This is a genomic window from Janthinobacterium sp. 1L-D-8-B-C4 (assembly GCF_057291295.1).
The window spans coordinates 115,343-221,433 of sequence record NZ_JBXAVX010000013.1; the positions used below are offsets into that span (position 1 = coordinate 115,343).

Below are 106,091 nucleotides of genomic sequence, written 5' to 3' on the forward strand. Positions count from 1 at the left end.
GATGTCTGGATCGGCGACTACGTGGGCGACATCCGCAGTTTTACGGCCGATGGCGTGAAAAAGGTCGAGTTGAAGGAACATCTGGCGGCCAGCCACTGGGCAGCCGACGGCACTTTATGGCTGGGCAATGAGCTGGGCCTGCATCACCGCGCCGTCAATGGCGGTTTTACCCGCGTCGCCCTGCCGCCTGGTGTCGCGGGCCTCGATCCGCAGGCGCTGCAGCAGGACCGCGCGGGCGACTTGTGGGCCTCGTTTTCGGGTGGCGGACTGTTTCGCCGCACGAAAGGAATATGGGTCAGGGATGGCGGCTTGTCCGGCCTGCCCATGGCGCAGGCCACGACCATGGCGATGGATGGACAAGGTACCGTGTGGCTCGGCCACGCCGACAACAGCATCAGCCTGATTGGCGACGGCCAGCACGACGGCGCCGTCAAACGGCTGGGGGCGCGCGACGGCCTGCAAGTGGGCGCCGTGCTGCAGCTGTACCGCGATGGCGATGCCATGTGGGCCGGCGGCGAGCACGGCGTGGCGCTATACCACGGTGGCCGTTTCCATATGCTGCGCGGCGCGCAGGGCGAGCAGTTTCGCGGTGTGTCGGGCATGCTGCGCCTGCCCGATGGCGACCTGTGGCTGCATGGCGCGGACGGTATCGACCATATCAGCGCCGCCAGCGTGGCCGCGTGGATCAAGGATGGCGGCAATGTGGCGTCGGAACGCTTCAATGCGCTCGACGGCCTGCAGGGCCATGCCGCCCAGCTACGCCCGCTGCCCACGCTGGTACGCTCGCTTGACGGCAAGCTGTGGTTTTCCACCGCCGCCACCATCGCCACCATCGACCCGGCGCAGATCCGCCGCAACCCCCTGCCCCCTCCGGTACAGATCCACACCTTGCTGGCCGACGGCACGCCCTACCGGCCAGACGCTGGCAAGCTGCTGCACCTGCCTCAAGGCAGCAAGAACCTGCAGATCGGCTTCACGGCGCTGAGCCTGTCCATGCCCGAGCGCGTACGCCTGCGCTACCGCCTCACCGGCGTGGACGCCGGCTGGCAGGAGCCAGTGGGCCGGCGCGAAGCGTATTACACCAATCTGGCGCCCGGCAAGTACCGCTTCGAGGTGACTGGGGCCAATGAAGACGGCGTCTGGAACACGCGAGCGGCAAAACTCGATATCGTGATCGCGCCCACCTTCGTGCAAACGCCGTGGTTCAAGCTGCTGCTGGCGCTGGGCGGCGCGCTGCTGCTGTATGGCGGCTATGTGCTGCGCATCCGCCGCCTGAAACGCGGCATGCACGCGCGGCTGCAGGAGCGCTTGCAGGAACGCCTGGCCGAACGCTCGCGCATCGCCCGCTCGCTGCACGACACCTTGCTGCAAAGCGTGCAAGGGCTGATCCTGTCGTTCCACGCGCACGCGCACATGCTGCCACAGGGCACGCGCGAACGGGCGCGCCTCGATGGCACGCTGAACTTGGCCGACCAGTTGCTGATCGAAGGGCGCGACCAGATCATGGACTTGCGCGCCGTGGCCCCGCCCGACGAACTGCCGCTGGCGCTGCAGCAATTCGGCAAGGGCCTTGCCGAGCATCGCGCCCACGCATTTACCGTACAAGTGAGCGGTGTTTGCCGGCGCTTGCTGCCGTGCGTGCACGATGAAATCTATGCGATCGCGCGCGAAGCGCTGTTCAACGCCTCGCGCTACGCCGAAGCGGCGCATATCGTGCTGGAGCTGGACTATGCCGAACAGGCCTTCATCCTGCGCGTGCGCGACGATGGCTGCGGTCTCGATGACGCCGTGGCGCAGGCGGGGCGGCCCGGCCACTGGGGCCTGCTCGGCATGCGCGAGCGCGCCGCCAGCATCGGCGCGACGCTGAACATCAGCAGCCGGCCCGGCGCCGGCACCGAGATCGAAGTGAACGTGCCGGGCCAGCTGGCGTATTGAGACGCGCAAGCGTACGCGGCGTCAATGGGGATTGTTATAGGATACGCAAGAGCCTACGTTTCCGCTCGCTATCGTCCCTTCCCTTTCAGAAAGACCGCCATGAAAAAATTCGTCCTTGCCCTGATGCTGTGTGCTGCCGGTTCCGCCATGGCGAACTCCGCCTGCGATACGCCGCGCAACGATTTCGACGGCCTGTATTGCCTGAACAAGGTGTACCAGGAAGCGGACAAGGAACTGAACGACAACTACAAGAAGCTGGCCGCCAAGCTCGATGCCAACGGCAAGCAGACCCTGAAGTCGGGCCAGCTGTCGTGGATCAGCGAGCGCAACCAGAGCTGCTCGAAAAAGGACAGCTCGGGCTTCTATGTGAACCTCGATTGCGCCACCAGCACCACCATCAAGCGCGCGCAATTCCTGCAGGACCGCTTCCGCGAATGTTCAAGCTCGGGCTGCCAGAACAGCAAGCTGCAATAAGCTGCTCTAGCGTGGCAGGCGCGCCGCCTTGAAGCGCTGCCAGGCCCGCTGCAAGCCACGCGCGTCGCCCAGCCGCGCGTGGGCGCGCGCCGCCAGGTAGCCACGCACGAACGACGCTGGCGCCTGCAGCGGCGGCCGCTCCTGGGCCAGTTCATGCAGCAAGCCGTCAGCCACCTGCAAGTCGTTCAGCACGCCCAGCACATCCTGCAAGCCCGACAATGGTTTGACATACGCACGCACCTTGCCGGCGCTGAACAGCGAGGCAAAGAATTCGGCCGCATAGCGCGCCTTCTTGGCCGCAATCCTGATCTGGTGACGCTGTTCCGGCGTGCCGCCGGACAGCAGCTTGCCGCGCTTGCGCAGGCGGCGCTGGCGCTGTCGCAAGGCCTGCCTGGCAAAGCGCGGCAAGGGCTGTTCGAGTTCACGGCGCTGGCGCGGCGTGCTGCCATCGCGCCAGCCGCCAGCGAGCAGCCAGCGCTGCAAAGCCAGCATCAGCTGCGTATAGCGGCTATCGGCCAGCGCGACGGCCGCCTGCGCATGGGCAGCGCTGGCCTGCTCGCGCGCCGCTTCGGTAAGCGGCGCCGACATGTCGGCATCGACCTCACCCTCGCAAGATACCAGCGTATCGCCGGCCAGCACATCCCAGTCGCGCGCGGCGCCCAGCTTGCCCACCAGCCAGTCCAGATCGGCCTGCAGGTCTTCGGGCAAGGCCAGCAGCGGCTTGAACAAGGACAAGGCCGAGCGCAGCCGGCGCAAGCCCACGCGCATCTGGTGCAGGCTTTCCACATCCTCGCCGCCGGCGACGCCATCCTGGTTGGCGCTGATCTGTTCCAGGCAGTTGGCGGCGATCGCCTGGAAACCCTGCTGCACCGACAGCTTGCCGTCAAGCTGCAAAGGCTGCGCCTTGACGGCTTTGACAGGCATGCCGGCAGCGAGACGATAGCCGCGTTCGGCCTTGCTCATCTGGCCGATCCGCAGCGGCACCTCCTGCAGCAGCGCCAGCGCGATCTCGAACAAGGCCGCTGGCCGCCCCGATTTGAGTTCCAGTTCGATCTCGCTGACCGGCACGCTGCGCATGCTGTCTGCGCTGCCACGCTCGATCACGCCCTGGTCCAGCACGCATTCGACCAGGTCGCCCTCTGGCGTGGCCAATTGCCAGGCCATGCGTTCGATGCGCGTGCTGAACACGGTGTGCAAACCCTGGCGTATCGCCTTGCGGCGCAGCAGCGCGCGTACCGGCTGCTTGCCTTTGATCAGCGCGTCGAGCGCATCGAGCTGTACCTGCGGTCCATCGACCTCGCTCTCCCATTCGTGGCGGCTGTGCAGGCCGCCGCGCACGCTGCCGCCCGCCTTCAGGGTCTGCACCCAGCTGCCTTCGATCTGGCGCACGCGCAGGCCGGCCTGGTGGCGGCACAGCTGCAGATCAAGCGTATCGACATACAGGTCGTGCATGGACAGCAGCGCGGGTGCTGCGGTCGCATATTGCGCCAGCAAGGGATGCGCGCGCAGCTGCGCCGCATGCTGCGGTTCAAGCAGGAGTTTCAGTTCGACTTCCATGGCCAGCCCTGTAGAGAGTAGAGCAGGCATTGTAAAGCCGGTGACAGCCGCGCACGCTTGCCGGATTTGCGCGAGAATAAGCGCTTCACCACAAGAGGAGACACCATGACCTATCACGCCGCCGAGAACCGCTATGAACAGATGCAATATCGCACCTGCGGGCGCAGCGGACTGAAATTGCCGCTACTGTCGCTGGGCCTGTGGCACAACTTCGGCGACAGCACCAGCCTCGACGTCCAGCGCGACATGCTGCGCACGGCGTTCGACCTGGGCATCACCCACTTCGACCTGGCCAACAACTACGGCCCTCCCTACGGCAGCGCGGAAAGCAATTTCGGCAAGCTGCTGCGCGACGACTTTTTACCGTACCGCGATGAGCTGATCATTTCCACCAAGGCCGGCTGGGACATGTGGCCTGGCCCCTACGGCCAGGGCGGCGGCTCGCGCAAATACGTGCTGGCCAGCCTGGACCAGAGCCTGCGCCGCATGGGCCTGGACTATGTCGACATCTTTTATTCGCACCGTTTCGATCCCGACACGCCGCTCGAAGAAACCATGGGCGCGCTGGCCACTGCGGTGCAGCAAGGCAAGGCGCTGTATGTGGGCCTGTCCTCGTATTCGCCGCAAAAGACGGCCGAAGCGGCAGCCCTGCTGCGCGACTGGAAAGTGCCGTGCCTGATCCACCAGCCGTCTTACAACATGCTCAACCGCTGGATCGAGGACGACGGCCTGCTCCACACGCTGGAGCAAGAAGGCATGGGCTGCATCACCTTCACGGCGCTGGCGCAAGGCTTGCTGAGCGACAAATACCTGGACGGCGTGCCGCAGGATGCGCGCATCAACCGCCCCGGCGGCGGCTCGATGACCAAGGAACACCTGAGTGCGGAAAACCTGGCCAGGGTGCGCGGGCTGAACCAGATCGCCGCTGCGCGCGGCCAGAGCCTGGCGCAGATGGCGCTGGCCTGGGTGCTGCGCGACCCGCGCGTCACCACCACCCTGATCGGCGCGAGCAGCAGCGCGCAGATCCGCGAAAACGTGGCGGCGCTGCAGCAACTGGGTTTTACCGAAGAAGAACTGCGCGCCATCGACGTGCAGGCACGCGAAGGCCATATCAATCTGTGGGAAGGGCCGTCGAAAGCCAAGTAAAAGCAGGAAGCAAAAAAATGGGCGCCGAATCGGCGCCCATTTTTTTACGTTCCCAGATGCACCAGCGCGTGCCCCACGTGCTGCCACCAGTGCTCTCGCGACTTGATTTGCTTCAGGCAGGCCGTGTCGATTTCAGTCGGGAACACATGGTCCTGGCAGGCCTTCGTCTGCAAGGCATAGCGCTGGTTTTCCGCTGCCGCCAGCGCCAGCACCAGCCAGATCGCCAGTGCCGACAACAGAATGAGCAAGCTCCAGGCCAGGTGATTGGTGGTGCTTTTCTGGCCGACAAACTCGCGCGGCCGCGTCTCGCGGTACATCGACATCAAGGTTTTCTGTTTCTCTTGCTTGTCTTGCGTCATCGCTGCGGCTTTCTGGTAAACGGATGCCGGCTGACACCTGCCGCCATTTTACGCTCAGTCAGGACGGTCGGGGTCTTCTTCGCCTTCGACGTCGTCTACTGCGCGATCGGGCACCATGCGCTCCACATGGTCGACATCGATATCACCGCCGTCGGCCCCGGCATTTTCAGGTTCGACGCCAGTGCGTTCGCCCGTGCCGGCCGCATCGCTGTCGCTGTCCAGGCTGTCCTGGTCCTGGCCGGGAATGCCCTGCACATCGCTGCCGCTGTCGGAATTGTCGCTGGGGCCCAGGGCGCCCTTGCCATGGCCCGTGCCAAGTACGCGGTCCGGCAGGCCGGGCAGGTTGTCTGGATCGAGGCTGCTTGCGCTCATGATGTTCTCCTGTTAATAAAATATTACTCTACTCCGCCAGCGGCAAGCTTGTCGCACGGCTGGCCACGACGCACTGCACAAATATTTTAAAAAAATACTTCACAAATGTACTATTCATTGCTATAGTTCATTCAAGTAAGCACGCTTCTGATCCAGAAACATGTTTTATCGGCAGGACGGCGCCATCCGCGCAGCCCTGCCGAGCCGACCGGTACGTGGCGATCCGGCCCATCCACCCAGCCATGCACATATTGGAGTTCATCATGCAAGCCAAATCACTCGCAGCAGCATTATTGGTCCTCGCCGCCTCATCGGCTTTTGCCCAGAGCGCAGCGCCAGCCGCCAGCACGCAGTTGACGCGCGCCGACGTCACGGCCGAATATATCCGCGCCCGCAACGCCGGCGAAATCGCCACCAGCGAAGCCGATTATCCGAAAACCCCTGCCACCGCCGCCAGCACCGTGACGCGCGAACAGGTCATGAACGAGTTCTACGCCGCCCGCAAGGCTGGCCAGATCCCGCAAACGGAAGCCGATTTTGATATCGCCCAAACCCGTCACCACGTCGTCAAATAAAAACCTGTCAGCCGGTTTTTAGCATTACCCCGTTGCGGCGCAGCATACCCAGGCCACTCCTGGCAAGCTCACCGCGGCGAGTTTTACCTTACCTTATTTACCGATTATTTTCCGTGGAGTTCTGCGCATGTCCCTGTCCCGCCGCTTGCTGGCCGCCAGCCTGGCCCTTGCCCTTGGCGCTTGCGCCGACATGGGCCATATCGCGCCGCAAGCGGCGCTGGCAGACGCGCACGCGCTCGATGGCGGCCAGAACAACGAGGCCGCCAGCGCCGCCATCGAATGGCCGCGCGCGCAATGGTGGCAAGCGCTGCAGGACCCGCAACTGGACCGCCTGATGGCACAGGCGCTGGCCGACAGCCCCACCCTGCGCGGCGCCCAGGCGCGCGTGCGCCAGGCCGAGGCGCTGGCCGGCGCAGCCGAAGACAAGACCCGTCCGCAAGGCGACGCCAGCGTGTCGATCAACCGCGAACTGTATTCGCAACACGGTTCGACCCCGGCCCCGCTGGCCGGCAACTATGCCTGGCGCAACCAGGCCACGGTCACCGCCTCGTACGACCTGGATCTGTGGGGCCGCAACCGCGCCGCGCTGGCCGCCGCGCTTGGTGACGTGCAGATGGCGTCGGCCGAATCGCAGATGGCACGCCTGGCGCTTGAAACGGCGCTGGTGCGCACCTACATCCAGCTGTCGTATGAATACACCTTGCAGGACGTGATACAAAACAGCCTGGCGCAGCGTGCACGCATACTCGACATCACCCAGCGCCGCCGCCAGGCCGGCATCGGCACCGACATCGACGTGGCGCAGATCGAAACCACCCTGCCGGCTGGCCGGCGCCAGCTGGAACAGGCGAACGAATCGCTGGCCCTGCTGCGCAACCAGCTCGCTGCGCTGTCGGGCAAGGGGCCGTCGGCCGGCGCCGCCTTGACGCGGCCGGTGCTGCGCCTGGACCATCCACTGGCGATACCCGCAGCGCTGCCGGCCGATCTGATCGGCCGCCGTCCCGATATCGCCGCCCAGCGCTGGAGGGTCGAAGCGGCGGCCAAGCGCATCGACGCGGCCAAGGCCGAGTTTTATCCGAACGTCAACCTGGTGGCGTTTGCCGGCTTCCAGGCCTTCGGCTTCAGCCATTTCCTCGACGCCAATTCACAGGTGCGCGGCGCCTCGCCGGCACTGAGCCTGCCGATCTTCGCCGGCGCCCGCCTGCGCGCCCAGCTGGGCAGCCAGACGGCCGTGTATGACGGCGCCGTCGAGCAGTACAACGCCACCGTCATCAACGCCATGGCGGACGTCGCCAACGCCGTTACCAAGGCGCAGTCGCTGCAAAAGCAGCATGCGCTGACGCAGCAGGCGCTGGCCACGGCGCAGCGTGCGCGCGACCTGGCCGAGCAGGCCTACAAGGCCGGCATGAGCGACGCCATCAACATGCTCAACACGCAAGTGGCGCTGCTGGCGGAACAGCAACAGCAGGCGCAGAATGGCGCCAGCGAGCTCGATCTCTATGTTTCCCTGATGAATGCACTGGGAGGCGGCATCTAGGCAGGCCTAAAGATTGGCGTAGCCATAACTCTACAAGCTACAATCAGCGCTTTATTCACACGCAAAGGAACACGACATGACAGCATTTGATGCCACTTCGAAGCGGCTGCAGCATATCCGCACGCGCATGCCGGCGTTCCCGCTGGAGCTGATGCGCTTGCTGCGCATGACGTATCACATCCAGAAAGGCATGAAGGACCTGACCAATGCGGCGTTGAGAAAGCACGACCTGGTCGACGCCAGCTATATGGTGCTGGCTGTTTTGTATGGCACCGAAGACGAAACCTCGAGCGCCGCCGTGCTGGGCATGGCCTGCCATGAAAAGCCGGCCAACCTGACGCGCGTGTGCAACGACCTTGAAACGCGCGGGCTGATCCACCGTGGCACGCGCCCCGGCGACCGCCGCTCGGTGATGATTTCGCTGACCGACCAGGGCCGCTCCCTGATCGAGACGGCGCTGCCGGACGTGTATGCCGAAACCTCGTCGCTGTATGAAGGCTTTACCGAAGAAGAGCTGCAAGTGCTCGACAAACTGTATGCGCGCCAGCTGCGCAACCTGAACAATCACAACAACCCGGACTAACAACTCTATCGATGACGCCAGCCACAGCAACCTCACACACAGGCCCCCTGCCCAGGGCCGCACGTTGGCTGGCGCAAGCGCTGCACGACTGGCGCGTGAGCGAAGGCGAACGCTGGATCTACGTCGCCAAGACCCTGACGGCCGCGTTCTGCGCGCTGTGGCTGGCCTACCGCCTGGGCCTCGATTCGCCCAGCACGGCCATGACCACCACCATCATCCTGGCCCTGCCCAGCAGCGGCATGGTGCTGGAAAAAAGTTTTTACCGCCTGTGCGGCACCCTGCTCGGCTGCACCGCCGCGCTGTGCCTGATCGGCTTTTTCCCGCAGCAGCCGGTGCTGCTGTTCGCCGGCCTGGCGCTGTGGGTGGGCCTGTGCACCAGCGGCGCCGCGTTGCACCGCAACGCCCAGTCGTATGTGTATGTGCTGTCCGGCTATACCGCCTGCATGATCGTGCTGCCGGCCATCGAGCAGCCGATGCAGGTGTTCGCGCTGGCCGTCACGCGCGTGGCGGAGGTGAGCCTGGGCATCATCTGTTCGGCGGTGGTCTCCAGCGTGCTGCTGCCGCGCCACCAGGGCACGCAGGTGATGCGCTCGGTCGAAGCGCGCTACGGCAAATTCCTCGGCTTTTGCCAGGACGTGCTGCAGCAAAAGCTGTCGGCCTCCGAGGTCGAAGTGACGCACCTGCGCTTTGCCGCCGACGTCGCCGCGCTGGAACTGGGCCGCTCGGCCGCCCTGTTCGAAGTGAGCGATGCGGTCAGCCATGTGCGCGCGCAAAACCGCAAGCTGCACGCTTTTAACAGTACCTTCATGACGGCGCTGACCACCTTCTATACGTTTCACCGCCTGGTCGAGCGCCTGCAGCGCGACGGCCAGACCCGGGTCGTCGACGCCTGCGCGCCGCTGTTCGACATCATCGCCGAAGCGCTGCGCTCGCGCCCTTCGCAAGACTCGCTCGACACCATGCAGCTGCACCTGCAGGCGGCGCTGGCGCAGGCGCGCGCGCAGATCGACGGCGCCCGCGTCGAGCATGCGCAGCGCATCGATTTCGACACCGTCTGCGAACTGCTGGAGCGCTTCGCGCGCGACATGAGCCGCTTCCATGAAGTCTATTTCAGCCTGGTGCACGACACGCCTCTGGCCGTGAGCACGCCGCAAGCCTATGCGCCGAAAACCCCGCCGGCGCTGGTGCTCGCCAGCGGCGCGCGCGCGGCCATCAGCCTGGGCCTGCTGGCGCTGGGCGCGTATTTCCTGGCCTGGCCGTATGCCAGCACGGCGATGCTGATGGCGGCCGTGTTCTGCGCGCTGGCGTCGTCGGTGCCCAAGCCGATTTTGATGATACGCCAGGTGCTGACAGGCTTTCTGATCGCAATGCCGCTGGCCCTGGTCTGCGTGTATTTCGTGCTGGTGCACGGCGACGGCTTTCCGATGCTGGTGCTGAGCTTTGCGCCGTTCCTGGCTGTCGGCCTGTACCTGATGAGCAATCCGGCCAAGCTGGGCATCGGCCTGGGGGTGGGCACCTTCATGACGCAGATGGCGCCGACCAACCTGATGCATGTCGACGGCGCCGGCTTCCTCAACACGGGCATGGCGCTGATCGTTGGCCTGATGCTGGCCGGCGTGGTATTTGCCGTGATCCTGCCCGAACACACCATGGGCCACCGCGACCATGTGGGGCCGGCGCTGTGGCGCGAAACGCTGCGCGCCTGCACCGCGCGCCTGTTGCGTGGCGAACACAACAAGCACCGCTACGACAACCGCATGCGCGACCTGCTGAGCCAGCTCAATGCGGCGGCCGGCCCGGCGCCGGGCGCGGAAGCGCGCGCCGTCGTGCGCCAGGCATTGACCCTGCTGGAAATCGGCCACTCGGTGATCGAAGTGCGCGAACTGGTCGCCACCTCCAAGGCGCCCGGCACCGCCACCCGTGCGCTGGAGCGCTGCGTCGACAGCATCGCCGCCTGGCTGCGCACGCGTCAGCCCAGTGCGCTGCAGGCGGCCATCGACGCCACCCTGCAGGCCGGCGCCTGCGTGCGTGCGGCGCAAGATGGCGCCGGTGCCGAACGTTCGGTGCGCCTGCAGACGGCGCTGGCCGACCTGCATTCCCTGTACACCTCATTGCTAGATCATATGGCGCCTGCCGCCGGAGACCATCATGCCGCGTGAATTCGCCCTGTTCGGGGTATTGCTGCCCACCCTGCTGCCCCTGTTCATCCTCAGCATCGCGCTGCAGACGGTGCTTGACCGCGTCTTCGGCTGGCTCGGCGTGTACCGCATGGTGTGGCACCCCTCGCTGGCGCGCCTGTGCATCTTCATCGCCATCTTCGGCGCGCTGGCTTTATCGCTCTACAAATAAAAAAACCGTTCAACCTGATCAAGGAAGGGGTGCCTCGATGGTAACCAAACTGACCCGCTACGCAATCACGCTGCTGCTGCTCGCCGCCGCACTCTGGATCGGCAAGACCGTCTGGGACCGCTACATGGAGTCGCCATGGACGCGCGACGGGCGCATCAAGGCCGACGTGATCAATATCAGCGCCGACGTGGCCGGCACCGTGACGCAAGTGCTGGTGCGCGACAACCAGCTGGTGCACAAGGGCGACGTGCTGTTCGTCGTCGACAAGGAACGCTATGCCAGCGCGCTGGCGCAGGCCGAGGCAGTACTGGCCGCGCAAAGGACGGAACAGGGCCGCCGCGGCAAGGAAGCCCAGCGCCGCGCCAGCCTCGACGCCAGCATCATCTCGACCGAAAGCCGCGAAAGCGCCGCCTACGCCGCCAGCTCGGCCACCTCGCAGGTGCAGGGCGCGCTGGCCGCGCGCACCCTGGCGCAGCTGAACCTGGAGCGCACCACCGTGCGCGCACCGGTCGACGGCTTCGTCACCAACCTGAACGTGCACACCGGCGACTTTGCCGCCGTCGGCGCGCCGAAGCTGGCGGTGATCGACAGCGCCTCGTACTTCGTGGTGGGCTACTTTGAAGAGACCAAGCTGGCCATGCTGGCGCAGGACGACAAGGCGGAAATGAATCTGATGAGCGGCGGCACCCTGCACGGCCATATCGAGAGCATCGCGCACGGCATTACCGACCGCGACGCCGCCACCGGCCGCGAATTGCTGGCCGACGTCAACCCCACCTTCAACTGGGTGCGCCTGGCCCAGCGCGTGCCGGTGCGCATCCATATCGACCAGCTGCCAGCGAATCAGGCACTGGTGGCCGGCACTACCTGCACGGTGGTGATCACGCCGCACTCAAAGGCAAGCAAGGTTTAACGCCCGCCCGACACGTCCAGCAAGACGCCCGTCACATAGCTGGCGGCAGGACTGAGCAGATATAAAATGGCGTCCGCCACTTCCCCGGGCTGGCCGCCACGCTGCACCGGCACGCCGGCAGCCAGCCGGTCCACCCGGCCCGCTTCGCCGCCCGAGGCGTGGATCTCGGTGTAGATCAGGCCGGGCCGCACGCCGTTGACGCGGATGCCGTCCAGCGCCACCTCTTTCGCCAGGCCGACCGTCAACGTGTCGATCGCGCCCTTCGACGCCGCATAGTCGACATATTCGGCGCTGCCACCGAGGCGCGCGGCTACCGACGACACATTGACGATGCGCCCGCCCTGCCCGCCCGTGGCGGTCGACATGCGCCGCACAGCCTGCTGGCTGCACAGGAAGTAACTGATCACATTGGTACGCAGCACGCGCTCCATGCGCTGCACAGACATGTCGACCAGCTTGCATTTTTGTTCGAGCACGCCGACATTGTTGACCAGCGCCGTGATCGTGCCCAGGCGCGCATCGACTTCCCGGAACAGCCGTTCCACATCGCCTTCCTCGCCCACGTCGGCCTGCACCGCGATCGCTTCAAAGCCTTCAGAACGTATCTGCGTGCACAGCGTTTCTGCCGCTTGCGCATCACGCACATAATTGATGCATACCGCATAGCCCTGGCGCGCAGCCAGCAAGGCGGTGGCGGCGCCGATGCCGCGGCTGCTGCCGGTGATCAGGATGACTTCTTTCATCGTTGCTCCCATTCGTTAAAAAGCCCGCTCGAAGCGGGCTATTGACTGATTATGACCGCACATGCGTCATCGCATACGCCAGGTGCTGCCACCAGTGCGCGCGCGTCTGTGCGGCCGCCAGGCACTGCGTGTCGGCTTCGGCGCAGGCCTTGCCGGCCAGCGCGTTGCGCTGGTTTTCCACGTTGACGACCGCCAGCGCCAGCCAGGCGACCAGCACCAGGGCGGCTGCGCACAAGGTCCAGGGCAGCTTTTTCATGGCTTATTTCTTCGCCGGCGCAGGCACGCTGCCGCGCTCTTTCAGCACGCGTGCTACCAGCTCATCCATCACGCGCAGGGTCGCTTGCTGGGTCTGCGGCTCGGACTGGCCAGGACGCGACAACTGCGCCGGCGAAGTCACGAAGCGGCCGTCGATGACGATGGTTGGCGCGCTGTCGATCTTGCTGGCGGCGATCAGTTGCTCATTGCGTTTGAGCTTGGTCTGGACGCCGAAAGAATTGAACATTTCCAGGTATTTCGCCTTGTCGATGCCGTTCTTGACCAGCAGGTCGAGGATGGCGCCGTCGGTCATCAGGCGGTTGCGCTCGACGTGGATGGCGCGGAAGATCTTGTCATGGTACTGCTCCAGCACGCCCATGCTTTCCAGCGTGGCGTAGGCATGCGCCTGCGGATCTTTCGGGCCCGAGAAGGCCAGGTGGACGCGGCGGAAAGCGATCTTGTCGCCCTGTTTCTTGACCCAGTCGTGCATCAGCGGATCGAGCGCGTTGCAGTGCGGGCACGAATACATGAAATATTCGATCACTTCCACTTTCTTGCCGGTGTCGCTGCGCTGCGGCGTGGCCAGCGTGGTAAAGCCGATATCGGCGGCCATCGCGCCGCCGGTGGCGGCGAGCAGGAAAGTGGCGGCCAGCACAGGGCGCAGCAGGGAACGCAGGAAGCGCGGGAAACGCATAGTCATATCCTTCATCATAGTGGTCGAAAACAGTGCGAGGTTACCATTTTTTGCGCTGCCGCATGGTCTGGCATGTTCAAAAAAAGCCGCCATGGCCAGGCGCGCGATGCCGATTAAGCCATGCTTAAGCAGCGCCGCGTGCCGCGCTCAGAACTGGTAGCGCGCCGACAGGCGCAGCTGGCGCGTGTCGTTCTGGTAAATGCTCGAGCGGCAGGCCCGCGCAGCGCCATAATGGCGGCGGTTGGCCAGGTTGCTGGCCGCCAACTCCAGCTGCCAGGCGCCCGCCTTGTAGCCGTAGTGGCCGTCAAGCGTGGCAAACGCCGGCACCCGCGCCAGGCAGCTGTTGTCGAAGTCATTGCCATAGCGCAGGGCGCGCAGCCACTGCACGCCAAGGTCTGCGCTGCTGCGCCCGGGCGGCGTCCAGTACAGGCGCGCCGTGGCCAGGGTCTTGGGTACCAGCGCGATATCGGCGCCGTCATACGGATAGTCGTCATAGCGGGCATGCGCCTGCTGCAGCTGGCCGTCGAGGCGCCAGGCCGGCGACAGCAGCATGCTCGCCTCGATGGCCACGCCGTCGCGCCGGGCCGGCTCAAGGTTGCCCGCAAAGCCCTGCTGGTTCAGTTCCACCAGGCTCTGGTCGAACACGATCTTGGTCACCAGGCGTTCGCTGAACAGGCGCAGCGACGCGCTGCGGCCCTTGCCGCTCCAGTTCAGGCCCACTTCGCGCTGGTAGCGCAGTTGGCCCGCCAGCGGCCGGTAGCCGGCACTGGTATAGCCATCGTCATCGATACGGTAGCTGCGCGCGGTCTTGGCGTACACGCTGGTGTCGGGGCGCAGCAAAAAGCTGCCCTGCAGGTTCCAGGCGCGCTGGTTTTCCCAGTCGCTGCCGCCGGCCGGCAAGTCCGACGGGTCGAGGTGAAACTGTTCCTGGCGCAGGCCGAGCAGCAGGCGCGGCGCGTGCACGCCGCCAAACGCCAGTTCCTCGCGCAGCAGCAGCGCGCGCGCATGCTGGCGGCGCGTCAGGTCGGTGGCGCTGTCTTCGGTCGAGCGCGCGGTGCGGCGCTCCCATTGCATCAGGTCGACACCGACTTCGGTATCGGTGCCAACCGTGCCCAGCTTGCCATAGTGGCGCAGGCGCGGCGCCAGCTGCAACTGACGGCTGCGGTACGACGACACATCGCTGCCGGTGCTGCCGGCATAGGTGGCTTCGGCGCGCTTTTCGCGCAGGGTCGCTTCCACGCCGAGCTCCAGGTTGCCGATATAGCGCTGCACGAAAGCGCTGGCGCGTCCCACATCGTAGCGGTAGCGGTCGTCGGGCCAGGCCGCCAGCACGAAGGCAAAGGTGCCGAGCGGCGCCGGGTAGCGGGTATTCTGTTCGACCTGGTCTGCGCTGAAACCGAAGCGGCCCTCGCGCGATTTCCATTCGGCGCCGAGGCTGGCGCCACGCTCAAGAAACACGCTGCCGTCGCGGTAATTGCCATTGCGCACGACATCGAGTGCGGCATCGAGCGACAGGCCATCATGCTCGCGCGCCACGCTGGCATGTCCGCTGCGCTGGCCATGTTCGCCCACCTCGGCCGACAATTCACCCGAGTTGGCGGCGGCGGCAGGGGCGCCACCTTGCTGCGCCTGCTGCGCCAGCGCCGGCATGGCCAGGGCGCACAACAGCACGGTGCGGATGGCAATCATCAGGGTGGACAGGGCAGGCATCATGGCGGCGGGCTGGATAGTATGCGGCGCCGAACGATACGGCAAAGGCGCCTTATTATACCCAGAGCTTGCAACATGGCAACCAAGACAACAATGGCTATATTCCCAGCCGCCCTTCTTCGGCCAGGAAATCGATAAAGGTGCGCACTTTCGACGACAGGTAGCGGCGGCTGGTGTACACGGCATGCACCTTGCCGCCAACCAGGGCGTAGTCATCGAACAGGCGCACCAGGCGCCCTGCTGCCAGGTCGGCATCGGCCTGCCACGACGGCAGCAGCGCGATGCCCATGGCGTCGAGCGCGGCCGCATGCAGCAGGCTTTCATTATTTGATTGCAAGACTGGCCGGAATTTGACGGTGACGCTGCCTTGCGGCCCGGCGAACGGCAGTTCATTACCTGAGGCCATCAACGAATAGCTGATCATGGCGTGCGCGGCCAGGTCCTGCGGCAGGCGCGGCGTCCCGAAACGGGCCAGGTAGGCCGGCGCGGCCACCAGGTAGAACTGCACCTTGCCGACCGGGCGCGCGATCAGCGCCGGCGACGGCGCCTGACTCACGCGCAGGGCCAGGTCGAAACCTTCTTCCACCAGGTTCACCACCCGGCCGCTCAGGTCGATATCAAACGTGACTTCCGGAAAGCGCTCGCGGTAGGCCGCCAGGGTGCGCGTAAAGATCGGGTTGGCGAACCAGACGGGCGCGCTCAGGCGCACCATGCCGCGCGGCACCACTGTCGTGCGGCCGACGGTCGCTTCCACTTCATCGAGGTTGTCGAGCATGTCGCGGCACTGCTCGAAATACACCTTGCCGATTTCCGTCAGGCTCAGGTGGCGGCTGCTGCGGTTGAGCAGGCGCGCGTCCAGGTGGCGCTCCAGGTGCATCACGTGCTTGCTGACCATGGCCGGCGACAGCCCCAGGCGCTCACTGGCGCGCACAAAGCTGTCCAGTTCCACCACGGCGCGAAACACGCGCATGCTGCGCAAGGTATCCATGTCGGCCCATCATCAACAAAACGACAATGATATATCAATATTTGCTGTCTTGATCAACTTCTGGCGCATGACTATAGTAGGAGCATTCCCAGCCATCCCCTATCGGAGCCGCCATGTCCAGCCACACATTTCCCACCTATTTCCTGTCGCACGGCGGCGGCCCGTGGCCGTTCATGAAAGACCAGTTTGGCGGCCGCTACGATGTGCTCGAAGCGTCGCTGCAGGATATTCCGCGCCAGATCGGACCACGCCCCAAAGCCGTGCTGGTGATGACGGCACACTGGGAAGGGCCGCAGTTCCTGGTCTCGGCCAGCTCGCGCCCCGGCATGATCTATGATTACTCGGGCTTTCCGGCGCACACCTATCAGATCCAGTATCCGGCCCCCGGCGCGCCCGAACTGGCGGCACAAGTAAAAGCCCTGCTTGACGCGGCTGGCCACCCGGCCCGCCTCGACCATGAACGGGGGTTTGACCACGGCACCTTCAGCGCCCTGTTCCCGATCTACCCGCAGGCTGACATGCCGTTGGTGCAACTGTCGCTGAAACATGGCTACGATGCGCTCACGCATATCGAGGTGGGCCGCGCGCTGGCTAGATTACGCCAGCAGGGCGTGCTGATACTGGGCAGTGGCCTGTCGTACCATAACCTGCGCCAGTTCGGCCAGCTGGGCGCTGTTGCCTCGCACCAGTTCGACGCCTGGCTGCGCCACGCCATGGCCTTGCCGCCAGCCGAACGGCTGGCGCAATTGCTGGCCTGGGACCAGGCGCCGGGCGCGCGCCAGGCCCATCCGCGCGAAGACCATCTGCTGCCGCTGATGGTGGCGCTGGGCGCGGCCGAGGAAGAGGCGGCGCAGGTGGTGTACCACGAGGATGATTTTTTCGGTGCGCTGGCGGTCAGCAGTTTCAGGTTCGGCCAGGCGGCGGCCTGAAAAAAAGGCGCCGCGACAGGGCTGTCGCGGCGCCTTTTTCAACTGATACAGTACATTACGTGCCGCGCTTGCCGCGCGAAGCGTTCTTTGCCTTCTCTGCCGCGATCTCAGCGGCTTTTGCCGCTTTTTCAGCCATCTCGGCCGCATGCTGCGCCATCAGGGCCGCGCGCGTGTCCGGCGTTTCCAGCGAGATGCGACCCAGGATGCCGCTGCGATAGTCTAGCAGCAGGGTGTGCGAGGCTTTCTCGAAATCGTAGTCGCCGCCCTTGATGCGGAAACCGCGTTTGGCAGCGATGCCTTCGACCACGCCGATGGCGTCGACCTCACCGGTCTTGGTGCCGTAGCGGGCGGCCAGCAGGTCCGGATAGCGTTTCAGCAATTCCTCGGCCAGGAACACGGCCACTTCTTCCTCGATCAGCGCGTTCGAGCCGATCGCGTGGCTGGCTGCCAGCATCAGGCCGTCGCTGGGAATGGCGATCTTCGGCCACAGCATGCCGGGCGTATCGACCAGGATGGTGTTCTTGTCGAGGTACAGCTTTTGCTGCATTTTCGTCACGGCAGGCTCGTCGCCCACTTTCGCCACGCGCTTTTTCAGCAGCGCATTCATCAAGGTCGACTTGCCGACGTTGGGGATGCCCATGATCATGATGCGCAGTGGCTTGGTCGGCACGCCGCGGTGCGGCGCCAGCGACCGGGCCAGTTCAGGGATGCGCGCCACGTCGCCGGGCTTCTTGGTCGTCATCGCATACGCGGTCACGCCTTCCTGGGCATTGAAATACGCCACCCAGGCGCTCGTTGCCGCCGGATCGGCCAGGTCGGTCTTGTTGAGTATCTTCAGGCACGGGCGCTGGCGGAACAGGCGCAGCTCGTCGACCATGGGATTGCAGCTGGCTGCCGGCAGGCGCGCGTCGACCACTTCAATCACCAGATCGGTATTTTCCATGGTCTCGGCCGCTTTCTTGCGGGCCGCGTTCATATGTCCCGGGTACCATTGTATCGCCATGCTCTTGCCTTAAAATCGTTCAGTCAATCCGCTATTTTACGTGGTTGCTGGCGCAGCGTCCGGTTTACCGGCGCATGCGCAAGCTGTTCGGCGTCAAACGATACAATTGGTGATAATCCAATGCTAACCATGGTGCTACTATCCGCGCTCCGTCCCCGACCTTGACCCTACCGATCACGACCATGCCATTTGCCCGCCTGCCCCTGCTTGCCCTGTTCGTCTCCTGCATCTCGTGCGCCCAGGCGCAGGACGCCAGCGCGCCGCAGGACAGCGCCGGCGAACAGATCGTCGACGTGCACGGCACCCGCGACCCCGACCTGCAGCCGTATCGCACCATGCTCAAGGGACTCGACGCGTTTGCCGACCATCAGCGCCTGGCGCCCGCCGCGCCGCTGCGTTTCAAGCTGCTGGCCGCCACGCCGGCCATCTCGATGACGGACGCGACCTTGCGCCTGGAAGCGGACAATCTGTCAATCGCGATTCCGCTGGCCAACGACGGCACGTTTTCCCTGGTGCGCGACAAGACGGCGTTTGACGCGAACGCCGACCTGGTCAGCAACAAAAAGCGCAGCACGGTGCGCTGGCGCCCCAGCATCATCACGCCGGGCCTGCCGGTCAATGTGCGCCGCCTGGGCGACTTGCGCCTGGAATGCGAGGTGCGCTGGGCAGTGGAACAGGACGCCCTGCCGTTCATGCGCCGCAACCTGTTCAAGCTCGCTGGCGGCCCCTGCCATTCGGCGATGATCAGCGTGCCGTATCCGGCCGCCCGTACCCTGACGGGCGTGCTGCTGCACTCGGGCGAACGCAGCGTGCGCCTGCCACTGAGCGATGACCGCAACCGCTACACGCCGCCGCTGCACGATGCCAGCTGGAACGACGACACCTTGCTGACCTTCAGCTACGCCGAGGAAGAACACGTCGCCACAGCGCCACATAAAACCATGTAAACATTGCCAAAAGGATTTTAATATTTACGCTGAGCAATAAAAATGTGTTTTAATATCGCCTCTTGAATTAAAAGTAATTGTTTTAATTTGGCAACCGATTTGGCAACTGCCGTGTCGACATGCAGCAAACGAAGGGTATCAGCATCATGATGGGGGAAGACACGGGCCGGCAGTCGCAACTGCATGTTGCCGCGCTGGAAGAGCGCCTGAAACGCCAGAGCGCCGATACGGCCGGCTTGCAGGCGCTGTACGACCAGCTGGTCAATGAAATCAAGCACCACCGCGACATGCTGCACCTAGACAGCTTCGACGCCGACAAGTCGGCGGCCGTCTACTCGCAGGCCTGGCGCAACTTCATGGCCGGCGACGCCTGCGACTTCCAGACCCACCGCCATCTCAATTCGGGCACCCGCCTGGAAATTTTTTAAAGCTCGGCCAGGGCTTTCACGTGCGCCGCCACGCTGCGGCCCAGCGACGACAGATTGTAGCCACCTTCAAGGCAGCTGACGATGCGCCCTTCGCCATACTGGCTGGCCACCGCCATCATCTGCTGCGTCAGCCAGCTGTAGTCCGATTCGACCAGGCCCATGCCGCCCACGTCGTCTTCGCGGTGGGCGTCGAACCCGGCGGAAATGAACACCATCTGCGGGCGATGGCGGTGCAGGGCCGGCAGCCAGTGGTCCAGCACCAGCTGGCGCACCACGTCGCCCTTCGAGCGCGCCGGCACCGGCACGTTGACGCGGGTGTCGGTATATGACTCGACATCGCTGTACGGATAAAATGGGTGCTGGAAAAAACTCACCATCAAAATGCGCGGATCGTGCGCCACCGATTCGGCCGTGCCATTGCCATGGTGCACGTCGAAGTCGACGATGGCGACGCGCTCCAGGCCACGCGCGTCGAGCGCATGCTTGGCGGCGATGGCGATATTGTTGAACAGGCAAAAACCCATCGGTTCGCTGGGCCGCGCATGGTGGCCGGGCGGACGGATGGCGCAAAAGGCATTCGATATCTCGCCATCGATCACGGCGTCGGTGGCGGAAATGGCCGCACCGGCCGCCGCCAGCGCCGCCTGGTAGCTGTGCGCGTTGAGCAGGGTATCGCCATCGAGCGGATAGTAGTCGCCCGGTGGCGGCACGTTATCACGCACCAGGCCGATGGCCGTGGCGCTGTGGTTGCGCTCGATATCGGACAACTGCGCGCAGGCGCCGATGCGGTGTTCGACCAGGTCGCTGATATGGGCCAGGATCAACTGGTCGCTGATGGCCTGCAGACGGGCCGGTGATTCGGGATGCCAGTCGCCCATTTCATGGCGCTGGCAATCGGGATGGGTATAAATAGCTGTGCTCATTCTTTGTACTTGTTCGCTTTGTCTCTGTCCACGCAGGTAAAATCACAGGCTGGCCCGCGCCGCCATGGTCTCGATCGCATAATCTACCACGGACACGCCGCTCGCGGGCGCGGTGGCAGGCGCAGGATTTGACCGGCGCTAGCGATTGCACATTAAATAATTGCCGTACCACCACAAGGCTCCCATGTTTTCAACCATACATCAGGCTGCGCGCCAGATTGGCGAGGTCATCGTCGGCAAGGAGTTGCAGATCCGACAGGCGCTGGCCTGCCTGCTGGCCGGCGGCCATCTGCTGATCGAAGACGTGCCCGGCGTCGGCAAGACCACCCTGGCGCACGCGCTGGCCATGTCGCTGGGGCTGCAATGGAAGCGCCAGCAATTTACCAGCGACCTGCTGCCGGCCGACGTGGCCGGCATGTCGGTGTATGACCGCGCCAGCGCCAGCTTCGTGTTCCATCCCGGCCCGCTGTTTACCCAGGTGCTGCTGGCCGACGAGATCAACCGCGCCACGCCAAAAACCCAGTCCGGCCTGCTCGAAGCGATGGAAGAGCGGCAAGTCAGCCTCGATGGCGTCACGCACGCGCTGCCGCAGCCGTTCTTCGTGATCGCCACGCAAAACAGCCAGCACCAGGCCGGCACCTTTCCCTTGCCCGAATCGCAGATGGACCGTTTCCTGATGTGCATTACCCTAGGCTACCCCGATGCAGCAGCCGAACGGGCCCTGCTGTTGGGCCAGGACCGGCGCGCCATGCTGCAGACAATCGCGCCGGTAATGCAGGCCGGGCAGTTGCTGGCAATGCAGGCGGCGCTGCGCCAGGTGCACGTGGCCGGCGTGCTGGCCGACTATGTGCTGGCGCTGGTGCACGCCACGCGCAGCGGCGAGCTGTTTGCCGAAGGCCTGAGCCCGCGCGCCGCGCTGGCCCTGCTGCAGGCGTCGCGCGCCTGGGCCGCGCTGGCCGGGCGCGACCACGTCACGCCCGACGACGTGCAGGCGGTGCTGCTGCCCGTCTGCGCGCACCGCCTGCGGCCGCGCCAAGGCGGGCAAACCAGCGGCGTGCTGCTGCGCCAATTGCTGCTGGCCACGCCCGCCTGAGACGATGCGGCGCGCCTCCCTGCTGCCCACGCGCCCCTGGCTGGGCGCGCACCGCGTGCATGTGCGGCCCTCGCGTGCCGGCATGGCGTTTGCCTTGCTGCTGCTGGCGCTGTGGATCGCCGCCGTCAATTACCAGCTGGCCCTGGGCCATGCACTGACCTGGTTCGCGGTCGCCTGCGCGATCACCGACATGCTGTTTGCCAGCCGCAACCTGGCCGGATTGGCGCTGGCGGCCACGCCGGGGCCACTGGTGGCGGCCGGCGGCACCGCCCATTTCGAACTGCGCCTGATCAACCGCAGCACCCGGCCGCGCCATGCGATCGTCCTGTTGCCGGGCATGCCGCAGGCGGCGCCTGAGCTGGTCGACGTCGACGCCGGCGCAGCCGCTACCGTTACCGTGTTGGTAGCCGCTGGCGCACGCGGCTGGTTGCCAGCGCCGGCCGTGCGACTGTCGAGCAACTTCCCGCTGGGCCTGTTCCACGCCTGGTGCCACTGGCAGCCCGAAGCGCGGGTGCTGGTCTACCCCTGCCCGGAACAGCCGGCGCCCACGCTGCCCGTGAACATCACGGCACAGCACCTGCCACAACCTGAACTGGCGGGCGTGGCCGCCTACCAGAGCGGTGATCCGCTGCGGCGCCTGGCCTGGCGCCATATCGCCCGCCACGACGATGAACATTTATACAGCAAGCAATTCGAGCAGGCCGGCAGCGAAGGCCCCGATGATATGCTGCTCGACTACGCCGCCCTGCCGGTGCAACTGGACATGGAAGCGCGGCTGTCGCGTTTGTGCGCCTGGGTGCTGGCCGCCGAGCATGCCAACTTGCCGTATGGCTTGCGCCTGGAGCAGGTGCTGATCGCGCCTGGCCAGGGTCGGTTGCATCTGGACGCCTGCCTGCGCGCGCTGGCGCTGCATGGCTTGCCGCAGGCATCATCATGAGGCGCTGGCTGCGTGATTTGCCGCGCGAGCGGGCCGATGAGCGGGCCAATACGTTGCTGCTGCTCCTGGCAGTAGCGATGGTGCTGGCGCCGCACGCCGCGCATTTCCCGTTATGGCTGTCGCTGGCCGCCGCCGTGCCGCTGCTGTGGCGCGCCGCGCTGGCGGTGCTCGGTGGCAAACAACCACCGCTGGGCTGGCTGATGCTGCTGGCGATGCTGGGCATTTCCGGCGTGCACATCAGCTACGGCACCTTGCTGGGGCGCGATCCCGGCGTGGCCATGCTGGCCCTGCTGCTGTCGCTGAAGTCCTTGGAAATGCATGGCCGGCGCGATGTGTTCGTGCTGGCGTTTATCTGCTTTTTTTTGCTGCTGGCCAATTTCTTCCACGCCCAGGGCCTGCTCAGCGCGGCCTGGCTGCTGGCCAGCATGATGGTGCTGCTGGCGGCCCTGCTGTCGTTTCACTATGGTCCCGCGCAGCCGCGCTGGCCGGCGCGTCTGCGTTTGCTGGGCCGCATGCTGGCGCTGGCCCTGCCGCTGTCGGCGCTGCTGTTTTTCATGATGCCGCGCCTGGCAAGTCCGCTATGGGGCGCGACCGGCTCGGGCGCGCGCGGCACGACGGGCTTGTCCGACAGCATGCAGCCGGGCGCGATCGCGCAGCTGGCGCTGTCCGACGATCCCGTGTTCACGGCACGCTTCGCCACCGGGCTGCCGCCGCAAAGCGCGCTGTACTGGCGCGGCGTGGTGCTGGGCAACTACGACGGCGCCAGCTGGACCCGCAGCGCCGCAGCGGATGCGCAAGGCAAGATCGATATCGCGCTGGCCGGCGAACGGCTCGACTACCAGGTCGATCTGCTGCCCAGCGGCCAGCGCCGCATCTTTGCGCTGGACTTGCCGCGCAGCATAGAGCGCCTGCCCGGCAATCCGTATGTGGTGTCGCCGGCGCTGGAAGTGCTGACGGTCCAGCCGATTATTACCGCCGTACGCTACCGCGCCAGTTCGCAGATTCGCTACCGGCTGCAGGCGCAACTGACGCCGCAGCAAAAACAGCCATGGCTGGCGCTGCCGCCCGGCGCCAATCCGCGCAGCCTGGCCTGGGCGCGGCAGTTACGGGCCGGCCAGCCCACGCAGCAGGCGGCGATCGCCGCCGTGCTCGCTTATTTTCGCCAGGCAACATTTCGCTATACCTTGCAGCCACCGCTGCTGGGCAAGGATGGCGTGGACGAATTCCTGTTCCGCACCCGGGCCGGCTTTTGCGAACACTATGCGGGCAGCTTTGTGGTGCTGATGCGCGCGATGGGCATTCCGGCGCGCGTGGTGACCGGCTACCAGGGCGGCTTGCGCGACGACGCCGCAGGATCGATCACGGTGCGCCAGTCCGACGCCCATGCCTGGAGCGAAGTGTGGCTGGCCGATCAAGGCTGGGTACGCATCGACCCGACCAGCCAGGTGGCGCCGATGCGCACCGAGCGCAACCTGGAGGCAGCACTGCCACCGGTGTTGGCGCAGCGCGGCGGCTGGCAGCCGCTGGCAAACTGGCGCAGCGCCTGGCAGCGCGCTGAACAGAGCTGGCAACACTGGGTACTCGACTACACGCCCGAGCGCCAGCGTGCCATCTTCGATACCGTACTGGCGCTGCCGGCCAGGCAGGTCGCCATTGCTTGCGCACTGCTGGCCGCGCTGGCCGCAACGGCCGGCGCCCTGCTGTGGTGGCGCCAGCGTCCTGGCCGGCATCCGGGCGCAGCACTCGACCATTTGTATGCGCGTTTTTGCCGCCTGCAGGCGCGTCGCGGACACAGCCGTGCGCCGCACGAGGGGCCACACGGTTATGCTGCACGGCTGGCGGCGGGACCGGCATCGCCGCGCACGCACGAGGCGATGGCGCGCTTTCTGGCTATCTACGCCGCGATGAAGTATGGTAACGCCAGCCCAGACGAACACACCCGTGCGCGGCGCGAACTGCGCCGCCTGTTAACACTATGCCGATGAGACGCTTCTTGCCTACCACTACCCCGACTACCTCCGCCCTGCTCCTGTCACTGCTGCTGGCCGGCACTTCGATCACGCATGCCGCCGAAAACAGCCAGATTTCCGCCGCCGACCGGGCGCGGGCGATCAAGGCCTCGAAACAGGCCGCGAACAAGCCGGCAGCAAAAAAGGCCCCCGCCAAATTCGACTTCGAAGGCGAATTCGTCAACTACGCCAGCTGGACCGAGGTGCGCGCCTTTCTCGACGAGATGGCCGCCAAGCACGGTTTTGACCGCGCCGAACTCGACGTGCTGATCGGCAAGGTACGCTATGTGGAAACCACGGTGCAATTGATGAAACCTGCGCCACCGGGCAAACCGAAGAACTGGCAAGCCTACAGCGCGCGCTTCATCGAACCGGTGCGTATCAACGCGGGCGTGAAATTCTGGAACGACAACGCCGAAGCGCTGGCGCGCGCCGAACGCGACTATGGCGTGCCGGCCAATATCATCGTCGGCATTATCGGCGTGGAAACTGTGTATGGCCGTAACACGGGGCGCTTCCGCGTGCTCGATGCGCTGACCACCCTGGCCTTTTCCTATCCGGAAAGCCCTACCCGCGCCGCGCGCATGGCTTTTTTCAAGGGTGAACTGGAAAACGCGCTGCTGTTCGCGCGCAAGGACGGCATCGATCCGCTGACATTGCTGGGCTCCTATGCGGGCGCCATCGGCCTGCCGCAGTTCATGCCCAGCAGCATCATGAAATATGCGGTGGACTTCGATGGTGATAGTCACATCGACCTGCGCAACTCGACTGCCGACGCGATCGGCAGCGTGGCCCATTTCCTGGTCGAGCACGGCTGGAAGCGCGACGATCCGGCCACCAGCGTGTACCCGGTGACGGTATCGCCAAACCGCGCATGGGAAAGCTTCCTCGGCCAGGGCTTGGCTGCAAAGTTCACTTTGGCCGAGCTGCAGCAGGCTGGCGTCACCAGCGTGGCGGCACCGCCACAGAATATGTTGTACGGTTTGATCGACCTGCAAAATGGTTCAGAAGCAACAGAGTACAGCTTGGCAAGCAATAACTTCTTTGCTATAACTCAGTACAACAGAAGTTACTTCTATGCCATGTCAGTCATCGATCTGGGCAAGGCTGTCAGCGAAGCGCGCGCTCGCTAACCAAAAGACAGTGTAAAGTTATAATGTTACTTGTAAGAAAGCGTAAGCGCGATTGTAGCGACTCGGTAACACGTTTATGGTGCACTGATCAGCATCGCGCTCGCTGAGCTCGCCAGCGATCCGATACCACCCAAAATTGAAAATGGTTTTTCACTTAACTTTTGTCAAAGTACAATTTTTGGTCTATCATGTAAATGGTAAAGAATACATGCCTGTTGCAGCAAGACAACGAAAATCAGGGGTGTCACACGATAGTCACACTTTCTAACCTGAAACTAAATCCTGCTGTACAATTGTGTATATATTATGAAAAACTGTATCCCGGATCGTAACATGTGTAAATTCGTTCCTTTTAGTAAAGAATGAACATGAACGCAGCAAGAGCGAGCTCCGAGTGTTTTTACTTTGCAGTGCAACTACAGAAGGAACAAACAACATCATGACAAATCAAGTCGGCATTGATATGAACAGCGATTCGGACTCCGACGATCTGTTGCAATACAACCCCAACAGATTACTCGACACCCTGATCGAAAACCTGCGCCTGAAAAACGACGCAGCGCTGTCGCGCGCTCTCGAAGTGGCGCCGCCAGTCATCAGCAAAATCCGTCATCACCGCCTGCCGGTTGGCGCTTCGCTGCTGATCCGCATGCACGAAGTGAGCGATCTGAGCATTCGTGACCTGCGCTACTTGATGGGTGACCGTCGCAACAAGTTCCGCATCAGCGACAAGCAATTCAAGCCTAAAGAAGGCGAAACGCCACAAGGCTGATCCTGCCAGTTCGCAGGTTTTCCCTCCCCGCCCGGGGAGGGGGTATTTCTTCTGACTTTCCAGGCCGTTCTGGCCGACCTGAATCACCCCTTAAGCTGGAAACACACCCGTGGAGAGGTACCTGTCGCCACGGTCGCAGACCACGAACACGATGGTCGCATTCTCCACGGTTTGCGAAATGCGCAGCGCGATCTCGCAGGCGCCGGCAGCTGAAATACCGCAGAACAAGCCTTCTTCGGCCGCCAGGCTGCGCGCCATGCGTTCGGCCACGCCCTGGCTCACGTATTCGATCTGGTCGACGCGCGTCTTGTCGTAGATTTTCGGCAAATACGCTTCCGGCCATTTGCGGATGCCGGGAATCTGCGAACCTTCTTCCGGCTGCGCGCCGATGACCTGGATCGCCGGGTTCTGTTCCTTCAGATAACGCGACACGCCCATGATGGTGCCGGTGGTGCCCATGGCGCTGACAAAATGCGTGACCCGCCCTTCCGTGTCGCGCCAGATTTCCGGCCCGGTGCTTTCATAGTGGGCGCGTGAATTGTCTTCATTGCCGAACTGGTCGAGAATGATCCCGCGGCCGTCCTTTTGCATCTGCTCGGCCAGGTCGCGCGCATATTCCATGCCGCCCGTCCTGGGCGTGAGCAAGATATCGGCGCCATAGGCGGCCATGCTCTGGCGGCGCTCGACACTCAGGTTGTCCGGCATCAGCAGCAGCATCTTGTAGCCGCGCAGGGCGGCGGCCATGGCCAGCGCAATGCCGGTATTGCCGCTGGTCGCTTCGATCAGGGTGTCGCCCGGCTTGATCTGGCCGCGCTCTTCGGCACGCTTGAGCATGGACATGGCGGCGCGGTCCTTGACCGAGCCAGCTGGGTTGTTGCCTTCGAGCTTGCCAAGGATGACGTTGTTGCGCGCAAGTGCGTCGGCGCCCGGCAAACGCGTCAGCCGTACCAGCGGAGTATTGCCTATCGTATCTTCAAGTGTCTTGTAAGCCATCTTATCGCTTCGCGTAAATTCAACAAAGACCCATTCTAATATGAGATGCTGGCCTGCGTGTCGCTGATCAAAGGCCAGCAAGGCGCCTTGGCCCGAGCCGCCCAATTGCGCCACAAACCGCATGGATGCTCGCTTGCGCGGCTTTCTTTGCGGCAGCGCGGCAAGCTTTGGGCACGCGGTGCAAGCTTGCGCTAGACTGCCGCTATCAGTTATTTTTCTTATTTGCTTATTCACTTCCTTCACTATCGCCACCACGGACCCGCCATGACCAGCAGCGCACCTGAATTCATCCCTGAAACCACGCCGGATGATGCAATCCAGGCCAACTCCTTCGACCTGCCTGGCCGCAGCCACCAGATTTCACCGGTCTTCAATGACGCCGAGCTCGAACGCCTGCAGCGCTATGGCAAGCTCAGGCATTTTGCCGATGGCGCCACCCTGTTCAAGGCGGGCAACAGCAGCTTCGGCATGCTGGTCATCCTGTCCGGCCGGGTCGCCGTCACGCGCCATGAAGTGATGGGGCAAGATACCTTGCTGCGCGAAGTGGGCCGGGGTCATTTCATTGCCGAGGTGGCGCAATTGTCGGGCCGCCCCACCCTCGTCAACGGCTGCGCCGTCGGCGCCGTGGAGTTGCTCGACATCAGCTCGGAATCGCTGCGCGCCCTGATCGTGGCCGAAGCGGAAATGGGCGAGCGCATCGTGCGCGCCTTGATACTGCGCCGCGTCGGCCTGATCGAATCGAACTCGGGCGGGCCGGTGCTGGTGGGGCCGAGCGGCAATGCCAATATGTTCCAGTTGCAAAGCTTCCTGAGCAGCAACGGCCATCCGCATACGGTGCTCGATCCGGCCAGCGATACGGCCGCCGCCGCGCTGGTGGCGCGCTACCAGCCGGCGCCGCAGGAGTGGCCGCTGGTGGTCTGCCCGGACGGCAAGGTCATGAAGAATCCGGGCAACGCCGATATCGGCCGCTGCCTGGGCATGCTGCCCGACCTGTCCGGCGACAAGATTTTCGACGTGCTGGTAGTAGGCGCCGGCCCGGCCGGCCTCGCCACGGCCGTGTATGCGGCATCGGAAGGCTTGACGGTGCTGGCGCTGGAACAGCGCGCCTATGGCGGCCAGGCCGGCGCCAGCGCGCGGATTGAAAACTACCTGGGCTTTCCAACCGGCATTTCAGGCCGCGCGCTGGCGGGGCGCGCCTATGTGCAGGCGCAAAAATTCGGCGTCGAAGTGGCCACCCCGGCCAATGCCGCAAAGCTGGAATGCGACGGCTGGCCGCTGCGCCTGACCCTGGCCGACGGCGTGACCGTGCGCGCGCGCACCGTGGTGCTATCGTGCGGCGCACGCTACCGCCGGCCCTCGCTGGCCAACCTGAAAACCTATGAGGGACGCGGCGTCTACTACTGGGCCTCGCCGATCGAAGCCAAGTTGTGCCGCCAGGAAGAAATTATTTTGGTCGGTGGCGGCAATTCCGCCGGCCAGGCAGCCGTTTTCCTGTCCGGTCACGCCGCCAGGGTGCACATGGTGATCCGCGGCGCCGGGCTGGCCGCCAGCATGTCGAGCTACCTGATCGAGCGCATCGCCGCCACGCCGAATATCACCTTGCACACACACACTGAAATCATCGCGCTCGAAGGCGATGACGATGGCCTGAGCGAGGTGCGCTGGCGCAACAATCAGACCGGAGAGGAAGCCGACCGCGCCGTGCGCCGCGTGTTCCTGTTCGTCGGCGCCGATCCGAATACCGACTGGCTGCACGACTGCGCCGTGGCGGTCGACGCGCAAGGCTTTATCCGCACCGGCTTCGACGTCACGCGCGCCGAATGCAGCAAGCTGGGCGACAAGCCCATCTCGCCGGCCGAGCTGCCGGACCGCGCCGCACTGGAAACGAGCGTGCCGGGCGTGTTCGCCATCGGCGACGTGCGCGCTGGCTCGACCAAGCGGGTGGCGGCCGCCGTCGGCGAAGGCGCGGCCGTGGTGTCGCAGATCCACAGCTTCCTGGCCAGGCTGCCGGCCGACGCCGCCAGCTGATTAGCGCAGTGGCGTCGGATAGGTTGCCACGCTGACGTTGCCGTCGCGGTCGATCGCCTGGACGCCGAAGAAATAATTGTCCTTCGATAGCGCCAGCCTGGCTTCGGTCACATTGCCGACGTCCTGCGCGCCCTGCCATTGATCAGCGGTGGTGGCGCGCCAGACCACGCGGTAGCCGGCCAGGTCCGGTTCGGTGTTCGGCTGCCATACCAGCGTGGTGGCGTTTTCCAGCTTGGCCGTGCGCACCTGCACCTGGGCCGGTGCGGCCGGCGCCAGCGCCAGCGAGGCCAGCGCGGCGGCGTTGACGCGCGTGACCTTGGCCACGTAATCGTAGTCGACAAATTGCGGCAGGTCGCCATACTGCACCCCGTCTTCCACCCGCACATCCTGGTGCTGGTGCGAAAAATCCTCGTTCGGTTCGGTAAAGCGCAGCGCCGCATAGCCTTGCGCCAGGAACGGCATATGGTCGCCGCCGCGCAGGTAGCGGTCGGCGCGCTGGATCACGTTGACCTTGAAACCGGGCACGTAACGCTCGCCCACCTGTTTCACATGGCGCGCCAGCTGGCGCGAGATGGAATCATTTTCGCCGCCGGTGGCCACCAGGCCGCGCACGCCGTCGCTCATCTCTTTCACGGCCGGGATGCCCTCGGCAAACAGGCGCACCTGGCCGCCATCGACCGTGCCGTCGTCGGCGCGCGAACTGCCGATGATGTCGTTGTTGAGCATGCCGGCGATATTGAGATGCTTCAGTTTTGCCTGCTGCGCCCAGTGACCGGAGCCAAGCAGGCCCTGCTCTTCGGCCGCCACCGCCATGAATACCAGGGTCGCGTCGAACTGCTGGCGCGCCATCACGCACGCCATTTCAATCACGGCCGCCGTGCCGGACGCATCGTCGTTGGCGCCCGGCGCGTTGCCGCTGGCGTCCATCACATCGGTAGCGCGCGAGTCATAGTGGCCGCTGACCACATAGATGCGCTGCGCCGACTGCGGCTGGTTGCCAGGCAGGGTCGCCACCACGTTGACGATTTCGGTCGGGCGCGAGATGCGTTTCGACACCGGCGTCACATGGCTGTCGAAGGCCACCTGCAATCGTCCGCCCGCCTGCGCGCCGCAGCGCTCGAGTTCGGCCTTGATCCAGCGCCGCGCCGCGCCGATGCCCTGCGTGTCGGACACGGTATCGGACATGGTATGGCGCGTCTGGAAACTGACCAGCTTGCGCACGTGTGCTTCGATGCGCTGCGGCGAAATGCCGGCCACCAGTTGTTCGATGGCCGGCTGCAGCTTGTCCTCGACCGGCTGCTGTGCTGCCAATACGCCGCTCGACAGCAGCGCCGCCGTTACTCCCGTCAACATCCTGATCATCTTGCCCGTCTCCCGAAAATAGTCGTGGCAGGCATTCTCGCATTCTTCGCGGCGGGTGTGGCTGGCGTAAATAAAACTTAAAATGGTCACTCTTACCATTAAAATAAATTTGTTGTTTTCGAGACATGCCAGGCGCGTTGTTGGCCGAGACTGCTATAATCTGGCCAACGAGACATAATAGTTGTCTTACATATACAGAATTCTGAGCGCTGGCCGCAAGGCAGCGACACCAGTGTTGGCCAAAAAGCTTGCCGACAGTCTGCACTCCCCCTGTCTCTACTGGAGCTTTTTGATGCGTAATATCACAATCAAGCTGGCGCTGGCCGCTGCAACCCTGATCGGCACCACGGCCGCACAGGCACAAACCAACCTCGTCAAGAATGGCGATTTCGAGCTGACCAGCAACGGTACCTCGAAGCAGATCAACGAAGGCACGACTGTCCGCAGCGACCGCACCTACCTGACCGACTGGAGCAGTACGGGCTATAACTTCGTCCTGAACGGCAGCAATATCGACAGCACCACCGCGCAGACGGCGTTGGCCCTGTGGGGTCCGAATTCCTACGGTGGCCGCGACGCAACATCGCAGAACGGCCTGGGCGTGAGCCCCACCGGCGGCAATGTGCTGGCAGCGGACTGGGATTACTTTGCCGGCCCCGTCTCGCAGCAGATCAGCGGCCTGGTGGCCGGCCAGGCCTACACCCTGAGCTTTGCCTACGGTGCGGCGCAGCAAGTCGGCTACAGCGGCGCGAACGCGATCAATTACTGGGACGTGTCGCTGGGCGGCACCACGCAGCAGACCACTTCGCTGGCCAACGCCAGTCACGGCTTCACCGGCTGGCAGCAGGCCAGCATGACGTTTACCGCCACCAGCAGCAGCGAATTGCTGTCGTTTATGGCCAAGGGTGGCCCGTCCGGCGCGCCGCCATTCATGCTGCTCGACGGCGTAGCGCTGGTGTCGGCCGTGCCGGAACCAACGACCTGGGGCATGCTGCTGGGCGGCCTGGGCCTGCTGGCGTTCATGGCACGCCGCCGCAAGGCCGCCGCCTTCTAAGAGGCGCTGGCCCAGACTGATCCGGACCGGCCTTGCCCGTCCGGATTTTTTGCTTTTATTCTACTTTCCACATCTCGCCATGAGCTTGCTGCAAGCCATCCTCTCCCATTTGCCCGGCCTGGCCGTCGATGTGCTGCGCCTTGGCATCTGGCTGGCTGCCCTGAGCTTGCTGTTCGTGCCGCTCGAACGTTTCTTCGGCCAGCGCCACGCCGGCCGCAGCAAGGTGGAACTGGCCGGCGACCTGGGCTTTTATTTTCTCAGCAGCCTGCTGCCGGCCGTGCTGCTGGCGGCCCCGCTGGCGCTGGTCGCAGTGGCCGGGCAGCGCTTGCTGCCCGATGCCGTGCCCGCCACCCTGAGCGCGCTGCCGCTATCGGCCAAGGTGGCGCTGGGCTTGCTGATCGGCGAAGTCGGCACTTACTGGGGCCACCGGCTCAGCCATGAAATACCATGGCTGTGGCGCTTTCACGCCGTACACCACAGCACCAGTCATCTGTATTTCCTGGCCAATACCCGCAGCCATCCGGTCGACATGGTCGTCACGCGCCTGTTCGGCATGACGCCCTTGTATCTGCTGGGCCTGGCCGGCCCCGGCGCCGCCGGCAGCGCCGCGCCGGTGGCGCTGCTGCTGGTAGGTACCGTGTGGGGCTTTTTTATCCACGCCAACCTGCGCTGGCGTTTCGGCCCGCTGGAATGGCTGGTCGCCACGCCGGCGTTTCATCACTGGCATCACAGCAAGTTCAACCATATCAACCGCAACTACGCCTCGACCCTGCCCGTGCTGGACCGCCTGTTCGGCACCTATCATTTGCCGCGCGAGTGGCCAGACGCCGTCGGCATCGAAGCGCCGATGCCGGTCAGCTTGGGCGGGCAGTTGATGGCACCGCTGCGTAGGTCGGATTAGGCGCAAGGCGCCGTAATCCGACGACATTGTTGGCGTCAACGGTGTTGTCGGGTTACGCGCTTGCGCGCTAACCCGACCTACGCCGACCCACGCCGACCTACTTTTTCTCCGCCACCTTGACGGCCGGCTTGACCGCCCCGCCCTTGCCCTGCCCATTGACCTGCAAGCCCGCCTCGGACAGCTTCACGGCGCTTTTCGGACCGATCCCCTTGACCCGGCTTTCAAAGTCGCCCCAGTCCTTGTAGGGCCCCTTGGCGCGCTCATCGATAATGGCTTTCGAGGTGGCCGGGCCGATGCCCTTGACGCTGTCGAGCGCTGCCTGGTCGGCCTTGTTGACGTCCACCTGGGCCATGGCCAGGCCCATCGTCGCGGCAAGGCATGCCACGGCCAATACAAGTTGTTTAAACATGGGAAAGTCTCCGTAGTGTGGTTGGATAACACTGAAACGGCTGACAGACAGCGCCTGGCCGTCATCACAGTGTAGCGAACGCCACATGGGCCGGAAGACGGCCAGGGAGGGAAGAGCTGCGCCAGATCAAGCGAACTGGCGCAGAGAGTGCGGAAGATTTATTGCGGGAACAGTTCGGCGCGCGTGACGGTGGCCGTGCCCAGCTTGCCGACCACGATGCCGCCGGCGCGGTTGGCAGTGCGCACGGCGTCGCCCAGGTTCATGCCGGCGCCCAGCATGGCGGCCATGGTGGCGATCACCGTGTCGCCGGCGCCCGACACATCGAACACTTCGCGCGCATCGGTCGGCATGTGCAGCACATCATCGGCCGTGTACAAGCTCATGCCCTCTTCCGAACGGGTCAGCAGCAAGGCGTCCAGGCCCAGCTGGGAACGCATCTGCTGGGCACGCTCGGTCAGTTGCTCTTCCGTGCTCCAGTTGCCGATGATGCGGCGCAGTTCGGACTTGTTGGGCGTGAGTACTGACGCCCCCGCATAGCGCGAAAAATCGTCGCCCTTCGGGTCCACCATCACGATCTTGCCAGCCGCCCTGGCCGTCCTGATCATCTCGGCCACGTTCACCAGGCTGCCCTTGGCGTAGTCGGACAAAATCACCACGTCGCAGTCCGGCAGCAGGGTATTGAACTGCTTGAGCTTGTCGCGCAGCACCGTGTCGCTGGGCGCATCCTCGAAATCGATGCGCAGCATCTGCTGCTGGCGGCCGATCACGCGCAGCTTGATGATGGTGGAAATGGCGGCGTCGCGCTGCAGATGGCTGGCGATGCCGTCCTCGGCCAGCAGGCGCTCGACTTCGCTGCCGGCCTCGTCGTCGCCGACCACGCCCAGCAAACTCGTGCGTGCGCCCAGCGCGGCCGCATTGCGCGCGACGTTGGCCGCGCCGCCCAGGCGCTCTTCGCGCTTTTCAATGCGCACGATGGGCACCGGCGCTTCCGGCGAAATACGGCTGACGTCGCCAAACCAGTAACGGTCCAGCATCACGTCGCCCACCACCAGCAGGCGCACTTGGGCCAGGCGATCGGGCGCCGCCAGGCTTGTCACCTCGGGCGCGTTCATGCCGGCACCTGCAGCGAGCGGCCAATGCCGTGGTATTCGATGCCGGTGGCCAGCATGGTGTCCGGTTCATACAGATTGCGGCCATCAAAAATCACCGGCTGCTTCAGGCGCTTCTTGATCAGCTCGAAGTCGGGGCTGCGGAAAGCCTTCCATTCGGTGACGATCACCAGCGCATCGGCACCCTCCAGCGCATCGGACGGGCTGTTGGCGTAGCGGATATTGGCCAGCTGCGCGGGCGCCAGGTCCAGCTGCAGCACGCGCTGCGCTTCCTTCATCGCCACCGGGTCGTACACGGCGACAGTGGCGCCGCGCGACAACAGGTCGGCCAGCAGCACGCGCGCCGACGCTTCGCGCATGTCGTCGGTATTGGGCTTGAAGGCCAGGCCCCAGATGGCAAAATGGCGCCCGGCCAGGTCGTTGCCGAAGCGTTTCACGACCTTGCCGCCCAGGATATGCTTTTGCCTGTCGTTCACAGCTTCGACGGCGCGCAGTATCAACAGCTCCTGGCCGTGGCCGCGCGCCGTGCGTTCCAGCGCCTGCACGTCTTTCGGGAAGCACGAGCCGCCATAGCCGCAGCCGGCGTACAAAAAGCTGTAGCCGATGCGCGGGTCGGAACCGACGCCGCGGCGCACCGCTTCGATATCGACGCCGACCTTGTCGGCCAGGTTGGCCAGTTCATTCATGAACGAGATGCGCGTGGCCAGCATGGCGTTGGCCGCGTACTTGGTAAATTCGGCCGAGCGCACATCCATCCAGTAGGTGCGTTCGCGGTTGCGGTTGAACGGTGCATACAGGCTGCGCAACAGGTCGCGCGCGCGCTCGCCTTCCGGCGTAGTATCGACGCCGATGACGATGCGGTCGGGCCGCATGAAGTCTTCGACGGCGGCGCCTTCTTTCAAAAATTCCGGGTTCGAGGCTACCGAGAAAGTGGCGTAAGTGGCGCGCAGGTCCAGTTCGGCCTGGATCGCGGCGCGCACTTTTTCGGCCGTGCCGACCGGCACCGTCGACTTGTCGACGATGACCTTGTATTCGTTCATGTACTTGCCGATGCCGCGCGCGGCGGCCAGCACGTACTGCAGGTCGGCCGAGCCGTCTTCGTCGGGCGGCGTGCCGACGGCGATGAACTGCAGCATGCCGTGGTGGGCGGCCGCTTCGACGTCGGTGGAAAAGGTCAGGCGGCCGGCGGCGCGGTTGCGCGACACGACTTCTTCCAGGCCCGGCTCATGGATGGGGATGCCGCCGCTGTTGAGCAGCTCGACTTTTTTCGCGTCGAGATCCAGGCAAAAGACGTCGTTGCCCAGTTCCGCCAGGCAGGCGCCGGTCACGAGGCCAACGTAGCCCGTGCCGATAATGGTGATTTTCATGGTTGTACCGTATGGATAAAAATGCAGGTGCTAATTGCAGGTGCTACATGGAAGTACACGCCACATTGCTCGGGGCAAGGTGACGTGTACGAATCAGTTCATGACGTTGAGTTCTTCGGTGCGGCGCGGCGGGTAGGTTTCCCACTTGTTGCAGCCCGGGCAATGCCAGTAGAACTGGCGGGCCTTGAAGCCGCAGTGGCCGCACTGGTAGCGGGCCAGCTTTTGCGTGTAGCCGTGGACGAGGTTTTTCACCATCGACAATTCCGACCAGATCGCCGCCGGCGCATCCATCATGCGTGCTTCCAATAGCTTGTCCAGGCCCAGCAAGGTTGGCGTACGGCGCAGTTCGGCGCTCACCAGTTGCTTGGCCGCGTCGACGCCGTCCAGGTCCAGCACCGCCTTGAACACCACTTCGATCAGGTCGATCGACGACGCTTCTTCCAGGTAGGAACGCAGCAGGTTGATGCCTTCCTGCGGGCGGCCCACCTTGGTATAGCCATCCATCAGCCGCTGCGCCACCAGCGCCACATGCGGCACGCTTTGCTGCTCGACGCGGCGCCAGGTCATGATCGCTTCTTCCACGTCGCCGCGCGCCAGCAGCACGTCGCCCGTCAAAATGGTGGCGCGCACGCTCTTGCGGTCGGTCTGCAGCGCTTTTTCCAGCAGCGGCATGGCTTCGTCGGGCTTCAGATGCACCAGCGCGTCATGCGCCAGCTCACAATAGAACTGCGCGATTTCCTTCTGCCGCGCACCGGCGCCAGATTCCTGCAGGCCCAGCGCCGCTTCGATGGCGCGCGGCCATTCCTTTTCGCGCTGGAAGATTTCCAGCAGCGCGCGGCGCGCCTGCACCGCGTACTGTGTCTCGACCAGGCCATTGAAGGTTTCTTCGGCGCGGTCCAGCAGGCCCGCCTTCAGGTAATCCATGCCCAGCTCATAGGCGGCATGCACCTGCTGTTCCTGCGGCAGGTCCGGGCGCGCCAGCAGGTTCTGGTGGACGCGGATGGCGCGCTCCGTCTCGCCGCGGCGGCGGAACAGATTACCGAGCGCAAAGTGCATGTCGGCCGATTCGGGATCGAGCTTGACGATTTCGATAAACGAATCGATCGCCTTGTCATGCTGCTCGGTCAGCAGGAAATTGAGGCCCTTGAAGTAATTGCGCGGCAGGCTGCGCGATTCCGACACCAGTTGATTGATGTCGACCCGCGCGGCAATCCAGCCCAGCGCGAAAAACAGGGGAATGCCCAGGAACCACCAGAATTCAAATTCCATGCGATTGTTTTTATTCGTATAAGAGGGAAAAACGGAAAGACGGCGGCGCTCAGGACTGAGCGCTGACACCGTCCGGTTGCGGCTGCACATTGGACGACGCGCCGACGGCGTGCAATGCGGCGATCGTGGTTTTCTGGCGGTTCGCTTCGCGGCGGTGGCGGAACACGGTCGGCGTCAGGGCCAGTACGCCCAGGCTGGCGCCGGCGACAAAAAAGCCCAGCAGCATCAGGACCAGGGGGCCACGGATTTCATAATTGAGGAACACATGCAGGTCGACCACCTGCGCATTCTTCAGCGCAAAGCCGAAGAACAGGACGAAAAGAACACAGCCAACGATGGTGGAGATGATTTTCATCGATAGGTCCAGACAGAGAAAAACGGTAATACAAACGGTGTTCATGCCACATGGCATGAACCTTCAGCATCATAGCAAAAAAAAAGCGGCATCCAAGGACGCCGCTCTTTATTTTCCGCCTTCCAGCAGACGATTAATCCTCGATGATCGGTTGCCCGACCATCGCGTCCACGCGCTCGCGCAACTGTTTGCCCGGCTTGAAGTGGGGTACCCGTTTTTCAGGCACCATCACCTTGTCGCCCGACTTCGGGTTGCGGCCGATGCGCGGTGGCCGGCTGTTCAGGGCAAAACTGCCAAAACCGCGGATCTCGATGCGCTGGCCGGTCGCAAGGGCGTTGGTCATCGCATCGAGAATGGTCTTGACGGCATACTCCGCATCTTTCGCCACCAGCTGAGAATAACGCTCAGCGAGGCGGTTGATCAGCTCGGATTTTGTCATCTGCCGTATCCGCAGTCTTAGTTCTTGTTATCGAACTTGGCTTTCAACAAGGCGCCCAGGCTGGTGGTGCCCGAAGCTGCGTTGTTGTCGGTCGCTGCCATCTTCTGCATTGCTTCCTGGGTTTCAACGTTGTCTTTCGCTTTGATCGACAGTTGGATACCACGGGCTTTGCGGTCGATGTTCAGCACCATTGCTTCAACGGTGTCGCCGACTTTCAGGTGCGTACCAGCATCTTCAACGCGGTCGCGCGAGATTTCGGAAGCGCGCAGGTAGCCTTCAACTTCTTCGGACAGTTGGATCACGGCGCCTTTAGGCTCAACCGATTTAACGGTACCGGTAACCAGCGAACCTTTGTCGTTCATGGCTGCGAAGTTGTTGAATGGGTCACCTTCCAGTTGCTTGACGCCCAGGGAAACGCGCTCGCGCTCAACGTCGATGGCCAGAACGATGGCTTCCAGTTCGTCACCTTTCTTGAAGCGACGCACGGCTTCTTCGCCGGTTTCGGTCCAGGACAGGTCGGACAGGTGCACCAGACCGTCGATGTTGCCGGCCAGGCCGATGAACACGCCGAAGTCGGTGATCGATTTGATCGCGCCACGGACTTTGTCACCTTTTTTATGGGTAACACCGAAGTCGTCCCATGGATTGGCTTTGCACTGTTTCATGCCCAGCGAAATACGACGACGCTCTTCGTCGATTTCCAGAACCATTACTTCTACTTCGTCGCCCAGTTGGACAACTTTGTTAGGAGCAACGTTTTTGTTCGTCCAGTCCATTTCGGAAACGTGTACCAGACCTTCGATACCTTGTTCCACTTCAACGAATGCGCCGTAGTCGGTCAGGTTCGTTACTTTACCGAACAGACGCGTGCTTTGTGGGTAACGACGGGACAGACCGGTCCAAGGATCGTCGCCTAGTTGTTTCACGCCCAGCGAAACACGGTTTTTCTCTTGATCGTATTTCAGGACTTTGGCGGTGATTTCCTGGCCAACCGTCAGTACTTCCGACGGGTGACGTACACGGCGCCATGCCAGGTCGGTGATGTGCAGCAGGCCATCGATACCGCCCAGATCCACGAACGCGCCGTAGTCGGTGATATTTTTGACGACGCCGGTCACGACCGTGCCTTCTTTCAGCGTTTCCATCAGTTTCTGACGCTCTTCGCCCATCGAAGCTTCGATGACGGCGCGACGCGACAACACCACGTTGTTACGCTTGCGGTCCAGTTTGATGACCTTGAATTCGAGGGTTTTGCCTTCGAATGGGGTGGTATCTTTTACTGGGCGGGTGTCAACCAGCGAACCCGGCAGGAATGCGCGGATGCCGTTGGTCAGGACGGTCAGGCCGCCTTTGACTTTGCCATTGACGGTACCGACGACGATCTCGCCCGATTCCATCGCTTTTTCCAGAGCCAGCCACGAAGCCAGACGCTTGGCTTTATCGCGCGACAGGATGGTATCGCCGAAACCGTTTTCCAGCGATTCGATCGCCACGGAAACGAAGTCACCAACTTTGACTTCCAGTTCGCCGTGGTCGTTCTTGAATTCTTCGACAGGGATGAATGCTTCGGATTTGAGGCCGGCGTTAACGATCACGAAATTGTGGTCGAGGCGCACGACTTCAGCGGAAATAACTTCGCCGGAGCGCATATCTTGACGCGACAACGATTCCTCGAAGAGCGCAGCAAAACTTTCCATACCGGTAGATTCGTTAGTTGTAACAGTAGACATAGGGTTCACACAGGTTATCCAGCAGAGATCGCACCATGCGACTTAAACTGGGTTAGGTTTTTGACACACCCGGACAGGCCAGGAGCCGTCAACGGGCACCACGTAGCGTAAAAATCACACTATTTTGCTGCAGCTGCATGCCATTTCAATACGGTTTCGACGGCTTCGTCAGCCGTCATGGCCGAAGTATCGAGGACATGCGCCCCTTCTGCGGGGACCAACGGCGCAATCGCACGGTGAGTATCACGTTCGTCCCGCGCCTGCAAATCCATCAGAAGGTCTTCCATATTAGCAGAAAAACCCTTGTCTATCAATTGCTTGTAGCGCCGTTGCGCGCGCGCAGGGGCGCTGGCCGTCAAAAACACCTTCAACTGGGCGTGCGGAAAGATCACCGTGCCCATGTCGCGCCCGTCGGCCACCAGGCCCGGCGTCTTGCGAAAACCCAGCTGCAAGCTGACCAGTGCATGGCGCACGGTTGGCAGCACGGCAATCTTCGAGGCCGTATTGCCGACCTCTTCGGCGCGGATGTACTCGGTGACATTTTCGTTTGCCAGCAGGATCTCGCCATTGGCAAAGTGGCAAGGCAGGTGCTCGGCCAGCTTGGCCAGCGCATGCTCGTCGCGCAGGTCGGTGCCACGACGCAGGGCGGTGAGCGCCGTCAGCCGGTACAGCGCGCCCGAATCGAGATAATGAAAGCCGAGCTTGTCGGCCACGCGATGCGCCACCGTGCCCTTGCCGGAAGCGGTGGGGCCGTCGATGGTGATGACTGGGATATGGGTAGTGGACATGGTTTTGTCAGTAAAAAACTGAACCCCAAACCGAAGCCGGGGTCAGATCCTCAGGGTCTGACCCCAGATTTCGTTTGGGGTTACTGGTTAAATCAAAGTGTCCTTGGCTATCCCCGCAAACGCGGCGAAATACTCGGGGAAGGTCTTGGCCACGCATTTCGGGTCATTGATGCGCATTTCATTGCCACGGCGGGCGGCGCCGTCCAGCGAAGCGAGCGAAAAGCACATCGCCATGCGGTGGTCGTCATAGGTGTCGATGGTGGCAGCCGAAATTTCCACCGGCGGCGTCACGCGCAGGTAGTCGGCGCCCTCTTCCACTTCCGCGCCCAACTTGCGCAGTTCGGTCGCCATCGCCGCCAGGCGGTCGGTCTCTTTCACCCGCCAGCTGGCGATATTGCGCAAAGTGCTGGTGCCGTCCGCATACAGCGCGGCCACCGCGATCGTCATGGCCGCGTCGGGAATATGGTTGAAATCCATGTCGACCGCTTTCAACACGCCGTTCGAGCGCGCCTCGATCCAGTTCTCGCCCATGGTAATGGTGGCGCCCATCTGCTGCAAGGCTTCGACGAAACGCACGTCGCCCTGGATGCTGTCGCGCCCCACGCCTTCGACACGCACCGGACCGCCGCCAATCGCGCCGGCGGCCAGGAAGTACGAGGCCGACGAGGCGTCGCCTTCGACATGGATGGTACCCGGGCTTTGATACTGCTGGCCCGGCTGCACAGTAAACGACTGCCAGCCGTCATGCTCGACCGTCACGCCGAAGCGCTGCATCAGGTTCAGGGTAATTTCGATATACGGTTTCGAGATCAGCTCGCCCGTCACATCGATGGTCACCGCATGGTCGCGCGCCATCAGCGGCGCCACCATCAGCAGGGCCGTCAGGAACTGGCTCGACACATTGCCGCGCACGGCGATGCGCTGCGCGTGGATATGGCCACGGCGGATGCGCAGCGGCGGAAAACCGTGCTCGCCCGTGTACTCGATCTGCGTGCCGACGGCGTTCAGGGCGTCGACCAGGTCGCCGATCGGACGCTCGTGCATGCGCGACACGCCATGCAGGGTATAGTCGCCGCCGATCACCGCCAGCGCCGCCGTCAGCGGGCGGATCGCGGTGCCGGCGTTGCCCATGAACAGATCCGCTTCATGGTTCGGCAAGACGCCGCCGCAGCCTTCCACATGGTGCACCTGGTGCAGGCTGGCAGCGTCCGCCTTCAGGTCGAGTTCATCCTGGGTCCATTTGACACCCAGCGAAGTCAATGCCGTCAGCATCACGAAGGTGTCGTCCGAGGCCAGCAGGTCGACGATTTTGGTCGTGCCCTTGGCCAGCGCGGCCAGCAGCAGCACGCGGTTGGAAATGCTTTTCGAACCGGGCAGGCGCACCGTGCCTTCGGCGTGGATTACCGGTTTCAAATCGATATGATGGGGGTAGTGCTTGGTCTGGGTCATGCTGGAATCCTTCGATATTTTATTGGGTTGGCGCCGGCGTTTCCGCCGTTTCAATCGCCTCGCTCCATTGCTGCCGGGCGTGCTGGGCGTTCGCGTAGACCTTCTCGATCGCCGCGCCATCGCTGGCGGCCAGATGCGCGCGCAGTGCCGTCAGCTGCGCCAGGTAGGCGTCGAGCTCGTGCAGCAGGGCCGGCTGGTTGGCCAGGCTGATGTCGCGCCACATCTCGGGCGACGAGCCGGCAATGCGCGTGAAGTCGCGAAAGCCGCTGGCCGCGTACTGGAACAGCAGGCCGGCGTGCGGCTTGTTGGCGATATCGTCGACCAGCGCAAAGGCCAGCAGGTGCGGCAGATGGCTGACGGCGGCAAATACCTTGTCGTGTTCTTGCGGGCTGAGTGTATGCAAAATGGCGCCGCAGGCGCGCCAGGCGGCGGCCACCTTGTCAACGTCGGCAACAGCGTTTTCCGCCAAAGGCGTCAGCACCACTTTCTTGCCCTGGTACAGATCGATAATGGCCGCATCAGGCCCGTTGGTCTCGCGCCCCGCAATCGGATGGCCGGGCACGAACTGCGACACCTTGCTGCCCAAAGCTGCACGCGCCGCCGCCACCACGTCGGACTTGGTACTGCCCGCGTCGGTAACGACGGTGCCAGGCTGCAGATGCGGCGCAATCGACGCCAGGATGGCGCCAGTCTGCGCCACGGGCGCCGCCAGCAGCACCAGGTCGGCACCGTTCATGGCCTCGGCCATGTCGCCGCCGATCTCGTCGATAATGCCCAGTTCGAGCGCGCGCGCCATCGATGCTGGCGAGCGGCCCATGCCGACCACCGTGTCAACCGCGCCCGCATGCTTCAGGGCCCGTGCAAACGAGCCGCCGATCAGACCCACGCCAAAGATGACGACCTTGTTCAGCATAGGCGTCAAGCCAGCGCTTTCGTCAGCGCGGCGATAAAGATGGCGTTTTCCTGCGGCAGGCCGATGGAAATGCGCAGCCATTGCGGCAAGCCGTAGCTGCCGACCGGGCGCACGATCACGCCCTGCTTCAGCAAGGCCAGGTTGACGCGCGCGCCCGCCTCATCGTCGTCGCCCACTTTCACCAGCACGAAATTGCCGTGCGATGGCACGTATTCCAGGCCCAGCGCCGCGAACGCTTCGGTGAACTGCTGGTAGCCGGCGGCGTTGTTGCGCGCGCTTTTCTCCAGGAATGCCTTGTCGTCCAGCGCGGCAATCGCCGCGGCCTGCGCCATCGAGTTGACATTGAACGGCTGGCGGATGCGGTTCATCAGGTCGGTCAATACTGGCTGGGCGATGGCAAAACCGATGCGCAGGCCGGCCAGGCCGTAAGCTTTCGACAGGGTGCGCGAGACCACCAGATTCGGATACTGGCGCACCCAGGCGGTCGACTCGTACTGGTCTTCGGCCGACAAAAATTCGTTATAGGCTTCGTCAAGCACCACCACCACGTGCTGCGGCACTTTCTGCAGGAACGCCTCGATCTGCGCAGCGGTGAGGAAGGTGCCGGTCGGGTTGTTCGGGTTGGCGATAAACAGCAGGCGCGTGTCGTCGGTAATGGCGGCCGCCATCGCATCGAGGTCATGGCCATAGGCCTGCGCCGGCACCACGCTATGGCGCGCGCCCAGGCCTTGCGTCGCCAGTGCATACACGGCAAACGAATACTGCGAATACACGACGGCCTGGCCGTGCTGCACGAAAGCGTGGGCGGCGATTTCCAGGATATCGTTGCTGCCGTTGCCCAGCGTGATCCAGTCGGCCGGCACGTCATAGCGCTGCGACAGCACGGCCTTCAATTCGAAACCGTTGGCGTCCGGATAGCGACCCAGGTCATCGATGGCGGCGATCATCGCCTGCTTGGCCGAGTCTGGCATGCCGTACGGGTTTTCATTCGAGGCCAGCTTGACGATGGATGCCTCGTCCAGGCCAAACTCGCGCGCCACTTCGGCGATCGGTTTGCCACTCTGGTAAGGAGCGATGGCGCGGACGTATTCAGGACCGATATTTTTAGACATGGTGTGCTTTAAAAGTTGGTAATAGATTAGGCTGGTGGCTGTTGTTGGGTTACGCTGCGCTAACCCAACCTACATAATATGCGCTTCGTAGGTCGGATCAGGCCGCAGGCCGTAATCCGACACCACCGTCGGCGTCACAAGCTGACCGGATACGACCCCAGCACCTTGAAGAACGCCGCATTGCTCTGCAGCTCGGCCAGCGCCTGCGCCACGGCCGGGTTGTGCACGTGGCCTTCCACATCGACATAGAAATAATACTCCCAGCTGCCCATGCGGGCCGGGCGCGATTCGAAGCGCGTCATCGACACGCCGTGTTTCGCCAGCGGCGCCAGCAGCTGGTACACGGCGCCGGCCTTGTTCGGCACGGCCAGCACCAATGAGGTCTGGTCCTTGCCCGACGGCGCAGTCTGCAAGGTGCCCACCACGGCAAAGCGGGTGCGGTTGTGCGGGTCGTCCTGGATATGGCCCTTGACCACGCCCAGCTTGTATTGGGCGCCGGCCAGCTCGCTGGCAATCGCCGCCACGCTGCCGTCTTCGCCGGCCAGGCGCGCCGCTTCCGCGTTCGAGGCCACGGCGCGCCGTTCGATATGCGGGTAATGCTGGTTCAGCCACACCTGGCACTGCGCCAGCGCCTGCGAGTGGGCGCAGATTACGGTCACGCCGTCCATATTGCCGCTCTTCGTCATCAGGCTGTGGTGCACGGCGATCGCCACTTCACCGCTGATGATGAGGCTGGTCTGCAGCATCATGTCCAAGGTGCGGTTGACGGCGCCTTCCGAGGAATTTTCGATCGGCACCACGCCAAAGTCGGCCGTACCCGCTTCGGCCGAACGGAATACCTCATCGATCGACGCGCACGGCAAGCCTTCGACGGCGCTGCCGAACTGCTGGTACACGGCCTGTTCGCTGAAAGTGCCGGCCGGGCCCAAATAGGCGACGGTGACGCGTTTTTCCAGCGAGCGGCAGGACGACATGATTTCGCGGAAGATGGTCTGCACTTCGCGGTCGCCCATCGGGCCGGGGTTGCGCTCGGCCACGCCGCGCAGCACCTGCGCTTCGCGCTCGGGACGGAACACGGGCGCCTGGGTTTCGGCTTTCACGTGGCCCACTTCCTGGGCGATCAGGGCGCGGCGGTTCAGCAGGTCGAGGATCTGCGCGTCGATCGCATCGATCTGTTCGCGCAAGGGTTTCAATTTATCGGTCATGGTGTTGTTTCGTCAGCTGTACTTCAATCATGGCCGCGCGACTTGCGCCGGCGGCGGGCCGGCGCTCGTCGATGCGACGTCAGCGTCCGGCAAACTCGTTCAGATAATCTACTAGTGCTTGCACGCCTTCGATCGGCATCGCGTTATAGATCGATGCGCGCATGCCGCCGACGGACTTGTGGCCCTTCAGCTGCAGCAGGCCGCGCTGTTTCGCGCCGGCCAGGAAGGCGTCGTTCAGGCTTTCGTCGCGCAAATAAAACGGGATCGTCATGCGCGAACGGTATGGTGGGGCGACACGGTTCTGGTAGAAGTCGTCCGCGTCCAGCGCCGCGTATAGCAGCGCCGCTTTCTCAATATTACGCTGTTCCATGGCCGCCACGCCACCCTGGCGTTTGAGCCACTGGAAAACCAGGCCGGCAATATAGATGCCGTAGGTGGGTGGCGTGTTGTACATCGATTCGTGCTCGGCCACGTTGGTCCAGTCGAAAGCCGAGGGGCAAATGCCCAGCGCATGGCCCAACAGATCTTCGCGCACGATCACCACCGTCAGGCCGGCCGGGCCGATATTCTTCTGCGCGCCGCCAAAGATCACGCCGTACTGCGACACGTCGACCACGCGCGACAAAATATGCGAGGACATGTCGGCCACGATGGTGGTGCCCGCTGGCACCTGCGGGGCTTCCTGGAACTCCACGCCGTCGATGGTTTCGTTGGTGCAGATGTGCAGGTAGGCCGCGCCTGGCGTCAGCTTCCATTCACTCACCGGCGGCACCCCGGCAAAACCGCTGGCCTGCGACGAGGCCGCCACATTGACATTGGCGTACTTGGCCGCTTCCTTGATCGATTTGCCGGACCATGACCCCGTCTGCACGAAGTCGATGGTGGCCGGCTGGCTTGCCGCCAGGCCGACCAGGTTCATCGGGATGATGGCGTTTTCGCCCAGGCCACCGCCCTGCAGGAACAAAATCTTGTAGTTGTCGGGCACGGCCAGCAGTTCGCGCAGGTCGGCCACCGCCTGTTTGTAGATGGAAATGAATTCGGGGCCGCGGTGGCTCATTTCCATTACCGACATGCCGCTGCCATGCCAGTCCAGCATTTCGGCAGCGGCTTGCGCCAGCACTTCCCTGGGCAAGACGGCGGGGCCGGCGGAGAAATTGAAGATTTGGTTCACGATGCATTCCTAAAGAGTTATTGCGGCGGCTGCGTGGCCGCCCGCAGGACTTGTTCCAGCACGGCGTTGACGCGGGGAATCAGCACGCGCTGGCTGATCGCCATCGATTCGGCCGACAGCTGCGGCATGGTGGCCAGCATCTTGCGGCCCAGCGGCGTCTGGTAGAACGCCGTCAGTTGCTCGATTTCCTGCACCGTGTAATAGCGTGCGTACAGGGGCACCATTTCGGCGCCCAGTTCGTCGATCAGGCTCTGGTCGGCCAGTACCTGGGTCAGGGTCGACACGGCCAGCGGAATCTCTTCTTCCACATTGGCCAGCGCGAGCGCCCTGCGCTCTTGCGTCAACTCGGCGTTGCCTGTGATGTTCTGCACGGCCGCCTGGCGCATCATGTCCGGCACCGATTGCAGCATCTGGTCGAAAATCTGCCGCGTCAGCGCGGGGAACTGCATTGCATCGAGCATGCGGCGCACGGCCACCTTCATGGCGGCACTGGGCGCGGCCTGGCGCGCGGGCGCCGCCTGGGCACTCTGCGCCTGCACCGGCAAGGTGGCCAGGAACGCCAGCGAAAAGGCGGCGAAGAAGGTGGCGACGATTTTTCTCATGGCATCCGGTATTTCAGTGGGTGTAAAAAAGCGCGCGCAATAGCAATTGGGGCTCCCGAAAGAGCCCCAATCATCTTACTCCGGCTGCGCCGGGTCCGTCTCGGTGGCCGGGTCGGCCGGGTCGGCCGGATCAACCGCCGCCAAAGGCGCCGCGGCAGCCTCCGTCGTCAGCTCGACTTCGTCGATATCGGTTTCCACCACGCGCTGCAGGCCCGACAGCTTGGTGCCGTCTTCCACCGCGATCAGGGTCACGCCTTGCGTGGCGCGGCCCATTTCGCGGATCTCCGACACGCGGGTGCGGATCAGCACGCCACCGGTGGTGATCAGCATGATTTCGTCGGTCGTGTTGACCAGGGTGGCGGCAACCACTTTACCGTTGCGCTCGCTGGTCTGGATCGCGATCATGCCTTTCGTGCCACGGCCATGGCGCGTGTACTCGAGGATCGGGGTACGCTTGCCGTAACCGTTTTCGGTAGCCGTCAGCACCGACTGCTGCTCGTTCTCGGCCACCAGCAGCGCGATCACGTGCTGGCCTTCTTCCAGGTTCATGCCGCGCACGCCGCGCGCCGTGCGGCCCATCGGACGCACATCGTTTTCGTCGAAGCGCACTGCCTTGCCCGAATCCGAGAACAGCATCACGTCGTGCTTGCCGTCGGTCAGCGCCGCGCCGATCAGGAAGTCGCCATCGTCCAGGTCGACCGCGATAATGCCGGCCTTGCGTGGATTGCTGAAGTCCTTCAGCGGCGTTTTCTTGACGGTGCCCAGGCTGGTCGACATGAACACATAATGGTCTTCCGGGAAGGTGCGGTTCTCGCCAGACAATGGCAGGATCACGGTGATCTTTTCGTTGTCCTGCAGCGGGAACATGTTGACGATCGGCTTGCCGCGCGAATTGCGCGAGCCTTGTGGCACTTCCCATACCTTCAGCCAGTACATGCGGCCACGGTCCGAGAAGCACAGGATATAGTCGTGCGTGTTGGCGATGAACAGCTGGTCGATCCAGTCTTCCTCTTTGGTCGCCATCGCCTGCTTGCCGCGTCCGCCGCGCTTCTGCGCGCGGTATTCGGAAATCGGCTGGGCCTTCATGTAGCCGGTGTGCGACAGGGTCACCACCATGTCCTGCGGCGTAATGAGATCTTCGGTTTCCAGGTCGGTCGCGTTCAGTTCGATCTGCGAACGGCGCACGTCCTTCTTGCCGGCGCCGTATTCGTTCATCGCCAGCGTCATTTCGTCGGTGATGATGATGGTCACGCGTTCCGGTTTGGCCAGGATGTCGAGCAAGTCGGCGATATGCTCCATCACTTCCTTGTACTCGTTGACGATCTTGTCCTGCTCCAGGCCGGTCAGGCGCTGCAGGCGCATCTGCAAAATTTCCTGCGCCTGGTCGTCCGACAGCTTGTACAGGCCATCGGCCTGCATGCCGTAGTGCTTCGGCAGGTTTTCCGGGCGATATGCATCCACGCCACCCGGCGTATTGCCGTCGCCGGTACGCGCCAGCATCTCGCGCACCACCGACGAATCCCACGGACGCGCCATCAGCTCGACCTTGGCGATCGGCGGCGTTGGCGCAGCCTTGATGATGGCGATGAAGTCATCGATATTGGCCAGCGCAACGGCCAGGCCTTCGAGCACGTGGCCGCGTTCGCGCGCCTTGCGCAGTTCGAACACGGTGCGGCGCGTGACCACTTCGCGGCGATGCGACAGGAAGCACTGCAGCATCTGCTTCAGGTTCAGCAGCTTCGGCTGGCCGTCGACCAGCGCCACCATGTTCATGCCGAAGGTGTCCTGCAACTGGGTCTGCTTGTACAGATTGTTCAGTACCACTTCCGGCACTTCGCCGCGTTTCAGCTCGATCACCACGCGCATGCCCGATTTGTCGGACTCGTCGCGGATATCGGAAATGCCTTCGAGCTTCTTGTCGCGCACGTTTTCGGCAATGCGTTCGAGCAGGGATTTTTTATTGACCTGGAATGGCAGCTCGTCGACGATGATCGCGATGCGCCCGCCGTCCTTGCCGTATTCCTCGAAGTGGGTCTTGGCGCGCATCACCACGCGGCCACGGCCGGTGCGGTAACCGTCGCGCACGCCCGAGACGCCATAGATGATGCCGGCGGTCGGGAAGTCCGGCGCCGGGATCAGTTCGATCAATTCATCGATCGTGCAGTCCGGGTTGCGCAGCACGTGCAGCGCGCCGTTGATCACTTCGGTGATGTTGTGTGGCGGAATGTTCGTTGCCATGCCGACGGCGATACCGGACGAGCCGTTGATCAGCAGGTTGGGGATGCGCGTCGGCAGTACCGACGGTTCCTTTTCCTTGCCGTCATAATTGGGCACGAAGTCGACGGTGTCTTTTTCGATATCGGCCAGCAGTTCGCCGGCGATCTTGTCCAGGCGGCACTCGGTGTAACGCATGGCGGCGGCGGCGTCGCCGTCGACGGAACCGAAGTTACCCTGGCCATCGACGAGCATGTAGCGCAGCGAAAAATCTTGCGCCATGCGCACCAAGGTGTCGTAGATCGACGCATCGCCGTGGGGGTGGTACTTACCCATGGTTTCGCCGACCACGCGGGCGCACTTGACGTAAGGGCGATTCCACACGTTGTTCATTTCATGCATCGCGAACAGGACGCGGCGGTGCACTGGCTTCAAGCCGTCACGCGCGTCAGGCAAGGCGCGACCGACGATCACGCTCATGGCGTAATCGAGGTAGCTCTTGCGCATCTCTTCTTCGAGGGAAATAGGGATTGTTTCTTTTGCGAATTGATCCATTGGCGGTTCGACTGATCTCAGGCTGTGGTTAACTTATCTGCTACGCAATGTATGACGCAATACTGCATATCCTGGGCGGCTGTTGTGGTGGAGTGGCTGGCAAAAGGGGCGGGACGGTTGCAGGGAGCAGCGCCGCCATCGGCTTTTTGTCAGGCACGCCCAACAGTCAAGCGCACGATTTTAGCATGCGCGCCCTGCTGCAAGTGCAAATTGCCAGGCGTGCCGGAATACAAAGGCATTCCATGGCGCACCGGCGCTGTGCATGATTGCTTGACAATAGTGCATATGAACAACACCAGTTCAAGAGTCCTGCCCACAAAACAGGCACAAAATGTAACTAGATGTCACGGGCGCGTCATAATCGGGCATTTTCGTTGCGTTGTTACAACATGCAGTCTAAAATCGCGGAAGCTTTGATTTGCCCACGGTCGTGCGCTACGGATGCGTGTGGCAAAATGAAGCAGAAGTTAATTGCTAGTTTCGCAATCTGAACGAGCGTTGTGGTCTACATGATAAAATCCCGGCATGCAAAACCAGTAGCGCCGCGTTGTTCTGCGGATATCACCCCCCGAAAGGAAAAAAGAATGAATAAATTTGTAACGCTGTTTTTCGCTGCATCCGCAGTGATTGCTGGCTCGGCTTCGGCTCAAACCCCAACCTCGCCACCATTCGCTCCAGTGACCACCGACATCAAGGCACCGACGCCAAAAAGCGCCTATGTGCAAGATGCCCGCGGCGTAATCGTGCGTGACCCATTCGGCCTGTGCTGGCGTACTGGCTACTGGACACCTGCTGACGCGGTGCCAGGTTGCGACGTGCCACTGTGCGTAGAACCAGAAACCCTGCAAAACGGCAAATGCGTGGCGCCTCCGCCACCAGTTGCACCAGCGCCTGCTCCGGCACCAGCGCCAGTGGTTGTGCCAGTACCAGCACCTACCTCGGAAAAAGTCAGCTTCGCCGCTGATGCATTCTTCGACTTCGACAAAGCTACCCTGAAACCGGAAGGCAAGTCGAAACTGGATCAGCTGACCACCCAACTGGGCGGCATCAACCTGGAAGTCATCATCGCCGTGGGTCACACTGACTCGGTCGGTACCGATGCTTACAACCAGAAACTGTCGGTACGTCGTGCTGATGCTGTCAAAGCCTACCTGGTTTCCAAAGGCGTTGAAAGCAACCGCGTGTACACCGAAGGCAAAGGCGAGAAACAGCCAGTTGCTGACAACAAAACTGCCGAAGGCCGTGCGAAAAACCGTCGCGTGGAAATCGAAGTTGTTGGTACCCGCAAGTAATTACCCTGCCGGCTGCGCCTGATCTGCCCGGCAGATCAAGCGCAATCGATAAAAACCTCGCTACGGCGGGGTTTTTTTTCGTCCGTGGCTGCCCGTTTTGAAAAATGCCGCTATCATTGCCCCCATGAACGCCGACCCTCTTGAAATCCAAAAATTCAGTGAGCTGGCCCACCGCTGGTGGGACCCCACTTCCGAGTTTCGTCCCCTGCACGAAATTAACCCCCTGCGCCTGGAATGGATCAACGCGAAAGTGCCGCTGGCCGGCAAGCGCGTGATCGACATCGGCTGCGGCGGCGGCATCCTGGCCGAGTCGATGGCCCGCAAAGGCGCCAACGTGACGGGCATCGACCTGTCCGAAAAAGCCCTGAAAGTGGCCGACCTGCACAGCCTGGAATCAGGCGTGAACGTGCGCTACAAGCTGATCGCCGCCGAAGCCATGGCCGCCGAAGAAGCCGGCCAGTACGATGTGGTGACCTGCATGGAAATGCTGGAACACGTGCCCGACCCGGCCGCCATCGTGCAGGCCTGCGCCGCACTGGTGAAACCCGGTGGTCATATCTTCATGTCGACCCTGAACCGCAACCCGAAAGCCTACCTGTTCGCCGTGCTGGGCGCCGAATACATCCTGCGCCTGCTGCCAAAAGGCACGCACGACTACGACAAATTCATCACCCCGGCCGAACTGTCGCAATTTGCGCGCAGCGCCGGGCTGGACGTAAACAGCATGCGCGGCATGGGCTACAATCCCCTGACCAAGATCTACTCGCTGAACAACGATACCAGCGTCAACTACCTGGTGGCCTGCACCCGGCCCCTGTAAGCGACAAGGCGATCCACAAGGCGGCTACGGCCGCCATTTTTCATTTTTACCCACTTTTACCTACCCTGCGCCCGCCATGACCACCGACCACCTGCCAGCCCCGCGCGCCATCCTGTTCGACCTCGACGGCACCCTGGCCGACACCGCACCCGACCTGGCGGCCGCCATCAACCTGATGCGCACCCGCGCCGGCCTGGCGCCCACCCCTTATGAGGTGCTGCGCCCCACCGCCTCGGCCGGCGCGCGCGGCATGATCGGCGCCTCGTACGGCATCGTCCCCGGCGAAAGCGGCTATGAGCCCCTGAAAACCGGCTTCCTGGACAACTACGAAGCCGCCCTGGCGGTGGAAAGCCGTTTGTTCGACGGCATCCCTGCCCTGCTGGAAGGCTTGAGCGCGCTGGGCCTTGCATGGGGCGTGGTCACCAACAAGGCGGCCCGCTTCACCGACCCGCTGGTCGGCAAGATCGGCCTGAGCAGCGCCGGCTGCGTGATCTCCGGCGACACCATGGCCCACCCGAAACCGCACCCTGCCCCGCTGCTGGAAGCGGCCCGCCGTCTGAACCTGCCCCCCGAGCAATGCTGGTACGTCGGCGACGACCTGCGCGACATCCAGGCCGGCCGCGCCGCCGGCATGCGCACGATAGCATGCGCCTGGGGCTACTGCGGCCCGGTCGAGCCGCTGTCATGGAATGCGGATTATTTGCTGGAGACGCCGGCAGCGTTGCTGGAGCTGGTGAGCGAGGTGGTGGTGGCGGAGCGGGCGTTGGCGGCTTGATCAAACAACTTCCGCCCGTGGTGTTCAATACTGCGAATGCACCATGCATGATCCCGAAGTTTGCGCTACAATGAAGGTTCTGTGGGGACGACCTGGTTTCGACGTGGGTTGCAAAGCAGCGCAGGGCATACCGAGGGCGGGCTACCTCGTAAATACAACCTGAAAAAACTTAACTGCAAACGATAACTCGTACGCACTGGCAGCTTAATCGCTGTTAGCTCTAGAACACCTCGTCCCTGGGGTGGGCCGTCAAAAGCTCTAGAGTCATTTACAGGGACTCGTCTGATGCTGGGTTACTTAGCATTCGACTAAATAATAGGTAACTCGCTTGTACACAGCGTGCACGTCCGCGTTGTACCGGTTAAATTAAATGGCAGTGCTAAGTATGTAGAACTGTCTGTAGAGTGCTTGCGGACGCGGGTTCGATTCCCGCCGTCTCCACCACTGGATAAAAAAGTAAGGGCCCCCGAGCGCAAGCGACGGGGCTCTTACTTTTTTATCCAACGACGAAACAGCCGGGCATCGAATCTGCGTCCGGCACGGACGCGGGGGTTTTGCGGGAATTCGGCGAGCAAAGCTCGCCGCCGCAAAACCGGGTTGCGCTTGCAAGCGCAACCCTCTCCGATTCTTCTGACTAGGTTTGAGGCCGCAGGCTTCGCTCTAGAAAACCATCTAATGCTCAGGCCGAGTCTAAACGATGGTATCTGACCCCCAGTTCCCTGCACGATGCCGCGAAAGGATCGCGCTCAAGCCCACCTCCGCTAAGCTGAAACGGGCTGAGAACCACCGGGCGGCTATCCTGCACGCGATCGCCACCAACAGCTTTGACTATGCAGCCACCTTCCCGCAATCGTCCAATGCCGCCAAGTTCGCCGACCATGTGGGCGATGTGCAGACCATCGAGGCGTTTCTGGACAAGTGGCAGGACAGGCAAAAAAAGCACCTCAAGGCCAGCACATACAACGGCTATCGCAAGATCGTCGTTGGCCAGCTGATCCCCTGGTTCGGTACGATCATGCTGTCGGCGCTGCGCAAGAAAGACGTGCGGGCGAAGCTGGAGCCCATGACCGCGACAACAAGACCATGGCCAACATCCAAAGCGTGCTGCGCAAGGCGCTGGACGACGCGATAGAGAACGAACTGATCGAGGTCAAGCCGCTGGCGCGGTGGTGCTATTCCAAGGTCGAAGCGCCGCAGTCGAAGGACGATATCGCCCCGTTCACGAAAGAGGAACAGGCGGCAATTCTGACGCAAGCAACCGGCCAGGGGCGCAACCTGTTGCAGTTTGCCTTCTGGACCGGCTTGCGTACGTCTGAGCTGGTGGCGCTGGATTGGGCCGATGTGGACTTCATACGCGGCGTCGTGATGGTGACGCGCGCCCTCACCCAGCACTCCAAGGCTGCGGAGAGCACCAAGACCAACGCCGGCCGCCGCGAGGTCAAGCTGCTGGAGCGCGCCATGCACGCGCTACAAGAACAAAAAGCATTCACTTGGACGAAGGGCGAGGAAGTGTTTCAAAATCCGCGTCTGAAACGGCACTGGGAAGGGGACCAGCCGATCCGCAAGACACTATGGACCGGCATTCTGCAAAACGCTGGCGTGCGGTATCGCAACCCATATCAAACGAGACACACTTATGCCAGCGTGATGCTGTCGTCCGGCGAGCACCCGATGTGGGTTGCAAAGCAGATGGGGCACGCAGACTGGACGATGATTGCAAGGGCTTATGGCCGCTGGATGCCTGATGCTGATAATATGGCCGGCAGTAAAGCTGAAATTATATTCGGACAATAAAAAGATAAAAAGTATAGGTTATTAGGAAAATGGAAAACATATTTGAAAGCGTAGATCTAAAAGACGTCGGCCTTATCATTGGCGGTCTAATAACATCAATATCAACAATAACAGCAATGATCGTGACAAATTTTTACAACCTTAAAATTGCAAAAACCAATATCACAAATCAAAACAAAAAAAAAGAATTAAGAATCAAAAATTCAAAGGATTGAGGATTTTTATTACCTATAAGAAAAATGGGAAATGAATTATCAATTAATTTGCATAAATCATTTGCAATGCCACTTGGGACACTACGATTACTCCCATATAGCAAAACTGGAGGACGGGAAAAATAAGTTACTTCCTGGTGAGCTTCAAAAAATTCAAATGCTTTTAAATATTCATCTTCCGGAATTGAAAATCCATCAAGAAAAAGTTGAATTAGTTAGAGCATCAATTGCACCTTACCTCGATGATCCAAAAACAAGCAAGCTCGACGCGGACGACTTTTTCACCTTGCAAGATAAATTTAATAAAGTATCTCGCGGCTTTAAAGAGGAAATAGCAAATCTCGCCCATATCATAAAGGATAAAAATAATGGCTCTCCCTGATTTGGATGCAAACAAACTACAAGAAAACGCCCTTACATCAATTCGCCTCGGAGTAGAGGATTTTCAACTTAGCCAGATATCATTGGACAAAGGGGGCGATCCGGCAAGGGCCTTGTCAGCGGTACGAAATCTTTTCGCAGGTGTATTACTGTTATTCAAATACAAAATTGCTATATCGGTCGACGAACCAACTGATGCATCTTCATTGATTTTCAATCCCCCAGAGGTACTACCCCATTCCGATGGAGACGGCGGAATAGAATGGAAGCCCGCTGGAAATTTTAAAAAAACAACAATCGATGTCACTACAATACAAAAACGCTTCAAAGCCTTCAATATCGACGTAGACTGGAGGACGATTGAGAAATTACAGGACTGTCGCAACCACTTAGAGCATTTACATCCAGCCAATACGCTGGGTGAAGTTGCAGGTTTCGTTGCCGAGCTTTTCCCCGTCTTGCGAGATTTCGTTCAACTCCAGCTGGACAAGCCGCCTGCAGAACTCCTAGGTGCAGCTTGGCATACCATGCTAGAGAGCCATAATTTCTTTGTCAAAATTAGTTCTGAATGCGCCGCTGCATGGGCTGATGTTGATGTCCCGGAGCAGATGCAGCAATGGCTTGATGCGTGCCGATGTGAGGAATGCGGATCTTCGCTATTGGGTCCGCATCCAGATGACGTAGAACAAGGTTATGGTGTCGACCGTCAGGATGACGTATTCAAATACCGATGCATGGCATGTAACCACGTTGACCTGATAGCGCCACTTATGATTGACGCACTGAACGACGCACACGACTACGATCCGCGAGACGGCGGTGAGCCAGGTGTTGAGGGCTGCAATGAGTGTGACCGAGCCACATTTGTAATTCATGAACAAAAATGTAGTTGGTGTCATGCAACTCTTGACTATCCTCAGTGCAAAGTCTGCGAAGAACCACTGAATCAAGATGATCAGATGAATGGAGGCCTTTGCGGCTATCATCTTCATGTGTACGAAAAAACCATGAGGGACGATTGATTTTTACGGCTGGGCAACGATACTTCGGGATAGCTGGGCAGTATTAATTATCAGGGTGCCTTTCTCGCTGGCTCTAACGCTACCATCGATGATTGTCTGCATTTTGACAGTAAAACCTTCAAGACGCCTAAAGAATCTAAGTTTACGGTAGGTTCGATTCCGCCGTCTCCACCACTGAATAAAAAACAAAGGCCCCCGAGCGCAAGCGACGGGGCCTTTGTTTTTTATTCAACGACGAAAACGCAGAGAACCGAATCCGCGTCCGGCACGGGCGCGGGGCGTAGCGGGGAATTCGCCTCGTATGCGAGGCGCCCGCGAAGCGACGTTGCGCTGCAGCGCAACGGCTCCCCGATTCTTCTGACCAAGGAAGCGCCAACGGCGCTTTTGCCTTATCCCATGCGAGACAGCCAAGAACCAATTCCCCGTCCGGCACGAACGCGGGGTTTTGCGGGGAACGAGCGCTGCTCGTTCGATAGCCGCAAAACCGGGCTGCGCTTTCAGCATAATCCGCCCCGATTAGTCTGCCCAGATTTTAGGCCGCAAGGCTTCGCCCCTGAAAAACCATCTGCTGCTCAGGCCGTGTCTGAATGGCGGACCTGATCCCGGCTCTCGGTTATGCTACCGACTTCTTATCATGGAATGCAATGATGACGACGCCAGATGTGGATGTTGCGGAGTGGGAGCCACTTGACCTTGAATGGCACGGGGAGTTCGCGTTTATGGACGGGGCGTTACTGGGAGACGAGAGTGCGCGCGGGGTTTACATCATGCTCGCGCCTGCAGGAAAGCCGCCCTTTGAAATCGCTCAAGAAGCAAGTGCCAGACATTTTCCGCCGTCGCCATTGTGTATTGGGCAAATAGTCTGGCGACATCGAGTCTATCCGGGTTTGTTGCGCGATAGTCAGCGTGATTACTACCTGCTCCCACAGTACCTTGCGCAATATGGCTACCATGCGGTGCAGGCGTTGCCTTTTCGTTTCAAAGGCACTCTGAAAAAACTGGGTTACCATTACTGGAGTGACCAGACCAGCGCCTATTGGTTTGATGATTATTCCGTGACCTTGATGGTTGATGTAAAGCACCAGAATCTTGCTTTGCTTGAGCCGGCACCAGATTTTGTATCAGCCGATTGCGCACTGTTCAGCGATGGCGTGAACGTCTTTCTGTCTGGAAAGGTGATCGCGAGTGCGCACGACCAGATCCGTTATACCAATCATCCGGCTTACCGGGTGATAAACGGACAAGTTTACAGAGGATATAAGCGATTGCACCAGAAGGACGGCACACCTTTGTCGATCGCCAATCCTGACGGCTTTCACATGCTTGCGCGGCGCTGGGGGACGGATGGTGAGTCGATTATCGTGCAGGCACAGCAGGGATCGAGCGTTGCATACGAATACTTTTACCGCATTGACAATGCCGATCTGGCCACATTCACCGTACTTAACGAACGTTATGCCAAGGATGGGCAACGTGCGTATTATTTGACGGGAAAGTCCATTCGCTATGTGGGCGATTTCAAATTGCTCAAATGCCGGCAACCGGAATTTGATGAGGCCGGCCGGGTGGTGTCTGCGAGTGAATATCAGCACGAGTATATTGCCGTGGATGATCAGTTCGTTTACGCCGCAGGGACGCGTGTGCGTGGCGCTCACGGCCCCAGCTTTCAACACCTCGGCTTCGACTATTACCGCGATCATCAGCGCGCTTACTGTCGCAACAAACCGCTGGATGTGGACGTAGACAGTTTCGTCGTAGCGCAGTTGCATCATGCGGGACGCGATTACTCGCCGATACTGGTGGGCGACCGAAATGGGCCGCTGGGCAGCGACGGTGTACTCGACGAGGCCATGCAGCTGGAGTGGGCGCCATTTTTCGGGGCGCATCCGCAACTGACGGATTACTGGTGGCACCGCTTGAAGGCGCAGGAAGAGGCGCGGGCGGCACCTCAGGAAGAAATCTCGGCGCGACGCGTCATCGGTCTTGGCTTCGAACTGGGCCGACAGGTGTACTTTCATGGACGGCCTATCATCGGATTGGATGCGGCCAGTTTCAAGTTATTGAGTGAACATCTTTGCGGCGATGTCAATGGCTTGTATCTGATCCCGTATCATTGCGCTGACAGAGCCGTGCCTGAACGGTTTTCTACTGAGTCTGTGGAGCATTTCAGCGCATTCGATTTGACTTACCTGAGTGACGGTAAAACAGTATATTGCCACCAAATTTTCTATCACTGTCCTCAGCCCATTTTCAAGGCTGACATTGCCACCTTCGTGAGCTGCGGTTATGGCTGGGCCAAAGATAGCCGTGCCGTTTACTACAGGGGGCAGGCAAAAAAATACCTCGATCCCGAAAATACACAGATACTTGGCACTTATGCGTTCAATTCCACGTTGATGATGTCCGATGGCAAGCCGCTGGATGTCGAGTTCAGCCCGGAAGAAGTCTCGGTGCCGCATCCTCATTTTCTGCTGCTAGGCACGCGTAAATTGTTTTGTGGCCGAAGACCGCTGAGCGCCAAGCGCATAGACTTGGCCACGTTAGAGTTTCTCGATGATCGCCATGCGCGCGACAAGCAACGGTTCTACCGCTACGACGGCCATTCCGGACTGACTGAGGTGAGCGAAGAGGACTACCTGCGCGCATAGTTTTATGCATGCATGCGAGGTCAGTTCCGCCATGACAACACGTCTCAGCAATACCAATGTCCGGACCAAAAATCACTGCGCAATCTCAGTGTCAATGTAAATAGCTCAGGTATGGTCCTCCATACCCGATTACTATTCAAGGGCACACCAAAATGAAGCCGCTCCTGACTATCTTCCTCTCCACCCTGCTCCACACAGTTCACGCCGCCGACCAGCCCATGCAACCAGCCAGTACCAAACCACTGAAGGCCGAGTACACGATCTATTCCGGAGAGCTGGGCAACGAGCAAGCACCGAGCAAGACCGACCGGAAGCTGGCGATCGAAATCAACGGTCCGGCGGCGAAAGATATCTTCGACTCCCTCTATCCAGACGCCAAAGTCACTTGCAGCGGTGAGCAAGGCGAACGCTTGCGCAGCAAGGGAAACCTATGGTGCTCGTTTCTTCCCACTACAGAGTACCGCTGCTTCCTCGGTTATGACCTGAGAGCAGGCAAGGACATTCCTGGCGCAAGCTGCTGACTGTCCCCAGCCACAGCCTCAGCCGAGCCAGCCCATATCCCCACCCAGCCCGTCAAAACCGCAGCCCATCGCACCCCGCTGGCTCCCGGGCACCATCTCCCCTATCGTCCCTACCATACCGGCCCAGTCAATCACGCCGCCGATCCACCTCGAACAGGGATGCCTCATGCTGAACCTCTCCACGCTCCGCCTCGCCACCGCACCGCTGCTGACACTGCTGCTGGTCATGCACGCCCCCGCCAGCCAAGCCCAGGATCACACCCTGGCCACCCGCATCGACAACGCCATCGCGCCGCTGTTCAAAGCTGGCGAACCCGGCGCCACCATTATCGTTACCAGGGCCGGCCAGCCGGTGTTCCGCAAAGCCTATGGCATGGCCGATGTTGCCAAAGGCCAGGCCATGACGCCGGACACGGTAATGCGCATCGCCTCGATCACCAAGCAGTTCACCGCCACCGGCATCCTGATGCTGGCCGACGAGGGCAAGCTGGCCCTGCACGACGACATCAACAAATTCCTGCCCGACTACCCTACTGGCGGCAAGCCCATCACCATCGAGCAATTGCTGACGCATACCTCGGGCATCGCCAACTTTACCAGCAAGCCCAGCTTTGAAGCAAACGTGGCGAAAGACCTGACGCCGGGCCAGATGATCGATACCTTCAAGAACGATCCGCTGCAATTCGAACCGGGCAGCCGCTACGCCTACAGCAACTCGGGTTATTTCCTGCTGGGGGCGATCATCGAAAAAGTCTCGGGCCTGTCGTATGCTCAATTTGTCGAGCAACGCATCTTCGTGCCGCTAGGCATGGCCAACAGCGCCTACGATGGCCATGAACGCGGCGGCGCACCGCGCGCGCAGGGCTACACCCGCAGCAGCACCGGTGCCGGCTTCGAGCACGGCAAGGTGGTCAGCATGACCCAGCCGTACGCAGCCGGAGGACTGGTGTCGACCGTGGACGACATGGCGCGCTGGGATGTGGCGGTTACTGCCGGCACCTTGCTCAAGCCGGCCAGCCAGCAACAAGCCCTTGCCGCCCATATCCTGGCCGATGGCAAAAGCGTGCCGTATGGCTATGGCTGGAACGTGGACAAGCTGCGCGGCATGACGATGCAGTCGCATGGCGGCGGCATCTATGGCTACTCCAGCTACGCCCTGCGCCTGCCCGGGCAACAGTTGTACGTTGCCGTGCTGACCAATGCCGACAGCGGCCTTGCGGCGGCCGACATGGTGGCGATGAAGGCGGCGGCCATCGCGGCCGGCAATCCCTTTCCCGAGCACACGGCGGTCACGCTGAACGCCAGGCTGCTGGACGCCTACCAGGGCAGTTATAAAATCGATGACAGCAACACGCGCAATTTCCGCAGCGAAGGCGGGCAGCTGGTGATGGACCGCAACGGCCGCAACAAGGTGGTGCTGAGCGCGTTTTCCGATACAGGCTTTTCCATTCCCAACTCGGTGGCGTATGTGGAGTTCGGCCGCGATAACAAGGGAGCGGTAACGCAAGTGACCTTCCATGGCCCCGGCGATCCCGTGGTGCAGGCGCGCGTTGGTGCACTGGCGCCGTAAGCCTGCCTGCATGCCGGGACTGCAATACAGGCGCAGCCCGGCAGGCAGCATTTATCGCTACGAGCGTGCCGACAAATACGCGATCGCCTTGCGATACTTCTCCACTCGCTCCAGATCCTTTTGCGACGGCTGTGCAATCCGCGACAAATCACTGTTCTCCGCCAGGTCCGCCAGCTTGACCTTGCTACCTACCGGATCGAGCGCTGCACGCGCCACGAAATCCTCGTACGACTCGCCCTCGATCTTGGTCACCGCGCGCAAGCCACTGATCACCTCGGCAGAAAACCCTTCACGCTCCAGGTCCTCAAACGTGACCTCGCTATCTTCCACCACATCATGCAGCACCGCGACAATCTGCTGCGCCCCCGGCGCCACGCGCAGCATCACGCGCAATGGATGCAAGATGTAGGGCGCGCCGCCCTTGTCGACCTGGCCCGCATGGGTCCTGGCGGCAATCTCGATAGCCCGCTCCAACGTCCCTGGCTTGATTGATATGGTCATTTTCACTCCTTGACGAGCACAGCCGCACGCCAGCCACGACGCTGCAAATGGCAGACGCTCGTGCACAGCACGGCTGGCAATAATAAATTGAGTACCGGGACCAGCATCAACAAGCACAGCATCAGCCCCAGGGCAAAGATGGCAGGGCCTTGCAGACGGCTTAGCGCCTGCCGCTGTTCCTGGTGCAGCACGCCATCGGCCGCCGCGCCATACACCAGCCGCACATTCCAGGCCAGCAGCCACGCGATCAGCACGAACATGGCCCAGACCGGTATCAGCAGCGACAACAGCAGCAGGATACGCTTGCCCCACGACGGCTTGGAAACAACAGCGGATAAATCCGATGGCGGCTGCCACGCTGGGTAACGGCGCGCCACCACCTCGCGGGCACGCTCGAGCAACAGCGAGCGCAGCGGCAAACGTGCCGTGCTGATGGCGCCGACGATAAACACGAGCACGTAGAAAAAGGTGGCCAGCGCCAGCAGCGCCAGCGCAATCTGGCCGATCGACAGCAGCGATTTGACGAGGCTGCCCAGGCCGCCGGTGATATTGCCCATCTGCGAAATGGTGGCAGGCCCGCTGGCCAAGGACCCCACGCCGTCGAGCACGCCCACGCCCAAGAGGCCGGTAACGGACACCAGCGCCAGCATGCCGCTCAGCTCAAGGAAGAACTGGCCGAAATAGATGTACAGGCCCAGCCAAATCAGCACCGCCACCATGCATAGCAAGCCGGAGCGCCACCACAGCCCCGCATGGCGTGTGTCGCGCAAGCCGAGGCCGATGCAGGCAGACGCTTCTCGAAAAGCCTGTGACCAGGTGTGCAGTATGTTTTTCAAGGCCGGCATGCTCCGCAATCAGGGGACGGATACGGCGATCCGCATGTTGCTGATTGTACATGGACGAGTCTGGCGCACGGCTGCACGGCAGCCGGGCCGCGTGAAATGCTCCAATCTGAAAACGGGCTATGATCTACCCACGAGCAAGCCCCTGGCATAGATTGGTCTCCCGATGACAAACAAAGCAGCGGCAAAGGTAATCAAGAACACGGCACCGCGCAAAAAGCTTGCCGCAAAGTCCGTGGTGGTGGTCGGCACTTCCGCTGGCGGCATGCAGGCGCTGATCAAGCTGATCGCCCAATTCGACGCTGGCTTTCCTGCGGCGATACTGATCGTCAATCATATGGCGGCGTCATCGTCGGCCGAGCCGCTGCTGCATGAGTTGCTCAAGGCAGGGTCGCTGCCCTGCAAGATCGCGACGGACCAGGAAAAGATTCTCGCCGGCCACGTCTACCTGGCCCAGCCCGACCATCACTTGATGATTTCCGGCGACAAGATCACGATTACCAAGGGCGCCCGCGAGAACCGGGCGCGCCCGGCCATCGATTCGCTGTTCCGCTCGGCGGCAGTGGCCTTCGGCAACCGCGTGGTGGCCGTCGTGCTGACCGGTTACCTGGACGACGGCAGCGCCGGCATGGTGGCCGTCAAGCGCTGCGGCGGCATCTGCGTGGTGCAGGACCCCGCCGATTGCGCCTATCCCGACATGCCGCAAAATGCCTTGCGGATGGCCAAGATCGACCATAGCGTGCCACTTTCACAGATGGGTGCGCTGCTCACCACCCTGGTCAAGCGGCGCGTGCGCAAGCCGACTGCCGTACCGGACGATATCGCCATCGAAGCGACCATCGCCGAACGCGTGCTGAGCGACCTGGAATCGGTAGAGGAACTTGGCGAACAGGTCCCCTTCAATTGCCCGGGCTGCGGCGGCGTGCTGTGGCAGATGAAAAAGGGCAAATTGCTGCGCTACCGCTGCCATACCGGCCACTCCTATACGGCCGCGACCCTGATGGATGAGCAGAAAGCGAAGATGGAAGAAACCCTGTGGATCGCGCTGCGCATGTTCGAAGAGAACCGCAACCTGCTGATACGCATGGGCGCACAGGGCGAGGCCAGCCCCTCGCATGTGGAACGGGTGGAACAGGCCAAGGTGCATATCGACCGCATCCGCGCGATGCTGAAATCGGCGACGGCGACTTCCTGAACCAAGTCAAGGTCACGCTGTGGTACCTGCGCGATCATCCATGGGCCACGACGACCACCTTGATATTGACATCCGGGACCATCCATGAACTGTCGATTGCTCCTCCTTGCAACGCTCCCGTTCCACATCACCTCCGCACTGGCGGTTGACGCGTCCCCGCCAGGCACACCCAAGCCCTTGCGCGGCGACTATCAAATCTATGGTGGCACTTTGTCGGAAATGCTGCCGCCAACATCCAGCGACAAGAAAGTGGCGTTCATGCTGACGGGGCCGGCGGCGAAAGACCTGTTCCTGCAGCTCGGGCCGGACATCGCCAAGGAAAATGCCTGCAGCGAGGCAAAGCACTACCGCGAGCGCCGCCGCGGGGATTTATCGTGCGTGCGCATGAAAAACGAAGGCTACAGCTGTTATTTCGGAATCGACCTGAAGACCGGAAAAGGCATGCACGGCGCGATCTGCTAGCTCGGGCGCCCTCCCCCACCTCGCAGGAGAAGGCGCCTGCCCCATCAACACTACATCATCAGAAATCCACGTTCGCCGACAACCACAGCCTGCGCCCTTCCATATTGTTTACATAGCGGCTGGCATACGTCAGCGTCGGCGCCGCAGTGGCGCGGTACGGCTGGTAGTCGATAAAGTCCTTGTTGAGCAGGTTATAGACTGCCGCGTTCAGGGTCACTTTTGGCGTCAGCTGGTAGCTGGCGCCCAGGTGCAGCATGGTGTAGCCCTTGTAGTCGCCCAGCGCGGCCTTGGCGGCGCGGGTCGACGCGGAGGTGCCCGGATCGCGGAAGCGGTCGCTGCGGTATTCGGCACGCAGCCAGCTCTTCCATTCACGCGTGATATCCCAGCTAAGGCGCGCATTGACCGCATGTTTCGGCGTGTCGCCCAAAGGCTTGCCGATATTGCTGCCGCTCTTCTGCTCGCTTTCGGTGTAGGTGTAGTTGGCGCTGGCGGCCACGGTTTTGCCCAGCGGGAAGCGGGTGTTCATTTCCACGCCGCGCGTGACGGCTTCGTCGACGTTGATCGACTGGCCAAACGCATCGACGTTGGGCCAGTTGCCAAAACTAACGCAACCCGGGCGGTTCGGCGACGGCCGGTAGCTGCAGTTGACGAGGCCGGTGCCGGTGGTGATCTTGTCCTTGAATTCGTTGTTGAACACGGAAAAACTGGCGGTCCAGCCGGCAAGGTTGTCGAAATAGGCGCCCAGCTCGGTGGTGGTGCTGGTTTCCGGTTTCAGGCCGGGGCTGCCGACCAGCGGGATCGTGCCCTGGCCGCCGAAACCGTTGATGCCGGGCGACAGCTGCTCCACGCGCGGCGTCTTGTAACCTTTGCTGAGGCCGCCCTTGACGGTCCAGTTCGGCGTAGCGTTCCAGACCGCGTAGCCGCGCGGGCTGGTCTGCCCGCCAAAGATGCTGTGATCGTCATGGCGCGCGCCCAGGGTCAGCGCAAAACTTTCCAGCAAACGCCATTCGTCTTCCGCAAACAGGGCTTTTTGCGTGAACTCGAAGGTCTTTGGTGCCACGCCGTCGGTCATCTCGGCCTTCCACCACTGCGCACCGATGGTCGACATGTGATTGCCCCACGGCAGTACCAGCTTGGTATCGAACACACGGCTTTCCACTTTCAGCGTGCGGGCGCTGCCGGCCACGGCGCCTGGCGTGCCCGGCGGTATCGTGCGGCCCAGGGTTTCAGTCTGGTTCACCATATAGCTGCTGTCGAGCGTGCCGAAGCCCAGGCGCGCCGTGTGCGACAAGGTCCACTGGTCGCGGTTATATTTTTGCTTGGCGGCATAGCCGCCCGTGCCCAGCGTGCCAAGCTGGCCGCGCGAGTTGTCATAGGTCTGGCGGCCAGCTTCCGCGTCGAGGATGATGGTATGGAAACGGTTCGGCGTAAACGCCAGTTTGCCGCCAAAGTTTTCCACGTCCGAGCGCACCGGGTTGCTGCCCATGTTGAGCGCCACATCCGCGCCGGCCTGGGTTTCATAGCTGATCTCGGCCGCATCGCGGCGCTGCTTGCTGCCGCGCAGCGACAGGCCGAGGGTATCGGCGACGATCGGGCCGCTGAGGTAAAACTTGCCGGCCTTGACGTCGCCGAACGACGATTCCTGCTGCGCCGTATAGTCGGCGCCCACCGAACCGATCCATTTCTTGCCGACCTTGCGCGTGATGATATTGATCACGCCGCCCATCGCGTCCGAGCCGTACAGGGTCGACATGGGTCCGCGGATGATCTCGATGCGCTCGATGGCCGCCAGCGGCGGCATGAAGCTGGTCTGCGTGCCGCCGAAGCCGTTCGGCGTGACATTGCCGGCCGCATTCTGGCGCCGGCCGTCGATCAGCACCAGGGTGTAGTCGCTGGGCATGCCGCGTATGCTGATATTCATGCCACCAGTCTTGTCGCCGGCCGCGCCGACGTCGATGCCTTCCACGCTTTCCAGCGCCTGCGTCAGGTTGCCGAAGCGCTCGCGCGACAGCTCTTCGCGCGTCAGCACGGTGATCGAGGCGGGCGCCTGCTTGATGTCCTGCTCGAAGCCGGCAGCCGAGACCACCACTTCGGGCATGGTGCCGGTGGACGTATCCTGGGCAAAAGCGGTGCCGGACAAGGCTGCCAGCGCAAGGGCCAGAATGGTTGGACGTGGCAGGTGTGGCGTACGATGAAACATTCAATCTCCAGGACGGTGGTGGTTATTACGATTCAAGAATAGGAATCATTTACAATTGATGGTGCAAAGAAGTTCTTAAGAGGTTCTTAACAAGTTGTATTGAAGACACATGCGCATACTGCTCACTGAAGACGACCCGCAACTGGGCCGCGCCACCCAGATCGGCCTGGAACAAGGCGGCTACGCCGTAGACTGGGTCACCTCGGCCGAACAGGCGCACACGGCGGTGCGCCTGCATGACTACGGCTGCATCCTGCTCGACCTGGGCTTGCCGGGCCAGGACGGCATGGATGCGCTGGCCATGCTGCGCACGCGCGGCTACCTGGGCGCGATCCTGATCGTTACCGCGCGCGACAATGTGGCCGGGCGCGTCGCCGGCCTGGACGCCGGCGCCGACGACTTTATCGCCAAGCCGTTCGACCTGGACGAGCTGGCCGCGCGCATTCGAAGCGCCTGCCGGCGCGCCGCCGGCAGGGTGCGCGAACAGGTGACGCATGGCGACCTGTTGCTCGATATCGCCGAGCGGCAAGTGACGCAAGCGGGCAAACCGGTGCCGCTGACCCTGAAGGAATTTCGCATCCTGCAAATGCTGGTGGAACAGAGCGGGCGCATTCTGAGCCGCGAACAGCTGGAAAAAAATCTGTACAGCTGGGGCGAGGAAGTGGAAAGCAATGCGATCCAGGTGCATATCCACCACCTGCGCAAGAAACTGGGGCGCGGCCTGATCCGCACCGTGCATGCAGTCGGCTATTGCTGCGATAAACCTTTATCAGCCGTGGCAGCGTGAGGGCCAGCAAAAGCTGGTCGCTGCGGCGCACCCTGCTGGCGGTGCTGCTGGGGCTCACCATCCTGCTGTGGGGCAGCAGCGCGGCCATCGTGTATGTGGAAGCGCAGCAGGAAAGCGAAGAACTGTTCGACCAGTCTCTGGTGGAAACCGGGCATCTGCTGCTGTCGCTGGTGGAGAACGATTTGCGCAATCGCGGCAAGCAGGCCACCATCGACCTGCCGATGCGCGGCTATCCGAACCCGCATCACTACCTGCGCTTCAAGGTGCGCGACGCGCAGCAGAACGTGCTGTACCGCAATGATGGCGCCCTGAACACCTCGCTGTCGCGCAACGCGCCCGATGGCCTGTCGTGGACCAGCATCGACGGCCAGCAATGGCGTTTGTTCGTATTGTGGGATGCGCCGCGCCAACTGCAATTACTGGTTCTTGAGCCGACCAGCCACCGCGACGATATCAGCAGCCGCTTTTTCTACAAGATCGCCATGTTCGGCGCGCTGCTGGTGGCGCTGGCGACGATCGTCATCTGGTGGAGCATCAACCGCGTGTTTCGCGTGCTGCGCGATTCGGCCCTTGAAGTTGCGGCACGTACGCCGAACGACCTGGGCGACGTCAGCCTGCAGGGCGTGCCCAGCGAAGTGCACCCCTTGCTGCTGGCGATCAACCGCCTGTTCGGGCGGGTGCGCCACACGATGGAATACGAGCAGCGCTTCACGGCCGACGCGGCGCACGAACTGCGCACGCCGCTGGCGGCCATCAAGACCAATCTGCAAGTGCTGCAGCGCGCCCGCAGCCCGGTTGAACGCGATGAATTCATCGCCGGCCTGGGCCTCAGCGTCGAGCGCGCCAGCCGGCTGGTCGATCAATTATTGACGTTGGCGCGGCTCGACCCGCAGGCGGGGCCGGCACTGCAACCGCGCACGATGGACTTGGCGTCGCTGCTGGCCGAAGAAAAGGACAACTGGCAAACACTGTGCGCGCAACGGGGCCTGGCCTTGCAGCTGGAGTTGCAAGCGGCACCCTGCCTGCTGGAACCGCACAGCATGCGCATGCTGGTGCGTAACCTGGTCGACAACGCCATGCGCTATACGCTGGCGCCGGGCAGCATCGCCGTCAGTTGCGGCCAGCAAAATGGCGCGTCTTTCCTGCGTGTAACCGATAATGGCCCGGGCATCCCGGAGGAAATGCGCGAGCGCGTGTTCGAGCGCTTCGTGCGCCTGGCCGGCGCGCACCTGCCCGGCAGCGGGCTGGGATTGTCGATCGTGCGGCGCATCGCCGACAACCATCAGGCCAGCATCACGCTCGACGCGGGCGAACAGGGACAGGGGCTGGCGGTCACGGTGAGGTTTCCGCCAGCCTGAAAGTCTTCAGGCGATATTCTGGCGGCGCGCCAGCGGCACATATTCACCGGGCAAGCCGGCCGTTTCCAGCGCATCGGCAAACGCCAGCAGGAACTTGGCCGGGCCATGTTCCGACACCAGCAAGGAAGCGCCCTTGTGCCGCAACAGTTTCAATACTTCCTGCTGGTGCGCCTGGTATTCGGGCGAATGGCCGTAGAAGGTCTGGTACATTTCCAGCGTTTCCATGGCCTTGGCGGCCAGGATGAATTCGGGTTTTTCCATGATATCTCCTCGGGGTGATGTCGAAAGAATACCTGGTCATCATACGCTTGAACCCGGCCGGCCAGCAACTCGGCGCGGCACCTGTGCCGTGATGATGTCGGACAGGACTTCGATATTGATCGGCTTGACCAGGTAATGATCAAAGCCGGCCTCGCCTGCCAGGTCGAACTGGCCCAGTTGGCTGTAGCCGGAGGCGGCGATAAAACACGGGAACGGCGCCGTCAAGGCCGCGCGCGCCGAACCGATGACCTGGTAGCCATCCATGCCGGGCAGGCCGATATCGCAGATCACCACGTCATACGGCGCATCGAGCACGGCGCGCAGCCCGCTGGGGCCGTCCAGGCGCACATCGACTTGGTGGCCATCGTGCTCCAGCAGCATGGCCAGCAATTCCGCCGCATCGGCGTTGTCTTCGATCAGCAATATGCGCCGTGGCAAAGCCGTCGCCGGCGGCGCGGGGGCGGCGATGGCAACCGGCATGGGCAGCGGCGACAGTGGCAACTTCAGGATGAACTGGCTGCCCAGGCCCACGCCCGCGCTGACCATATCGACCGTGCCGCCATGCAATTGCGTGAGGGTACGCACCAGCGACAGGCCGATGCCCAGCCCGCCCTGGGCCCGTTCCAGCGAGCGATAGCCCTGCGTGAACAGATCGAAAATGAACGGCTGGGTGTCGGGCGCAATGCCGGCGCCATCGTCGCTGACGGTAATGTCCACCAGCGCGCCATTGCGTTTGGCAACGATATCGATATGGCCGAATTCCTGCGTAAATTTGCTGGCATTGTTCAGGAGGTTGGCAAACACCTGTGTCAGGCGCACCAGGTCGGCCTCGATCAGCAGCGGCTCGTCCGGCAGGCTCAGGCTCAGTAGCTGCTGGCGCTTGTCGATGTTCGCCTGGCCCGCTTCCACGGCGCTGGCCAGGATGTCGCTCAGCAGCACCGGCAGCAGTTGCAGCTTGATCTTGCCGCTGCTGACGCGCGAAGCGTCGAGCAGGTCGTCGATCAGGCGCGCCATATGGCTCACCTGCCTGCCGATCACGCCGTGCACATGGGCCAACACCGGGTCGAGCGCGACTTTCTTGCCCAGCAAGTCATTGGCCATCGCCAGCGGTTGCAAGGGATTGCGCAATTCGTGGGCCAGCATCGCCAGGAACTCGGTCTGGCGCAGGGAAGCGGCCTCGGCGATGGCCCGCATGGCTTGCGAGCTCGCTTCATGGAAAGGTGATTCGGCAGGCGATGCGGCAGGCGCATGCCCCGCATCCGGTGGAAGCGCAGTGTGGTGCATGATGGCGGATGATCGGTTTGTGTGGGCAAACCTGGAAAACTACTCTTCGCCCATCGGCGCTCACTGGGTATCGCCGTGCACGTCAGCTCGATTGCTGCAAACGGTGTATGTCGCACTACGCCCATACCATACTCTCTTTCAGCAGAGCACATAGTTATTTATGGTATTTGCGACGCAATGGCACGCGGTGGCGGGGGCCAGAAATCGGCGCTCGGGTAAGATGGGCGCCTTTGCCTCTTCGCGTCCAGGATTGCCCATGCCCCATTTACGAACCGCCCTGCCCTGGCTGCGCGCCATGGCCCTGGCCTTGCCGCTGGCGTCCTTGAGCGCCTGCGCCAGCCCGCCCGCGCCCGAAACCCTGTTCGTGGCGACCGCGCTGACGGCGCCGCATTCCTTCACCAAGGGCGTCGAAGGCCCGGCGGTCGATGCTGACGGCAATATCTACGCCGTCAATTTCGCGCGCCAGCAAACCATCGGCAAGGTCACGCCCGATGGCAAGGGTGAAGTATTCATCACTTTGCCCGGCGCCAGCATCGCCAACGGCATCCGCTTCGGCAGCCGCGGCCAGATGTACCTGGCCGACTATATCGAGCACACGATCTATGTGGTAGACCCGCAAACTCGCGCGATTGCCATCCACGCGCGCGATGGCCGCATGACGCAGCCCAACGATATCGCCATCACGCAGGACGACGTGTTGTATGCGAGCGATCCGAACTGGAAGGAAAACACCGGCCGCGTATGGCGCATCGGGCGCGATGGCACGGTCACGCTGGCGCTCGACACCATGGGCACGGCCAACGGCATCGAGGTCAGCCCAGACGGCAAGACCCTGTATGTGAATGAAAGCGTGCAGCGCAATATCTGGGCCTACGACATTGCGGTTGATGGCAGCTTGAGCGGCAAGCGCCTGTTCCAGCGCTTCGATGATTTCGGCATGGACGGCATGCGTGTCGACGTTGACGGCAATCTGTACGTCACGCGCTACAGCAAGGGCACGGTGGTCAAGCTGTCGCCGCAGGGCAAGCTGCTGCGCGAGATCAGCGTGCCGGGCGCGAAACCCAGCAACATCAGCTTCGGCGGCCCGGACGGACGCACCGCGTATGTGACGGAAGTGGTGCAAGGGCGGCTGCTGCAGTTTCGCGTCGATCGGCCAGGGCTGGAGTGGCAGCGGGGGCAGGAGCGCAAGGCGTATCCGCTCGCTGTACCAGTCCAATAACCCAACGGCGTAAAGGCTGGGGTCAGACCCTCAATGCCGCAAACTCAGAGGCTTGCGCTAGCGGTCGCGGGGGTCTGACGGGGACGCCGAGTCCCCGGATTTCAGTTGCGTTACCGGGGAATCACGCGCTCTTGCTTCAACCGATCAAACAAGTTGAAAAACGCCTCCGGCGTATCCTGGTAATCGAGGAAACCGGCCTTGCGGCTCTTGCCCATGTCGGTCATCACTTCCATCGGGCGGCCAAGGTCGGCGTCGGTATGCCACCATGAGGCGAGGCGGTTGACATCCGCTTCCACCAGCCCATGCTGCTGCGCGATGGCGCGCCATTGGTCAGCCGCGCCGTCCATGCGTCCGGCCAGCGGCGAGATGGTCTCGGGCAGCTCGGCCGCCTCGATGCCGAAATAGGCGGCAAGTCGTGGCCACAGCCACTTCCAGCGGAACACATCGCCGTTGACAATATTGAAGTCCTGGTTCGCTGCAGCCGGGCTTTCGGCGGCCCACGCCAGCTGGCGCGCGATCTGGCCCGCATCGGTCATGTCCGACAAACCATTCCACTGCTCGCCAGAACCGGGAAACACGAAGGGCTGGCCGCTGGCCTTGCACAAATTCGCATACACGGCCAGGGTCAGGCCCATGTTCATGGCGTTGCCCAGTGCGTAGCCGATAATCGTGTGCGGCCGGTGCACGCTCCAGGTAAAGCCGAATTTTTCGGCGGCTTCGAACAAACGGTCTTCCTGCTCGTAATAGAAATTTTCCACATCCTGGCGGCCCTGCTCTTCACGGAACGGCGTGACCGGCACCGATCCCTTGCCATAGGCGTCGAACGGCCCCAGGTAGTGCTTCAAGCCCGTCACCAGCGCGGCGTGGCGCAAGTGACCATTCGGCCCCAGCGCAGCCAGCACATTGGCCACCATGGCGCCGTTGACACGGATATTTTCTTTCTCGTTTTCCTGGCGCGCCCAGGCCGTGAAAAAAACATGGCTGGCGTCGATGCCTGCCAGGCCGGCGGCGACAGCTGCGGCGTCGGTGGCGTCCAGCTGCAAGGCGGCGCAACCGGCCGGCACGGGGGTGCGGCCGCGCGAGACGCCCGTTACTTTCCAGCCCTGTGACAGCAGATGGGTGGCAAGGTTGCTGCCGATAACGCCGCTTGCGCCGATAATCAATGCGTGTTTGTTCATGGTGTGCTCCAACATAAAAATCCATCATATAACGGACAGGAATTCTTATCCGCGATAGTATTTCACTCCATTTATGAAAAATATTCCGCAATCATGTCCGATCATCTGAAAGGCATCGCGCCATTCCTGGCCACCGCCGATGCCGGCAGTTTTACCAAAGCCGCCGAGCGCCTGCACCTGACCAGCTCGGCCGTCAGCAAGAGCGTGGCGCGGCTGGAAGAGCGCCTGGGCGTGATGCTGTTCGAGCGCAGCACGCGCAAGCTGAAACTGAGCAGCGCCGGCCACGCCTATTACGCCACCTGCAAGCGCGTGCTGCAGGAACTGTCCGATGCGGAAGGCGTGCTGGCCGAGCAGGAAGGGGAACTGGCGGGCGCGGTGCGCATCGGCGTGCCGGCGTCGTACGGGCGCATGCGCGTGATGCCGGTGCTGATCGCGCTATGCGAAAAATATCCGCGGCTGCAGCCGTCGGTCAGTTTCAGCGACCGCTTTGTCGACCTGTTTGAAGAGCGCATCGATATCGCCGTGCGCATCGGCGCGCCTGGCCACTGGCCGGCCGCGCTGGGGCAACTGCATCTGGGCGAAGAACGCCTGATCTTTTGCGCGGCACCAAGCTACCTGGCGCGGCGCGGCACGCCTGTCACTATCGAGGAACTGGAACAGCACGACTGCATCGCATATGGCCGTGATGACGGCACGGCGGCGCCGTGGCTGTTTGCGAAGGTTGCAGAAAATGAGGAAGGAGTGGAACGGCGCGCGGTCACGCCGCGTTTGATCGTGGGCGACGCCGAAGCGCAGACGGCCGCCGTACTGGCCGGCCTCGGCATCGCCCAGCAGGCGACATGGCTGGTGCAGGAACACCTGGCGGCCGGCGCTGTCGTGGAAGTGCTGCCGGTCTTTGCCACGCCAGGCTTGCCGCTCTACCTGGCGTGGCCGCTGGCGCGCCAGCTGACCACCAAGACCGGCACGCTGCTGCAGGAACTGAAGCAGCGGCTGTCGATCAATAATTAATACAGCACGTTCTTCGCTTCAGGCAGGTCGACATTGGCCTTGGTGACGATCACCACGCCGGTGTTGACGAAAGGCTCGACCTTCTTGCCTTCGATCAGGCTGACCAGGGTTTTCACGCCCAGCGCGCCCATCGAGTACGAACCCTGCACGGCGGTTGCATACAGGGTGCCGTCCTTGACGAAGTTTTTCAGGTCTTCATTGCCGTCAAAGCCCACGCCGATCACCTTGCCGGCCTTGCCAGCCTGTGCAATCGCGCGGCCCATGCCGACGGCCGTCGGTTCGTTGGCGCCAAAGATGCCTTTCAGGTCAGGGTTCGAGGCCAGCACGTCGGTGGTCTGGTTCAAGGCGGTGGCCATCTGCGACTGCGAGTAGTAGGTGCCGACGATCTGCAACTGCGAGTTCTTTTCGATATAGCGCTTGAAGCCACCGACGCGGCCCGTTTCGGAACCGGCACCGGCCACATACGACATCACGGCGATCTTGCCGGTCTTGCCGACCTGCGAAATCAGGGCCTTGGCGCTGGCCTCGCCGGCTGCTTCATTATCGGTCGACAGGAAGGACTGGTAATAGCGCTTGCCGCTGTCGGCCACCAGCGAATCGATCAGCACCACGGGTATCTTCGCTTCCCACGCTTTTTTCAGCGCCGGTACCAGCGCGTCCGGGTCGGAAGCGGCCAGCACGATGCCCGCCACCTTGCGGGTGACGGCGTTTTCCACCATGCTGACCTGGTCGGCAATCGCCGATTCCGAGGCCGGACCCTGGAAGGTCAGGTTGTAGCCCTTGGCGTCGGCCGCGCTGGCGGTGGCGCCTTTTTTCACGTTCTGCCAGTAGTTCGAGTTCGTCGTCTTGACGATCACGGCGATCTCTTTCGGCGCGGCGAATGCGGCGCCGGTGCTCAGGGCAAATGCTGCGGTCATCAGACCGAGCGAGATGGTTTTGATGGTTTTCATTGTCGTCCTCGTTTAATTATAGATTTAGGGTGTGACTACTTTCTGCTGCTTCAGGCGCGGTTGCGCTTCTGATCGATCCAGACGGTCAGCAAGATGACCAGTCCGATAATGATTTGCTGGATAAAACTCGATACGCCATTCATGTTCAGGCCATTGCGCAGGATGCCGATCACGAACGAGCCGATGACGGTGCCGGAAATGGTACCGATGCCGCCGATCAGCGACGCGCCGCCGATCACGGCGCTGGCAATCGCGTCCAGTTCATACATCACGCCTTCGTTCGGCTGCGCCGTCACCAGGCGCGACATCAGCACGCAGCCGGTCAGGCCCGACAGGGCGCCGGACAGGGTGTACACCAGCAGGGTCACGCGGCTCACTTTCACGCCCGACAGGCGCGCCGCTTCGGCGTTCGAGCCAACGGCATAGATATGGCGGCCAAAGGTGGTGCGGCTGAGCATGATGGACACTGCCACTGCGATCACCACCATCAGCACCACCGGATACGGAATGCCGGGGAACACCACTTCAGGGAAAGTGCCGCCGGTGTCGCGCTCGATGCGCCACAGCACGCCGTTACCGAGTTCGCCGAACGATTCGCCCAGGCCCGAAATGGCGCGGGCACCGGTGATCTGCAAGGCCAGACCGCGCGCGATCAGCATCATGCCGAGCGTGGCGATGAAAGGCGGGAGTTTCAACTGCGTGATGCAGAAACCGTTGACGGCGCCGCACATGGCGCCCATCACGATGCCGCCCAACATGGCGACCGGCACCGGTATGCCGCTCTTGACCAGCAGCGCTGCGGCCACGCCGGCCAGCGCCAGCACCGAGCCGGAACTGAGGTCAATGCCGCCGGTGATGATGACGCAGGTGGCGGCGATGCCCAGGTAGGCAATCGAGGTAACCTGCAGCGCCACGCTCATGCCATTGCTGACCGAGAAAAACGCATCGCTGGTCAGCGAAAACACCAGCAGCAGCAAGGACAGGCTGCCCAGCGCGGCAAATTTTTGGATCAGTTCTTTATTCATTTTCTTATGGCTTTCTGATATGGCTTTTAATCTTGATGGACTGCGATTAATGAATTGCTGCCTGTCCCGCGACACGGCCCGAGGCAAGATGCATGATTTCTTCCTGCGACGATTCGCGCGTGTTGACGATGCCGCTGATGCGCCCTTCGTGGAATACGGCCACCCGGTCCGTCATGCCCATGATCTCGGGCAGTTCGGAGGTGATCAGCACCACGCCGATGCCCTCCGAGGCCAGCTTGTCGAGCAGCTGGTAGATGGCGAACTTGGCGCCCACATCGATGCCGCGCGTGGGCTCGTCAAAGAAGATGATTTTCGATTCGCGGTACAGCCATTTGCTGATGACGATCTTCTGCTGGTTGCCGCCCGACAGATTGCGCGCGATCTGCTTCGAGGTCGGCGTCTTGATGCCCAGCGCGGCGATATATTTCTTCGCCACCGCTTCCTCTTTCGCAAAGTCGATAAAGCCGAAACGATTCGACAGCGCCGAGACATTGGTCAGCGTCAGGTTGGCCGCCACCGACATGCGGATCGCCAGGCCATGGCTCTTGCGGTCCTCGGACAGGTAGGCGATGCCATGGTCGATGGCGTCGATCGGCGAGTCGATGGTCACTTCGGTGTCGCCCAGGTGGATGGCGCCGCTGGTGAGCGGATCGGCGCCAAAGATGGCGCGCGCCACTTCCGTGCGCCCTGCGCCCATCAGGCCGGAAAAGCCGAGGATCTCGCCGCGTTTCAGGTCAAAGCTGAGCGGGCCGAACACGTCCTTGCGGTGCAGATCCGTCACGCGCAGCAGCACGTCATCGGTCGGTTTCGAGAACCGCTCGGGGAATTTTTCATCGAGCGTGCGGCCGACCATTTTCGCCACGATGGCGTCGAGCGAGATCGCATGAAAGTCGTCGGTGCTGACGAATTTGCCGTCGCGCAGCACCGTCACCCGGTCGATAATGTGCTGCATTTCTTCGAGGCGGTGCGAGATATACACCACGCTCACGCCATTGCGCTTGATCTCGTTGATGATCTCGAACAGTTGGCCCGTTTCGCTTTCCGTCAGCGACGATGTCGGCTCGTCCATGATCAGCACTTCGGTGTTCAGCGACAGCGCCTTGGCGATTTCCACCATCTGCTGCTGCGCACAGGACAGGTTTTTCACCAGCTCGCGCGGATCGATGCGCAGCTTGAGCCGGTCCAGCAAGGCCTGAGCATCAAAGCGCATCTTCTTGCGGTCGATGAAAAAGCCGCGCACCGGTTCACGCGCGAGAAAGATATTCTCGGCCACGCTCAGGTGCGGGATCAGATTGAGTTCCTGGTGGATGATGGCAATGCCGGCCGCTTCCGCGTCGACGCTGCTGCCAAAGCTGCATACCTTGCCCTTGTAGACCAGTTCCCCCTCGTCGGCCTGGTACACGCCGCTCATCACCTTCATCAGGGTCGACTTGCCGGCGCCATTCTCGCCGCACAGCGCATGCGCTTCGCCGCGGCGCAAACTGAAGCTGACATTGTCCAGCGCCAGTACGCCGGGAAAGCGTTTGCTCACGCCATTGAGCGCCAGTATCTCTTCGGATTGATTCATGGTGTGTCTCCTCCACTCCACTGCTATAAGCCGGCGCGCCGATGTCTGTGCATCCTGCAGGCGCGCCAGTGAGGTATTGCGATCAGCCGTCGATCAGTTCCGGGTTCCAGGCATGCACGGTCTGGTGTTGTTCACCGAGGCCGTCGATCCCCAGGCGCATGGTGTCGCCCGGTTTCAAATACACGGCCGATGGTTTCTGGCCCATGCCCACGCCAGGCGGCGTGCCGGTGCTGATGATGTCGCCCGGGTACAGGGTCATGAAACGGCTGATATAGCTGACCAGGTTGGCCACGCCGAACACCATGGTTTTCGTATTGCCGTCCTGGACGCGCTTGCCGTTTACTTCCAGCCACAGGCCCAGGTTTTGCGGGTCCGCCACTTCGTCGCTGGTGACCAGCCACGGGCCGATCGGGCCAAACGTATCGCAGCCCTTGCCCTTGTCCCACTGGCCGCCGCGCTCCAGTTGATATTCGCGTTCGGACAAGTCGTTCACCACGCAATAGCCGGCCACGTGCGACAGCGCATCGGCTTCCGACACATAGCGCGCGGTGGTGCCGATCACCACGCCCAGCTCCACTTCCCAGTCGCTTTTCTTCGAGTCCTGCGGCATGACCACCGCGTCATTGGCGCCGATCACGGCACTGGTGGCTTTCATGAACAGCACCGGTTCGGCTGGCACCGCCATGCCCGATTCGGCCGCATGGTCGGCGTAGTTCAGGCCCACGCACAGGAACTTGCCCACACCACTCCATGGCGGCGCGATGCGGCCAGGATTGGCAACGACCGGCAGGCTGTCGATATCGACGGCGGCCAGCGTCGCCAGGTTATCGCGGCTCAAGGTCGCACCGGTAATATCAGGCAGCACGCCGGACAGGTCGCGCACGGCGCCGTTGGAATCGATCAGTGCAGGTTTTTCAGCGCCCTTGGCGCCATAACGCATCAGTTTCATTGTTGTCTCTCGTTTTAGTGATTATTTGGTGATTAATTGGACCAACCGCCATCGATGACATGCACCATGCCGGTGGTAAAGGCCGATTCGTCGGAAGCCAGGTAGACCGCCAGCGCGGCGATTTCATCGGCCTTGCCGACCCGGCCCATCGGCTGGCGCGCGACAAAGGCGGCTTGCACGGTTTCCACGCTGACGCCCGTCGCTTCGGCCTGGGCCGCGATGCGATCCTTCAGCGATGGCGACTCGATGGTGCCGGGACAGATCGCATTGCAGCGGATGCCGCGCGTGACAAAGTCCGCTGCCACCGACTTGGTCATGCCGACCACGGCCGCCTTCGAAGTGCCGTAGATAAAGCGGTTCGGCGCGCCCTTCACGCTGGATGCCACCGACGACATGTTGACAATCGAGCCGGCACCTTTTGCCAGCATGCCGGGCAGCACGGCGCGCATCAGCCGGTACATGGAGCGGGCGTTGATCTCGAACGAGCGGTCCCAGGCCGCGTCGTCGCATTCAAGGATGGTGCCGCCGTCGACAAACCCTGCGCAGTTGAACAGGATATCAACCGGGCTGATCTCGTTCACCAGCGCAGTAATGGCTGCGCCGTCGGTGACGTCGAGCAGGCGGATGGCGCAGCCGGTGGCTTCTTTCAGCGCGTCGAGCTGGGACTGGTTGATATCGGTGGCGATCACGGTCGCGCCTTCGCGCACAAAGGCTTCGGCGGTGGCGCGGCCGATGCCCTGGCCGGCGGCGGTGAGCAGTGCGGTTTTGCCTTGTAGTCTGGCGGTCATATCTTGTCTCCTTTTATTTTTTAACCGAACCCTTGAAGTGCCGGGGTCGGACCCTGAGGGACTCGGCGTCCCCGTCCGACCCCAGTCTTCGCTTGGGGTTTACGTCATATGAAATACGTGTTCCATCATCGCCCAGTGCTCGCCATCGGCACGCGAAGCGAACGGCAGCTGGCACGGTGCGCAGAAGGTCCACCAGCGCTGCGTTTCCGGGTCGTCGGCAATCGCCGCCATGTCCGCTGCAAAATCGTCGCCGTGGTATTCCCAGTAGCCGAACAGCAGGTTCTCCGGCTCGCGCAAAAAGATCGAATAATTGCGAACCTGTGCTTGCGCCAGCCGTTCCAGCACCTGCGGCCAGACTGCCGCGTGCAGGGTTTTGTATTCTTCGATGCGGTCCGGCGCGATGCCGATCACCATGCCCATTCTTTGCATCATCACTCCTGTCCGATACCGTAAAAGCGTAGCGCATTGAGGCCGAAAATATCGTTCCTGTCCTGCTGGCCCAGGTGCGCCAGCAAGGTCTCGCTGGCGGCCAGCCAGGCGCCATAGCCGCCTGCCAGATCCACCACCGGCCAGTCGCTGCCCCAGATCACGCGCTGGGCGCCAAACACGGCCAGCACATGATCGACATACGGGCGCAGGTCTGCCACGTTCCAATCCGGCTTCGCTTCCGTTACCAGCCCGGACAGCTTGCAATGCACGTTCGGCAGCGCGGCCAGTTGCGCCATGTTTTCGCGCCAGCGGCCAAACGATGCATCGGCAATCGGCGGCTTGGCCGCATGGTCGATCACGATTTCCAGTTGCGGATAATCGCGTGCGCACTGCATCAGCGCCGGCAAGTGGCGCGGCAGCACCAGCGCGTCAAAGCGCAAGCCATGTTCAACCATGGCGTTCAAGGCTGGCGCCAGCGCCGGATTGGCGATCCACTGCTCGTCGCTTATATCCTGCAGCATCGGGCGCAGGCCCTTGAGCTTCCTGTTCGATGCCAGGCGCGCAATCGCGGCCGGTGCGCTTGACGCCAGCAGGTCGGTCCAGCCCACCACGGCGCGGATCATGCTGCTCCTGTCCGCCAGCGCCAGCAACCACTGCGTGTCGTCTTCGGACGGCAGCGATTGCACCAGCACCGTGCCGGCAACGCCATGCTCGGCCAGCAGCGGCGCCAGGTCTTCCAGCGAAAAATCGCGGTAGATGGCAGCCAGGGAAGGCGGCGGCCAGCTGCCGGCGCGCGCCGCCAGTTGCCAGCAATGCTGGTGGGCGTCGATGCGCATCATGCGGCTCCTTGGGGCAGCGGTGCGCGCGCGTCGATCAGGCCGGCATCCTGCAACGCCGTCCACAAAGCGTGTGGTATCGGCGTGGCGAACCAGTCGAGGTTCTGCTGCAGCTGCGCCAGGTCCTGGCCGCCCGGGATGCACGACACCACGGCCGGATGGGCCAGCGGGAACTGCAAGGCAGCCGCCTGCAGCGGCACATGGAATTCGCGGCAGACGACGTCGAGCTGCGCCACTCTTTGCAAGATGGCGTCCGGCGCATCGGCGTAATTGAACTTGCCGTTGCCGGCCAGCACGCCCGAATTGAATGGCCCGCCGATCACGATGGCGTTGCCGCGTACCGCGCACAGATCGAGCAGCGGCGACAGCGAGGCCTGTTCCAGCAAGGTGTAGCGGCCGGCCAACAGGGTGCAGTCAAGGTCGAATTCGGCCATCGCGCGCAGCACGATCTCGCATTCGTTGACGCCCAGGCCGACGGCCTTGATCTGGCCAGAAGCACGCAATTGATCGAGGGCGCGAAAGCCGCCGCCATCAGTCAGCTCGCGCCAGTACTGCTGATCGTGATCGCCATGCGTGACCCGGCCGATATCGTGCACGAACAAAATATCGATGCGCTCCAACCCCAGGCGCTGCAGGCTGTCGTCGTGCGAGCGCAGCACGCCGTCATAGGTATAGTCGTACTGCGGGCGGAATGGCAGCGGTGAACAGAAGCCGTCGTCGCCGGGGCGCACGGAAGCATCGGGACGCATCAGCCGGCCGACCTTGGTGCTGATCACGAACTCGTCACGCACGCGTTCGCGCAGCATGGCGCCGAGGCGGTGTTCGGACTGGGTATAGCCATAGTACGGAGCCGTGTCGAAAAAGCGCACGCCGGCGTCCCAGGCGCCGTTCAAGGTGGCGCGCGCCTGCGCATCGCTGAGCGGCTGGTACAGGCCGCCCAGTGGCGCGCAGCCCATGCCGATGCAGGGCAGTGACAAGCCGCCGCGCGGCAGAATACGCTGTTGAGTGACATCCATGAACTCGGTCCTCACGCTGCGCGCAGCGGGAAACAGCCTGGCCCCACCGCGTCGAATTGTTTATAGGTCAGCACAAATTCCTGATGGCCCAGGTCTTCCGAGCGGCTCAAGGCGCCATTGGCCACGTCCAGCACGGCGGCGACGATTTCGGCGCCCACTTCTTCCAAAGTAGCCTCGCCGGTCAGGATCTTGCCCGCATTGACATCCATGTCGTCGCACAGCCGTTCGTAGGTTTGCGGATTGGCGCAGACCTTGATCACGGGCGAAATCGCCGAGCCGACCACCGAGCCGCGGCCGGTGGTAAACAAGGTGATATGGGCGCCGCAGGAAATCAGTTCGACGATTTCAGCATTGTCGGACACATTCGGAAAGCCGAAGCGCGGCTCGCCATCGGGCACCACGTCAAGCAGGTACAGGCCGCCGCCGGCCGGCTGGTCGCCCGGTTTCAAGATGCCGACGATCGGCGAGGAACCGCTCTTGGCGTAGGCGCCCAGGGATTTTTCTTCCTGCGTGGTCAGGCCGCCATCGGCGTTCCCCGGCGAGAAGCTGCCGTGGCCCATGATGGTGTAATAGCGCGCAGCCTTGGCCACGGTTTCAACGATGGCGTTGCCCAGCTCCGGGCTGACGGCGCGCCGCTGCATATGGTATTCGCAGCCTACCAGTTCACCCGTCTCTTCAAAGATGCAGGGGCTGCCGGCCGCGATCAGGGTGTCGAAGGCCACGCCGACGGCCGGGTTGGCGCTGATGCCGCTGGTGCTGTCGGAGCCGCCGCAGATGGTGGCCACCACCAGTTCGTCGATGCCCATCGGTACGCGCTTTTGCTGCGCTAGGTGTTCCAGCGCCCAGCTGATCCACTCGACGCCGCTGCTGACGCTGGGGCGGGTGCCGCTGTTTTCCTGGATGGTAATCGTGTGTACCGGGCGGTCGCTGTCGGCCACCGCGCTGGACAGGCCATATTTGTTGAAGCCTTCGCAGCCCAGCGACACCAGCAGCACGGCGCCCACATTCGGATGCGTCAGCAAACGGCGCATCACCTGGTCGGCGTATTCGTTCGGGAAGCATCCCGTAAAACCGATCAGGTGCACCGGCTGGTCGGGAAAGGCGTTGACCATCAGGCGCGCCACGTGGTGCGCGCATTCGACCATATAGGCCACCACCACGATATTGCGGATGCCCTTGCGGCCATCGGCGCGCAGGTAGCCCGTGAGAGCCGGAGCGGGCGTTGTCGTTGGAGCGTTCATTGTTTGGCGTCCTTGTCCAGGAAATGGTGGCCGTCCTGGCCCAGGGTAAACGTGGGGATATAGTCGCTTGCCAGGTTGTGCGTATGGATATGCTCGCCGATGGCGACGGGGGCCGTGATGCTGCCGATCAGGGCGCCATAGCGCAGCACCTTGTCGCCGACGGCCAGCGCGCGGCGTGCCACCTTGTGGCCGATCAGGATATTTTGCGCCAGCGTGACCGGCACGCCATCGATCGTGACGACCTGGCCTTGGGTCAACGCCGTGCGGGCGATCATGCAATTGTCTTCGGGCGACATCAGCAGCAGGCTGGAGACGGGATTGGAAACCGGATTGGCGTGGCTCATTGCGCACCCTCCCCGCCAACGGCGCTATTTACGACTGCGTCAGCTTTTCGCGCGTGCCGATCGACGACAGCATGGTGCTGCGCGAGGAATTCAAGTGTGACTTCATCGATTCGAGCGCCTTCGGTATGTCGTGCTCGGCCAGTGCCCGCAAAATCGCCAGGTGCTCCTGCACCGCATACTTGTTGCGGCCCTTTTCCTCGCCCTTGTCCCACTGGTAATGATAGTGAAACACGAACGAGACGATATCGTAGAAGCCCTGCGCGAAGCGGTTGTTCAACAGGCCGATCAGAAAGGTGTGGAACTCGCGGTCCAGCGCCGGAAAGGCATTGTGGCGCGTGTCGATCTTGGCCGCCAGCTTCTCGTGCTGTTTGATCAGCCGCGCCAGTTCCGCATACGCCGGATCGCCGTGCGGCAGATGCGCAAAGTGCTCCACGGCCGCCATCTCGAACATGCGCCGCATGTCCGCCAGTTCGGTGGCAAACGAACGGTCGAACGCGCACAGGCGCCAGCCGCCGCGCGGCTTCTTTTCGATCAGGCCGAAGCGCGAAAAACCGATCAGGAATTCGCGCACGCTGACGGTACTGGCGCCCGCCTCGCGCGCCAGTTCGGCTTCCGAAAACTCGGCTCCCGGCGGCATGTCGCGCTGGTAGACGCGTTCCATCAGCACCTGCTGGATGCGCTCCGCACCCGACTGCAGCTCGGCGATATCGAAGTAGTCGCCCGGTATTGGTTTTCTCAGCAAACGCCGCTCCGCCGGACTGCTGATCAGCCGCCGCGTCGACAGATACGCTATCGCGCTGCGGATCGCCGTGCGGCTGCCCTGGCAGATGGTCGTCAGGAACTGCTCCGTCGGCAGCATTTCGCCCACTGCGACATTCTCGGCGAGAAATTGCAACAGCAGATTGGTACTGCGCTTGAAGACGGTGGCCGGTTTTGACATGGATGGGGGTGCTCGCTATGTCGGCGACAGGGAAAGTGGGAGAGTGGGCCATTTTAGTCGATATCGGATAGTGTCGGCAGTTGGACAGGAGGATCATGACGCCGCTCCCGTCGCCAGCATGGCGCGCAGACGAGGTTGGGCCAGGTTTGGGCACAGCTGCTGCGCCAGCGCCACCACGGGCGCCATGCGGCGGCGGATTTTCTCGCCATGGTTCTGGGCGATGTCGGCCATCCGGTGCGCAAGAAATGGATTGTTGAAGCGTTCCCGAACCTGCGCCAGGTAGGCGGTGGCAGCTTCGCCTTCGGCCGCACCCATGGCGGCAAACACGGGCAGCACTTCGGTTTGCCACAGCGCTTCGAGCGCCACCAGCATGTCGGCGTCCCGCATGGCGTCCTTCACTGTCATCGAGGCCGGGCTGCCGCGTTCCAGCCACAGCTGCGCCAGATACGTATGGCCCAGGTTCAGCAGGAACAGCTTGCGCTGCTCGTACTGGCGCAGGCTGGCGGTGACCACCAGTTGCGGATGACTGCACGGCAGTACCATGCCGTGCTGCGCTTCGATGGCCCACAGCGCATACGGTTCGGCCACGGCGCCGATCGGCTCTATCGGTTCGGAGACGATGCGGTCGACCAGGGAATTGATCCACACGCAGCCTGTTTCCAGATAGGCGATAAAGCCGGCGTCGAGCTGCCATTGCCGCGCCAGTTTGACGATCAGTTCGCGCAGTACCGTGCCGTTATCGACCACCAGCTCGCACGGATAAATCGTGATGGGTTCGGCGCCAGCCAGATAGCGGTCGCGCAGCAGCACCAGCAGCTTGGCAGGAAAACTTTGCGGCGCGCTGTCGCCATCGAGCAGGCCGGGATGATCGGCTTCAACCAGCTGATAACCGGTGTCGCCGGTATTCGACAGGATTACGCGCGCAGCCACGGCGGCGTCGCGTACCTGCGGCCAGTCGCTGCTGGTCTGCCACGCTTGCGTGACGACGTGCACGCGGCGCTCGTCGTCCACTTGCGCGCCGTCCTGCCAGCCGCGGATGCGCACCGGATAGCCACCGGGCTGGCGAAACGCCGCCACCCGCGCCGCGCCCTGGACGCTGCCGGTGGTTTGCACGATGGTGATATTGCCCAGCGCCTGGCCGGCACTTGCCGCCTCGCTGACAAACAGGTCGGCATGCGCCTGCAGGAAGCGGCTGGTGCCGAACTGCAGTATCGGGTTGTGTTCGATGGCGTTCATCTCAGACCTCGACAATCGCCTTGATGACGCCGGCCGACGGCTGCATCCAGTGTTCCAGCACATTCGTGAATTCATCGAGCGTGGTGCGGTGCGTGTTGAGCAGCGCGGTTGGCACCTTGCCCGCCTTCATGGCCGCCACCACTTCCTCGAAATCATCGACGGTGGCGTTGCGGCTGCCGAGCAAGGTGGTTTCGCGCTTGTGGAATTCGGGGTCGGAAAACGACAGGCGGTCGCGCACGATGGAGACCAGCACATAGCTGCCGCCGTGGGCGACGAAGTCGAGGCCGCGCTCCATGGCGGCGATATTGCCGGTGGCGTCGAATACCACGTCGAAGAATTCGCCATCGGTGGCGGCAGACAGTTGTTCCTTGTCGCCTTCGCCCAGCTGCACCGTGCGCGTGATGCCCAGTGCGTCGCGGCAGAACTGCAGGCGGTCGGCGCGGCCGTCGAGCACCGTGACCTCGGCGCCTTTCAACGACGAGAACAGCATTACGGCCATGCCGATCGGGCCGGCGCCCACCACCAGCACGCGCTTGGCTGCATCGACCGCGCCGCGCTTGACGGCATGCGCGCCGATGGCGAGGAACTCGATCATCGCCGCGTCGTCGAGCGAGATGCCTTCGGTCTTGAAAACAAAGCGTTCCGGCAGCGCCAGGTATTCGGTCATGCCGCCGTCGCGGTGCACGCCCAGTACTTCGATGCGGGTGCAGCAGTTGGTCTTGCCCTGGCGGCAGGCGACGCAGGTGCCGCAGGACAGATACGGCATCACATAGACCTGGTCGCCCACGGCCAGGCGCGAGCCGGCGGGCGCGCTGTCGATATGGCCGGACAATTCATGGCCCATCACGCGCGGATAGCTGAGGAAGGGCTGGGTGCCGCGGAAGATATGCATGTCGGTGCCGCAGATGCCGATACGGCGTATGCGTACCAGCACTTCGTCGCCGGCGGGGACAGGCACGGGCCGCTGCTCCATGCGCAGGCTGCCCGGCGTATCGCAAACGATACTTTTCATCATGGTCGTCTCTCTCGCCAGCCGGTCGTTGCCGGCGGCATATTATATTTAACGTACAAACCAACTGTGAAAAAAATCCGTCTGCGCGGATTGTCTTTCCAGTCCTGCCGATGGCACTTCTTGCTGCGCCGCACAACGATTATTCCGTACTGCCATGTGGCCCGAACGCGTTCCATCTGCTGCAGTCGCTGTTCGGTTTTATAAATATACCGTACAAAAAAATGAAGGTCAACGGATTCTTTTTGCGGTTGTTTTTCGTCCATCTGCTACATTCCCGCTTGACCCTGACGCTACGTCAGGCGCCATCGTGAATGTACGCAACGAAGACCAGGAGAAGACGATGCTGTTGAAAATAGGCGAGCTGGCCAGGCTGACGGGCCTGACCGTGCGCACCCTGCACCACTACGACAGCATCGGCCTGCTCTCGCCTTCGGCGCGCACGCAGGCCGGCTACCGCCTCTACCAGCACGGCGACATGGACCGGCTGCACCGGATCATGGCGCTGCGCCGGTTCGGGCTGTCGCTGGCCGAGATCGCAACCTCACTGGCCAGTTCCGACCTGCCCTTGTCCGCCATCGTGGCAAAACAGATCGCCATGCTGGACCAGCAGCTGGCGCAGGCAAGCCGCCTGCGCACACGCCTGCTGATGCTGCAAACGCAGCTGGAACAGGGACAGGAACCGGAACTGGCCGAATGGCTGACCACAATGGAGCAGATGAACATGATCGACAAATATTTTACGCAGGACGAAGTGCGGCAATTGCCGATGCTGTCCGACACGGCAGTGGAACAGGAGTGGCAGGCGCTGGTGGCGCGCGTGCGCTCGCTGATGGACGCGGGTAGCGCCGCCACATCGCCTGAAGCGCAGGCACTGGGCACCGAATGGATGGTCAAGCTGGTGCACGACACCGGCGCCCACCCCGGCCTGTTTGCGCGCCTGAACACCATGCATGGGCAAGAGCCGGGCATGCAGGCCACGACCGGCATCGATGGGGAGCTGATGCGCTTTGTCACCAGTGCATTCGGCGCCTCTCGCATGGCGCTGTATCGCCCTTTCCTGGACGATGCCGAGTACGCGCATTTGCAGGCCAACTATGGCAAGCGCGCCGGCGAATGGCCGGCGCTGATCGCCGCCGTGCGCGCAGCGCTCGACAGCCACACGCCGCCCGATGATCCAGCGGTGCTGGCACTGGCGCGGCAATGGCGCGATTTGTTCCAGTCGTATGCAGGCACCGACCCGGCCACGCAATTGAAATTTCGCCAGGCGCACCAGCAGGAACCGCGTCTGCTGCAGGGCAGCTTTGTCACGCCGCAGATGATTGCCTACCTGGCGCCGGCGATGGCCATGGTGGCGCACGAAACCGGAGGCGCCCTGTAGAATCGGCGCTTGTTCAACGCCTGAGGAAAATCGATGCGCCGCCTTGCTTTATTTTTGTTGTCCCTGTCCGCCATGCCGCTTGCCATGGCGGCCGACGCCTCCTTGCAAGGCGTCTGGCAGGGCACGCTCGGCGGCGCCGATATCGTGGCCTGTTTCAACCAGCCGGGCAGTGGTTCGGACAGCAGTGGCAGCTATTACTACACCCGTTACAAGGCACCCATCATGCTGTCCAAGGCCCAGGGCAAGACAGCCTGGAAGGAAACCGATGCGGCCAATCAGGTTACGGGCAACTGGAGCCTGAACCCGCCGCAGGGCGGTAGTATCACGGGCAGCTGGACGCATCCGAAAACCGGCAAGTCACTGCCGGTCGCCTTGAAGCTGCTGGCGGCGGCCGGCGACCTGGATCACCCCACCTGCGCCAGCGATGCCTACAACGCGGCGCTGGAAAATGTGCCGGCCCTGAAAACTTCAAAGCCGAAAACCTTCGAAGGCCACCAGTACCGCAATCTCGGCGTGGCCGATGCCATCACCGTGGAGCTGATCGCCAGCGGCGAAGGGGTGGCAAAAATCAACGCGCGATTGCGCGAGGTACTCCCCAAGGACAAGGCCGCGCTGGCCGACTACTTCGAGACGCGCCGCCAGCACCTGGGCCAGAACGGCTGGGCGGCAGAAGCGGAAGTTGACGCCGAACCGACCTACTGGTCATCGCGCTGGGTCACGGTTAAATTTTATCGCTGGGCGGCCGGCTACGGCGCCAGCGGCATCTCGATGAACTACCGCACCTGGGACCTGAAAACAGGACAGGAAGTCGATGTCTGGACCTGGTTCGGCACGCGCGCCAGCAAGGGCGACGGCGCCGCCGACGACAAGAGCGAGCTGCCACCACGTTTGCGCCAGGCCCTGTTCAAGGATGCCTCGACAGACCCCGAGTGCAAAGGCGACTACCCGGGCAAGGGCCGCTACCACCTGTCACTCAAGCGCGAAGGCGTGTCCTTCTGGGAGGATGCACGCGGCAGCGGCTGCGAGCAGGAATTCCTGCTGCCGTATAACAAGGTCGCGCCGTTCCTGACGCCGCAGGGCCGCGCCGCGCTCGGCGACCTGCTGCCTGCGCACTGAGCGTCGACTATCCGGAGATTGTCCTGAATCATGCAACAGAGCATCCCTCATTGACGCTCTAGTTGCAACAGACCTGGTGGACTATGCTGTACTCGTGCGGCGTCGATGGGATGCCGCCACCACAAGGACACCGCCATGCCAGCACTGATCACCACACCCTTTGGTTTTTCATCCACCGCAGACGACGTGCTGCAAGGCGTCGACCTTCACGGTCAGCGCGCCATTGTCACGGGAGGCGCCTCGGGCATCGGCATCGACACGGCCCGCGTGCTGGCCGCAGCCGGCGCCGAGGTCACGCTCGCGGTGCGCAATCTGGCGGCCGGCCACCAGGTCGCAGCTGGCCTGAACCTGGCCGGCGCTCACCAGCGCGTGCGCGCGGCGCGGCTGGACCTGGCCGACCAGGGCTCGATCAGGGACTTTGCGGCGTCATGGGAAGGGCCGCTGCACATGTTGGTCAACAACGGCGGCGTGATGGCGATTCCGGAACTGAGCCTGACGGCGGAAGGCTGGGAGATGCAACTGGCGACCAACTATATCGGCCACTTTTCGCTCGCAAACGGCCTGCATGGCGCCCTGGCCGAGGCGGGCCGCCACAAAGGCGCGCGCATCGTTTGCGTCAGCTCCAGCGGCAACCTGATCGCACCGGTGCTGTTCGGCGACATGCATTTCCGCTTTCTCGCCTACGACCCGCTGATTGCCTACGGCCAGTCGAAGAGCGCCTGCGCGCTGATGGCGGTGGAGGCGACACGCCGCTGGGCGGCCGATGGCATCCTTGCCAACGCGCTCAACCCCGGCGCCATCGCCACCAATCTGCAAAAGCATACGGGCGGCCTGAAAACACCGCCAGAGCGGCAGAAGAACACGGCGCAGGGCGCGGCCACCTCGGTGCTGCTGGCCGCCTCGCCGCTGCTGGCCGGTATCGGCGGGCGCTACTTTGAAGATTGCAATGAAGCGCCCATCGTGCACCAGCGCCCTGCCGACTACCGCGGCGTGGCCGCGCATGCACTCGACCCGGTGCTGGCCGAACGGCTGTGGAATGACACCCTCAAGCTGACCGCCTGAGTTAGTATCGGATACCTCCTGCCAAACCGACCACGCCATGCCCTCTCAAGCCACTACGCCGCCTGCCATGAGCGAACTGATTGCCGTGCTCAAGGTGTCGCAGCACCGCAGCTTTCGCAAGGCTGCCGTGGAGCTGGGCATGTCGACATCGGCACTGAGCCATGCTGTGTCCAGGCTTGAAAAAAGCCTGGGCGTGCGCCTGTTTCACCGCACCACCCGCAGCGTGTCACCGACCGAGGCGGGCGCGCAGTTTCTGGAAAAGATAGCCCCGGCGGTAGCGGCCATCGGCGACGCCATCGACAGCGTCGACAGCCAGCGCGCAATACCGGCCGGCACCCTGCGCCTGAACATGGCCGCCGCCACTGCCCATATACTGCTGCGCCCCATCATGCTGCCTTTCCTGGCACGCTATCCGGGCGTCAGCTTCGACCTGGTCACCGAGGGCAAACTGGTCGACATCGTCGCGCAGGGATTCGATGCGGGTGTGCGATCCGCTGACAACGTGCCGCGCGACATGGTCGCCATCGACTGCACGCCACCGCTGCGCTGGGTGGCCGTGGCCAGCGCCGGCTACCTGGCCCGGCACGCGGCGCCGGCCACGCCGGAAAGCCTGAAGCAGCACTGCTGCATCTGCACACGCTATCCCGGTGGCATGCTGTATCCATGGATGTTCAGGCGCGGCGACGAGCGGGTCGAGATCATCCCGGCCGGCCCGCTGCTGTTCGATAACTACACCCTCATGATTGCCGCCGCGCGCGCCGGCGCCGGCATTGCCTGGATCAACAGTGCAGCGGTGGCCGACGACCTTGCCGACGGCAGCCTGGTCGAAGTACTGCGCGATTGGTCGCTCACGGAGCCACCGCTGCAACTGTATTACCCCAGCCGCCGCCAGCTGCCGGCGGCCATGCAGGCGCTGGTGGCCATGCTGCGCCAGACGTATCCGACGCCGGCCAGGGCCTAGGCAGCGCATGCTCGATGGCGACGAATCCAGCTCGGCCAGCGCGCCTGCGTAAGCAAACCTGGCGCTATACGACGGCAAGAACCGCAGGGTCGCCTGAGCGCCAGACGTTGTCGATCGTGTTGTGCTTGATGACCCAGCCTTCACCCTGCCTTGCCAGTTCGATCTCGTAGCGGTTCTTCATCAGATAATGGCGAGTGGGATCGTTGCGCGGCACGTGCTGGGCTTCCACCAGTGCCTGCAGGTGCGCCGTGTCACCGTCGACGGTCACGCGCGGATTCGTCACGCAGTGGGTCGTATCGAGCGTCGCGAGAGAGCCCGTGAGGGCGGCAACGATCACCTCCCGGCCCTCGATGACCGGATACTCGAAGCCGGCTTTGGCGGCAGCCAGGCGAAAGTCCAGTACGGCGTTTTCCGAGAGAGAGGATGACAGCAGGCTGTTGTCGCGCAGGTCGATGCCGGCGGCAAAACGATGGAGGGCGTCGACGACGGCAAGCTTGTCGGCGGCGTCGCTGGCGAGAGTGGGTGAGATGGTCATGCGGTTTTCCCTGGTGTTGCGAAGGCTTGCGAAGTGCAGCCATTCCCGGTGTTGGCGCCCTTGCAGGCGCAATTGAGTGTGTTGCGTGGCGTCAGTCGAGATCCGCATCGATGCGTTCGATCAGGCCGGCAGTGCTGATCCGGATCCTGAGAGTACCGGTCTCGTGGCCGAAGTCGCCGGTGAAATCGACGTGGGCGATGGCGGAGAAATCATCAAGCGGCGCCAGCGACAGCAAGCGGGTAATGGTTTTATAGCCCACGAAAAACCGCTCCAGATAAACGCGTATCCTATCGGTGCCGGTGAAGGCGTCGCCCACCGAAACGTCGTCGATAACGGCATCGGCTTCAAACAGCGCAAGCACGCGCTCGACGTCGAAGGCGTTGGCGCCCTGTATGAAGGTATCAAGCAGCTTTTCCATGCGCTACTCCTCAAAGATCGACAATGGTGGTGTCGGCGATGGTGCCGGCAAAGCCGTTGCCGAACAGCATTGCAGGCGTCTGGAAGCCCGCGCGAGCTTCGCCGGCCAGCACGCGCCGTCCGGCCTCGGCGGCGGCGCTCGCCGTGAACGTGTAGCCATTGACCGTATCGAGTACCGACCGCAGCACGGCACCGTCGGCACCGGTGACCTCGGCCACCGCCTGATACCGGTTGGCAAGCCGTTCCTGCTCGCTGGGGCCGTCTGGCAGCGCCGCGAGTTCACCTTGCGGAAATCCTTCGCCGGTCACATGGACAAAGGCTTCGATATCGGGCACGCCGGTCGCGCGCCAGATCGTCACGAGATCGGGCAGCGTCACCTGGAAGCAGTCGACGGGGCCCTGGCCGAAGTCGAGCTTGCGGATCGCGCCGGGGGTGCTGGCCACGAGTTTTCCGCCGGCGCGCGCCAGGGTTTCGGCAGTGACGCTGGCCATGGCGCTGACGGCCGAGCCGCGCGACAGGCCACCCGAGACATGCATGGCGACCCGGATGCTGGCTGGGTTGCTGATTCTCGACACGGTTTGTCCGGCGAGGCAACCGAGCATCGCGACGCTGCCACCGCTGCCCGGCAGCAGCATCACGCCGGCGGCCCTGGCCTCGGCATCGAGCGTTTCGGCCAGGCGATAGCCGTCAAGTTCCGCAGCGACGTCGAGATAATGCACGCCATTGCGCATGCCGGCCCGCATCAGGATATCGGCGGTCATGGCGAACGGTCCCGCGCAGTTGAGCAGGACACCGACGCCGCGCAGCGCACGGTCAATGACGGCAGCGTCTTCGAGCGCGAAGACGCGGTATTCCACACCAAGGCTTGCGGCCAGCGGTGCCAGCGCCGCTTCATTGCGCCCCGCGAGGACCAGCGGCGTGCCCGCTGCCGATGCCTGCTGCGCCGCCATGCGGCCGGTATAGCCGGTCGCGCCATAGATCATCAATTTTTTCATGTCAGTGCTGCCTTCCCATGCAAGTAAATTCGAGGCGCTCGCCGTGCGGATCGCGCGCCTGGGCCGGTATCGCTGGCCCGATGTGTTGAGTGATGATGATAGGGCTGCCATCAACCGCGCACTCACCCGTTCCTCCTCGAAGCTTGCCTGTTTCTGCTTTCCCATTGCATGGTGCGCCAGCGCCTGCTAATGTCGAAACATGGAACAGCAAATGCAGGAACTGAGAGCACTGGCCGCAGGGGCGAGGAACCGGCGTACCGAAACCGGCATCCCGCGCGTGGCCATGGTGCAGGGCGAAATCCCGGAGCACCTGCTTGCCGCCGTGTATGACCCGATGGTCAACCTGATACTGACGGGATCGAAGACAATGACGGTCGGCGAGCGCAGCTTGCACTACGATCCGGCCACCTACTTCGTGATGTCGGTCGATCTGCCGGCTGTCGGGTCGGTGCATCCTGCCGCCACGGGCGAACCGTATCTGGCAGTCAGCCTGACGCTCGATCCCGCCATCGTCGCCGCGCTGATCCGCGACTTGCCGGTGAAGATATGCAGCACGCTGTCCGGCTCGGGCTTTTCGGTGGCGCCGGTCAGTGGCGAGCTGCTCGACGCGTGGATCCGCATGCTGCGGCTGATCGAGCGGCCTGACGAAATCTCCGTACTTGCTCCCGCTTACGAGCGCGAGATACTGTTCCGCGTGTTGCAGGGGCCGCTGGGCTGGATGCTGCGCGACATCGCGTCGCCCGATACGGCGCTTTCGCGTATCGGTGTCGCCATCAGCTGGATACGTAGCAACTTTACCCGGCAGATCAGGGTCGAGGCCCTGGCCGAGATGGCGGCATTGAGCGTGTCGGCATTCCACCGCCATTTCAAGGCGGTGACGGCATTGAGTCCCTTGCAGTATCAAAAACGTATCCGTTTGTTGCACGCGCGCTCGCTGCTGATCTCCGGCCAGGGCAGTGCGACATCGATCGCCTTCGGGGTCGGCTACGAAAGCCCGAATCAGTTCAGCCGGGAATATGCGCGCCTGTTCGGCCTGCCGCCGTCGAGGGACCTGGCGAAAGCCATGCAGCTGCTACGGCGTGGTGCCGATCACGGCGTCGCCGCACCCGGTGGAGTGCCACCTGAGCACTCACCGTAAAAACTGTCGTCCAGCAGCATGTCTTCAAAGAAGGCGCCATACGGCAGGGTCGGATGGCGCAGATGGATTTCCAGTATCCAGCGCATGCTCGATGGCGAAGAGCCCAGCTCGGCCAGCGCGCCGGCGTAAATGGTCGCATGCGGAAAATCCGATACGCGATGGCCGCCCAGGTCGAAGTTCAGTTCCCAGCCCAGCTTGCGCGCCGCTTCATCCGCCCAGGCATACAGGGCCTGGCCCGTCAGGCGCTCGCGCTGCCACACTTCCCGCACCGCGTGGAACAGCGCTTCGGCGTCGCGCGCGCAGCGGGCATAATCAAGCTGCGCCGCGCCCTGCCCCACCGTAAAGGTGGCGCCGCCATCGCCCTCCCAGGCGTCCACGCGCGGCGCGATATCGATAAAGAAGATGTCGTTTTCCTTGAGCACCACGCCGGGCTCGGAGGCGCGCTTCATGGCCCTGGTGGTGTTCGAGCCGAAGCGCACGCGCGTCGGGTGCCAGCTCAGCGCCAGGCCCATGTCGGCCAATACCTGCCTGGCCATGATGACGGCGTCTTCCTCGACCATGCCGGGCCGCACGCGCGCGGCGATGGCGGCAATCGCCTCGCGTGTCTTGCGGCGCGCCAGCAGCATGCCGTCTTCGGTAAAAGCGGGGCCGACTCGTTCGGCGGCCAGGGCGATTTCTTCCATGATTGATCCTTGTCAGGGGGCGCGGCCACGATGGCGCGCCTGCAAGGAAAGTATAGGTTTGCCGGCCTTTTCCATGGGGCGCTGGCTGGCGCGCTTTCCGGACAGCGTCACGCGCATTGCTGCCATCGCGCCGCGTCAGGCGCTGCGACTGGAAAAATTCAGACGGTACTGCGTGGCAGAGACACCGAGGCGGCGCCGGAACACCGTGCGCAGCTGGTCGGCGTTGCCCAGGCCGCAGCGCCAGGCGATGGTCTTCAACGGTTCATCGCTGGCCTCCAGCAGCGCGCGCGCCGCGTCCAGCCTGGCGCTTTCGATAAAGTGGGCGGGCGTGACGCCCAGTTCGCGCACGAACACACGGGCAAAATTGCGCGCGCTCATGGAAACCACCCGCGCCAGGGTTTCCACACCGAGGTTGCCCGCCAGATGATCGAGCACATATTGCCGCGCCTGCGCTACCGGCGAAGCGGCGTCCGGCATCGGCGTCAGATACGGGCTGAATTGCGACTGGCCACCCTGGCGCTGGGCGTAGACCACCAGCCGGCGCGCCACTTGCAGCGCCAGCGCAGCGCCGCCATCGATGGCCAGCAGGGATAGCGACAGGTCGATGCCTGCCGTCACGCCGGCCGAGCTGACCAGCGTGCCATCGTGCAGATACAGGCTGTCCGCATCGACCTGCGCCAGCGGGAACAGCGCCGCCAGTGCGGCCGCATCGTTCCAGTGGGTGGCGACTTTTTTGCCATCGAGCAGGCCGGCATGGCCGAGCAAAAAAGCGCCATTGCAGATCGAGCCGTGGCGCCGCGCCTTGCCTGCGGCCTGCGCCAGCCAGGCGCAGAGGGCCGCATCGCGCGGCTGCGCCGGCAGTCCCGGGCCACCGGCCACCAGCAGCAGATCGAACGCTTCCCGCGCTTCGCTGTAATGACGATGCGCGGCCAGCGGCAGGCCGTTCGAGCAGCGCATCAGGCCTTCGTGCGTGCCCAGCACCTCGATGCTGTAATGCTGCGCGGGTGGCAGAAAACTGTTCGCTTCGGCAAACACGTCCATCGGTCCGCTCACGTCGAGCGCCTGCACGCCGGGGAAGATCAGGATGGCGACGGTCGGCATTTATGAACGCGCCTGCGCCATGACGGCATCGCCGACCATTTCGGCCGTGGCGGCCGCCAGGGTCCAACCCAGGTGTCCGTGGCCGGTGTTGTAGAACACGCCGCCAGCCCTGCCTGGCCCAACTTTGGGCAGCATGTTCGGCAGCATCGGCCGCAAGCCGGCCCACGGCACCACCCTCCGCGTATTGACCTGCGGGAAATGCCGCTCGACCCAGTGCAGCAGCGGCGCCACGCGATCGGCGCGGATATCGCGGTTCTCGCCATTGAATTCGGCCGTGCCGGCCACGCGCAGACGGTCCATCCCGAGGCGGCTGCTGACCAGTTTGGTGGCGTCATCGAGCAGGCTGACGCTGGGCGCCGCCGCGCGGCTGGCCGCGTCGTCCAGGTGCACGGTGATCGAATAGCCTTTGACCGGGTACACGTTGACATGGTCGCCCAGCATGGCGGCCATGGCGCGGCTGGCCGTGCCGGCGCAGATCACGGCGGCATCGAACACGCTGCTGGCAGCATCGGTGGTGACGCGCACGCGGCCATTTTCACGCTGCAGCGAGGTGATCGACTGGCCGTACCGGCAGGCCACGCCACGGCGCAGGCAAGCCTCGGCCAGGCCGGTCGTGAATTTGTGGATGTCGCCGGTGGAATCGCTGTCGGTGTAGTAGCCGCCAAAGAATTCTCCGGCCAGGGCCGGCTCGATGGCGCGCATTTCGTCCGGCGTGACGGCGCGCCGCAGCAGACCGCCTTTTGCCAGCAGCAGCGACACGCCAGCTGCGCGCTCGAAGCCGGCGCGTTCGCGGTACACATGCAGGATGCCGGCGCGGCGGTGGTCGAAATCGATGGCTTCGTCGGCCGCCCACGCAAACAGGTGTTCGCGCGCGGCGATCGCCATGCGCGCGGTGGCGATGGTATTGCGTTCGTAGTGCGGCATGGCGGCCAAAAATTCGGCAAACCACGACAGCTTGTGCCAGCTGGGACGCGGGTGCAGCAGCAGCGGCGCGTCACGCCGGGCCATCCATCTCAATGCGTTCAATATCGTGTATTTGTGGTTCCACACTTCCGCGTGCGAGGCAGACAATTGCCCGCCATTGGCAAACGAGGTTTCCATGGCGGCGTAGCGCTGGCGCTCGATCAGGGTCACGTCCAAGCCCCGTTTCGCCAGCGCATAGGCGGTGGTCACGCCCGTGATGCCGGCGCCGATCACGGCCACTTTTGTCATGACTGCACCTTGCGCACCTGCGTGTCGCCCGCTTGCAGCACGCGGCCATCGTTGGCCACCACCTGCATGGTGTGTACCGGCGCACCGCTGCCTTTTTCCAGCAGGGTCGAATGCGCTTCGCCGGGATCGAACAGCTGCGCCTCGCCCCACTGGCGCAAGCCCACCACCACCGGGAACAGCGCCAGGCCCTTGGGTGTCAGCACATATTCCTGGTAGGCGGTGCCGTCAGACGCCGGCGCCACCGTAAAAATGCCCTCTTCGACCAGCCCTTGCAGGCGGTCGGCCAGGATATTGCGCGCCACGCCCAGGCTCTTCTGGAATTCGCCGAAGCGGCGCATGCCGTCAAAGGCGTCGCGCACGATCAGCAGCGCCCAGCGCTCGCCAACCACGTCGAGCGCGCGCGCCACCGGGCAGGGATCGGACCGCAAACTCTTGCGCTTGGCCATCAGAGGTCTCCAGGAATCAGTGGTTGCATTTTAAAACTTGCCGGCATAAACTCCAACTGGTTTTAATTTGAAACCACTTTAGGATACCTATGCGCGATACCAACTCCCCCGTTGCCACCGTTTCCAGGCCGCTGGTCTGGCTGTTTGCCTGTGCCGCCGCTCTGTCGGTGGCCAATGTGTATTACGCCCAGCCCCTGCTCGACACGCTGGCGCTGGAATTCGGCATGACAGCCGCGCGCAGCGGCATGGTGGTCACCGCCACCCAGGCCGGCTGCGCGCTGGCGCTGCTGCTGGTGGTGCCGCTGGGCGACATGCTGAACCGGCGCCGCCTGACCCTGCTGCAACTGGGGCTGCTGGGCGCCAGCCTGGCGGCGCTGGCCTGCGCCACCTCGACCGCCGCCCTGCTGGCCGGCATGCTGCTGGTGGGCTTGTTGGGCACGGCCATGACGCAGGGGCTGATCGCCTATGCGGCCAGCGTGGCGCCCGGCCATGAACGGGGCCGCGTGGTCGGCACGGCCCAGGGCGGCGTGGTGATCGGCCTGCTGCTGGCGCGCACCTTGTCGGGCGTGGTGACGGATCTGGCCGGCTGGCGCGCCGTGTATTTGCTATCGGCGGGCCTGTCGCTGGCCCTGCTGTTGCTGCTGTGGCGCATGCTGCCGCCACCGGTGGTGCCGGCGCGCAAACTGCCTTACGGCGCACTGCTGGCGTCGATGTTTGATCTGCTGAAAACCCATCGCGTGCTGCAGGTACGCGGCGTGCTGGCGCTGCTGCTGTTTGCCGCCTTCAGCATTTTCTGGAGCGCGCTGGTGTTTCCCTTGCGCGCGCAAGGCTACAGCCATGCGGCCATCGGCGCCTTCGGGCTGGTCGGCGTGGCCGGGGCGCTGGGCGCGGCGCGCGCGGGAGCCATGGCCGACCGGGGCCGCGCGCAAGCGACGACGGGGGCGGCGCTGCTGCTTTTGCTCGCCTCGTGGCTGCCGTTGGCGTTTGCCGGCAGCGCGCTGTGGCCGCTGGTGGTGGGCATCATCGCGCTGGACCTGGCGGGCCAGGCGATTCACGTGACCAACCAAAGCCTGATCTTCAAGCACGACAGCGACGCGCACAGCCGCCTGGTGGCGTGCTACATGCTGTTTTATGCGGTAGGGAGCGGACTGGGGGCGATCGCCGCCACCAGTGTGTATGCGCTGGTGGGCTGGCATGGGGTGTGCGCGCTGGGCGCGGCGGTCAGCTTGCTTGCCCTGCTATTCTGGCGGTGGAGCTTGCCGAGCAACTAACTGCTGGGGTCAGACCCCCGTCACTGTTGGCGATGACCTTTGCGTTAGCGGTGTTGAGGGTCTGACCCCTGCTTCAACTCAATTCAGCAGCGCCGTAGTCGAACCATGGCGGTAGGTTTTCAATGCATCGGGCTGGATCTGGATCAGCGAGCCGCTGACCTTGATCAGGTGCAGGTCTGTCAACTGGTGCAGCACGCGCGACAGGGTAGCCGGCGCCAGGTTCAGGAACGAGGCCAGCAGGCTTTTTTTCAGGTCCAGCTTGACTTCGTTCGAGCGCTGCTGGTCCGACGCCTGCAGCAGGTATTCGACCACGCGCTGGGTGGCGTTCTGCACCGAGCAGCGTTCAACATTGCGGATGAAACCCATCAGGTGGTGCGACAGGCTGTTCATCATCTGGCGCGCGATGCGCGGCGACTGGTCCAGCAGGCGCAGTAGCGCGTGCGGCGGAATCCGCAGCAGCAGGCAGTGTTCGAGCGCTTCGGCGCAGAAAGGATAGGGTTCGTCGAGGAAGATCATGGCTTCGCCGAAGCTCTGGCCAGGGCGGATCAGTTCGAGGACCTTGTCGGTGCCTTCCATCGAAAACACGCTCAGCTTGACGAGGCCAAAGACGACCACGTAAGCGCCTTCCGCCACTTCGCCCTTGCGGAACAGGACCTTGCCTTTTTCTACTTCGACACGCACCACATCCTGGCGCAATTGTTCGAGCTGCGAAGGGGAAATATGGCGAAACAGAGCTTGGCTCGACAACAAGCCGTCGACGTTGACCTTATGCATGACACTCTCTTCATTTGATTAGCGAATAACTAAGTGTAATGGCAGGGCAGCGTCAAGACCATACGTCAAAGGGAGTAGGATAAAACTAGCCAAAAGCGGCATGCAGATCAATTTTTGCGGCTTTGCCTGGAGAACTTACTTGCCCAAGTTGCGCTCCACCGCATACACGGCGATCTGCACGCGGCTGCTCAATTTGAGTTTTTTCAGGATGTTCTGCACATGGATCTTGACGGTGCTTTCGGCCACGTCGAGCTGGCGCGCGATTTCCTTGTTGCTCATGCCTTGCGCCAGGCAGGCCATCGCTTCGCGTTCGCGCGGCGTGAGCTTGTCGTAATCGGCTTCGGGCGACGCTTGCCCGCTGCGGAACTGCGACACCAGCTTGGCCGTCATGGCGTCGGCGATCACCGACTCGCCGGCGGCAGCGCGCAGTATCGCCTGGCCCAGCTGCTCGGCCTCGATGTTTTTCAGCAGGTAGCCGCGCGCGCCGGCGCGCAGGGCCGCGCCCAGGTCGGCTGCGTTTTCGGACACCGTCAGCATCAGCACCACCATCTCGGGCCATTCCAGCAGGATCTGCTGCAGCGCTTCCACGCCCGACAGGCCGGGCATGTTCAGGTCCATCAGCACCACGTCGGGCTGCAGCTGGCCCGCCAGCGCGATGCCGTCGAGACCATTTGCCGCCTCGCCCACCACCTGGAATTGCGGGTTGCGCTGCAACAGCAGCTTGACGCCGCTGCGCAGCAAGGTATGGTCGTCGACCAGCAGGATGGTGATGGGTGGGTTGATTGGAGCGTTCACTATGATGAGTTCTACCTGGTTATCTGTTAGGCGGTCTGGCGCCGTGCTTCCGGCAAGGCCAGCGAGATCGTTGTGCCCTCGCCTGGCGTGCTGTCGATGGCAAAGCGCGCACCGAGCCGCTCGGCCCTTTCCTGCATGATGCGCAGGCCGATCTGCACTTCGGTTTTTTTGTCGCGCAAATTGGCCGCAAAGCCTTCGCCATCATCGCGCACCTGCAGCGAAAAGTCGCGGCTGTTGTCGACGATGACCTGCACCGCGCTGGCCTGCGCATGCTTGCGGATATTCGACAGCGCTTCCTGCACGATGAACAGCACTTGCAGCTGCTGTTCGGGCGCCAGCGGCGCACCGTTGCCGGTCATGTGCAGGGCGCCGGCGATGCCGGTCTGCAGTTCGAACTTGTCGAGCACCTCGGCCAGCTTGCCTTCGAGGTCGCTGCCATGCCAGCGGGTGCGGAAATTGACCAGCAGTTCGCGCACATCCTGGTAGCTCTGCTCGACGCCCATGCGCATCAGCGGCAGCACTTCGGCCGCTTCACCGAGTTCGCCGCGACGCACCGAATCGTCGAGCATCTGCACTTGCAGGCTGATGAAATTGAGGCTTTGCGCGATGCTGTCGTGCAGGCCTTCTGCCAGCAGGCTGCGTTCGCGCGCGACGGCAAATTCCTTTTCGCGCGCGATCAGGCGCTGGTTGTCGATCGCGATGCCCAGGCTGTGGCCCAGGGTTTCAAGCCAGCCATGCTGCTGCTCTCCCAGCACGGTGGTTTTCACGAAGTGCAGGGAAAAACTGCCGATCGGCTTTTCGCGCACCACGATGGGAAACACGGCGATCGCGCTGAAGCCCTCTTCCTGGCAGCGGAAGCGTTCCACCGCCCCGGCCTTGCGGAAATCGCGGATCTGGATCACCCCCTGCGCCACCGCCGCGCCGCACAGGCAGTCGTTATTGCGCATGCAGTGCTCTTCTTCCAGCATGGCGTCGGAGATGCCTTCATGGACCACGATATGCACCGTGTCGTTGAGCGGATCGAGTATGCGCACCGTGCCGCCCACCGCACTGGAAAAATCCATTACATGGCGCAGGAAGCCACGGCACAATGCATCGATGGCGTGCTGTCCCGCCAGCAGGGAAGAAATCTCCTGCAGCGTTGCCAGTTGCCGCTCCTGCGCGGCGCTCAGGGCAGCCGGCAGCTGCGCCTGGCGGCGCTGGCGCCAGCGCGAGGCGGGCAATTGTTTGCGGGAGGAAGAGCTACGCGGCACAGGCATGACAGAATCGATTCATCCAAAAAGTCCCGGCGTGGCGGCACGCCGGAAGCAACAACATTACAGGCGGATCTCGGTACCGAGCAGCTTGACGAATTGCGCCAGCCAGGCCGGATGCGCAGGCCAGGCCGGCGCCGTGACGAACTGGCCGTCCGTCACCGCCTCGGTCACGGCGATGTCGGCATACTCGCCGCCGGCCAGCTTGACCTCGGGCGCGCAGGCCGGGTAAGCGGAAATGCGCTTGCCGCGAATGACGTCGGCGGCGGCCAGCAATTGCGCGCCGTGGCAGACGGCAGCCACCGGCTTGCCGGCTTCGACAAAGTGGCGCACGCAAGCGAGCACCTTGTCGTTCAGGCGCAGGTATTCGGGTGCGCGGCCACCGGCGATCATCAGCGCGTCATAGTCGCCCGCCGATACCTCGTCGAAGCTGGCGTTGAGCGCAAACAGGTGGCCCGGTTTTTCGGTGTAGGTCTGGTCGCCCTCGAAATCGTGGATGGCCGTCTTGATCGTTTCACCGCTTTTCTTGCCGGGGCAGACGGCGTGCACGGTGTGGCCCAGCATCAGCATGGCCTGGAAAGGCACCATCGTTTCATAATCTTCTGCAAAATCGCCGGTCAAAAACAGAATTTTTTTCGCTGCCATTTGGTTCTCCCATGAAAGATCGTTGCGTTAACATGCACCACAAACGTGCGCCTGCCCCTATTACCCGCTATCTTACTGCGATCAACGCCGCTTGCCTGCCTTTTCCCGACATTATCAAACAATTACATTGCGCTGCACAACAAGCAGCCGCCGCCCTGCCCGCACAAATGGCGGCAAGTTATGGCAACATCAAGCTCCCTCAATCTTTCAGTGGAAACGCCATGATTTTTGAAATTGCCCATATCCAGGTCAAGACCGGTAGCCACGCCGCCTTCGAAGCGGCCGTCACCAAAGCCGTGCCGCTGTTCAAGGGCGCGCAGGGCTGCGAGTCGATGCGCCTGGAACGCTCGATAGAAAATACCGATGCCTATCGCCTGGTGGTGGGCTGGAGCACGCTGGAAGACCATACCGTGCATTTTCGCGGCAGCGAGGCGTTCCAGTCCTGGCGCGCGCTGGTCGGCGAATTTTTTGCCGTGCCACCACAGGTCGAACACATGAACACAGTGGTGGCGGGCTTCTAGGAAAAACTCAGGCTGCCGGGTGGTGAAACACCTGGCGCAAGTAGGCGAGGAAAGTCTCGTCCTTGCACAGCGTCTTGCCCGGCGAGTCGGACAGCTTGGCCACCGACTGGCCGTTGCAGCGCACCAGCTTCATGACGATATTGAGCGGCGTCAGGCCAACGTCGTTGGTGAGGTTGGTGCCGATGCCAAAACCGGTCATGATGCGGTCGGCAAAATGCTGGTACAGCGCGAACGCTTTTTCCAGGTTCAGGCCGTCGGAGAACACCAATCGCTTGGTGTTGGCGTCGATGCGCAGCGCCGCATAGTGGGCCAGCGCTTTTTCGCCCCACTCGACCGGATCGCCCGAATCGTGGCGCAGGCCGTCGAACAGCTTGGCAAAATACAGGTCGAAGTCGGCCAGGAAGGCGTCCATGCCGACCACGTCGGTCAGGGCTATGCCCAGGTCGCCACGGTATTCCTGCACCCAGTCTTCCAGCGCGGCCTTCTGGAAGTCGCGCAGGCGCACGCCAAACGACTGGAACGATTGCATGTATTCATGGGCCATGGTGCCGATCGGCACGATACCGAGCTGCTTGGCCAGGTAGACGTTCGAGGTGCCCTTGAAGTACTCGGGCACTTCGCGCGCCAGGCGCTGCACCACTTCGTCGTGCCAGGCACCGGAAAAACGGCGGCGCACGCCGAAGTCGGAAAATTCGAACGGCTGCTTGCGGCGCGGCAGCTTGCCGAACTCCTTCAGCGCCGCCACCTTGGCGCTCAATCGCGCACGGCCTTCGGTCAGCGCTTCGTCCAGATTGAAGCGACGGAAATACAGCTCGTTGACGATATACAGCACGAAGATTTCAAAGCCCATCACATGCACTTGCGGACCGGCCGCATGCACCACCAGCTGGTCGCCATCGGTGCTCACTTCGATGAATTTGCGCTGGAAGCGGAATACCGTCAGGAAGTCGACAAAGTCGCTTTTCATGAAGCGCAAGGTGCGCAGATAGGCCAGCTCGTCGTCGGCAAACGACATCGAGCACAGGTGGTCAAGCTGCTCTTCGACCTCGCTTTTCAGTTCGGCCAGCGGATAGGCTGGCGCATTCCTGCAGACGAATTCGTATTCGGTATGGGTATTCGGATGACCGTGCAGCAAGGCTTGCCACATCGTGAATTTGTACAGATCGGTTTCCAGCAGGCTGCGTACTATCGGGGTCATGTATTGTTTCTCCACTTTACTGTAGCCAGAATAGTACGCCTTTGCCGGCCTTTCGGTTGTGCGCGCTGTACCAGCCTCTTCAGGCCGCCTGGTTGGCCAGCCATTCCGGCAGGATATCGTTTGACGTCGCCAGCCGCGCGCCGCGCGCCAGCATGGCGGCAAGAAACTCGCGCTGCTGGGCTTCGAAGCCGGGAACCGGGCTCATGCAGTCGGTCAGCAGCACCAGCTTGGCCAGTGCCGCCTTGCCCTGCTGCGCTTCCAGATAGTCGGCGATATGCTCGGTACTGGCTTTCACGCAGTGGCTACCGGCCTCGCCGCAGATATAAATCTGCTCTGCCGACACCAGCGTGTCGAGAAAGTTGGTATTGAGCTGGGTGGCCGGGTCCTGCGGGTCAGGCACTTCAGCCATCACCGCCGAGTAATGCTCGGTCCAGGGATTCGAGCCTTTCGACAGCTTCGCCACCACTTGCAGCTGCTGCACTTCCCAGCCGTTATAGGCGGCGCGCACGGCGGCATGGATATTCTGGCCCCAGGAGCCGATCTCGCAGTGCACCGGCCACACCATCAACTGGTAGCGCCCGGCGCTTTCCAGTGCATCGAGGTAGGCCTGCGCGCGCGGCAAGGCGCCAGCGGCGGCCGGCACAAAGGCACCATCGCGCAGCTGCTGCGCGCTGATCTGGGTGAATGGCGCAACAGGGCCGCCATCGCCGGTGCGCCAGAAGGTGGGGTGGGCGATATCGTAGCGGTGATGGGCGTCGAGCGTGACGCTGATCTGCGCAAGGCCGGCGCCGCCGTCGCGGATCAGGCCAGCCACGCGCAGCATGTCCTGGTGCGCGCCGGTGACGGGCAGGCTGGGTGCGTAGCCGCCGGGTAGCGACTCGGCGGGCAAGTCGCAAAAATCGTTTTGCGGGTCGATCACAAGCAGGTGCAGCTGGCGTTTCATGGCGATCCTCGTGCGTGGCGGGAATGTCGATGATAATAGGAACTTCGCCACCACGCCAACTCACGCCCGCCGATGAACCTTCCCGCCCGCAATCCCCTGAGCGCCAACAAGCTGCTGCACAGCAAATGGACGGCCGCCCTGCCCGTCAACAAGGAAAAGCATTTTATCGTCATCAAGGTGATTGAACCGGAGTTGCCGGGCGCACCGGTGACCGAGGTGGAACTGCAGGCGGTGCACTCGCAGCGCGTGCAAACGCTGCCATGGCGCGCGCTGCAGGACGCCAGCGTCTGGCGCCAGGGCTGGATTTGATCAGGCGCCGGTGACGAACTTGCGCTGGCGCGATTCGACCAGCGCCTGCGCCGCGTCCGCCGCCTGCTCCTGCGCTTCGGCTTCGGTGGCAAACAGGTGGTCGGCCCTGACGCGCTGCTTGCTCGTCACATTGTAGCGGTGCATGGGATTGGGCGACGGCGTGAAGATGGCGACATACGCGCCCCAGGTACCGCAACCGGGCAAGCGTTCGGCGGTGTAATCAATTTCATAACAACCAACATATTTGATCGGCACGAGGTCTGCTCCATGAAAGAAAGATGGATTAATTCCGGTCGCGCTCACGCAGGAAGTTTACGGAAAATCAAGGGTACATAAAATATATCACTTTTGCGGCGCAGCAAAGGGGCTGCACGGCACGAATGTGTATTTACTTGATCTCGTGGCGTGAAATGAAAAACAGCCGCCAGAACCGGCGGCACAATGAAAAACGGCGCCGTGAGCACGGCGCCGCAAGGGGATACAAGGGAACGGCGAAATCAGGCAACCAGCGCTTCGATGGTGGCGCGGCCTTTGGCCAACGTCGCGGCAATCGCTTCTTCGCCCAGCGCCACGCCTTCGGCTTGCACGAAGGTGATGTCGGTAATGCCGATAAAGCCCAGCGCCGCGCGCAGATAGGTGCTCAGGAAGTCATAGCCGGCGCCAGGGCCTTCGCTGTACACGCCGCCGCTGGCGGTGACGATATACGCTTTCTTGCCGGTGGCCAGGCCGACCGGGCCGGTAGCCGTGTACTGGAAGGTGCGGCCGGCGCGCGCCACGTGGTCGATCCACGCTTTCACGGTCGATGGCACGGAAAAATTGTACATCGGCGCGGCCAGCACCAGCACGTCGGCGGCCAGCAGTTCATCGACCAGGGTATCGGAAATCCGGATGTCGGTGACCGCTTGTTCGCTGCGCTGGTCAGCTGGCGTGAAGAAGGCGCCCATCATGGCTTCGGTCAGGTGCGGCACTGGCTGGGCAGCCAGGTCGCGCGTGACAACGGTGTGGCCTTGCGCTGCCAGTTTGGCGACCAGTTCGCCCGACAACTGGCGCGACAAAGAACCGTTGTTGCGCACGCTGCTATTGATGTGAAGTACGTTTGCCATGATCTATCCTTTAAACGAGTTGGGATGCGCTGCTGCGCTTGCACTTATCTTAGTCCGCATCTACTATCGATGAAAGCGTGTAAATTTCAATCGTTATTATCGATTTTATGAATATGAATTGTGTATGAGAGAGCCAGGCCAACCATCGCTGGACCAGCTGCGCGTATTTGTCGCCGTGATCGACGCGGGCGGCTTCGCCCATGCGGCGCGCCAGCTGCACCGCACGCAATCGGTGATCAGCTACACCATCGCCAACCTGGAAGAGCAGCTCAATGTAGTGCTGCTTGACCGCAGCAAGCGCAAGCCAACCCTGACCGACGCCGGCAAGGCCCTGCTGGCCGACGCGCGCACGGTGGCGCTGAAGGTGGACGCCATGCGCGCGCGCGCCAAGGCGCTGGCCGGCGGGCTGGAAGCCGAAGTATCGGTAGTGATCGACGTGATGTTCCCTACCTGCGTGCTGGTGCGCATCCTGGAAGCGTTCCAGGCACAGTTCCCCACCGTCGCCCTGCGCCTGCGCATCGAGGGCATGGGCATGGTGACGCAACTGGTGCAGGACGGCAGCTGTCACCTGGGCGTGGGCGGCTGGATGTCGTCCAGCGCCGACGCCTTCGAGCGCCTGGCGGCCGGCTATGTGCGCCTGATCCCGGTGGCCGCGCCGGCGCATGCGCTGGCGCAGATGGAAGGACCCATCCTGCCCGCAGTGGCGCGAGAGCACGTGCAACTGGTGCTGAGCGACCATAGCAGCCTGACCGCAGGCCAGGATTTCGGCGTGCTGGGCCTGCGCAACTGGCGCCTGGGCGACCTCGGCTCCAAGCACGCGCTGCTGCGCGCCGGCCTGGGTTGGGGCAATATGCCCGAATCGATGGTGCGCGAAGACCTGGCCAGCGGCCGCCTGGTGCCGCTGCATCTGTCGGTCGACAGCGGCGAGGATTATCCGATCTATCTGATACAGCGCGCCGACACGCCGCCGGGGCAGGCGGGCAAATGGCTGATGGAACGGTTTGCGGAGCAGTTGCCGCTGTTGCTGGAAAGAGGTTTCTAGATAATTGAGCGCGAAGGTATGATACTCACCCCAAAAGCAAACCCCGGGGTCGGACCCTGAGGGTGTTTAGTCGGCAGACATGGGTAACACTTTGTCGGGAGACATAGGTTACACATTGGGCTTCCATTTTACGGCGAA

General features: G+C 62.7%; 107 protein-coding genes and 1 other RNA gene (1 of these 108 cut by a window edge). 46 read left to right on the top strand and 62 right to left on the bottom strand.

Translation table 11 applies throughout. The features are described from left to right. Positions 1 to 1,935, top strand: the 3' portion of a protein-coding gene (locus AC0Z42_RS21090; RefSeq protein ID WP_485470143.1) for a sensor histidine kinase. Its footprint begins 1,053 nt before the window's first position; the window shows 1,935 of its 2,988 coding nt (coding positions 1,054–2,988); its start codon lies beyond the left edge, outside the window; its stop codon occupies positions 1,933 to 1,935. Between the two features lie 99 nt (positions 1,936 to 2,034). After that, entirely contained in the window at positions 2,035 to 2,409 is a 375-nt protein-coding gene (locus AC0Z42_RS21095; protein ID WP_485470144.1) for a lysozyme inhibitor LprI family protein, read from the top strand. A 6-nt stretch (positions 2,410 to 2,415) separates the two neighbouring features. Here AC0Z42_RS21095 and AC0Z42_RS21100 read toward each other — a convergent pair whose 3' ends face one another. Beyond that, entirely contained in the window at positions 2,416 to 3,966 is a 1,551-nt protein-coding gene (locus tag AC0Z42_RS21100) for a CYTH and CHAD domain-containing protein (protein WP_485470145.1), read from the bottom strand. Positions 3,967 to 4,071: 105 nt separating this feature from the next. Between AC0Z42_RS21100 and mgrA the strand changes: the two genes are divergently transcribed. Continuing rightward, entirely contained in the window at positions 4,072 to 5,112 is a 1,041-nt protein-coding gene (gene mgrA, locus AC0Z42_RS21105; RefSeq protein ID WP_485470146.1) for an L-glyceraldehyde 3-phosphate reductase, read from the top strand. Between the two features lie 44 nt (positions 5,113 to 5,156). On the opposite strand, the gene AC0Z42_RS21110 is transcribed toward mgrA, so the two are convergent. Both AC0Z42_RS21110 and AC0Z42_RS21115 read right to left on the bottom strand, forming a co-directional pair. Further along, positions 5,157 to 5,471 (bottom strand): hypothetical protein, encoded by a 315-nt coding sequence (locus tag AC0Z42_RS21110; RefSeq protein WP_485470147.1) that lies wholly within the window; start codon positions 5,469 to 5,471, stop codon positions 5,157 to 5,159. A 54-nt stretch (positions 5,472 to 5,525) separates the two neighbouring features. Continuing rightward, complete coding sequence (locus AC0Z42_RS21115; RefSeq protein ID WP_485470148.1) at positions 5,526 to 5,843, bottom strand: hypothetical protein; 318 nt, start codon at positions 5,841 to 5,843, stop codon at positions 5,526 to 5,528. Positions 5,844 to 6,106: 263 nt separating this feature from the next. On the opposite strand from AC0Z42_RS21115, the gene AC0Z42_RS21120 reads away from it, so the two are divergent. From AC0Z42_RS21120 to AC0Z42_RS21145, 6 genes are all read left to right on the top strand, one after another. Next, complete coding sequence (locus tag AC0Z42_RS21120) at positions 6,107 to 6,418, top strand: DUF4148 domain-containing protein (protein ID WP_485470149.1); 312 nt, start codon at positions 6,107 to 6,109, stop codon at positions 6,416 to 6,418. Positions 6,419 to 6,545: 127 nt separating this feature from the next. Further along, positions 6,546 to 7,955 carry an efflux transporter outer membrane subunit gene (locus AC0Z42_RS21125; RefSeq protein ID WP_485470150.1) on the top strand — a complete coding sequence of 470 codons (1,410 nt, stop codon included), beginning with the start codon at positions 6,546 to 6,548 and terminating at the stop codon, positions 7,953 to 7,955. Between the two features lie 76 nt (positions 7,956 to 8,031). Next, complete coding sequence (locus AC0Z42_RS21130; RefSeq protein ID WP_485470151.1) at positions 8,032 to 8,538, top strand: MarR family winged helix-turn-helix transcriptional regulator; 507 nt, start codon at positions 8,032 to 8,034, stop codon at positions 8,536 to 8,538. Between the two features lie 11 nt (positions 8,539 to 8,549). Beyond that, positions 8,550 to 10,697, top strand: a complete 2,148-nt coding sequence (locus tag AC0Z42_RS21135; RefSeq protein WP_485470152.1) for an FUSC family protein — start codon at positions 8,550 to 8,552, stop codon at positions 10,695 to 10,697. Beyond that, positions 10,687 to 10,887, top strand: a complete 201-nt coding sequence (locus AC0Z42_RS21140; protein WP_485470153.1) for a DUF1656 domain-containing protein — start codon at positions 10,687 to 10,689, stop codon at positions 10,885 to 10,887. Before AC0Z42_RS21135 ends, AC0Z42_RS21140 begins: the two co-directional genes overlap by 11 nt. Before the next feature lie 37 nt (positions 10,888 to 10,924). After that, a complete protein-coding gene (locus tag AC0Z42_RS21145) occupies positions 10,925 to 11,800 on the top strand; it encodes an efflux RND transporter periplasmic adaptor subunit (RefSeq protein ID WP_485470154.1) in 876 nt (291 codons plus the stop codon). Here AC0Z42_RS21145 and AC0Z42_RS21150 read toward each other — a convergent pair. The 5 genes from AC0Z42_RS21150 to AC0Z42_RS21170 form a co-directional block, all read right to left on the bottom strand. Beyond that, complete coding sequence (locus AC0Z42_RS21150) at positions 11,797 to 12,543, bottom strand: SDR family oxidoreductase (RefSeq protein WP_485470155.1); 747 nt, start codon at positions 12,541 to 12,543, stop codon at positions 11,797 to 11,799. The two genes, AC0Z42_RS21145 and AC0Z42_RS21150, sit on opposite strands and share 4 nt — an antisense overlap. Positions 12,544 to 12,592: 49 nt before the next feature. After that, entirely contained in the window at positions 12,593 to 12,799 is a 207-nt protein-coding gene (locus tag AC0Z42_RS21155) for a hypothetical protein (protein ID WP_485470156.1), read from the bottom strand. Between the two features lie 3 nt (positions 12,800 to 12,802). Continuing rightward, on the bottom strand, positions 12,803 to 13,498 hold the full coding sequence (locus tag AC0Z42_RS21160) for a thiol:disulfide interchange protein DsbA/DsbL (protein ID WP_485470157.1): 696 nt from the start codon (positions 13,496 to 13,498) through the stop codon (positions 12,803 to 12,805). Between the two features lie 141 nt (positions 13,499 to 13,639). Then, on the bottom strand, positions 13,640 to 15,205 hold the full coding sequence (locus AC0Z42_RS21165) for a TonB-dependent receptor (RefSeq protein ID WP_485470158.1): 1,566 nt from the start codon (positions 15,203 to 15,205) through the stop codon (positions 13,640 to 13,642). A gap of 94 nt (positions 15,206 to 15,299) precedes the next feature. Continuing rightward, a complete protein-coding gene (locus AC0Z42_RS21170; protein ID WP_485470159.1) occupies positions 15,300 to 16,190 on the bottom strand; it encodes a LysR family transcriptional regulator in 891 nt (296 codons plus the stop codon). Between the two features lie 113 nt (positions 16,191 to 16,303). On the opposite strand from AC0Z42_RS21170, the gene AC0Z42_RS21175 reads away from it, so the two are divergent. Beyond that, positions 16,304 to 17,119, top strand: a complete 816-nt coding sequence (locus AC0Z42_RS21175; RefSeq protein WP_485470160.1) for a DODA-type extradiol aromatic ring-opening family dioxygenase — start codon at positions 16,304 to 16,306, stop codon at positions 17,117 to 17,119. 55 nt (positions 17,120 to 17,174) lie between these two features. Here the strand turns inward: AC0Z42_RS21175 and ylqF are convergent, their stop codons facing one another. Continuing rightward, complete coding sequence (ylqF, locus tag AC0Z42_RS21180) at positions 17,175 to 18,122, bottom strand: ribosome biogenesis GTPase YlqF (RefSeq protein ID WP_485470161.1); 948 nt, start codon at positions 18,120 to 18,122, stop codon at positions 17,175 to 17,177. Between the two features lie 182 nt (positions 18,123 to 18,304). Between ylqF and AC0Z42_RS21185 the strand changes: the two genes are divergently transcribed. Together AC0Z42_RS21185 and AC0Z42_RS21190 are read left to right on the top strand one after the other, a co-directional pair. Further along, positions 18,305 to 19,069 (top strand): hypothetical protein, encoded by a 765-nt coding sequence (locus AC0Z42_RS21185; RefSeq protein ID WP_485470162.1) that lies wholly within the window; start codon positions 18,305 to 18,307, stop codon positions 19,067 to 19,069. 119 nt (positions 19,070 to 19,188) lie between these two features. Beyond that, the gene (locus AC0Z42_RS21190) at positions 19,189 to 19,497 is read left to right on the top strand and encodes a hypothetical protein (RefSeq protein WP_485470163.1); all 309 of its coding nucleotides are present in this window, start codon (positions 19,189 to 19,191) and stop codon (positions 19,495 to 19,497) included. On the opposite strand, the gene AC0Z42_RS21195 is transcribed toward AC0Z42_RS21190, so the two are convergent. Continuing rightward, complete coding sequence (locus tag AC0Z42_RS21195; RefSeq protein ID WP_485470164.1) at positions 19,494 to 20,420, bottom strand: histone deacetylase family protein; 927 nt, start codon at positions 20,418 to 20,420, stop codon at positions 19,494 to 19,496. The two genes, AC0Z42_RS21190 and AC0Z42_RS21195, sit on opposite strands and share 4 nt — an antisense overlap. A gap of 184 nt (positions 20,421 to 20,604) precedes the next feature. Here AC0Z42_RS21195 and AC0Z42_RS21200 point away from each other — a divergent pair, with 184 nt between their 5' ends. From AC0Z42_RS21200 to AC0Z42_RS21220, 5 genes are all read left to right on the top strand, one after another. Further along, the gene (locus tag AC0Z42_RS21200; RefSeq protein ID WP_485470165.1) at positions 20,605 to 21,513 is read left to right on the top strand and encodes an AAA family ATPase; all 909 of its coding nucleotides are present in this window, start codon (positions 20,605 to 20,607) and stop codon (positions 21,511 to 21,513) included. 4 nt (positions 21,514 to 21,517) lie between these two features. Next, a complete protein-coding gene (locus tag AC0Z42_RS21205) occupies positions 21,518 to 22,450 on the top strand; it encodes a DUF58 domain-containing protein (RefSeq protein WP_485470166.1) in 933 nt (310 codons plus the stop codon). After that, positions 22,447 to 24,435 (top strand): transglutaminase TgpA family protein, encoded by a 1,989-nt coding sequence (locus tag AC0Z42_RS21210; protein ID WP_485470167.1) that lies wholly within the window; start codon positions 22,447 to 22,449, stop codon positions 24,433 to 24,435. Before AC0Z42_RS21205 ends, AC0Z42_RS21210 begins: the two co-directional genes overlap by 4 nt. After that, positions 24,426 to 25,592 carry a lytic murein transglycosylase B gene (mltB, locus tag AC0Z42_RS21215; RefSeq protein WP_485470168.1) on the top strand — a complete coding sequence of 389 codons (1,167 nt, stop codon included), beginning with the start codon at positions 24,426 to 24,428 and terminating at the stop codon, positions 25,590 to 25,592. The genes AC0Z42_RS21210 and mltB overlap by 10 nt, the downstream gene beginning before the upstream one ends. 439 nt (positions 25,593 to 26,031) lie before the next feature. Further along, positions 26,032 to 26,364, top strand: a complete 333-nt coding sequence (locus AC0Z42_RS21220; RefSeq protein ID WP_034751784.1) for a hypothetical protein — start codon at positions 26,032 to 26,034, stop codon at positions 26,362 to 26,364. A 90-nt stretch (positions 26,365 to 26,454) separates the two neighbouring features. Here AC0Z42_RS21220 and cysM read toward each other — a convergent pair whose 3' ends face one another. Further along, positions 26,455 to 27,357, bottom strand: a complete 903-nt coding sequence (cysM, locus tag AC0Z42_RS21225; RefSeq protein WP_485470169.1) for a cysteine synthase CysM — start codon at positions 27,355 to 27,357, stop codon at positions 26,455 to 26,457. Between the two features lie 264 nt (positions 27,358 to 27,621). Here cysM and AC0Z42_RS21230 point away from each other — a divergent pair, with 264 nt between their 5' ends. Then, positions 27,622 to 29,385 (top strand): FAD-dependent oxidoreductase, encoded by a 1,764-nt coding sequence (locus AC0Z42_RS21230; protein ID WP_485470170.1) that lies wholly within the window; start codon positions 27,622 to 27,624, stop codon positions 29,383 to 29,385. On the opposite strand, the gene AC0Z42_RS21235 is transcribed toward AC0Z42_RS21230, so the two are convergent. Beyond that, entirely contained in the window at positions 29,386 to 30,747 is a 1,362-nt protein-coding gene (locus tag AC0Z42_RS21235) for a M20/M25/M40 family metallo-hydrolase (protein WP_485470171.1), read from the bottom strand. A gap of 292 nt (positions 30,748 to 31,039) precedes the next feature. Here AC0Z42_RS21235 and AC0Z42_RS21240 point away from each other — a divergent pair, with 292 nt between their 5' ends. Next, entirely contained in the window at positions 31,040 to 31,801 is a 762-nt protein-coding gene (locus tag AC0Z42_RS21240; protein WP_485470172.1) for a PEP-CTERM sorting domain-containing protein, read from the top strand. A 79-nt stretch (positions 31,802 to 31,880) separates the two neighbouring features. Then, on the top strand, positions 31,881 to 32,702 hold the full coding sequence (locus AC0Z42_RS21245; protein ID WP_485470173.1) for a sterol desaturase family protein: 822 nt from the start codon (positions 31,881 to 31,883) through the stop codon (positions 32,700 to 32,702). A 97-nt stretch (positions 32,703 to 32,799) separates the two neighbouring features. Here AC0Z42_RS21245 and AC0Z42_RS21250 read toward each other — a convergent pair whose 3' ends face one another. From AC0Z42_RS21250 to gyrA, 15 genes are all read right to left on the bottom strand, one after another. Next, the gene (locus AC0Z42_RS21250; protein WP_485470174.1) at positions 32,800 to 33,111 is read right to left on the bottom strand and encodes a ComEA family DNA-binding protein; all 312 of its coding nucleotides are present in this window, start codon (positions 33,109 to 33,111) and stop codon (positions 32,800 to 32,802) included. A gap of 158 nt (positions 33,112 to 33,269) precedes the next feature. Next, entirely contained in the window at positions 33,270 to 34,223 is a 954-nt protein-coding gene (rfaE1, locus tag AC0Z42_RS21255; RefSeq protein WP_485470175.1) for a D-glycero-beta-D-manno-heptose-7-phosphate kinase, read from the bottom strand. Further along, the gene (locus AC0Z42_RS21260; RefSeq protein ID WP_485470176.1) at positions 34,220 to 35,587 is read right to left on the bottom strand and encodes a UDP-glucose dehydrogenase family protein; all 1,368 of its coding nucleotides are present in this window, start codon (positions 35,585 to 35,587) and stop codon (positions 34,220 to 34,222) included. Before AC0Z42_RS21260 ends, rfaE1 begins: the two co-directional genes overlap by 4 nt. A 93-nt stretch (positions 35,588 to 35,680) precedes the next feature. Then, positions 35,681 to 36,856: a lipopolysaccharide assembly protein LapB gene (gene lapB, locus AC0Z42_RS21265; protein ID WP_485470177.1), complete on the bottom strand. Its 1,176-nt coding sequence runs from the start codon at positions 36,854 to 36,856 to the stop codon at positions 35,681 to 35,683. Between the two features lie 49 nt (positions 36,857 to 36,905). Continuing rightward, positions 36,906 to 37,211, bottom strand: coding sequence for a LapA family protein (locus tag AC0Z42_RS21270; protein WP_485470178.1), 306 nt, complete (start codon positions 37,209 to 37,211; stop codon positions 36,906 to 36,908). A gap of 133 nt (positions 37,212 to 37,344) precedes the next feature. After that, complete coding sequence (locus tag AC0Z42_RS21275) at positions 37,345 to 37,650, bottom strand: integration host factor subunit beta (RefSeq protein ID WP_008446215.1); 306 nt, start codon at positions 37,648 to 37,650, stop codon at positions 37,345 to 37,347. Positions 37,651 to 37,667: 17 nt separating this feature from the next. Further along, positions 37,668 to 39,380, bottom strand: a complete 1,713-nt coding sequence (rpsA, locus tag AC0Z42_RS21280; protein ID WP_071650172.1) for a 30S ribosomal protein S1 — start codon at positions 39,378 to 39,380, stop codon at positions 37,668 to 37,670. A gap of 119 nt (positions 39,381 to 39,499) precedes the next feature. Continuing rightward, the gene (gene cmk, locus AC0Z42_RS21285) at positions 39,500 to 40,168 is read right to left on the bottom strand and encodes a (d)CMP kinase (RefSeq protein ID WP_485470179.1); all 669 of its coding nucleotides are present in this window, start codon (positions 40,166 to 40,168) and stop codon (positions 39,500 to 39,502) included. Between the two features lie 87 nt (positions 40,169 to 40,255). Continuing rightward, positions 40,256 to 41,617 (bottom strand): 3-phosphoshikimate 1-carboxyvinyltransferase, encoded by a 1,362-nt coding sequence (gene aroA, locus AC0Z42_RS21290; protein WP_485470180.1) that lies wholly within the window; start codon positions 41,615 to 41,617, stop codon positions 40,256 to 40,258. 19 nt (positions 41,618 to 41,636) lie between these two features. After that, on the bottom strand, positions 41,637 to 42,530 hold the full coding sequence (locus tag AC0Z42_RS21295; RefSeq protein WP_485470243.1) for a prephenate dehydrogenase: 894 nt from the start codon (positions 42,528 to 42,530) through the stop codon (positions 41,637 to 41,639). 5 nt (positions 42,531 to 42,535) lie between these two features. Next, positions 42,536 to 43,642, bottom strand: coding sequence for a histidinol-phosphate transaminase (gene hisC / locus AC0Z42_RS21300; protein ID WP_485470181.1), 1,107 nt, complete (start codon positions 43,640 to 43,642; stop codon positions 42,536 to 42,538). Positions 43,643 to 43,776: 134 nt separating this feature from the next. Beyond that, on the bottom strand, positions 43,777 to 44,847 hold the full coding sequence (pheA, locus tag AC0Z42_RS21305) for a prephenate dehydratase (RefSeq protein WP_485470182.1): 1,071 nt from the start codon (positions 44,845 to 44,847) through the stop codon (positions 43,777 to 43,779). 79 nt (positions 44,848 to 44,926) lie between these two features. Beyond that, complete coding sequence (gene serC, locus AC0Z42_RS21310; RefSeq protein ID WP_485470183.1) at positions 44,927 to 46,018, bottom strand: 3-phosphoserine/phosphohydroxythreonine transaminase; 1,092 nt, start codon at positions 46,016 to 46,018, stop codon at positions 44,927 to 44,929. 17 nt (positions 46,019 to 46,035) lie between these two features. After that, entirely contained in the window at positions 46,036 to 46,620 is a 585-nt protein-coding gene (locus tag AC0Z42_RS21315) for a DUF2059 domain-containing protein (protein WP_485470184.1), read from the bottom strand. Positions 46,621 to 46,695: 75 nt separating this feature from the next. Beyond that, on the bottom strand, positions 46,696 to 49,389 hold the full coding sequence (gene gyrA / locus AC0Z42_RS21320) for a DNA gyrase subunit A (protein ID WP_485470185.1): 2,694 nt from the start codon (positions 49,387 to 49,389) through the stop codon (positions 46,696 to 46,698). A 584-nt stretch (positions 49,390 to 49,973) separates the two neighbouring features. Here gyrA and ompA point away from each other — a divergent pair. The 11 genes from ompA (at position 49,974) to AC0Z42_RS21375 (ending at position 60,427) form a co-directional block, all read left to right on the top strand. Continuing rightward, complete coding sequence (gene ompA / locus AC0Z42_RS21325; RefSeq protein ID WP_485470186.1) at positions 49,974 to 50,681, top strand: outer membrane protein OmpA; 708 nt, start codon at positions 49,974 to 49,976, stop codon at positions 50,679 to 50,681. Positions 50,682 to 50,805: 124 nt separating this feature from the next. After that, on the top strand, positions 50,806 to 51,501 hold the full coding sequence (ubiG, locus tag AC0Z42_RS21330; protein ID WP_426076414.1) for a bifunctional 2-polyprenyl-6-hydroxyphenol methylase/3-demethylubiquinol 3-O-methyltransferase UbiG: 696 nt from the start codon (positions 50,806 to 50,808) through the stop codon (positions 51,499 to 51,501). A 76-nt stretch (positions 51,502 to 51,577) separates the two neighbouring features. After that, positions 51,578 to 52,276 (top strand): HAD family hydrolase, encoded by a 699-nt coding sequence (locus tag AC0Z42_RS21335; RefSeq protein WP_485470187.1) that lies wholly within the window; start codon positions 51,578 to 51,580, stop codon positions 52,274 to 52,276. Positions 52,277 to 52,359: 83 nt separating this feature from the next. Then, positions 52,360 to 52,720: a transfer-messenger RNA gene (gene ssrA / locus AC0Z42_RS21340) on the top strand. A gap of 253 nt (positions 52,721 to 52,973) precedes the next feature. Then, the gene (locus AC0Z42_RS21345) at positions 52,974 to 53,408 is read left to right on the top strand and encodes an Arm DNA-binding domain-containing protein (RefSeq protein WP_485470188.1); all 435 of its coding nucleotides are present in this window, start codon (positions 52,974 to 52,976) and stop codon (positions 53,406 to 53,408) included. Then, positions 53,360 to 54,070: a site-specific integrase gene (locus AC0Z42_RS21350; RefSeq protein ID WP_485470189.1), complete on the top strand. Its 711-nt coding sequence runs from the start codon at positions 53,360 to 53,362 to the stop codon at positions 54,068 to 54,070. Before AC0Z42_RS21345 ends, AC0Z42_RS21350 begins: the two co-directional genes overlap by 49 nt. Positions 54,071 to 54,316: 246 nt before the next feature. Then, positions 54,317 to 54,667, top strand: a complete 351-nt coding sequence (locus AC0Z42_RS21355) for a hypothetical protein (RefSeq protein WP_485470190.1) — start codon at positions 54,317 to 54,319, stop codon at positions 54,665 to 54,667. Next, complete coding sequence (locus AC0Z42_RS21360; protein WP_485470191.1) at positions 54,654 to 55,688, top strand: hypothetical protein; 1,035 nt, start codon at positions 54,654 to 54,656, stop codon at positions 55,686 to 55,688. Before AC0Z42_RS21355 ends, AC0Z42_RS21360 begins: the two co-directional genes overlap by 14 nt. A gap of 587 nt (positions 55,689 to 56,275) precedes the next feature. Further along, positions 56,276 to 58,336: a DKNYY domain-containing protein gene (locus tag AC0Z42_RS21365; protein WP_485470192.1), complete on the top strand. Its 2,061-nt coding sequence runs from the start codon at positions 56,276 to 56,278 to the stop codon at positions 58,334 to 58,336. A 152-nt stretch (positions 58,337 to 58,488) separates the two neighbouring features. Continuing rightward, positions 58,489 to 58,857 (top strand): hypothetical protein, encoded by a 369-nt coding sequence (locus AC0Z42_RS21370; RefSeq protein WP_485470193.1) that lies wholly within the window; start codon positions 58,489 to 58,491, stop codon positions 58,855 to 58,857. A 166-nt stretch (positions 58,858 to 59,023) separates the two neighbouring features. After that, a complete protein-coding gene (locus AC0Z42_RS21375; RefSeq protein WP_485470194.1) occupies positions 59,024 to 60,427 on the top strand; it encodes a serine hydrolase domain-containing protein in 1,404 nt (467 codons plus the stop codon). 57 nt (positions 60,428 to 60,484) lie between these two features. Here the strand turns inward: AC0Z42_RS21375 and AC0Z42_RS21380 are convergent, their stop codons facing one another. Both AC0Z42_RS21380 and AC0Z42_RS21385 read right to left on the bottom strand, forming a co-directional pair. Further along, positions 60,485 to 60,928, bottom strand: a complete 444-nt coding sequence (locus AC0Z42_RS21380) for a GTP pyrophosphokinase (RefSeq protein ID WP_485470195.1) — start codon at positions 60,926 to 60,928, stop codon at positions 60,485 to 60,487. 2 nt (positions 60,929 to 60,930) lie between these two features. After that, complete coding sequence (locus AC0Z42_RS21385; RefSeq protein ID WP_485470196.1) at positions 60,931 to 61,764, bottom strand: hypothetical protein; 834 nt, start codon at positions 61,762 to 61,764, stop codon at positions 60,931 to 60,933. Positions 61,765 to 61,936: 172 nt separating this feature from the next. Here AC0Z42_RS21385 and AC0Z42_RS21390 point away from each other — a divergent pair, with 172 nt between their 5' ends. Continuing rightward, the gene (locus AC0Z42_RS21390; protein ID WP_485470197.1) at positions 61,937 to 62,965 is read left to right on the top strand and encodes a chemotaxis protein CheB; all 1,029 of its coding nucleotides are present in this window, start codon (positions 61,937 to 61,939) and stop codon (positions 62,963 to 62,965) included. A gap of 84 nt (positions 62,966 to 63,049) precedes the next feature. Continuing rightward, entirely contained in the window at positions 63,050 to 63,427 is a 378-nt protein-coding gene (locus tag AC0Z42_RS21395; RefSeq protein ID WP_485470198.1) for a hypothetical protein, read from the top strand. 58 nt (positions 63,428 to 63,485) lie between these two features. On the opposite strand, the gene AC0Z42_RS21400 is transcribed toward AC0Z42_RS21395, so the two are convergent. Next, complete coding sequence (locus tag AC0Z42_RS21400) at positions 63,486 to 65,627, bottom strand: TonB-dependent receptor domain-containing protein (RefSeq protein ID WP_485470199.1); 2,142 nt, start codon at positions 65,625 to 65,627, stop codon at positions 63,486 to 63,488. Between the two features lie 109 nt (positions 65,628 to 65,736). On the opposite strand from AC0Z42_RS21400, the gene AC0Z42_RS21405 reads away from it, so the two are divergent. Together AC0Z42_RS21405 and AC0Z42_RS21410 are read left to right on the top strand one after the other, a co-directional pair. After that, positions 65,737 to 66,414 (top strand): response regulator, encoded by a 678-nt coding sequence (locus AC0Z42_RS21405; protein ID WP_485470200.1) that lies wholly within the window; start codon positions 65,737 to 65,739, stop codon positions 66,412 to 66,414. Next, the gene (locus AC0Z42_RS21410; protein ID WP_485470201.1) at positions 66,411 to 67,772 is read left to right on the top strand and encodes an ATP-binding protein; all 1,362 of its coding nucleotides are present in this window, start codon (positions 66,411 to 66,413) and stop codon (positions 67,770 to 67,772) included. The genes AC0Z42_RS21405 and AC0Z42_RS21410 overlap by 4 nt, the downstream gene beginning before the upstream one ends. A gap of 6 nt (positions 67,773 to 67,778) precedes the next feature. On the opposite strand, the gene AC0Z42_RS21415 is transcribed toward AC0Z42_RS21410, so the two are convergent. Beyond that, the gene (locus AC0Z42_RS21415) at positions 67,779 to 68,033 is read right to left on the bottom strand and encodes a hypothetical protein (protein WP_485470202.1); all 255 of its coding nucleotides are present in this window, start codon (positions 68,031 to 68,033) and stop codon (positions 67,779 to 67,781) included. A 39-nt stretch (positions 68,034 to 68,072) separates the two neighbouring features. Then, on the bottom strand, positions 68,073 to 69,317 hold the full coding sequence (locus AC0Z42_RS21420; protein WP_485470203.1) for a hybrid sensor histidine kinase/response regulator: 1,245 nt from the start codon (positions 69,315 to 69,317) through the stop codon (positions 68,073 to 68,075). A 256-nt stretch (positions 69,318 to 69,573) separates the two neighbouring features. Between AC0Z42_RS21420 and AC0Z42_RS21425 the strand changes: the two genes are divergently transcribed. Further along, positions 69,574 to 70,536 (top strand): SMP-30/gluconolactonase/LRE family protein, encoded by a 963-nt coding sequence (locus AC0Z42_RS21425; RefSeq protein ID WP_485470204.1) that lies wholly within the window; start codon positions 69,574 to 69,576, stop codon positions 70,534 to 70,536. Between the two features lie 110 nt (positions 70,537 to 70,646). On the opposite strand, the gene AC0Z42_RS21430 is transcribed toward AC0Z42_RS21425, so the two are convergent. Beyond that, positions 70,647 to 71,714 (bottom strand): SDR family oxidoreductase, encoded by a 1,068-nt coding sequence (locus AC0Z42_RS21430; RefSeq protein WP_485470205.1) that lies wholly within the window; start codon positions 71,712 to 71,714, stop codon positions 70,647 to 70,649. 93 nt (positions 71,715 to 71,807) lie between these two features. On the opposite strand from AC0Z42_RS21430, the gene AC0Z42_RS21435 reads away from it, so the two are divergent. Further along, positions 71,808 to 72,722, top strand: coding sequence for a LysR family transcriptional regulator (locus tag AC0Z42_RS21435; RefSeq protein WP_485470206.1), 915 nt, complete (start codon positions 71,808 to 71,810; stop codon positions 72,720 to 72,722). Here AC0Z42_RS21435 and AC0Z42_RS21440 read toward each other — a convergent pair. The 14 genes from AC0Z42_RS21440 to AC0Z42_RS21505 all read right to left on the bottom strand — a co-directional run bounded on the left by AC0Z42_RS21440 (position 72,719) and on the right by AC0Z42_RS21505 (position 85,318). Beyond that, the gene (locus AC0Z42_RS21440) at positions 72,719 to 73,672 is read right to left on the bottom strand and encodes a substrate-binding domain-containing protein (RefSeq protein ID WP_485470207.1); all 954 of its coding nucleotides are present in this window, start codon (positions 73,670 to 73,672) and stop codon (positions 72,719 to 72,721) included. The genes AC0Z42_RS21435 and AC0Z42_RS21440 overlap by 4 nt on opposite strands. A 50-nt stretch (positions 73,673 to 73,722) precedes the next feature. Then, on the bottom strand, positions 73,723 to 74,697 hold the full coding sequence (locus AC0Z42_RS21445) for an ABC transporter permease (RefSeq protein WP_485470208.1): 975 nt from the start codon (positions 74,695 to 74,697) through the stop codon (positions 73,723 to 73,725). A 46-nt stretch (positions 74,698 to 74,743) separates the two neighbouring features. Beyond that, positions 74,744 to 76,264 carry a sugar ABC transporter ATP-binding protein gene (locus AC0Z42_RS21450; RefSeq protein ID WP_485470209.1) on the bottom strand — a complete coding sequence of 507 codons (1,521 nt, stop codon included), beginning with the start codon at positions 76,262 to 76,264 and terminating at the stop codon, positions 74,744 to 74,746. A gap of 82 nt (positions 76,265 to 76,346) precedes the next feature. Then, positions 76,347 to 77,213 (bottom strand): fumarylacetoacetate hydrolase family protein, encoded by an 867-nt coding sequence (locus AC0Z42_RS21455; RefSeq protein ID WP_485470210.1) that lies wholly within the window; start codon positions 77,211 to 77,213, stop codon positions 76,347 to 76,349. 32 nt (positions 77,214 to 77,245) lie between these two features. Continuing rightward, the gene (locus AC0Z42_RS21460; RefSeq protein ID WP_485470211.1) at positions 77,246 to 78,001 is read right to left on the bottom strand and encodes an SDR family oxidoreductase; all 756 of its coding nucleotides are present in this window, start codon (positions 77,999 to 78,001) and stop codon (positions 77,246 to 77,248) included. 99 nt (positions 78,002 to 78,100) lie between these two features. Beyond that, entirely contained in the window at positions 78,101 to 78,430 is a 330-nt protein-coding gene (locus AC0Z42_RS21465) for an L-rhamnose mutarotase (RefSeq protein WP_485470244.1), read from the bottom strand. 2 nt (positions 78,431 to 78,432) lie between these two features. Continuing rightward, positions 78,433 to 79,269 (bottom strand): amidohydrolase family protein, encoded by an 837-nt coding sequence (locus AC0Z42_RS21470; RefSeq protein WP_485470212.1) that lies wholly within the window; start codon positions 79,267 to 79,269, stop codon positions 78,433 to 78,435. Next, a complete protein-coding gene (locus AC0Z42_RS21475) occupies positions 79,266 to 80,282 on the bottom strand; it encodes an aldo/keto reductase (protein ID WP_485470213.1) in 1,017 nt (338 codons plus the stop codon). Before AC0Z42_RS21475 ends, AC0Z42_RS21470 begins: the two co-directional genes overlap by 4 nt. An 11-nt stretch (positions 80,283 to 80,293) precedes the next feature. Beyond that, positions 80,294 to 81,523 (bottom strand): UxaA family hydrolase, encoded by a 1,230-nt coding sequence (locus tag AC0Z42_RS21480; RefSeq protein ID WP_485470214.1) that lies wholly within the window; start codon positions 81,521 to 81,523, stop codon positions 80,294 to 80,296. Next, positions 81,520 to 81,867, bottom strand: coding sequence for a UxaA family hydrolase (locus AC0Z42_RS21485; RefSeq protein ID WP_485470215.1), 348 nt, complete (start codon positions 81,865 to 81,867; stop codon positions 81,520 to 81,522). Before AC0Z42_RS21485 ends, AC0Z42_RS21480 begins: the two co-directional genes overlap by 4 nt. A 28-nt stretch (positions 81,868 to 81,895) precedes the next feature. Further along, positions 81,896 to 82,807 (bottom strand): GntR family transcriptional regulator, encoded by a 912-nt coding sequence (locus AC0Z42_RS21490; protein WP_485470216.1) that lies wholly within the window; start codon positions 82,805 to 82,807, stop codon positions 81,896 to 81,898. 93 nt (positions 82,808 to 82,900) lie between these two features. After that, complete coding sequence (locus tag AC0Z42_RS21495; RefSeq protein ID WP_485470217.1) at positions 82,901 to 84,043, bottom strand: mannitol dehydrogenase family protein; 1,143 nt, start codon at positions 84,041 to 84,043, stop codon at positions 82,901 to 82,903. Between the two features lies 1 nt (position 84,044). Beyond that, on the bottom strand, positions 84,045 to 85,055 hold the full coding sequence (locus AC0Z42_RS21500) for a zinc-binding alcohol dehydrogenase family protein (RefSeq protein WP_485470245.1): 1,011 nt from the start codon (positions 85,053 to 85,055) through the stop codon (positions 84,045 to 84,047). Beyond that, positions 85,055 to 85,318, bottom strand: a complete 264-nt coding sequence (locus tag AC0Z42_RS21505; protein WP_485470218.1) for a hypothetical protein — start codon at positions 85,316 to 85,318, stop codon at positions 85,055 to 85,057. Before AC0Z42_RS21505 ends, AC0Z42_RS21500 begins: the two co-directional genes overlap by 1 nt. Positions 85,319 to 85,395: 77 nt before the next feature. Here AC0Z42_RS21505 and AC0Z42_RS21510 point away from each other — a divergent pair, with 77 nt between their 5' ends. From AC0Z42_RS21510 to AC0Z42_RS21525, 4 genes are all read left to right on the top strand, one after another. Then, positions 85,396 to 86,433 (top strand): MerR family transcriptional regulator, encoded by a 1,038-nt coding sequence (locus AC0Z42_RS21510; protein WP_485470219.1) that lies wholly within the window; start codon positions 85,396 to 85,398, stop codon positions 86,431 to 86,433. A 33-nt stretch (positions 86,434 to 86,466) separates the two neighbouring features. Next, entirely contained in the window at positions 86,467 to 87,549 is a 1,083-nt protein-coding gene (locus AC0Z42_RS21515) for a hypothetical protein (protein WP_485470220.1), read from the top strand. A 135-nt stretch (positions 87,550 to 87,684) separates the two neighbouring features. Continuing rightward, positions 87,685 to 88,611, top strand: coding sequence for an SDR family NAD(P)-dependent oxidoreductase (locus AC0Z42_RS21520; protein WP_485470221.1), 927 nt, complete (start codon positions 87,685 to 87,687; stop codon positions 88,609 to 88,611). 67 nt (positions 88,612 to 88,678) lie between these two features. Further along, entirely contained in the window at positions 88,679 to 89,572 is an 894-nt protein-coding gene (locus tag AC0Z42_RS21525; RefSeq protein WP_485470222.1) for a LysR family transcriptional regulator, read from the top strand. A gap of 64 nt (positions 89,573 to 89,636) precedes the next feature. Here AC0Z42_RS21525 and AC0Z42_RS21530 read toward each other — a convergent pair whose 3' ends face one another. The 3 genes from AC0Z42_RS21530 to AC0Z42_RS21540 form a co-directional block, all read right to left on the bottom strand. Beyond that, complete coding sequence (locus AC0Z42_RS21530; RefSeq protein ID WP_485470223.1) at positions 89,637 to 90,107, bottom strand: nuclear transport factor 2 family protein; 471 nt, start codon at positions 90,105 to 90,107, stop codon at positions 89,637 to 89,639. 91 nt (positions 90,108 to 90,198) lie between these two features. Further along, positions 90,199 to 90,525 (bottom strand): nuclear transport factor 2 family protein, encoded by a 327-nt coding sequence (locus AC0Z42_RS21535; protein ID WP_485470224.1) that lies wholly within the window; start codon positions 90,523 to 90,525, stop codon positions 90,199 to 90,201. A 10-nt stretch (positions 90,526 to 90,535) separates the two neighbouring features. Further along, complete coding sequence (locus AC0Z42_RS21540; RefSeq protein ID WP_485470225.1) at positions 90,536 to 91,684, bottom strand: saccharopine dehydrogenase family protein; 1,149 nt, start codon at positions 91,682 to 91,684, stop codon at positions 90,536 to 90,538. Positions 91,685 to 91,730: 46 nt separating this feature from the next. Here AC0Z42_RS21540 and AC0Z42_RS21545 point away from each other — a divergent pair, with 46 nt between their 5' ends. After that, complete coding sequence (locus AC0Z42_RS21545) at positions 91,731 to 92,657, top strand: AraC family transcriptional regulator (RefSeq protein WP_485470226.1); 927 nt, start codon at positions 91,731 to 91,733, stop codon at positions 92,655 to 92,657. Here the strand turns inward: AC0Z42_RS21545 and AC0Z42_RS21550 are convergent. The 4 genes from AC0Z42_RS21550 to AC0Z42_RS21565 form a co-directional block, all read right to left on the bottom strand. Continuing rightward, positions 92,609 to 93,340, bottom strand: coding sequence for a M24 family metallopeptidase (locus AC0Z42_RS21550; protein ID WP_485470227.1), 732 nt, complete (start codon positions 93,338 to 93,340; stop codon positions 92,609 to 92,611). The two genes, AC0Z42_RS21545 and AC0Z42_RS21550, sit on opposite strands and share 49 nt — an antisense overlap. 135 nt (positions 93,341 to 93,475) lie before the next feature. Beyond that, complete coding sequence (locus AC0Z42_RS21555; protein ID WP_485470228.1) at positions 93,476 to 94,441, bottom strand: GlxA family transcriptional regulator; 966 nt, start codon at positions 94,439 to 94,441, stop codon at positions 93,476 to 93,478. Then, on the bottom strand, positions 94,442 to 95,653 hold the full coding sequence (locus AC0Z42_RS21560) for a D-amino acid dehydrogenase (protein ID WP_485470229.1): 1,212 nt from the start codon (positions 95,651 to 95,653) through the stop codon (positions 94,442 to 94,444). It abuts the gene before it with no gap. Further along, positions 95,650 to 96,099, bottom strand: a complete 450-nt coding sequence (locus AC0Z42_RS21565) for a winged helix-turn-helix transcriptional regulator (RefSeq protein WP_485470230.1) — start codon at positions 96,097 to 96,099, stop codon at positions 95,650 to 95,652. The genes AC0Z42_RS21560 and AC0Z42_RS21565 overlap by 4 nt, the downstream gene beginning before the upstream one ends. Positions 96,100 to 96,188: 89 nt before the next feature. On the opposite strand from AC0Z42_RS21565, the gene AC0Z42_RS21570 reads away from it, so the two are divergent. Next, positions 96,189 to 97,370, top strand: coding sequence for an MFS transporter (locus AC0Z42_RS21570; protein ID WP_485470231.1), 1,182 nt, complete (start codon positions 96,189 to 96,191; stop codon positions 97,368 to 97,370). Between the two features lie 78 nt (positions 97,371 to 97,448). Here the strand turns inward: AC0Z42_RS21570 and AC0Z42_RS21575 are convergent, their stop codons facing one another. From AC0Z42_RS21575 to AC0Z42_RS21590, 4 genes are all read right to left on the bottom strand, one after another. Next, complete coding sequence (locus AC0Z42_RS21575) at positions 97,449 to 98,144, bottom strand: Crp/Fnr family transcriptional regulator (RefSeq protein WP_308922625.1); 696 nt, start codon at positions 98,142 to 98,144, stop codon at positions 97,449 to 97,451. A 135-nt stretch (positions 98,145 to 98,279) separates the two neighbouring features. Next, positions 98,280 to 98,939, bottom strand: coding sequence for a response regulator (locus AC0Z42_RS21580; RefSeq protein ID WP_485470232.1), 660 nt, complete (start codon positions 98,937 to 98,939; stop codon positions 98,280 to 98,282). A 26-nt stretch (positions 98,940 to 98,965) separates the two neighbouring features. Further along, the gene (locus AC0Z42_RS21585; RefSeq protein WP_485470233.1) at positions 98,966 to 100,198 is read right to left on the bottom strand and encodes a GAF domain-containing sensor histidine kinase; all 1,233 of its coding nucleotides are present in this window, start codon (positions 100,196 to 100,198) and stop codon (positions 98,966 to 98,968) included. 57 nt (positions 100,199 to 100,255) lie between these two features. After that, on the bottom strand, positions 100,256 to 100,837 hold the full coding sequence (locus tag AC0Z42_RS21590) for a DJ-1/PfpI family protein (RefSeq protein ID WP_485470234.1): 582 nt from the start codon (positions 100,835 to 100,837) through the stop codon (positions 100,256 to 100,258). Positions 100,838 to 101,058: 221 nt separating this feature from the next. Between AC0Z42_RS21590 and AC0Z42_RS21595 the strand changes: the two genes are divergently transcribed. Next, on the top strand, positions 101,059 to 101,358 hold the full coding sequence (locus tag AC0Z42_RS21595; protein WP_485470235.1) for an antibiotic biosynthesis monooxygenase family protein: 300 nt from the start codon (positions 101,059 to 101,061) through the stop codon (positions 101,356 to 101,358). Positions 101,359 to 101,365: 7 nt separating this feature from the next. Here the strand turns inward: AC0Z42_RS21595 and pncB are convergent, their stop codons facing one another. Further along, entirely contained in the window at positions 101,366 to 102,556 is a 1,191-nt protein-coding gene (pncB, locus tag AC0Z42_RS21600) for a nicotinate phosphoribosyltransferase (protein WP_485470236.1), read from the bottom strand. A gap of 79 nt (positions 102,557 to 102,635) precedes the next feature. After that, complete coding sequence (locus AC0Z42_RS21605) at positions 102,636 to 103,499, bottom strand: cysteine hydrolase family protein (protein ID WP_485470237.1); 864 nt, start codon at positions 103,497 to 103,499, stop codon at positions 102,636 to 102,638. 72 nt (positions 103,500 to 103,571) lie between these two features. On the opposite strand from AC0Z42_RS21605, the gene AC0Z42_RS21610 reads away from it, so the two are divergent. Further along, complete coding sequence (locus AC0Z42_RS21610; protein WP_485470238.1) at positions 103,572 to 103,808, top strand: TIGR02450 family Trp-rich protein; 237 nt, start codon at positions 103,572 to 103,574, stop codon at positions 103,806 to 103,808. Here AC0Z42_RS21610 and AC0Z42_RS21615 read toward each other — a convergent pair whose 3' ends face one another. After that, on the bottom strand, positions 103,809 to 104,063 hold the full coding sequence (locus tag AC0Z42_RS21615) for a hypothetical protein (RefSeq protein WP_485470239.1): 255 nt from the start codon (positions 104,061 to 104,063) through the stop codon (positions 103,809 to 103,811). Between the two features lie 242 nt (positions 104,064 to 104,305). Further along, positions 104,306 to 104,911, bottom strand: coding sequence for an FMN-dependent NADH-azoreductase (locus AC0Z42_RS21620; RefSeq protein ID WP_485470240.1), 606 nt, complete (start codon positions 104,909 to 104,911; stop codon positions 104,306 to 104,308). A 124-nt stretch (positions 104,912 to 105,035) separates the two neighbouring features. Between AC0Z42_RS21620 and AC0Z42_RS21625 the strand changes: the two genes are divergently transcribed. Beyond that, on the top strand, positions 105,036 to 105,953 hold the full coding sequence (locus tag AC0Z42_RS21625; RefSeq protein WP_485470241.1) for a LysR family transcriptional regulator: 918 nt from the start codon (positions 105,036 to 105,038) through the stop codon (positions 105,951 to 105,953). Positions 105,954 to 106,091: the final 138 nt, after the last annotated feature.

Coding starts and splice junctions, on each gene's coding strand:
- ubiG (WP_426076414.1), top strand. CDS start 50,806: ATGAACGCCGACCCTCTTGAAATCCAAAAATTCAGTGAGCTGGCCCAC.
- AC0Z42_RS21140 (WP_485470153.1), top strand. CDS start 10,687: ATGCCGCGTGAATTCGCCCTGTTCGGGGTATTGCTGCCCACCCTGCTG.
- AC0Z42_RS21475 (WP_485470213.1), bottom strand. CDS start 80,282: ATGGATGTCACTCAACAGCGTATTCTGCCGCGCGGCGGCTTGTCACTG.
- AC0Z42_RS21365 (WP_485470192.1), top strand. CDS start 56,276: ATGGCGGACCTGATCCCGGCTCTCGGTTATGCTACCGACTTCTTATCA.
- AC0Z42_RS21275 (WP_008446215.1), bottom strand. CDS start 37,650: ATGACAAAATCCGAGCTGATCAACCGCCTCGCTGAGCGTTATTCTCAG.
- AC0Z42_RS21210 (WP_485470167.1), top strand. CDS start 22,447: ATGAGGCGCTGGCTGCGTGATTTGCCGCGCGAGCGGGCCGATGAGCGG.
- AC0Z42_RS21200 (WP_485470165.1), top strand. CDS start 20,605: ATGTTTTCAACCATACATCAGGCTGCGCGCCAGATTGGCGAGGTCATC.
- AC0Z42_RS21415 (WP_485470202.1), bottom strand. CDS start 68,033: ATGGAAAAACCCGAATTCATCCTGGCCGCCAAGGCCATGGAAACGCTG.
- AC0Z42_RS21175 (WP_485470160.1), top strand. CDS start 16,304: ATGTCCAGCCACACATTTCCCACCTATTTCCTGTCGCACGGCGGCGGC.
- AC0Z42_RS21295 (WP_485470243.1), bottom strand. CDS start 42,530: ATGCTGAACAAGGTCGTCATCTTTGGCGTGGGTCTGATCGGCGGCTCG.
- AC0Z42_RS21535 (WP_485470224.1), bottom strand. CDS start 90,525: ATGGAAAAGCTGCTTGATACCTTCATACAGGGCGCCAACGCCTTCGAC.
- ylqF (WP_485470161.1), bottom strand. CDS start 18,122: ATGGCGATACAATGGTACCCGGGACATATGAACGCGGCCCGCAAGAAA.
- AC0Z42_RS21530 (WP_485470223.1), bottom strand. CDS start 90,107: ATGACCATCTCACCCACTCTCGCCAGCGACGCCGCCGACAAGCTTGCC.
- AC0Z42_RS21455 (WP_485470210.1), bottom strand. CDS start 77,213: ATGAAACTGATGCGTTATGGCGCCAAGGGCGCTGAAAAACCTGCACTG.
- AC0Z42_RS21520 (WP_485470221.1), top strand. CDS start 87,685: ATGCCAGCACTGATCACCACACCCTTTGGTTTTTCATCCACCGCAGAC.
- AC0Z42_RS21450 (WP_485470209.1), bottom strand. CDS start 76,264: ATGAATCAATCCGAAGAGATACTGGCGCTCAATGGCGTGAGCAAACGC.
- mgrA (WP_485470146.1), top strand. CDS start 4,072: ATGACCTATCACGCCGCCGAGAACCGCTATGAACAGATGCAATATCGC.
- AC0Z42_RS21620 (WP_485470240.1), bottom strand. CDS start 104,911: ATGGCAAACGTACTTCACATCAATAGCAGCGTGCGCAACAACGGTTCT.
- lapB (WP_485470177.1), bottom strand. CDS start 36,856: ATGGAATTTGAATTCTGGTGGTTCCTGGGCATTCCCCTGTTTTTCGCG.
- AC0Z42_RS21205 (WP_485470166.1), top strand. CDS start 21,518: ATGCGGCGCGCCTCCCTGCTGCCCACGCGCCCCTGGCTGGGCGCGCAC.
- AC0Z42_RS21565 (WP_485470230.1), bottom strand. CDS start 96,099: ATGGCCAAGCGCAAGAGTTTGCGGTCCGATCCCTGCCCGGTGGCGCGC.
- AC0Z42_RS21480 (WP_485470214.1), bottom strand. CDS start 81,523: ATGAACGCTCCAACGACAACGCCCGCTCCGGCTCTCACGGGCTACCTG.
- AC0Z42_RS21560 (WP_485470229.1), bottom strand. CDS start 95,653: ATGACAAAAGTGGCCGTGATCGGCGCCGGCATCACGGGCGTGACCACC.
- AC0Z42_RS21260 (WP_485470176.1), bottom strand. CDS start 35,587: ATGAAAATCACCATTATCGGCACGGGCTACGTTGGCCTCGTGACCGGC.
- AC0Z42_RS21355 (WP_485470190.1), top strand. CDS start 54,317: ATGAATTATCAATTAATTTGCATAAATCATTTGCAATGCCACTTGGGA.
- AC0Z42_RS21235 (WP_485470171.1), bottom strand. CDS start 30,747: ATGATCAGGATGTTGACGGGAGTAACGGCGGCGCTGCTGTCGAGCGGC.
- AC0Z42_RS21590 (WP_485470234.1), bottom strand. CDS start 100,837: ATGGCAGCGAAAAAAATTCTGTTTTTGACCGGCGATTTTGCAGAAGAT.
- AC0Z42_RS21575 (WP_308922625.1), bottom strand. CDS start 98,144: ATGCATAAGGTCAACGTCGACGGCTTGTTGTCGAGCCAAGCTCTGTTT.
- cysM (WP_485470169.1), bottom strand. CDS start 27,357: ATGGCTTACAAGACACTTGAAGATACGATAGGCAATACTCCGCTGGTA.
- AC0Z42_RS21135 (WP_485470152.1), top strand. CDS start 8,550: ATGACGCCAGCCACAGCAACCTCACACACAGGCCCCCTGCCCAGGGCC.
- rpsA (WP_071650172.1), bottom strand. CDS start 39,380: ATGTCTACTGTTACAACTAACGAATCTACCGGTATGGAAAGTTTTGCT.
- AC0Z42_RS21440 (WP_485470207.1), bottom strand. CDS start 73,672: ATGAAAACCATCAAAACCATCTCGCTCGGTCTGATGACCGCAGCATTT.
- AC0Z42_RS21570 (WP_485470231.1), top strand. CDS start 96,189: ATGCGCGATACCAACTCCCCCGTTGCCACCGTTTCCAGGCCGCTGGTC.
- AC0Z42_RS21350 (WP_485470189.1), top strand. CDS start 53,360: ATGGCCAACATCCAAAGCGTGCTGCGCAAGGCGCTGGACGACGCGATA.
- AC0Z42_RS21150 (WP_485470155.1), bottom strand. CDS start 12,543: ATGAAAGAAGTCATCCTGATCACCGGCAGCAGCCGCGGCATCGGCGCC.
- mltB (WP_485470168.1), top strand. CDS start 24,426: ATGCCGATGAGACGCTTCTTGCCTACCACTACCCCGACTACCTCCGCC.
- AC0Z42_RS21270 (WP_485470178.1), bottom strand. CDS start 37,211: ATGAAAATCATCTCCACCATCGTTGGCTGTGTTCTTTTCGTCCTGTTC.
- AC0Z42_RS21165 (WP_485470158.1), bottom strand. CDS start 15,205: ATGATGCCTGCCCTGTCCACCCTGATGATTGCCATCCGCACCGTGCTG.
- pncB (WP_485470236.1), bottom strand. CDS start 102,556: ATGACCCCGATAGTACGCAGCCTGCTGGAAACCGATCTGTACAAATTC.
- AC0Z42_RS21155 (WP_485470156.1), bottom strand. CDS start 12,799: ATGAAAAAGCTGCCCTGGACCTTGTGCGCAGCCGCCCTGGTGCTGGTC.
- rfaE1 (WP_485470175.1), bottom strand. CDS start 34,223: ATGAACGCGCCCGAGGTGACAAGCCTGGCGGCGCCCGATCGCCTGGCC.
- AC0Z42_RS21430 (WP_485470205.1), bottom strand. CDS start 71,714: ATGAACAAACACGCATTGATTATCGGCGCAAGCGGCGTTATCGGCAGC.
- AC0Z42_RS21125 (WP_485470150.1), top strand. CDS start 6,546: ATGTCCCTGTCCCGCCGCTTGCTGGCCGCCAGCCTGGCCCTTGCCCTT.
- AC0Z42_RS21360 (WP_485470191.1), top strand. CDS start 54,654: ATGGCTCTCCCTGATTTGGATGCAAACAAACTACAAGAAAACGCCCTT.
- AC0Z42_RS21405 (WP_485470200.1), top strand. CDS start 65,737: ATGCGCATACTGCTCACTGAAGACGACCCGCAACTGGGCCGCGCCACC.
- AC0Z42_RS21540 (WP_485470225.1), bottom strand. CDS start 91,684: ATGGGAAAGCAGAAACAGGCAAGCTTCGAGGAGGAACGGGTGAGTGCG.
- AC0Z42_RS21595 (WP_485470235.1), top strand. CDS start 101,059: ATGATTTTTGAAATTGCCCATATCCAGGTCAAGACCGGTAGCCACGCC.
- AC0Z42_RS21130 (WP_485470151.1), top strand. CDS start 8,032: ATGACAGCATTTGATGCCACTTCGAAGCGGCTGCAGCATATCCGCACG.
- AC0Z42_RS21110 (WP_485470147.1), bottom strand. CDS start 5,471: ATGACGCAAGACAAGCAAGAGAAACAGAAAACCTTGATGTCGATGTAC.
- AC0Z42_RS21490 (WP_485470216.1), bottom strand. CDS start 82,807: ATGTCAAAACCGGCCACCGTCTTCAAGCGCAGTACCAATCTGCTGTTG.
- AC0Z42_RS21435 (WP_485470206.1), top strand. CDS start 71,808: ATGTCCGATCATCTGAAAGGCATCGCGCCATTCCTGGCCACCGCCGAT.
- AC0Z42_RS21170 (WP_485470159.1), bottom strand. CDS start 16,190: ATGGATACCTTGCGCAGCATGCGCGTGTTTCGCGCCGTGGTGGAACTG.
- AC0Z42_RS21335 (WP_485470187.1), top strand. CDS start 51,578: ATGACCACCGACCACCTGCCAGCCCCGCGCGCCATCCTGTTCGACCTC.
- AC0Z42_RS21315 (WP_485470184.1), bottom strand. CDS start 46,620: ATGAGAAAAATCGTCGCCACCTTCTTCGCCGCCTTTTCGCTGGCGTTC.
- AC0Z42_RS21380 (WP_485470195.1), bottom strand. CDS start 60,928: ATGACCATATCAATCAAGCCAGGGACGTTGGAGCGGGCTATCGAGATT.
- AC0Z42_RS21510 (WP_485470219.1), top strand. CDS start 85,396: ATGCTGTTGAAAATAGGCGAGCTGGCCAGGCTGACGGGCCTGACCGTG.
- AC0Z42_RS21585 (WP_485470233.1), bottom strand. CDS start 100,198: ATGCCTGTGCCGCGTAGCTCTTCCTCCCGCAAACAATTGCCCGCCTCG.
- AC0Z42_RS21505 (WP_485470218.1), bottom strand. CDS start 85,318: ATGGACGAAAAACAACCGCAAAAAGAATCCGTTGACCTTCATTTTTTT.
- AC0Z42_RS21515 (WP_485470220.1), top strand. CDS start 86,467: ATGCGCCGCCTTGCTTTATTTTTGTTGTCCCTGTCCGCCATGCCGCTT.
- AC0Z42_RS21195 (WP_485470164.1), bottom strand. CDS start 20,420: ATGAGCACAGCTATTTATACCCATCCCGATTGCCAGCGCCATGAAATG.
- AC0Z42_RS21495 (WP_485470217.1), bottom strand. CDS start 84,043: ATGAACGCCATCGAACACAACCCGATACTGCAGTTCGGCACCAGCCGC.
- AC0Z42_RS21625 (WP_485470241.1), top strand. CDS start 105,036: ATGAGAGAGCCAGGCCAACCATCGCTGGACCAGCTGCGCGTATTTGTC.
- AC0Z42_RS21100 (WP_485470145.1), bottom strand. CDS start 3,966: ATGGAAGTCGAACTGAAACTCCTGCTTGAACCGCAGCATGCGGCGCAG.
- AC0Z42_RS21445 (WP_485470208.1), bottom strand. CDS start 74,697: ATGAATAAAGAACTGATCCAAAAATTTGCCGCGCTGGGCAGCCTGTCC.
- aroA (WP_485470180.1), bottom strand. CDS start 41,617: ATGACCCAGACCAAGCACTACCCCCATCATATCGATTTGAAACCGGTA.
- AC0Z42_RS21465 (WP_485470244.1), bottom strand. CDS start 78,430: ATGCAAAGAATGGGCATGGTGATCGGCATCGCGCCGGACCGCATCGAA.
- AC0Z42_RS21400 (WP_485470199.1), bottom strand. CDS start 65,627: ATGTTTCATCGTACGCCACACCTGCCACGTCCAACCATTCTGGCCCTT.
- AC0Z42_RS21550 (WP_485470227.1), bottom strand. CDS start 93,340: ATGGAAGAAATCGCCCTGGCCGCCGAACGAGTCGGCCCCGCTTTTACC.
- AC0Z42_RS21245 (WP_485470173.1), top strand. CDS start 31,881: ATGAGCTTGCTGCAAGCCATCCTCTCCCATTTGCCCGGCCTGGCCGTC.
- AC0Z42_RS21120 (WP_485470149.1), top strand. CDS start 6,107: ATGCAAGCCAAATCACTCGCAGCAGCATTATTGGTCCTCGCCGCCTCA.
- AC0Z42_RS21605 (WP_485470237.1), bottom strand. CDS start 103,499: ATGAAACGCCAGCTGCACCTGCTTGTGATCGACCCGCAAAACGATTTT.
- AC0Z42_RS21115 (WP_485470148.1), bottom strand. CDS start 5,843: ATGAGCGCAAGCAGCCTCGATCCAGACAACCTGCCCGGCCTGCCGGAC.
- AC0Z42_RS21250 (WP_485470174.1), bottom strand. CDS start 33,111: ATGTTTAAACAACTTGTATTGGCCGTGGCATGCCTTGCCGCGACGATG.
- AC0Z42_RS21610 (WP_485470238.1), top strand. CDS start 103,572: ATGAACCTTCCCGCCCGCAATCCCCTGAGCGCCAACAAGCTGCTGCAC.
- AC0Z42_RS21240 (WP_485470172.1), top strand. CDS start 31,040: ATGCGTAATATCACAATCAAGCTGGCGCTGGCCGCTGCAACCCTGATC.
- AC0Z42_RS21470 (WP_485470212.1), bottom strand. CDS start 79,269: ATGATGCGCATCGACGCCCACCAGCATTGCTGGCAACTGGCGGCGCGC.
- AC0Z42_RS21525 (WP_485470222.1), top strand. CDS start 88,679: ATGAGCGAACTGATTGCCGTGCTCAAGGTGTCGCAGCACCGCAGCTTT.
- AC0Z42_RS21485 (WP_485470215.1), bottom strand. CDS start 81,867: ATGAGCCACGCCAATCCGGTTTCCAATCCCGTCTCCAGCCTGCTGCTG.
- AC0Z42_RS21460 (WP_485470211.1), bottom strand. CDS start 78,001: ATGACCGCCAGACTACAAGGCAAAACCGCACTGCTCACCGCCGCCGGC.
- AC0Z42_RS21095 (WP_485470144.1), top strand. CDS start 2,035: ATGAAAAAATTCGTCCTTGCCCTGATGCTGTGTGCTGCCGGTTCCGCC.
- AC0Z42_RS21375 (WP_485470194.1), top strand. CDS start 59,024: ATGCTGAACCTCTCCACGCTCCGCCTCGCCACCGCACCGCTGCTGACA.
- AC0Z42_RS21160 (WP_485470157.1), bottom strand. CDS start 13,498: ATGACTATGCGTTTCCCGCGCTTCCTGCGTTCCCTGCTGCGCCCTGTG.
- gyrA (WP_485470185.1), bottom strand. CDS start 49,389: ATGGATCAATTCGCAAAAGAAACAATCCCTATTTCCCTCGAAGAAGAG.
- AC0Z42_RS21145 (WP_485470154.1), top strand. CDS start 10,925: ATGGTAACCAAACTGACCCGCTACGCAATCACGCTGCTGCTGCTCGCC.
- AC0Z42_RS21185 (WP_485470162.1), top strand. CDS start 18,305: ATGCCATTTGCCCGCCTGCCCCTGCTTGCCCTGTTCGTCTCCTGCATC.
- pheA (WP_485470182.1), bottom strand. CDS start 44,847: ATGACCGATAAATTGAAACCCTTGCGCGAACAGATCGATGCGATCGAC.
- AC0Z42_RS21555 (WP_485470228.1), bottom strand. CDS start 94,441: ATGCCGACCGTCGCCATCCTGATCTTCCCCGGCGTGCAGGCGCTCGAC.
- AC0Z42_RS21345 (WP_485470188.1), top strand. CDS start 52,974: ATGGTATCTGACCCCCAGTTCCCTGCACGATGCCGCGAAAGGATCGCG.
- AC0Z42_RS21425 (WP_485470204.1), top strand. CDS start 69,574: ATGCCCCATTTACGAACCGCCCTGCCCTGGCTGCGCGCCATGGCCCTG.
- AC0Z42_RS21220 (WP_034751784.1), top strand. CDS start 26,032: ATGACAAATCAAGTCGGCATTGATATGAACAGCGATTCGGACTCCGAC.
- AC0Z42_RS21390 (WP_485470197.1), top strand. CDS start 61,937: ATGACAAACAAAGCAGCGGCAAAGGTAATCAAGAACACGGCACCGCGC.
- AC0Z42_RS21500 (WP_485470245.1), bottom strand. CDS start 85,055: ATGAAAAGTATCGTTTGCGATACGCCGGGCAGCCTGCGCATGGAGCAG.
- AC0Z42_RS21190 (WP_485470163.1), top strand. CDS start 19,189: ATGCAGCAAACGAAGGGTATCAGCATCATGATGGGGGAAGACACGGGC.
- cmk (WP_485470179.1), bottom strand. CDS start 40,168: ATGTCCACTACCCATATCCCAGTCATCACCATCGACGGCCCCACCGCT.
- hisC (WP_485470181.1), bottom strand. CDS start 43,642: ATGTCTAAAAATATCGGTCCTGAATACGTCCGCGCCATCGCTCCTTAC.
- AC0Z42_RS21420 (WP_485470203.1), bottom strand. CDS start 69,317: ATGCACCACACTGCGCTTCCACCGGATGCGGGGCATGCGCCTGCCGCA.
- AC0Z42_RS21545 (WP_485470226.1), top strand. CDS start 91,731: ATGCAGGAACTGAGAGCACTGGCCGCAGGGGCGAGGAACCGGCGTACC.
- ompA (WP_485470186.1), top strand. CDS start 49,974: ATGAATAAATTTGTAACGCTGTTTTTCGCTGCATCCGCAGTGATTGCT.
- AC0Z42_RS21395 (WP_485470198.1), top strand. CDS start 63,050: ATGAACTGTCGATTGCTCCTCCTTGCAACGCTCCCGTTCCACATCACC.
- AC0Z42_RS21230 (WP_485470170.1), top strand. CDS start 27,622: ATGACCAGCAGCGCACCTGAATTCATCCCTGAAACCACGCCGGATGAT.
- AC0Z42_RS21370 (WP_485470193.1), top strand. CDS start 58,489: ATGAAGCCGCTCCTGACTATCTTCCTCTCCACCCTGCTCCACACAGTT.